This is a genomic window from Anaerobium acetethylicum (assembly GCF_900096945.1).
GTDB classification, from domain to species: domain Bacteria; phylum Bacillota; class Clostridia; order Lachnospirales; family Lachnospiraceae; genus Anaerobium; species Anaerobium acetethylicum.
This window is the reverse complement of sequence record NZ_FMKA01000013.1, coordinates 1-100306: the sequence shown is the minus strand read 5'-3', so window position 1 is coordinate 100306 and position 100306 is coordinate 1. Positions and strand designations below refer to the sequence as shown.

At 40.9% G+C, this 100306-nt stretch carries 89 protein-coding genes and 3 pseudogenes; 4 read left to right on the top strand and 88 right to left on the bottom strand.

Annotated features, from left to right (window positions below; all coding sequences use genetic code 11):
• Positions 1 to 97: 97 nt before the first annotated feature.
• The 54 genes and pseudogenes from BJR36_RS11330 to BJR36_RS11090 all read right to left on the bottom strand — a co-directional run bounded on the left by BJR36_RS11330 (position 98) and on the right by BJR36_RS11090 (position 53599).
• The gene (locus BJR36_RS11330; RefSeq protein ID WP_091234246.1) at positions 98 to 1309 is read right to left on the bottom strand and encodes an amidase domain-containing protein; all 1212 of its coding nucleotides are present in this window, start codon (positions 1307 to 1309) and stop codon (positions 98 to 100) included.
• A gap of 249 nt (positions 1310 to 1558) precedes the next feature.
• Positions 1559 to 1708 carry a hypothetical protein gene (locus BJR36_RS20325; RefSeq protein ID WP_169823671.1) on the bottom strand — a complete coding sequence of 50 codons (150 nt, stop codon included), beginning with the start codon at positions 1706 to 1708 and terminating at the stop codon, positions 1559 to 1561.
• A complete protein-coding gene (locus BJR36_RS11325; protein ID WP_091234243.1) occupies positions 1695 to 2291 on the bottom strand; it encodes an accessory gene regulator B family protein in 597 nt (198 codons plus the stop codon). Before BJR36_RS11325 ends, BJR36_RS20325 begins: the two co-directional genes overlap by 14 nt.
• A 96-nt stretch (positions 2292 to 2387) precedes the next feature.
• Complete coding sequence (locus BJR36_RS11320; RefSeq protein WP_091234240.1) at positions 2388 to 3710, bottom strand: sensor histidine kinase; 1323 nt, start codon at positions 3708 to 3710, stop codon at positions 2388 to 2390.
• Positions 3711 to 4421, bottom strand: a complete 711-nt coding sequence (locus BJR36_RS11315; protein ID WP_091234237.1) for a LytR/AlgR family response regulator transcription factor — start codon at positions 4419 to 4421, stop codon at positions 3711 to 3713.
• A 303-nt stretch (positions 4422 to 4724) separates the two neighbouring features.
• Positions 4725 to 5132: pseudogene (locus tag BJR36_RS11310) on the bottom strand (hypothetical protein); the annotation flags it as partial.
• Between the two features lie 444 nt (positions 5133 to 5576).
• Positions 5577 to 6446 (bottom strand): DUF7686 domain-containing protein, encoded by an 870-nt coding sequence (locus BJR36_RS11305; protein ID WP_091234234.1) that lies wholly within the window; start codon positions 6444 to 6446, stop codon positions 5577 to 5579.
• Positions 6447 to 6671: 225 nt separating this feature from the next.
• Positions 6672 to 7256: a hypothetical protein gene (locus BJR36_RS11300; protein ID WP_091234231.1), complete on the bottom strand. Its 585-nt coding sequence runs from the start codon at positions 7254 to 7256 to the stop codon at positions 6672 to 6674.
• On the bottom strand, positions 7249 to 7971 hold the full coding sequence (locus tag BJR36_RS11295; RefSeq protein WP_091234228.1) for a DUF4230 domain-containing protein: 723 nt from the start codon (positions 7969 to 7971) through the stop codon (positions 7249 to 7251). The genes BJR36_RS11300 and BJR36_RS11295 overlap by 8 nt, the downstream gene beginning before the upstream one ends.
• A gap of 269 nt (positions 7972 to 8240) precedes the next feature.
• On the bottom strand, positions 8241 to 8660 hold the full coding sequence (locus BJR36_RS11290) for a DUF6508 domain-containing protein (RefSeq protein ID WP_091234226.1): 420 nt from the start codon (positions 8658 to 8660) through the stop codon (positions 8241 to 8243).
• A gap of 55 nt (positions 8661 to 8715) precedes the next feature.
• A complete protein-coding gene (locus BJR36_RS11285; RefSeq protein ID WP_139133544.1) occupies positions 8716 to 9870 on the bottom strand; it encodes a plasmid pRiA4b ORF-3 family protein in 1155 nt (384 codons plus the stop codon).
• Entirely contained in the window at positions 9842 to 10045 is a 204-nt protein-coding gene (locus tag BJR36_RS21150; RefSeq protein ID WP_139133547.1) for a DUF1643 domain-containing protein, read from the bottom strand. Before BJR36_RS21150 ends, BJR36_RS11285 begins: the two co-directional genes overlap by 29 nt.
• A 440-nt stretch (positions 10046 to 10485) precedes the next feature.
• Positions 10486 to 10944 (bottom strand): hypothetical protein, encoded by a 459-nt coding sequence (locus BJR36_RS11280; protein ID WP_091234220.1) that lies wholly within the window; start codon positions 10942 to 10944, stop codon positions 10486 to 10488.
• Positions 10945 to 11117: 173 nt separating this feature from the next.
• On the bottom strand, positions 11118 to 11540 hold the full coding sequence (locus BJR36_RS11275; protein ID WP_139133543.1) for a hypothetical protein: 423 nt from the start codon (positions 11538 to 11540) through the stop codon (positions 11118 to 11120).
• Positions 11541 to 12021: 481 nt separating this feature from the next.
• Complete coding sequence (locus BJR36_RS11270) at positions 12022 to 12381, bottom strand: hypothetical protein (protein ID WP_091234214.1); 360 nt, start codon at positions 12379 to 12381, stop codon at positions 12022 to 12024.
• 13 nt (positions 12382 to 12394) lie between these two features.
• The gene (locus BJR36_RS11265) at positions 12395 to 13297 is read right to left on the bottom strand and encodes a hypothetical protein (protein WP_091234211.1); all 903 of its coding nucleotides are present in this window, start codon (positions 13295 to 13297) and stop codon (positions 12395 to 12397) included.
• Between the two features lie 2 nt (positions 13298 to 13299).
• The gene (locus BJR36_RS11260; RefSeq protein ID WP_139133542.1) at positions 13300 to 14292 is read right to left on the bottom strand and encodes a hypothetical protein; all 993 of its coding nucleotides are present in this window, start codon (positions 14290 to 14292) and stop codon (positions 13300 to 13302) included.
• A gap of 8 nt (positions 14293 to 14300) precedes the next feature.
• Entirely contained in the window at positions 14301 to 14855 is a 555-nt protein-coding gene (locus tag BJR36_RS11255; protein WP_091234204.1) for a hypothetical protein, read from the bottom strand.
• Positions 14856 to 14871: 16 nt separating this feature from the next.
• On the bottom strand, positions 14872 to 16875 hold the full coding sequence (locus BJR36_RS11250) for an AAA family ATPase (RefSeq protein WP_091234202.1): 2004 nt from the start codon (positions 16873 to 16875) through the stop codon (positions 14872 to 14874).
• Positions 16872 to 17021, bottom strand: coding sequence for a hypothetical protein (locus tag BJR36_RS20320; protein WP_169823670.1), 150 nt, complete (start codon positions 17019 to 17021; stop codon positions 16872 to 16874). The genes BJR36_RS11250 and BJR36_RS20320 overlap by 4 nt, the downstream gene beginning before the upstream one ends.
• Positions 17002 to 19170, bottom strand: coding sequence for a DEAD/DEAH box helicase family protein (locus BJR36_RS11245; RefSeq protein WP_091234200.1), 2169 nt, complete (start codon positions 19168 to 19170; stop codon positions 17002 to 17004). The genes BJR36_RS20320 and BJR36_RS11245 overlap by 20 nt, the downstream gene beginning before the upstream one ends.
• A gap of 21 nt (positions 19171 to 19191) precedes the next feature.
• Positions 19192 to 19398 carry a putative Se/S carrier protein gene (locus BJR36_RS11240; RefSeq protein ID WP_091234197.1) on the bottom strand — a complete coding sequence of 69 codons (207 nt, stop codon included), beginning with the start codon at positions 19396 to 19398 and terminating at the stop codon, positions 19192 to 19194.
• Complete coding sequence (locus BJR36_RS11235; RefSeq protein WP_091234196.1) at positions 19385 to 20506, bottom strand: aminotransferase class V-fold PLP-dependent enzyme; 1122 nt, start codon at positions 20504 to 20506, stop codon at positions 19385 to 19387. The genes BJR36_RS11240 and BJR36_RS11235 overlap by 14 nt, the downstream gene beginning before the upstream one ends.
• On the bottom strand, positions 20506 to 22125 hold the full coding sequence (locus tag BJR36_RS11230) for a phosphoadenosine phosphosulfate reductase domain-containing protein (RefSeq protein WP_091234193.1): 1620 nt from the start codon (positions 22123 to 22125) through the stop codon (positions 20506 to 20508). Before BJR36_RS11230 ends, BJR36_RS11235 begins: the two co-directional genes overlap by 1 nt.
• 10 nt (positions 22126 to 22135) lie before the next feature.
• Positions 22136 to 25600 (bottom strand): hypothetical protein, encoded by a 3465-nt coding sequence (locus tag BJR36_RS11225; RefSeq protein ID WP_169823668.1) that lies wholly within the window; start codon positions 25598 to 25600, stop codon positions 22136 to 22138.
• A 68-nt stretch (positions 25601 to 25668) separates the two neighbouring features.
• Positions 25669 to 26553 carry a DUF4007 family protein gene (locus BJR36_RS11220; protein ID WP_091234188.1) on the bottom strand — a complete coding sequence of 295 codons (885 nt, stop codon included), beginning with the start codon at positions 26551 to 26553 and terminating at the stop codon, positions 25669 to 25671.
• Positions 26540 to 26764 (bottom strand): helix-turn-helix domain-containing protein, encoded by a 225-nt coding sequence (locus tag BJR36_RS11215; RefSeq protein WP_091234186.1) that lies wholly within the window; start codon positions 26762 to 26764, stop codon positions 26540 to 26542. The genes BJR36_RS11220 and BJR36_RS11215 overlap by 14 nt, the downstream gene beginning before the upstream one ends.
• Before the next feature lie 796 nt (positions 26765 to 27560).
• Positions 27561 to 28436: a DUF6017 domain-containing protein gene (locus BJR36_RS11210; protein WP_091234184.1), complete on the bottom strand. Its 876-nt coding sequence runs from the start codon at positions 28434 to 28436 to the stop codon at positions 27561 to 27563.
• Between the two features lie 55 nt (positions 28437 to 28491).
• A complete protein-coding gene (locus tag BJR36_RS11205) occupies positions 28492 to 30126 on the bottom strand; it encodes an NlpC/P60 family protein (RefSeq protein WP_091234181.1) in 1635 nt (544 codons plus the stop codon).
• Between the two features lie 91 nt (positions 30127 to 30217).
• The gene (locus BJR36_RS11200; RefSeq protein ID WP_091234178.1) at positions 30218 to 32566 is read right to left on the bottom strand and encodes a VirB4-like conjugal transfer ATPase, CD1110 family; all 2349 of its coding nucleotides are present in this window, start codon (positions 32564 to 32566) and stop codon (positions 30218 to 30220) included.
• Positions 32567 to 32639: 73 nt separating this feature from the next.
• Positions 32640 to 32990: a PrgI family protein gene (locus BJR36_RS11195; RefSeq protein WP_091234176.1), complete on the bottom strand. Its 351-nt coding sequence runs from the start codon at positions 32988 to 32990 to the stop codon at positions 32640 to 32642.
• Positions 32991 to 33114: 124 nt separating this feature from the next.
• Complete coding sequence (locus tag BJR36_RS11190; protein WP_091234174.1) at positions 33115 to 33957, bottom strand: VirB6/TrbL-like conjugal transfer protein, CD1112 family; 843 nt, start codon at positions 33955 to 33957, stop codon at positions 33115 to 33117.
• Between the two features lie 98 nt (positions 33958 to 34055).
• Positions 34056 to 34418, bottom strand: a complete 363-nt coding sequence (locus BJR36_RS11185) for a hypothetical protein (RefSeq protein ID WP_091234171.1) — start codon at positions 34416 to 34418, stop codon at positions 34056 to 34058.
• A gap of 16 nt (positions 34419 to 34434) precedes the next feature.
• Positions 34435 to 36003 (bottom strand): annotated as a pseudogene (locus BJR36_RS11180) (VirD4-like conjugal transfer protein, CD1115 family); the annotation flags it as partial.
• 115 nt (positions 36004 to 36118) lie between these two features.
• A complete protein-coding gene (gene ltrA / locus BJR36_RS11175) occupies positions 36119 to 37942 on the bottom strand; it encodes a group II intron reverse transcriptase/maturase (protein ID WP_091234166.1) in 1824 nt (607 codons plus the stop codon).
• Between the two features lie 690 nt (positions 37943 to 38632).
• Positions 38633 to 39190, bottom strand: a pseudogene (locus BJR36_RS11170) (VirD4-like conjugal transfer protein, CD1115 family); the annotation flags it as partial.
• Positions 39191 to 39194: 4 nt separating this feature from the next.
• On the bottom strand, positions 39195 to 39827 hold the full coding sequence (locus BJR36_RS11165; protein WP_091234161.1) for a PcfB family protein: 633 nt from the start codon (positions 39825 to 39827) through the stop codon (positions 39195 to 39197).
• A 16-nt stretch (positions 39828 to 39843) separates the two neighbouring features.
• On the bottom strand, positions 39844 to 40251 hold the full coding sequence (locus BJR36_RS11160) for a hypothetical protein (RefSeq protein ID WP_091234158.1): 408 nt from the start codon (positions 40249 to 40251) through the stop codon (positions 39844 to 39846).
• Between the two features lie 11 nt (positions 40252 to 40262).
• The gene (locus tag BJR36_RS11155) at positions 40263 to 40835 is read right to left on the bottom strand and encodes a hypothetical protein (protein ID WP_091234155.1); all 573 of its coding nucleotides are present in this window, start codon (positions 40833 to 40835) and stop codon (positions 40263 to 40265) included.
• A 30-nt stretch (positions 40836 to 40865) separates the two neighbouring features.
• On the bottom strand, positions 40866 to 42344 hold the full coding sequence (locus tag BJR36_RS11150; RefSeq protein ID WP_091234152.1) for a relaxase/mobilization nuclease domain-containing protein: 1479 nt from the start codon (positions 42342 to 42344) through the stop codon (positions 40866 to 40868).
• Positions 42331 to 42663 (bottom strand): plasmid mobilization protein, encoded by a 333-nt coding sequence (gene mobC, locus BJR36_RS11145; protein WP_091234150.1) that lies wholly within the window; start codon positions 42661 to 42663, stop codon positions 42331 to 42333. The genes BJR36_RS11150 and mobC overlap by 14 nt, the downstream gene beginning before the upstream one ends.
• A 503-nt stretch (positions 42664 to 43166) precedes the next feature.
• Positions 43167 to 44135: a DUF3991 and TOPRIM domain-containing protein gene (locus BJR36_RS11140; protein WP_091234147.1), complete on the bottom strand. Its 969-nt coding sequence runs from the start codon at positions 44133 to 44135 to the stop codon at positions 43167 to 43169.
• A 4-nt stretch (positions 44136 to 44139) separates the two neighbouring features.
• Positions 44140 to 44688: a JAB domain-containing protein gene (locus BJR36_RS11135; RefSeq protein WP_091234145.1), complete on the bottom strand. Its 549-nt coding sequence runs from the start codon at positions 44686 to 44688 to the stop codon at positions 44140 to 44142.
• Positions 44669 to 44794 (bottom strand): hypothetical protein, encoded by a 126-nt coding sequence (locus tag BJR36_RS20895; protein WP_278276586.1) that lies wholly within the window; start codon positions 44792 to 44794, stop codon positions 44669 to 44671. Before BJR36_RS20895 ends, BJR36_RS11135 begins: the two co-directional genes overlap by 20 nt.
• Before the next feature lie 11 nt (positions 44795 to 44805).
• Positions 44806 to 45810: a DUF5688 family protein gene (locus tag BJR36_RS11130; protein WP_091234143.1), complete on the bottom strand. Its 1005-nt coding sequence runs from the start codon at positions 45808 to 45810 to the stop codon at positions 44806 to 44808.
• Between the two features lie 221 nt (positions 45811 to 46031).
• A complete protein-coding gene (locus tag BJR36_RS11125; protein WP_091234140.1) occupies positions 46032 to 46676 on the bottom strand; it encodes an HNH endonuclease family protein in 645 nt (214 codons plus the stop codon).
• Positions 46677 to 46686: 10 nt separating this feature from the next.
• The gene (locus tag BJR36_RS11120; RefSeq protein ID WP_091234137.1) at positions 46687 to 47982 is read right to left on the bottom strand and encodes an AAA family ATPase; all 1296 of its coding nucleotides are present in this window, start codon (positions 47980 to 47982) and stop codon (positions 46687 to 46689) included.
• Between the two features lie 403 nt (positions 47983 to 48385).
• Positions 48386 to 48562 (bottom strand): hypothetical protein, encoded by a 177-nt coding sequence (locus BJR36_RS20315; protein WP_169823667.1) that lies wholly within the window; start codon positions 48560 to 48562, stop codon positions 48386 to 48388.
• 12 nt (positions 48563 to 48574) lie between these two features.
• Complete coding sequence (locus tag BJR36_RS11115) at positions 48575 to 48976, bottom strand: hypothetical protein (protein ID WP_091234134.1); 402 nt, start codon at positions 48974 to 48976, stop codon at positions 48575 to 48577.
• 10 nt (positions 48977 to 48986) lie between these two features.
• Positions 48987 to 49910, bottom strand: coding sequence for a ParM/StbA family protein (locus BJR36_RS11110; protein ID WP_091234131.1), 924 nt, complete (start codon positions 49908 to 49910; stop codon positions 48987 to 48989).
• A gap of 725 nt (positions 49911 to 50635) precedes the next feature.
• Positions 50636 to 50902, bottom strand: coding sequence for a hypothetical protein (locus tag BJR36_RS11105; protein ID WP_091234129.1), 267 nt, complete (start codon positions 50900 to 50902; stop codon positions 50636 to 50638).
• A 205-nt stretch (positions 50903 to 51107) separates the two neighbouring features.
• Entirely contained in the window at positions 51108 to 51899 is a 792-nt protein-coding gene (locus BJR36_RS11100; RefSeq protein ID WP_091234126.1) for a Cof-type HAD-IIB family hydrolase, read from the bottom strand.
• A gap of 200 nt (positions 51900 to 52099) precedes the next feature.
• Positions 52100 to 52819, bottom strand: a complete 720-nt coding sequence (locus BJR36_RS11095; RefSeq protein WP_091234123.1) for a helix-turn-helix domain-containing protein — start codon at positions 52817 to 52819, stop codon at positions 52100 to 52102.
• A 549-nt stretch (positions 52820 to 53368) separates the two neighbouring features.
• Positions 53369 to 53599, bottom strand: a complete 231-nt coding sequence (locus tag BJR36_RS11090; protein ID WP_091234122.1) for a hypothetical protein — start codon at positions 53597 to 53599, stop codon at positions 53369 to 53371.
• 242 nt (positions 53600 to 53841) lie between these two features.
• Here BJR36_RS11090 and BJR36_RS11085 point away from each other — a divergent pair, with 242 nt between their 5' ends.
• A complete protein-coding gene (locus BJR36_RS11085) occupies positions 53842 to 55017 on the top strand; it encodes an iron-containing alcohol dehydrogenase (RefSeq protein ID WP_091234119.1) in 1176 nt (391 codons plus the stop codon).
• Between the two features lie 118 nt (positions 55018 to 55135).
• Here the strand turns inward: BJR36_RS11085 and BJR36_RS11080 are convergent, their stop codons facing one another.
• The gene (locus BJR36_RS11080; protein WP_091234116.1) at positions 55136 to 56122 is read right to left on the bottom strand and encodes an alpha/beta hydrolase; all 987 of its coding nucleotides are present in this window, start codon (positions 56120 to 56122) and stop codon (positions 55136 to 55138) included.
• A 159-nt stretch (positions 56123 to 56281) separates the two neighbouring features.
• On the opposite strand from BJR36_RS11080, the gene BJR36_RS11075 reads away from it, so the two are divergent.
• Positions 56282 to 56719 carry a MerR family transcriptional regulator gene (locus BJR36_RS11075; RefSeq protein ID WP_091234113.1) on the top strand — a complete coding sequence of 146 codons (438 nt, stop codon included), beginning with the start codon at positions 56282 to 56284 and terminating at the stop codon, positions 56717 to 56719.
• Between the two features lie 64 nt (positions 56720 to 56783).
• On the opposite strand, the gene BJR36_RS11070 is transcribed toward BJR36_RS11075, so the two are convergent.
• Both BJR36_RS11070 and BJR36_RS11065 read right to left on the bottom strand, forming a co-directional pair.
• Positions 56784 to 58298, bottom strand: coding sequence for an NAD-dependent epimerase/dehydratase family protein (locus BJR36_RS11070; RefSeq protein WP_091234111.1), 1515 nt, complete (start codon positions 58296 to 58298; stop codon positions 56784 to 56786).
• Positions 58299 to 58352: 54 nt separating this feature from the next.
• Positions 58353 to 59366, bottom strand: coding sequence for an AraC family transcriptional regulator (locus BJR36_RS11065; protein WP_091234108.1), 1014 nt, complete (start codon positions 59364 to 59366; stop codon positions 58353 to 58355).
• 356 nt (positions 59367 to 59722) lie between these two features.
• On the opposite strand from BJR36_RS11065, the gene BJR36_RS11060 reads away from it, so the two are divergent.
• The gene (locus BJR36_RS11060) at positions 59723 to 61213 is read left to right on the top strand and encodes a glycoside hydrolase family 30 protein (RefSeq protein WP_091234105.1); all 1491 of its coding nucleotides are present in this window, start codon (positions 59723 to 59725) and stop codon (positions 61211 to 61213) included.
• 179 nt (positions 61214 to 61392) lie between these two features.
• On the opposite strand, the gene BJR36_RS11055 is transcribed toward BJR36_RS11060, so the two are convergent.
• The 25 genes from BJR36_RS11055 to BJR36_RS10935 all read right to left on the bottom strand — a co-directional run bounded on the left by BJR36_RS11055 (position 61393) and on the right by BJR36_RS10935 (position 91204).
• The gene (locus BJR36_RS11055) at positions 61393 to 61632 is read right to left on the bottom strand and encodes a ribonuclease HII (RefSeq protein WP_091234102.1); all 240 of its coding nucleotides are present in this window, start codon (positions 61630 to 61632) and stop codon (positions 61393 to 61395) included.
• A 110-nt stretch (positions 61633 to 61742) separates the two neighbouring features.
• Positions 61743 to 62654: an AraC family transcriptional regulator gene (locus tag BJR36_RS11050; RefSeq protein WP_091234099.1), complete on the bottom strand. Its 912-nt coding sequence runs from the start codon at positions 62652 to 62654 to the stop codon at positions 61743 to 61745.
• Positions 62655 to 62686: 32 nt separating this feature from the next.
• Positions 62687 to 63307 (bottom strand): DUF3267 domain-containing protein, encoded by a 621-nt coding sequence (locus tag BJR36_RS11045; protein ID WP_091234097.1) that lies wholly within the window; start codon positions 63305 to 63307, stop codon positions 62687 to 62689.
• Positions 63308 to 63343: 36 nt separating this feature from the next.
• Positions 63344 to 64513: an MFS transporter gene (locus BJR36_RS11040; RefSeq protein ID WP_091234094.1), complete on the bottom strand. Its 1170-nt coding sequence runs from the start codon at positions 64511 to 64513 to the stop codon at positions 63344 to 63346.
• Between the two features lie 190 nt (positions 64514 to 64703).
• Positions 64704 to 64970: a hypothetical protein gene (locus tag BJR36_RS11035; protein ID WP_091234092.1), complete on the bottom strand. Its 267-nt coding sequence runs from the start codon at positions 64968 to 64970 to the stop codon at positions 64704 to 64706.
• A gap of 200 nt (positions 64971 to 65170) precedes the next feature.
• Positions 65171 to 66292, bottom strand: a complete 1122-nt coding sequence (locus BJR36_RS11030) for an ROK family transcriptional regulator (protein ID WP_091234090.1) — start codon at positions 66290 to 66292, stop codon at positions 65171 to 65173.
• 249 nt (positions 66293 to 66541) lie between these two features.
• The gene (araB, locus tag BJR36_RS11025) at positions 66542 to 68215 is read right to left on the bottom strand and encodes a ribulokinase (RefSeq protein WP_091234087.1); all 1674 of its coding nucleotides are present in this window, start codon (positions 68213 to 68215) and stop codon (positions 66542 to 66544) included.
• 15 nt (positions 68216 to 68230) lie between these two features.
• Positions 68231 to 69004 (bottom strand): glucose 1-dehydrogenase, encoded by a 774-nt coding sequence (locus tag BJR36_RS11020; protein WP_091234084.1) that lies wholly within the window; start codon positions 69002 to 69004, stop codon positions 68231 to 68233.
• Positions 69005 to 69267: 263 nt separating this feature from the next.
• Positions 69268 to 70194, bottom strand: coding sequence for a 1-phosphofructokinase (gene pfkB, locus BJR36_RS11015; protein ID WP_091234082.1), 927 nt, complete (start codon positions 70192 to 70194; stop codon positions 69268 to 69270).
• 85 nt (positions 70195 to 70279) lie between these two features.
• A complete protein-coding gene (locus tag BJR36_RS11010; RefSeq protein WP_091234079.1) occupies positions 70280 to 71329 on the bottom strand; it encodes a galactitol-1-phosphate 5-dehydrogenase in 1050 nt (349 codons plus the stop codon).
• Between the two features lie 23 nt (positions 71330 to 71352).
• The gene (gene xylB / locus BJR36_RS11005; RefSeq protein WP_091234076.1) at positions 71353 to 72837 is read right to left on the bottom strand and encodes a xylulokinase; all 1485 of its coding nucleotides are present in this window, start codon (positions 72835 to 72837) and stop codon (positions 71353 to 71355) included.
• Between the two features lie 85 nt (positions 72838 to 72922).
• The gene (gene gatY, locus BJR36_RS11000) at positions 72923 to 73771 is read right to left on the bottom strand and encodes a tagatose-bisphosphate aldolase subunit GatY (protein WP_091234073.1); all 849 of its coding nucleotides are present in this window, start codon (positions 73769 to 73771) and stop codon (positions 72923 to 72925) included.
• Positions 73772 to 73828: 57 nt separating this feature from the next.
• Positions 73829 to 74578, bottom strand: a complete 750-nt coding sequence (locus BJR36_RS10995; protein ID WP_091234070.1) for a GntR family transcriptional regulator — start codon at positions 74576 to 74578, stop codon at positions 73829 to 73831.
• A gap of 194 nt (positions 74579 to 74772) precedes the next feature.
• The gene (locus BJR36_RS10990; protein ID WP_091234067.1) at positions 74773 to 75891 is read right to left on the bottom strand and encodes an ROK family protein; all 1119 of its coding nucleotides are present in this window, start codon (positions 75889 to 75891) and stop codon (positions 74773 to 74775) included.
• 146 nt (positions 75892 to 76037) lie between these two features.
• Positions 76038 to 77072 (bottom strand): zinc-dependent alcohol dehydrogenase, encoded by a 1035-nt coding sequence (locus BJR36_RS10985; protein ID WP_207648856.1) that lies wholly within the window; start codon positions 77070 to 77072, stop codon positions 76038 to 76040.
• A 280-nt stretch (positions 77073 to 77352) separates the two neighbouring features.
• A complete protein-coding gene (locus BJR36_RS10980) occupies positions 77353 to 78303 on the bottom strand; it encodes an ABC transporter permease (protein ID WP_091234064.1) in 951 nt (316 codons plus the stop codon).
• A complete protein-coding gene (locus BJR36_RS10975; protein WP_091234061.1) occupies positions 78293 to 79804 on the bottom strand; it encodes a sugar ABC transporter ATP-binding protein in 1512 nt (503 codons plus the stop codon). The genes BJR36_RS10980 and BJR36_RS10975 overlap by 11 nt, the downstream gene beginning before the upstream one ends.
• 103 nt (positions 79805 to 79907) lie before the next feature.
• Positions 79908 to 80921: a sugar ABC transporter substrate-binding protein gene (locus BJR36_RS10970; protein ID WP_091234057.1), complete on the bottom strand. Its 1014-nt coding sequence runs from the start codon at positions 80919 to 80921 to the stop codon at positions 79908 to 79910.
• Between the two features lie 248 nt (positions 80922 to 81169).
• Positions 81170 to 81934: an SDR family oxidoreductase gene (locus BJR36_RS10965; protein WP_091234055.1), complete on the bottom strand. Its 765-nt coding sequence runs from the start codon at positions 81932 to 81934 to the stop codon at positions 81170 to 81172.
• A 346-nt stretch (positions 81935 to 82280) separates the two neighbouring features.
• Positions 82281 to 83189 (bottom strand): D-psicose 3-epimerase, encoded by a 909-nt coding sequence (locus tag BJR36_RS10960; protein ID WP_242875537.1) that lies wholly within the window; start codon positions 83187 to 83189, stop codon positions 82281 to 82283.
• A 21-nt stretch (positions 83190 to 83210) separates the two neighbouring features.
• Entirely contained in the window at positions 83211 to 84239 is a 1029-nt protein-coding gene (locus BJR36_RS10955) for a zinc-dependent alcohol dehydrogenase family protein (RefSeq protein WP_242875536.1), read from the bottom strand.
• A 477-nt stretch (positions 84240 to 84716) separates the two neighbouring features.
• On the bottom strand, positions 84717 to 85835 hold the full coding sequence (locus BJR36_RS10950) for an ROK family protein (protein ID WP_091234053.1): 1119 nt from the start codon (positions 85833 to 85835) through the stop codon (positions 84717 to 84719).
• A gap of 143 nt (positions 85836 to 85978) precedes the next feature.
• Entirely contained in the window at positions 85979 to 87316 is a 1338-nt protein-coding gene (locus tag BJR36_RS10945) for an MATE family efflux transporter (protein WP_091234251.1), read from the bottom strand.
• A 121-nt stretch (positions 87317 to 87437) separates the two neighbouring features.
• On the bottom strand, positions 87438 to 88043 hold the full coding sequence (locus BJR36_RS10940; protein WP_091234050.1) for a metal-dependent hydrolase: 606 nt from the start codon (positions 88041 to 88043) through the stop codon (positions 87438 to 87440).
• Positions 88044 to 88297: 254 nt separating this feature from the next.
• On the bottom strand, positions 88298 to 91204 hold the full coding sequence (locus BJR36_RS10935) for an alpha-L-rhamnosidase (RefSeq protein WP_091234047.1): 2907 nt from the start codon (positions 91202 to 91204) through the stop codon (positions 88298 to 88300).
• 213 nt (positions 91205 to 91417) lie between these two features.
• Between BJR36_RS10935 and BJR36_RS10930 the strand changes: the two genes are divergently transcribed.
• Positions 91418 to 92413: an AraC family transcriptional regulator gene (locus tag BJR36_RS10930; protein WP_091234046.1), complete on the top strand. Its 996-nt coding sequence runs from the start codon at positions 91418 to 91420 to the stop codon at positions 92411 to 92413.
• Positions 92414 to 92692: 279 nt separating this feature from the next.
• On the opposite strand, the gene BJR36_RS10925 is transcribed toward BJR36_RS10930, so the two are convergent.
• The 6 genes from BJR36_RS10925 to BJR36_RS10900 all read right to left on the bottom strand — a co-directional run bounded on the left by BJR36_RS10925 (position 92693) and on the right by BJR36_RS10900 (position 100124).
• Positions 92693 to 95776, bottom strand: a complete 3084-nt coding sequence (locus BJR36_RS10925; protein ID WP_091234043.1) for a glycoside hydrolase family 3 N-terminal domain-containing protein — start codon at positions 95774 to 95776, stop codon at positions 92693 to 92695.
• A 176-nt stretch (positions 95777 to 95952) separates the two neighbouring features.
• Positions 95953 to 97278: an ATP-binding protein gene (locus BJR36_RS10920; protein WP_091234040.1), complete on the bottom strand. Its 1326-nt coding sequence runs from the start codon at positions 97276 to 97278 to the stop codon at positions 95953 to 95955.
• Positions 97278 to 98027 carry a LytR/AlgR family response regulator transcription factor gene (locus BJR36_RS10915; RefSeq protein ID WP_242875534.1) on the bottom strand — a complete coding sequence of 250 codons (750 nt, stop codon included), beginning with the start codon at positions 98025 to 98027 and terminating at the stop codon, positions 97278 to 97280. The genes BJR36_RS10920 and BJR36_RS10915 overlap by 1 nt, the downstream gene beginning before the upstream one ends.
• Before the next feature lie 90 nt (positions 98028 to 98117).
• Positions 98118 to 98228: a TfoX/Sxy family DNA transformation protein gene (locus BJR36_RS21035; RefSeq protein WP_091234038.1), complete on the bottom strand. Its 111-nt coding sequence runs from the start codon at positions 98226 to 98228 to the stop codon at positions 98118 to 98120.
• A gap of 12 nt (positions 98229 to 98240) precedes the next feature.
• Entirely contained in the window at positions 98241 to 99116 is an 876-nt protein-coding gene (locus tag BJR36_RS10905) for an SPL family radical SAM protein (RefSeq protein ID WP_091234035.1), read from the bottom strand.
• Between the two features lie 123 nt (positions 99117 to 99239).
• The gene (locus tag BJR36_RS10900; protein WP_091234033.1) at positions 99240 to 100124 is read right to left on the bottom strand and encodes a LysR family transcriptional regulator; all 885 of its coding nucleotides are present in this window, start codon (positions 100122 to 100124) and stop codon (positions 99240 to 99242) included.
• Positions 100125 to 100306: the final 182 nt, after the last annotated feature.

The following is a 100306-nucleotide window of genomic DNA, read 5'->3' as shown; positions in this document are numbered from 1 at the left end:
ATTATACCAAACCAGATGGTTTCATGCTATTTTTATGCCAGTTATTATTGAATTTTCAAGGTGCATAAGCACTTATTCATGTGCGAAGTTTGAGTCATTAATAATAACTTCCTTCGATATGAACATATTCACGATTAGTTGGTTTGGTACTTAGTGGAATGTTTTTCTGCCTACCTGCTACGGAAGTAGAGTTTTGGCAAATACCCACATCATATTTATACTTCCAGGGATCATCACTACCCCAGTTGTCATAGATTGGAGAAGAAATAAACATACTATGTGAAGCCGTACCACTACTTACTAGTTGAACCAAATCTCCTAAGCGCATACTTGCAAAATCGCTAGTAACTGCTTTAATACCTTTTATAGAGGATGAACCAACATTATTCTTATAATATGTCCTAAAATAATTTGCACTTGTCCATGCCGGTGCTCTATTAGTAGAATTATAATAGTACCACTGATGTCCTCCAATTTCATCAAATGGTATTCCACCAGCTCTTAAACACTGAGATGTAAAATTAGTACAATTACCACCCATAGATTCAAAATTTACGTAACTAGAATTTGGTGAAAGCACATACGTGTAGGCATAAGATTGTGCTGCGTTTCTATTATACGCATGAAATCCAAATCCACTTAATATATTTTTTTCTTCAGCAGGTAATTTTCCCTTATTATCTATAGCTTCATTTTTTAGTAACTCCAGTTCAGATTTTTGTAAAGCGACATTATTTTTACTTTCTTGTAATAATATGTTTTTTGCCTTTTCTATGTTGTTAGTCATGGTAGTATTCGAAAAATTTCTATATAACTTTAATAAATCTTTTATTTCATCACTATAGTTGTCAGAAACAATTCTAAAAGTATCATTCTCCGATTTTACAATATCAATGATATGTCTTTCATATATACTTGATGGTTCACCCTTGAAACAGTTAAAATACATATCTGTATTTTTGTCTACAATCACATTAAATGATTCTCCATCATACGAAATATCTTCGAAAGAAAGAGTTGTTTTGTAGTCAGAATAGTGTAAATCAGAAATTTGGAGTAGTCGATGTTGAATTGTAGTGTCTATTGAAATATACTCTAAACAATTTTCAGATTTGTAATAGTTCTTCAATTCAGGACTAATAGACAGTTCGGATAATGATTTGTCAATAACATCAAAATATGATGAAACAAAACTTTTTACTTCTTCATAGTCTGAGTTTAGCATCTGGCTATTGGTTTGTGCAAGTGCAACTGTTTGTAGACTAATTGTCATTACAATTGCAAGTAGAAAACTTATAGTCTTTTTCATTTGATTTTCCTCCGTTCAAATTAATTACATAGAATATAGAATAGTAAAGTTATAATTACGTTAATAAAATTCAATCAATAGAATCACCTCTTTCGTTTGTTGATAATCAATATTTATCATTTAAAAAGCTATTTGCATCTGATGTAACACCCATAGCCGTGCCACTTGAATATCCATACATTATCGATGAGTTTTGATCACTAGAATAAGTATCTTTTCCTCCATATGCATGTAGCATCTCGTGTCCAATTAGCGTTTTCTTAGCTCTTTGACTTTTTCAGGAACTTCATCCTGAAAAAAAATCAAACTAAACTGAGTTGATGCAACCTGTGCGACTATCAAAGCCAAAAAGGCAAATGATATTCCAGCATATTTTCGTAGAAAATCAAGTTTCTTCATTTCTTTCCCTCCTTCTTTTTATACTTCCTATGAATAATGAAACAGATGCTGTAAAGGCACCCATCATAGTTCCTAGTGGAATGATATCGATTTCATTTGAAACTGCAACCATAATAATCGAAAACGTTGCCAGTACAGTTGCAATTACCTTACTATATCTTTTTACATGTTCCTTTTTCTCTTTTCTAATCTCCCTATTCCTATGATCAACTGGCGCAAATAAGAATATCAGAATTACCGTGATTAAGCACAACATCCCAAATTGCGGATATGTTATCTCATCTCTCAATTTTTGAATTGCGAACATATTGGATATATAAACCGAAAATGTTAGTATATTACATTTTCTAATCGTATTAGCGTGATACCCGCCAGCTATCATTCTAATTGGCATAAATCCAACAAACATAGATATTGTAGCAATCCAAAGGTTATATATTGCTGCAACAATGCTTATGCTCCCAAAAACCATAAAATTAATTAATATCTGTTCCGTACCATACCGATAAATCTCCAATTCATCGATTTCTATTATTTTTTCATCCAACAAAAAAGATGTTATAGCATTTGCAAACTGTTTCATAGATAATCTCCTTAACAATTTGATACTACTATAACATCCTGATTTTCATTTTCAATAGAAAGGGAACCAAACACCCCTGAAGAGCAACGAAAAACTTTACACATTGATATCTGGTAATACTATTTTTATAACGAACATCTCCCCCTCCAGTTCTGCTTGAAAGATTCCATTATATTTTTGAACAATTACTTTAACATTACCTAAACCTATTCCAAACTCATCATTTTCACGATAAGTCTTAGAAGAAATAAAGTCTCCGTCTCTTTGCCTTATTGTATTTAGTTCACATGAGTTTTTCATTTCAATTAGTAGGCTTTCGCGTTTATATTTCATCTTGAAATCAATTATTTTCTTTTTTTCAGCTTCTTTTATCCTTGAGCAACCCTCAATTGCATTATTCAATATATTCCCTAATACAATTGACAAGTCCATATCATCAATTTTAAGCTCTCGTGGAATGAACATCTCATCCTTAAATTCTATACCTTCTTCATATATACGGGATTTTCTATTGTTGATAAGAGCATCGACAATAACATTATTCGAAATAACTCCTCTCTTTCCGAGATCAAGTTCATCACTAAGCTTATGGATATAATCCACAGCTTTATTATAATCATTCTGCATTAAATAGCCATCCAGTGTTATTAAATGTCCCACCATATCATGTCGTACTTTCCTGACTTGATTATATCCTTCAATAATATTTTTATACTGTTCCTGCTGTGTACGCATTACATTTTCCCTGAACCTGTATTGGTTATTTTCGTTCACTTGAATAATGATACTATCAAACAAATAGAAGGTGATAATATTAATATACAGAATCGACAAACATGATATTACCGAAACGTAACTATAGCTATTCGTGATTATGGGCTCATATACACTGATAACAGCGAGTCCAACACTAACTATCGGGATTGATACAATCAGTAACCATGAGCCAATTGTTACTTTTGAGGCATTTCTACTTCTGTACCGGATAATCACTTCAGTCAGTGCCATAAGGATGATTTTTGAAACAACCCCTCCCAAAAAAAGATACATTGTATTCTGTCTGATATTCTGAATAACATTTCCAAAAACCGCTGTTAAAAGCAATGCTGCCAGTAACTCAGTCACAAATGAAAATATTATAAAAAAGACTGATGCTATCAGCTTAATCTGAATCCTGGCTTGATAAAAACAATATGCAATAATAGAATAAATAATGAAAGCAAACACCAATGCAATCCCTAATTCACTTGTAAGAATATTACCCGTGATAGCGACAATTAGTACTGTTATAAGGCGAATATTTCTTACTTTTGTTGTCAAGATTTTTTTTGTAAAAATATAGTCAAAAAATCGCATCACGATAAACAATCCAAAAAGATTATTTATCGCAATAATAATCTCCATTAGAACTTTTTCCATTTACATATCTCCCATCATGAAATTCATGTATCTTTCCTTAATCTGATTGCTTAATTTTTCACTATAATTTAAATTAATACCCGTAGTTAGTTTGATACCATCAACCCTGATTTCTTTGATATACTGCATGTTAACGAGATAGAATCTACTGATTCTGACAAAACCTTCATCTGACAACTTTTTTTCTACTTCAGTAATATTCTCATTATTAACATATACTTCTTCTACCCCGTGAATTGTAACCTTTTTCTTATTACTTTCGACATATACAATATCTGATAACCTAAGCACTAATGTTTTTTCTCTTGTCTGTATTATATAGTTCTTATTTTCATCCTCATTTAGCTTTATTATTGCCTTGTCTATTATCTTACTAAACTTTAGTTCTTCTATAGGCTTTAAAATGAATTCAAATGCGTTAATACTATATCCTTCTACAGCATATTCAAGTATGGATGTTATAATAATGATTATAACGTTTTTGTCATATTTTCGGATCATCTCAGCCGTTTGTATACCATTCAATTCTTTCATTTGCATATCAAGCAGTATTATTGAGAATCTTTGCTCTTGATTATAAGCCTTGACCAAATCTTCACCTGAATCAAATTTGACTATTTCAGCAGACTGAGCTTTTTCACTTTGAATTGTTAATCTTTCTATAATTTGTTGCTGTTGTTTATCATCTTCACAGATTGCTATCTTTAACATATTTTTCTCCCCTCTGAAAATGTATTAATGATAGTTTCAAGTCGGATTCCTTACTTTTTGTACGATATACTCTTCAAGATTTTCCCTTACTTTTAAAATCAACCCTTTCATATCTTATTATTTTTACATAACTTTACTATAATTGCCAATCATTTTTAATTATATGTTTATTGGAAGAATATTTCAATGCACTTCCTTTCTATATCTTTTATCTGTCCTCATTCACTGTCTAGTTTACAAAAAATCACCCAACTCACATTGACTGTGAATTAAGTGATTTTCGAATGTTTAATTTAGTACAATTTAGAAAGCTGTCTCTATTGTTACAAACATCCCAAAATGCTTCAGTGCATCAACAATCGCCTTTTCCTTATCTTCTGGACAATTTGGTTGCTTCGCAGTCTTCGCTACCGCTTCGGTCCGCGCAGAACAGAGGTCCACTGGACCTCTTGCTCCCTCCGACTTCGCCAGATTGTAATTCTCCCCAACTTCCAATCCACACTTCCTTTTTACCTGTGAAATATACAGATTGGAAACCTTTAATCCATGCTCTTTCAACACATAGTCCTTAATCTCTGCATAAGTCGCCTTGGTCTCAGCACTAGTCGCATCCAGCTCATCCAAGTCCAAGTCGACCTCAATTCGATCATTCGGTTTTTGTTGGGACAAAAGAACGACCGTTTCCACATGCGTTGGGTTTTGGAACATATCGTTCCAAGTATATTCAACAAATAATTGCTAAAACATTTCCTAATAAAATTCACTTCCACTAAATTGTACTTTGCAAACTTCGTATTGTGCTCATTTTATTAGTTACTAAATGCCAACACAAACATGTTTAAATTATCACTCACCAGATGAGGTTATTGCTTGACAATGTGACTGTGACAAAGATACTAGTGGATGTAATCCCCTGAAACCCCTTTTGTTTTATGATTCCCACTATAATTCCCCATCAACACAATCATTGATTTCTAATAATCTCCCACCCCACAATTGATTTTGATCCAAAACAAAAAGCCACATGCTCATCATGACCTCCCCTTCTCATGCATTGCCATTTCCAAGCATACTGCTTTATTATACATTTCATATACCGATTCCCATAATGCAGATTATCTTATAAAACAATCCATCATTTTTATTAACCTTCGTTTATATCCTATCAATAATATTCCTGATAATATCCACCATATTATCCGGAAACCAGTCATCATCCGTCTCTATATCCTGCAAAATGCGTATCAGTTCCTTGCCAATTTCCTTAGCCTCATCTCTTCGAAATGAATTATATAACAGTTCCAGCCTATCAATAATACTTCCTACTGCTTCATCAAAATTAGAAACATCCTTATAGGAAATGAAATTTTCACCGTCACTATATCTATTAATATTCTCAAGCAGATCTTCTGTCAGCTGCTTCTTGCCGACTTTCACCGACATCAATAATTCATCCTCTGCTAATACTGGCTCTGTAGCATCATGAATCTGATATTGCATAGAAAAACCTGCATAGGAACCGAGCATTTTCGCCATTTCATCGGGTGTGAACACTTCTCCATCAATTCGAAATACAATATCCCCGTGTCTATTATCTTCAATGCTAATAGTCCCCTTATTAGCCAATGAATAATACTGTTCATTTCGAAGAAGCAAATTATCAATTCTATGCTCCGTTCCCCGCTTTTCAATGGTCTTGCTTCTAACTGCTGTTATAATTTTCTGATAGAATCTGTTTATTACAACCCCAGTATCGTCATCAATGTGCGATATTTCTTTGACATGGTATCCTCCACCGACCTCTGTTGCCTCCCAGCTTACAATGGCGCCCAGAATCAGGTGCTTCAATTCGAACTGATGGACAGTTCCGTTTTTCTCGTATATATAAATAGTTTCCTGGTAATTAAAATCATCCTGTTTTTCGAAATGTTTCAGCATCCGGTCATTATGACATTTCATGCAAAAATGGCCGACTCCACTGATTTGAATGACGGATTCTTCTTTTTTACAGCAATCGCATAGCATGTACGTCTCTCCTTTTCCATTGGGATTACCCTTATCGCCAGACGGATAATATTCCTTACCGGCAGATGTCGCTTTAAGATGTTTTTTTGCAAGACCTTTTTGTAGGTATGCTTATTTTCTCCGACACCATCACAAGAAGACCTATCATTTCATTGTGAATTCTCCCCAATATCAAAAAAATAAATCTTGCCAAAAGCCTCCAAGTCCCAGAAGTCCTAAAATTTCTTATTCGAAAGAAATTTTAATTTTTTTCTGTCTTATTTCAAGGTTTTCCAATGCCATACTTATCGTTTCTTTTGATCTATCCTCAACTTTTGCTAAAAGTTCCTGGCTGACCCTGCTTTCAATCTTCTGTTTTTCCTGCTCTACAAGGTGGTTATCCAGCGTGTTATCATTTGTGTCCGACCACTCCAGGAAGCCTAGAGACTTTTTATAACTAGTCTTTTCTATATCCTTAACAGTATTACTCTTTATAAATGCTTTACTTAGAACAACCTCAACCTTATCTTTTTTTATCTTCACATCTTTCAGTTTACAGGCTGCTACTATCGATCCTGAAAACTTCACCAGCATTTTTTCAGACTTTATACCGCCTAACCATTCTGCATTATAATTTGTAACAATATCAGTATAATCATACCTCTCGTTAGAAATCTCGATACTTTTATCAACCGCCTGAACCATGGTGATTTTGCTCTTTTCCTTATTTAAAACAATTTCATTGTGTATACTTATCAGACACAGACCCCACAAAACAAGTGCAGCCACAATTGCAAATATCATATATTTAGGTTTACGTGATTTATTCATAGGCCACCTCTACTCTAGTGGAATCATTGTACAAAAGCTGTAGATCCTTAAGCTTTTCTTTGAAATTCTCTTCTGCATCTTCCTTTATTTTTTCTTTATTACTTTCTTTATACTCATTTATTTTGCCTTCAGCAAATTTGCGGTCATCTCCCTGCTGAAACTTACTTCCAAACAATGATGTAGATTCACTGAAAATTTCAATCCCGTACTCATCGTTACTCTCTTCATCTTTATTTTCAGACTCTTCTATTTTCTTTTCCTCTGTATATATAGTATCATCATTTATCAGTGCTCCCTCAAACATTGGCTCCGGTATAGTTATAAGATATGAACCATCTTCTCTTTTTTCACTTCTAATATCACTGAGATCGTAATAAACATTCACTGAAAACCTTAATATATAGGTCCTTTTCTTGTCACTATCCGTGTATTCATAAACATCTGCAACATTATTTTCCAATACATACAGCCTTTCTATGTCTTCAAAACTGCCAAGCACATAAGAAAATGTATTGTTTTTAGTTGTAAAAAAAGAAAATATGTCTACAATCTTATCCTTGAATATAAAAGTGCACAGGACAATAACCAGAATAGCTGCAACTACTATAAAACTGATTTGGTTAAATTTAAATTTGTAAAAGCCCGATGGTAAATCACTTCCATTTTCCACTGTGGTTTTTCTGTCACCGCCAACATTTCGGTTGCTGAATTTCATATCTTTTATGTCCCCCTATTTTCGTCTCGTATATAGTTCATCGCCATTTTGATTGTGTTCTATAAATCCTTATATGAAGCGGAAATCTCAGAACATGACTGTTGCCAAAACCCAGAAAACTAATCCCCAATATATCGTTTTCGGTAATATTCCCGAAAAATACGCGCAGTATTGATTGTTGGTTTTCAAATGTTGTGGCTATGTGAGAAGCTCTAATATAAGGCATGTAGCTCATCATATGATTGGTTTCTGATTTTGTTTATATCCAACTATAACTCCTGGTCAATACTGTTTAATTTTTCAAGCAATTTCAATATAGATCCACTCTTAAAGAAATCTAATAATGCCCCATCGCAAAAGCGCTCTGCTCTGACAGCACCCATAATAAGCGCGAGCACACACTGTTCATTTAATATTGAAACGTCAGCATTCTTCATAGATTCCGTGCCCCATTCAATCCCGTTATCTTTTAGAATGTCACCATAGCAAGTAAGCTCCATACCTTTGTTTCTTTCTTCAAAAATATAAACGTCCTTGATGAAGTTGCAGACAATTTCCGAGTAATCCACAAAAGGCATCTGTACCGGATGCTCTGGCGTCCCATCGTTTTCTATATCGATAATCCATTCACCAATGCTACCCGACTGGATCATAGATATGTATTTTGTCAAAATATCAAAGTTACTCATCCTCGTCCTCCTCAGCGGTATCGTTAATACCAGATAACATCATAAAAATCCAAACTCATAAGTGAATGACCTTGGGATTTCTTTCCCATTCTCTGAGTTCCGGCGTCCAATACCTCGACCACGCTTTCATTTCTGCGTATTCAGGATGTTCAGGATTTAGCATGATCTCTCTGAAGTTTACAAAACCACCTACACCACCAACATCTTCCGGTGGTGTTTGTCCACTTGCTTCCAGTAGATACGGGAGCTCACCGTCATATTCTTCAATTACTCGAATCAGCTGAATGATATGTTCCCAGTTATCCCCCATGTCATAGGTATATAGCATTTGCTTATGCTCTGGTAAAAATTCTGCCAAGGTATGTCCTTCCATCAATACAGCACTTTGATCGTACTCCAGACCTTCCTCAGTAGGAACCAACCTAACTACCGTTTTTTTAGTCTTTTCATCAATAATAGCGAAATCATACAGGTGGTAGTTCTTCCAGTGAAAAACATACTGTAATACCTTGTGAAATCGGGCAAATTCCAAGTCAGCAGGAACGATGACCTTCCGCTCTGCCTTATATACTTCCAGATCAAGGCTTACCCTCAGTTCAAATGCACGACATTTGTATGCCTGCATGCCCGTTAGTTCTGTCAATGCATCAACCATCGCTTTATATGGATAGAAACTGTCATTTGTGTTGCCGGAATAGTTGACGATTCTATAATTTGATGAAGCTCCCACTGTATCACAGTACATTTTCTGAATGCCATTATATTCTCGTCCAACATGAAAGGCGCATTCCAGTCCTGCTCGTGTCACCCAGGCTGCTGTTTGTCTGTTGTTGTTTCGCACAAACTCCAATTCACCCGCCAGTCGCATATATTCATTTACAAGCTCAGGATTTAGATTCATTGAAAGAAGCGTGTTTACAATAGCAGCCTTCATCATTTTCTCAACATTTTTCAGTTCTTTCCGCTTAACCTGATAAATCGCTACTGTGAAGCGTGTAGCGTTATTTACCAGGACTAGCATATCCTCTGTTCTACGATTATCCCATACCTTGGTCCAATTTGCTGTCCATGTAAACAGAGGATTAATGGATCCGTCGATGGCTGGAATCTTTTCTTCCAGGGCATCCGCTAGTTTTTTAGTCAATGCAATTTGCATATTTTTCACTCCCTTATCAAATACTTCATTTCTGTTTCCGGGTTTTATGCTCATATCTGTAATCCGAATTCGCACCCTTTGCCTTGCTTATTCTGACAACTGATTTCAACGTATTATCTAGCATTCCCAGCTCTGCAATACTGGGATTAACCCCGACGCAAATCAGTGGGGTTAATCCAACGGTACCGAGTACATACCGGCTGGTGTTATCTTTGTTCTTTTCATAGATCCAGTTTGTTTATTGTAAAATGAAAATGTAGGAAGTTGCAATTACCTACAAAATGTAGGTGCAACAACCTACAAAAATGTTTTGCAATTACCTACAAAAATGTCTTGCAAAAAACAATCCAGTTCATATGTGTTCAACAAATCACACGAAAAATAGATAAATAAATGGACACTGCTAAAACAAAACAGTGTCCATTTATCACCTATGCCAAGAGTTTTCTACCCCTTCGTGTCCTAAACTTCCGTTTATTTTGTCTATAAAATACCTGCTTATATTATAACCCATGATTCGGATAATTAGTATGATTATGACAAAAATAACATATAATTTGTAATAACTGGTTTTGAAAGGTAGATTTTAACGGTTTAAACGTTTTTAAGCGTATAAAGATAGCTGCCTCCAGGCCGTTGTTGACAAGTCCCATTGTATATCACCTGAATTTATTCGAACTTTTTTCCAGTAATTTTCTTTATTGCATTGCAAAAGACCTCCCATTTCTTTGGAAACTTATTGTCTCCATGTTTCTCTATGGTGCCCGAGTCGCAGATTATCTCTATGCTCCATTGGGTCCCGTCGCAAATTCCAGGTTCTATGTATTTATCCTCCCAGGCCAACAGATCGGCTTCTTGCATCTGTTCAATAAACTTTACTGCAGTGGCTTTCCTTATCGTTTTGTAAATTGATACTTCTTCCATATCGTTACCACCATGGGTCCAGACTACTTTGAGGTTGATCAAATCAATTTCTGCATTGTAATAACCGCCAAAATATCCGCCGACTGATGCTTTTACGGCTTTTATCACATTGTATGATATCTTTTCATAACCTGATCCAACAGAACCTGGTTTTTCGGAACTCTCCAGACCAGACTCGGCATGCATTTCTTGATTTTTCTTCAAAATAATTCCTCCCATCACTCTCTGTTACTTTTGCTATATTTCTGCAATTTCCCAGATTTCCATTTTCAATGATTGCAATCTTTAATGTTGAGTTTTGAATTAATCTATATGCAATCACTTGCCTTTTCTTTTATATCGTCAAACTATAAAGTTATAAGATTCATCCACAACTTCTATATCTTTAATACATTTCCCGCTTCATTGACCAATAGAAATCTAATCCCACTGTTCTTAATTTGAGGCAAACGACTCCATCTCGTTGCCAATTCCTTACTCTTATCAGAATGCGGGACTGCGACAGCTAACTCAGTAAAATTGCTATATCTTTCACAGGTCATCAATTGACCGATTGCTTCTCTCATCAATCCATACTCTGTTGATACTTTCCCTTTCGACAGGTTACCTTTTTTGCTTTCTACATATAGCACCTGATTGTCAGGTCTTCTAATGACCACATCACCCACACCAGGGTATGAATGAATGACAATTCTCGGAGCATAACCAGCTATACTATATGTGCCACGCCAAGAGTCTTCAGTGCTTATTCTTGTTAATCCGGCATCAACAAAGAATTTCTCTATATCAAAATGCATCATATTTCCCGTTTTAATTTGGGCACCATCAATTGCAACTTCTACATCTTCATTAGTTTTGCCCTGTTGCCCGACTGGATATAATGTAGAGCAATTCGTAGACTTACTTCTGCTTCTTGCATTTTTTTATTCAAAACAGCTTGTTAGTTCTTTTTCTAAGTTCTATAACGTCTGTTCCTTCTGGCATTTCAAATAACATTGTCATTTACTACCTCACGTATTAATTATACAATATTTCTCATCCATATCCTAAGAATGCTTTTCCCAATTCAATGACCATATTGCCACCATAATTCTTACTTTTTAGGATTGGTTTTTCCGTTTGTTACTATTGTGAGTGCAGTACTGGGTCAGTTTTACTTATAAATCAACAGGAGTTTCGTTACAAAGAACTATGTTATCCACTAGTGCAGGATTAAATTTAACCTTCAATGGTGGTGAAATTTAATCCTGCACTAGAATTTACTTTTTGAATTCAGCGACACTAAATGTGTTCATATTTAGCAATTATTGCTTTGGCTTCTTTATATATTTTCTCCGGGTTCTGCATGAATTCATCTACAATCTCTTTCTGAATCTTTGTCACGATCATGCCATTATACTTTGATTCTGGGTCTAGACAACGAATTCTTCCTGACTGCATTCGAATTCCACTGTAGTTTCTAAAAACATCTGAAAAAGTATTCCCACTTATCTCAGATTCTCTTTTTCTCAGAATGCTACTAATTCTTCGATAATTATCATCGATTTCCTTCGGAATCATATTCTTTGTTCTGAAATATTCTGCTACAAGTACAACAACTTCATCTCTATCCCATTTTTTCTGATTTTTGCTTTCGCTCATAATTACCACCGCTCTATCCCAGATTTTGAATCTTTTTCTTCTTCATATTATTTATCAGAAGAATCGGATCTTTTAAGTATTCTCTCATTTTATCAAACGAATCATACATCTCATCTTCATATTCTGCTTCTGTGGTATCAGCTAATTCATTATCTAAAGCACACTTATTTTGATTTTCAAAAGTCAATAACACTTCAATAGTATTCGATAAATCTAATGTTTTCATATTGTCAACAAGTCTTTCAAATTCATAAGCAAGCATTGCTCTATATATTGATTCATTTCTTCTTGCAAAACCGTTTTCCAAAAGAAATGATAAATTTCTCTCAACATCAGCAACATTTACTTTACTATAAAATTTTGCCCATTTATAGTAATTTAGATTTTCAACAATACTCTTGTGTTCATTTATAAATTCTACCATAATCGGATTAGGTTCTATCCATTCTTCTTTTTTATTAAAGGAATAGAATAAGCCATTCATATCATCAAATAATGCTCCAACAACATATCTTTTACATTTTGATTTTACAGTATTGCATATTTTATCACGATCACACTGAGCAATTTCATCCCATGATATATAGTTTCCATTAAGACTAATCATAGAATATTCATGTAAGATTTGTTCAAGCACACACTCTTTCTTATCAATCGTAATAGCCTTTTGTCTAATTCCATATTTTAAAATTATATTCCATGATAGTTCTATAATCCTCAAAAATAATACTCCCAAAGATATTCTTCCATATTCATCTATTTTATTAAAACTATCGATTATTGCTTTAAAGAACAGAAATTTATAACTTGTTTCATTAACCGAATGTGTGGAAAATAACCAATTAACTGTTTTCCACATTTCATCGTTTGATAATGTTCTTTTATCGTAAAAGCCTTCTTTCAAATCATATCCCATGTCTATAATCCTCTCTGTGCTTTCAAAATCTTAATCATAAGTTCTGGATTATCTAAATGTTCCTTGAGCATATTTTCTTTTGAAGTGTCACTATCATTGGATTCATTAGTCAACTGTAGGATTTGTTTATTTTGTTGTTCTGTTTCATTCGCAAGTAATGCCATTTCTTCTGCCTCAAACAACATTTCCAGAGTATTCATTTTCTGCGACTTGATAAATCTTAGTGAATCCATAACAGAGGAATAATCATATACTATATCATTACATTGATTTAATTCGAATGATTTATAATACATTTCTTTGGCATAATCCAGGTTTATATCATAATTCTTTTCAATCTCTGATAGCATGTCTAAATACGAAAAATTAACACCCCGTTTCAGCATTATCTCTAGATCATAATCCCGTATAATGCTTTCTTTGTATTCAATAGCTTCTACTACTGCACTATAATATGAAATAAATTCATCTGTATCCGGAAGATACATTAATCTTTGTGACAAATTTTCCAATTCCAGATTTGTCGTAATTGGAACTGACAAAGTACAATTTTTGAACTCATCCTTGTCATATAATCTACATCCCACGAACAACCCTTCCGAAGTTTTGCAAAAAAAGATATTAAAACCATCAGTTGCTTTATTTACAACTTTCATAAAAAAGAAGCAGCTCTTAACAGCGTCCACAAAACGAGATAAATCTACTGCGATGATTTTTGTTGATACTATTCCTTTATTAGTTCTTCTATTAACATCATTATATAAATATACCGAACCAACACCTTCTATAAATAATCGTTCATCAGAAGAATATATCTCTTGATCATTACCATGCAAGAATATGTATTTCTCAAGATCTTCTATTTGACCTTTGTCTCGAATTCCAATCAGACCCATACTGCTTAGGAGACATGTAATTTCTTCTGAAGTATAATCTATGATATTTGATAACAATTCATCCGTTGTGGTTGTCCAGTTTTCCAATACATTTTTCATAGGCACCATCACTTATTAATATATTTGTCGATTCCTTCTTTTAACGCATCTCCATCTTGTTCTTCATCAAAATGTCTTACATAATCAAATATCTGTTTTAAATAGCTTTCTTGATCAATACACTGATCCACAAACTCTTCATGCAGCACTTCTAATCCACCCAAAAAATACGAATTATAAATTTTCATATTATCACTAATAAATTGTTTCTCTTCCTTTGTACTTTCTGCAAATGTAAAGGCTCTATAAACTCTTTTTTCTAAATCAGGTTCCGAATCAACATCTAACAACATCAATGTTTGATATATAAATTTTAACTGTGCGCGCCTTTCTTTAAATACATCTGCTATCATGCCCGCTTCGCCACTAACCGAATTATCTATTACACCTTTTCTATTATACTGATATCCAATCATAGGACATAGTATATAAGCATCTATGTATGCATTAAATATTTTAAAATTATTATGTTGATCTCTATCTGGTACATTTCCCGCCAATTCACATAAATCTTTCCAGTAATTCGCATGTTTCCCTGTGATTCTAAAGCTACTGTCAAACATATTTCTTCCTCCCGGTCTATCTGAAATGTGTAGATGTATCAATTTCTTTACCATCTGCATCTTTGTCTTTTTCGATTTTATAGCTTTTACCAACATGCTGGTTTAAGTTATTCGAAGCGTATTCCCAATCTTTCTGCATGATAGCCATAATTACCTGATTGGCTGTTTGTGGTAATATTTTACAGATATTATCAATATGTATTTCATCTACGTTTGAAAAAGGAGCATCCATTACAAGTGGATAAACTTGTCCTAACTTCATATCTGCATCATCCAAGATTTTATCTTTCGCCATTGAAACAAGGCTTGCAATAAATGCAAAACTCTTAACTGCTTTTAACCCATCAGATTCCTCTGTAGTAATATCACTGTATTTAACACGATATTTATCATCAATCACTATTGACCTCTCACCATGATACATTTTCTTAAAGTTATCATTTACGCGAATCTGCAATTGTTCTCTGACAATTTCTTCTTTTCCTTTATATGTTTCAAGGAGCCAATCGTATACTTTTTGTGAGTACGAAATGAATCTTGCCACTCTTGTATTTTTTGTACTACTTTTTGCATATTTATCTATTGCCATCTCACAGTTCTTTATGTTTGTATCACATCCACCAATACTTGCAACAAGTGAATCATAATCCTGCTTTGCCTCTATATATTTTGTATGTGCATCTTTTCTATCCGCTTCTATTTTCTTTGCATCTGTATCATCCAATATCAATTCTGATTGTTTTTCTAAATCATCTGTTAATCCACCAATTCTCCTTACAATATGTCGAATATCTTTATATTTTTCTTCCATGTTGCTCTTATAATCTTCTGTTCCTGCAAGATATCCTTCAGCCTTTGATTTGTATGTTTGAACCGCTGAACTTAATACTTCTGGTGGTAATATCCGTCTTTCTTCCATAACTTTTTCATAAGGAATAGTCCCCTTATCCAATTTTGTTCCACAGATACAATGGCCTCTTTTAACAAGAAAATCTATAGCCCCTTGTTCCATATCAGGTACACATTCTACATTTTGTTTTGTTCCCTTGAGCAAATCCAATGACCTTAACACTTCATTTATTGCAGGCATACCAAAATAAGCAAACGCTCTAAATTTTGGATCACTGAAATAATTCACCATATCCTTCTTAGCACGTTCAAGTTTGGATTTTTCAGAACATAAAGTTGATTCTATCCTATCACGCTCTTTTTTCGCTTGTTTTACCTGATCAATATTACTTTTTGCAAGCTGTGCATTAAACTCAGCTTCTTTGGATTTCCAGTACTCCATTTGCTTTTCTGCATTATTTTTCTCATCTACTACCTGTTCTCTCTTTTTCATATATGTTCCCAGACTGTCTTTTGCTTTCTGGGCGTTAGCATCTCCAGATGTATCTATGCTATTCTCAAAGCTCTTTACTACTTTAGATAAATGTGTACTTGCGTTTTCAAGAACATCCAGTCTCATTAATCCTCGTACTGCTTTTGATAAATCTGTTCTGTTAGCAATTCCAGAAATACGCTCACCACCAAAGAAGAAGTAATCTGCTAAATCTTTAGGTAACACTCGATCCATTGATTCACTAATATTGGATTGATCAATAGGAGTTTTGGTTTGTCCATCACTTTGCAGATACTCTAAAGAAAGAATCTCTTCCGGCTTTTTATTTAGTGTCACATTCCACTTACCTCCATCTGAAATTCTTTCATTACAAAGATATTTAAATATTTTTTTGATTGTATAAACCTTTTCATCATGTGTAAATGTTACCGCCACCCAGACATCCTGAATATCACCAACCTGCATATTGTCGCGAATGTCGCTATTCAAAAGAATAGGATCTTCAAAACCATTTTTTCCATAAAGACACCATTCAAACGCTCTAACAATAGTGGTTTTACCAGATGTATTTACACCAATTAAAACTGTAACATTTTTATCAGGATCAGTAGAAAATTCAATTTTCTGGTAACCGATATACTGTCTAAAATTATACATTTCCAACTTATTAATGATCATTTCTTTTCTACCTCCTTCATTATCATATTCTTAATCTTTTCTTCCATTGCAGGATTCGATTCTTTCCTTACAATATTGTCTGTTTCCATTTCTAGAATACGCAATTTGATCGTATCTAATTTTTTTTCATCCAAATTCTGTTCCATCAATATCCTCCTCCAAATCATCTGTGGTGATTCTATATGCAATTTCAATGTCATTTATTAATTCATCTGAATCTCTAGAATTAAGAGATATTTCTCCAAATTCTTTAATTCTGGCTAGTTCACGTTTTGCAAGTGCTCTTTCACAATTATAATCAACACTAAATTCATTTGCTTCATCCAACGGCTTTACTAAAGTTATAAAATCATATATCACTGCATATGGTTTGTCCTTTGCTAGTCTTAAAACTCTTCCTCTACGCTGAATATATTCTTTTGGATTTGTTGTACTCGCTAAAATAAATGCAGTTTTTATACTTGGTATATTTACGCCTTCATCCAGACATTTAATTGCTACTATAGCTTGATAGGGATCTGCCATAGCAAACTTTCTCTTAATCAGTTCTCTCTCTGCAGCAGATTCGTTGGATGTAAAGTGTGTTACTTTCATTCCCAACTCATTGCCTAATATCTTTGATACGGCAACAATTTGTCTTTCACCATCATCATCTCTGATATTTTCTTCCTCATCAGATTCGAAATCTCTTACACGTGTTGCACCACAATATACAAGAATGTGCGTAGCATCTCTATAGTCTTCCATGATATTCCGTAATTCTGTTAGTTTATTCTTTGCTCCTGCAACTATTCTGGCTCTTTGTAGCAAAAGCATTTTCCCTCTTTCTGTAATCTTGATTTTTCCTTTCTTGTCCGCGTGACACTCTTTTGATATTTTATATGAAATATCTTTATAATCTTCAATCTCGTCTTCATCAAGATAAACAACTAGCGGGTGATAATAGTAAGGTGTTAGTTTTCCTTCGTCTATCGCACGTTTCAAGTTGTATTCAATACATTTGTTTCCAAAATACATTTTTAGGCAGTCAGTACCTTCTTCATCTCCATGTCTATCTAGTGTTGCTGATAATGCCAATCTATAATCTATTGAAGGGTATAACTTATTCCGTAATGTATTAGAACCAAAGTTATGCGCCTCATCAACAAGCAATAAAGTATCTTTTCCAAGATTACTCATTTGCTCCGTAACAAATTTTGACGAATATGTAGCATTTGTTGTTACAAAGCAAAGTGTATCAATTACCCCAATGGAATAATCAAAGATATCATCTTCTAAGCGTTTTTTCCAATTTTTTTGCTTAGATGCTGAATATCCGATTATTGGGTTCAAATTGAAAAGCTCAATATCTTCAACCCATTGTTCAACTAAATGCTGGTAAGGACACACAATAATAATTGCTAATCTGCCTTTATCCTCGTACAACCTTGCTGCTGCACCAAGCCCTGTATATGTCTTACCTGTACCTGTTGCCATATCAAATATTCCTTGATAATCTTGTGCAGCCCACTTGTCGATTGCTTCCTTTTGATAGTTTCTTAGTTCAAATCCATCAGGAATATGTGGTATTCCTTTTTTTAACTTAACTTCTTCAATTTTTTCTTCTTCATCTATATTATAATTAACCGATTCTTTACGGTTTACTTTTATTCGTTCTTTAATCACATCTGGAAATTCTATTATTTCAAGATTTTCATCATTGTTGTTCCATAAAAGATCAAAATCTTCTTTCATCTCTTCTGCATACTGCTTGGATTCTTCCCAAGAAGTAAACACAACAATTGATTCATAATTATTATAAAATGCATTTATTGTCTCGTTCAGTGATCCAGTAAATACTATTTTATTACCGTCTTTATCTTCAACGATTCCGACTTTTTCATGGTACATCCCTGTAGACTTATTTGGTGGCGTAAATGCAACCTTTATTTCAAGATGACCTTTTTCAATAAGATGAGCCAACAAATTCAACCTCTCTTCTTGAAAGTAATTTTCCGGTTCCTTATACTCTCTTAATAAAGCATCTTCTATAATTTTTTTTTCCTCATATCCTTTATTGATTGCCTCTACATCTTCTTTGCTTAAATATGGAGATACAATAAACTGTATCTTTCCTCCATTTTTTACAATCCCCGATAATCCCTTTGACAATTCAATCAAGGCTGTTGATGAAAAAAATCCAACAGACCTTTGGTATAAAACAGCCTCTTGCAATACCGGGGTGTAGAATTCTCTCACTATATTGTTTTTATAAGTCTTATAATGTTTTAATAAAGACAATTCTGTGAATGACATCCCATCACCTCCGCTTCCATGTTAGTCTACAATTTGGAACTCCATACCATTCAATACCTTCGTTACATCATACTCATTGATCTGTATACATACTCCGCAATACGCTTTATCTGTAACAGGTGTTGGAACAATTTTGCATTCTATTCCAGCTTCTTTAATCTTTTCTTCTGCTTCAAAAACATCGCTAGTACTGTAAAACACTATATGCATATTCTCACCTACAATCATTCAACACATTAATTAATGTGTCAATTTCCTCCATCGAATTCAGGTAATTTAAACTGAATCTAACAACTCCCGTTTCGACTGTTCCTAATGCTTCATGTGCTAAAATAGCGCAGTGGATTCCACCACGACTACATACACCGTTTTTATCCAAAACCTTAACTACTTCACTTGATTGAACTCCAGCTACATTTATACCTACTGTACTTACACGTTCAAAGTTCTTATCATAAATAATAACATTACTCAGTTTTTCCAACTCCGATAACAGGTACCGCATCAGTGCATGTTCCTTATCTTGAATTACCGTAAAATTATCAATACAATAACCAATTGCACTGTTTAACGACCATATTGCTGGCATATTAAGTGTCCCCGCTTCATATCCTTCTGGAAAAACATCAGGATTTATATAGGAATCTCCCAAAATCCCTGTACCTCCTTGAATCAATGGTTTCCAATCCGGTTTATTTTTACAACAGAGTCCACCTACTCCCGGCAATGCCATAAGATCTTTATGACCTGTAAATGAAAGATAATCGATACTATCAGAAGTTATTGAAATTTTAATTTTTCCAGCTCCTTGAGATGAATCAACAAAGGTGGTAATACCTTTATCCTTCATATGCTTCAGTAAATCTTTGGAATAAACAATTCTCCCAGTTAAGTTGCTTGCTAAAGTTGTGCAAAACAGCTTTGTATTACCTTTTGCGTATTTCTTAACTATTTCATCTGGAGAAAGATTTAGATCTTCCCTGGTAATAACAGAATATGTGATTCTGCCTTCTTCATGTAATTTATGTAATGGACGTAAAACTGAATTGTGTTCATAACAGGTAATAATTACATGATCATTTTGTTTTAAATAACCCTCAAAAAATAAATTAATTGCTTCAGTAGAATTCTTTGTAAAAAGCACATTGGCATTATCCATTCCGAAATAATTGGCTATTTTTTTCCTGGTCTTATAAAGCATTCTAGACGCTTCAATTCCCAGTTGATAACTTCCTCTTCCAGGACTTACTCCCACTTCTCTCACATAATATTCAAATGCCTTATATACTTCTTCAGGTTTATATTTAGTTGTCGCGGCATTATCAAAGTAAATCATTAACTTTCCTTCTTTCCTGCAACTTTGTCACATATAATACATCCATTATAGAACTTGGCAATGCATTTTTTACAATGCTGACATTTTGCTTCATCTATTTTATATTTTCCATGAATGGTATCTATAGCTCCATGTGGACAAACCGAATCGCATGCTGAGCACCGGATACAAAACTGATATTTTCGCATTTGACATTTAATTCTGTTTACCAAATTTGTTACATCAATTCTTTCTTCTGGAAGAACTTTTATAACATTTGTACCATAGGTAATAATAAGTTCAAAGCACTTTCGATATTCTCCAGTTTTGTCATTATCATACACCTGAATATATGTTGCATCTTTTTTCTCAACTATTTTTAGATCGCCAAACGGTTTAAGCAATTCCAAAACATCGATATTTAATTTCTTGTCAATAATGATATTTCTCGCCGTATCAGAAAGATTGCAAGCTGTATCCATAATCGTAACATTCTTTACTTTTAAGCCACTTGCACCCCTTCTTGTTTTCCATCTTCCTTCTTTATAATAATCATCCGGATCTGTCTTTCCAGTTTTTATTGCGAAAGCATAAACCATTTCTTTCCATTTCTGCATATCATCCGGATAGTATATTTCTGTCAACATCATTGACCAATCCGAGTTATTAGGACAACACCAACATCCTACTCTTTTATAACCATACTGATAACAGTCATTTATTATCAAATTCTTATATAAAATATAAAGCCACACATCATAATCAGTCCATTCAATTATTGGCATTGCATTTATCTGTGATGAAATCTTCGAATGCTCTTGTGTTCTTTCATATCCTTTACGTGCTAACGACTCGCTATGACGAATTCCAAGAAATGAAAGACTATTTCCTGGCAAGTTCTCTAATTCCTTATTTAAATTACTTGTTTTAAAAATTGTACAACACCATCGCTCATGTTGACTTGGTGGTCCGAATACTTTAGCTAATTTAAAGAAATCATTTTCTGTTTCACTTGGTATCATTGGAACCATCCGATTTTCTTGTTTAAACTTTTGAGTTACATACTCATATGTTTCTCTAAATTCAAGAGTTGTATCACCAAAGAAATGAATAACCGTATTATCTTGAAGCGCATCTCTTACAATTCTGCTTACTACAGTTGAATCTTTACCTCCAGAAAATGAAACTGTCGGTATATACTTATTATCTTCATATTTGCCTGTTGAAAATTCTGTATAAGTATCAAGCACATATTTCTCTGCCTCAAAAACCAGACCTTTAATATATGCTTCATTTGCTTTTACAACACCCATATATGCGGAATAATCACGTTCAACTTCTATATCATTTCGTAATTCCTCCGCATACTTTAGATGTTCATTATTTTTATACCATTCCACATATGATATTCTTTGTACCTCTCCATCGAACAGATATCTACTGGAGCCAAAATACCATATTTGTTTGTCAGTTAAATCTCTACCCACAATTTTGCTTAGTAATTTACGTTCTTGTAAAAATACAGGATTGCAGATTGATCCTTCTGACAACTTTTTCAACCTTCCACTACAAGAAAGTTCGTGTGACTTTTTGTCAAACACTGGTTCCTTGCATTTATCGCACCAGTAGATCATTTTCATATCTCCATCCTTACATAATTTCAGAAAACAGTCTTGTTAATACCTGCATCTTTTCCTCATAACTTATCGATTCCCCAAAATTTTCAATCGTTGCTTTCATTTTATTAAACATCATTTGACTATTTGCTGATAATTCGGTTTTATTAAATTGCGTGATTTTTTCTTCTTCATCACCGGTACTAATAGTAATCTTGATTTCATCACTACCAACCGTATCCTGCACCACATAATTATTAAGCTGCGCCACCATTTTTGAAAAAGCCTCATAAAAATCTTCAACTTTTGAATCATTCCAATATTCTATTTCAAATCCAGTTACTATCTTTCCAAGCTCTTGTATAGCATCGTCATCACGCATATTTGGATTCATGTTTCCTAAAAAGTCTAGCACTACGCTTGTCTGAAAATCAAATGATTTAAACCGTTTTTCCTTCCAATCAGCTTCATATACTCTAGTTAATTCTCCAGCGATAGATGTTTCACTATCTATGTCCAACACTGTGCGTATAGCTTTTTCTAGCGTATCTATCTGCAAATTGATCACATTTTCTAATTCAAATATAACATTTTTAATTAAGAAAACTAACTCCTGCATGTCTCCATTCAAATTTGGCAGTGTTTCAAAGAAAAATCTATTATAATCTTTATAGGTAACACTCATAATTTCTCTATAATGCTTTGCCCCGTCCGAAACATATCTTTCAGTAGTTCTTGCAGCTTTGGATATGGCTACAAAATGCTTATTCATAGCTGCAAATAGTTCTTTTAATCTATTTTTTGCAGATTTATCTATATATTTGCTAAATATTTCTTCAAGACCACAAATATATTTTAATTGTTCTTGTGTCCAATCACAGATGTAAAGATTATAATCTTCAGGATTCTCAAGTGCCTTAAGCAATTCATCTTCGCAGTAATCATGCTCAGAACCATGAAAATATATTGAAATATTTTCATACTGTTTCAATTCATATGCTAAAAGTACAGGTATATAGCCATCTCTCAAACCATATGGTGGCTTTTTCAATTTGTCATACAATTCAAAGAAGGACACTTGTCCCTTAACACAGCGCTCTAAAAATTTATCTAGTTCAAGTTTGACTAGTTCTCCAGCATCCCTTCCTGATGGTAATTTATTAATCACTCCAGCGGTATCATCTGGATAAATTCCATTTTTAGATAAGACAGAACGTAATACTGAATGTTCCGGCGAAAGCAATGAACAGTTATCTAAAATATTCTTATCATTCATAATATATGAAAGAGCTTTTCCTCGCGCTTGCTTAATTGCTCCTGAAATAAAATTCTTATTTATCAAATCATTGTTAACAATTATCGTATCTGGATAACTATTCATCATAATTTCTGATGCAATCTGGCATAAATCACTGCCTCTATTCACATCATATTTTCTACCATGTGCAATAACAGAGATTCCTTTATCATCAATATTTTTCCATCTGGAAATGATCTCTTCTACAATTCCTCTTTGTTCATCCAAATAAAGTGTTAGTTCCTTTTCAACTGTAGGATCATCTCGCATCAGTTCTTCTCTTATAGAAAAAAAATATTTTGTTGCTACATATCGCTTAATCTCATTCAGTATCTCTGTTGCATTTTGATTTACAATCAAAAGTGTACGCTCAGGAATATTCTCAGAGTTTTCGTAATCTTTTAGTTCAAATTGTGAATCTAGAACAAATGCTGCTATCCCATCATAATATTTTGGTGCCATTCGTATAAAAGTTTTTTTACTGAAGTCACTCTTTTGCGCAAATACTGGCAGAAAAATTCGGTTCATGTGAAACACATAATTATAATCATATGGGTACATTACAAAATTTGAGAACTCTTCATTTAATATTGAAACTGCAGCCTCATCAGTTATTGAAGGAATTCTCTCTTCTATCATTGTATCAAAGTCATATATACTGCTATCAAGGAAATCATAATACCCGTACTGACGCATGTACTTTATAATCTTGCGCTTCTCTAAATTATTAATTGCAGCTTGAATGTATTTTTTATTATCATCAATCACATCAACAATTGTATTTTCTTCAGCCGCCAGTGTACCTGCATCCCCGATAATATAGATTACCGCTATCACTTTTAATATTTTAATTTCTAATGAATTTTCTTCAGTATTGCCCAATTTATTTATAGCAAACTGATACTTCTTATAAATATCCCTTGCTTCACCCGTTCTATATGAGCAGATATTCTCTTCAAAATAGTCATATATTGCATCCAATCCCACAAAATGGAATTCATTCTCATCCATCTTTTCTAACTGCGTGAATAAAGAATTATCCTCATCGCTCGCAAGATATGTAAAGAATGTTCTTTCATTCTGAGCTACCTTTTTTGATAATCTATCCAATGCATACAACGTGATTGGATGTAATGGAAATCCACCTTCAAACGGATTGACGTTTTCCACTTCGGGCGGTATTAAAAATCCCTTAAAATCATATGCCTGATTGTATATTTCATTTAACTCAGCTTGAAACTTTTTCTTAAATCCATTCCAAATTTTAGTTTTTGGAATAATATGAGGAATTAATGATAAGCACTGATCATATTTAATATTTATTGATGTTGACTTGAATCTACCCTCAATCTTCTTCCACTCATCGCTTAATGACTTTTTCATTTTATCTGTGTAGAGCGAAAGCTGCTTATGTGAAACCAATATCAAATAATCATCATAATCAGAATGATCACAAAACTCTGCTATGTCCTGAACATCCTTAACACGAATATTTTCTCCTGCATCCTCTATGTATCTTCCAAACTCATCAAAGACAAAAACAATACCTCTGTAATCATCTTTTATCAGGTCATTTGCCAGAGTAATATTATCTAATAAATTTCCTGCTTCACTGACAAATTCTGCACCAAAGGTCATTGCTTTAAAAATCATTGCAAAGCTTTTTTCACTAGTTGAATCATAGCTTTCTAACCCTCTGCATAATTCATCTAAATTCACATCGTTTGAAGCACAAATCTCTTCTAATCTTTTAACTGAATCTTCCCCATTTTTCCACTTGTTAATTAGAATCAAAGCATCATCAAAGTAGCTTTTGAAACATATGTTGATTTTATTTCGTTCCAATTCTTTTTTCAAAGAGAAAGTGATACACTTATCGAACGCATCAAAATTAGCGTAGATAGGTACAACTAAATATGGTTTTTCTTCTTCAACAAATCTCTGAATATCTTTTGCTAAGGATTTATCATATTTTGAAATTGCGTTTAAAAACTCTTTTAGTCCTTTTCCATCTGTATTAATGTGTCCTAATAAGTCGCTTAACACAGTTAAAAGATGTGACTTGCCTGTTCCATATGAACCATAAAGAATTCGTGAATGCATTTTAGCATTTTGATTGATTATCCCCATTAAATACTCACGAAGAATCTCCGTTGTTGTGATATTAGGAATAAAATCAGCCAGCTTTTCTTCATCTTTCATATCAAAGCAAATATTCGCCGAGTATTTATATTGTCTCTTTTTTGTTACCAAACTTCTATAACTCATATTTATCGTTCCTTATCAGTGTAATATTTTTTTATCAAGCTTTTGTAGTCATATCCATTAAACTCGATAAATCTATTTCCAAAATTATTATTTAAGTTGATGTACTTCTTATTTTCTGCTTCCATTAACATATCTAAAAGTCTAGAATACTTTAAATTAAAATACTTACCGACCTGATTCTTACCTTCCATTAACCTGTCAATATTAACCTGATTTCCATTTTTACTGGCTATAAAGTTGTCCATTGCAATTGCATAAATTAATATTTCCAATGGTATTTCTTTCTCTGTCAGCAATCTTTTCTCAATAATTGTCTTACCTTTAGTTTGAAGTATTTTTAACGGAGCAAGAAATGGATATGTATCCTCATCCATAATGCTTTTTTTATCGAAATTGCTATCGCCAATATATGTGTTTTTCAAACAATTGAATTCTTTTTCAACAGCATCTTTTTTTATCTTCATTCCATTTACTGCCAAATATGCATGGAAACCCTCAACAAATTGAGTTTTTGTAAAGCTGTTTGCAGAATATTCATTAAACATCCAATACCATGCAGTTGCATTCTCTTTATTTAGTGCCAGGTTTCTGTGCATTAAAAGCAGAGAACCTTGCCTCTGAAAATACAAATCATATTGCTTAATTTCGTCATAAATTGGTTCTGGAATTAATTTGATTCCACCTTGAGTTTTTTCTTCTTCAGTTAGTTGCATTGCCTCTGACCAATATCTCAATGCTTTTATCATAATTCTACCCAGACCAACATTGTCTATCGCATCCTGTTCCTTACTTGGTGTAAAAATCATATCATCCGCTTCAACCGCTCGAATAATTTTTGTTCCCCAGCCACTTCTCATATAGAAGCTACCATGTTTATTTACTACCATTGCTCTTCTCCTCTTTCTCAAATCTCATAATGTCACCAATATTGCAATCCAGATATGTACATATACGTTCTAATACATTCATTGAGACTTGTTCTTCTTTTCCCATTTTAGCAATGGTTGTAGAACTAATGTTCAATTGCTCTGTTAAATCTTTTTTCTGTAGGTTTTTGTCAATTAGGATTTTCCATAATCCGTTATATGAAACAGCCATACTATATACACCTTTCTACGTCTATAACACATTAATAACATTTAGTAAATAGTATAGCATAAATCCTCCTTTTATCCCATTAAAATCTTTACTTTTCTAAAGATTCCCTTTATCATAATAAACAACATTTCCCTGTTAATAATAATCCAGTTTTGTAAGCATTTTTGTAAAGCGAAAAACTAATTCAGTTTCTACGTTACACTTTAAGTTCTTTAGCTCCGCCTGATTAAACAATTCCCGATAATGAATTATTCTATGCTCTAATAACCTATTGGGTTTCAAAATCAAAGAAATCATATACAGTATTGCTAAAGATTTCATCAGCAAACATTGCTTTTAAAAATCATTGTACTACCTCAAAGAAGATTACCCGGATAATTGAGATCAGAAAATTGTTGATACTTGTTAAGCAAAACTTCTGCAAATTCTTGACTGTTGATTTTTTTGTCTTTGTCTATTTCGATTGCAAATTTTAAAATTTTTTAATATTTTAATCATATAGCAAAAATGAAGCTCAAATCCAACATTGTATTAAATAGCAGACTTTATGTAATAAATAGCAGATTTTATGTAAAAATTAGTGAAATTTAAAGCGACCTTCCCGTTTTGTAAACAAGTTTCCCGTCTCGCAAGCGGCCTTTTAATGCTGTTCAGAACATCATACTAAATTTTATTACACATCTGCTTAAGTAAGTAGCAAAGATTTTCTTGGTTATAGCGCGATTGCCTATCAACGTATTTCTTACAGCTTCAGTAATTTGTACTTCTTTAACAATCCACTAATTATCATCACTCGCTACCCCAACACCCCATACATATCATGCCTCACCTCCGCCCTATAATACCCATCCATTGTCACAGCAGCATTATAAAGTGTTGCCAGCAAATATGCCCTAATATTATGCACCTTACACGTATTCTTATCCAAACATTCAAACGCATATTCGACACGTGAGCTGTCCAGTTTCAATAACCGCCCCTTTACAAAATCTTTCGGATAATCAGCCCCGCTAATACGGATCACCTTCCGTTCACCGCATACCACATCCAGCATCAATTCAACAATCTCATCCACCCGGTTGGCATGATATCTCTGACACAGGATTTCATATTCGATGTTTTCTTTGATGATTTTTTTATACACAGCAGTCTCATCCATCTTATCGATCTCGTTTTCCTTTTTCTCTTGATTGATTGATAGATTTTTATTTAACTCTTTATTTAATTCTTTAGTACTTAATTCTTTAGTACTTAATTGTACCGGATTTACCAGTTCAGGTTTTTCCTGTACTGGCTCGTCCTGCACTGGCTTTCCCTGTTCTGGATTGTCGAGTTTAGGTATTTCCAGTTCTGGCTTTTCCTGTTCTGCATCTGCCGAAACAGGCTCTTCCAGAATCGTATATTCGACTATTGTCAGCTGCCCTTTGCTGTTCCTCTTCCGCTCACGAATCAGATATCCCTGATTCTCCAGCTCATTCAAGGCAGCGCCAATTCCATCAACTCCCTCTTTGCAGATAGCCGCCAGGCCTTTTGTGGTGTAATCCCAACTGTCCGGCAGGCTCAGCATCAGCGTAAGGAGTCCTTTCGCCTTAAGTGACAGGTTCTTATTTCTCAAGTGATGGTTTGACATCACCGTATAGTTCTTTGATTTTCCAACTCTGAAAACAGCCATCTCTTTATTCCTCCCTTTCATCCCCAAATACATTTAACCATTCAGTCATCAAGTTCTAGTCCTGAACAATCCCTCCTGGTCTTCCTACCATTACGATATTTTCTTTGCTGTAAATCGCCCGATACACCACTCTGCCCTGGCTGTAGGATGCATCTACCAGCATTCCGTTCCCGCAGTAGATTGCCACATGCCCTATATCCATGAATCGACCATTGCTCCCGAAGCTGTAGAATATCAGGTCTCCTGGTCTCATTTCGTCATAGGAAACTGTGTATCCTTTGTCGGCGCACCATTTTGCCTCCTGGGCTGCAGTATTTGCACCTTCATAGGTCAGATTCACCCCTTGGGCATACCACGAATAGAATGCAAGGGAGCTGCAGTCGTAGAAGCTTCCACTGTCCCTCATTTCCTGGCTATAAGGCAGTCCAAGCTTATCTATGGCAAACAGGACCGCTTCGCTCCCGGCCGCTTCTGCTTCAAGATTTGCCATGAGCGCCTCTCTTTGCTCATATGTCAGTTCCGTAATGCCTCCCCTGCTGCTTCCACCCTGGACTTCTCCAAGTACAGCAAGATTTTCAGGATCCATTAATTCTTCAATCAGCGCTGCTTCGTCTGTATTGAATCCGTAAAGCGGAATCATTTCCCGATATGTCTTCTTCGTGACAGTCACATACTTGACCAACTGCATGATAGGATTCCTCTCCGCATCCAGCTCCATAACCGTCCCGCTTGAGATGCTGTAAGCATTCATGTCTTCAAATACCTTTTTCAGATTGGCTTTTGTGGCATCATTCATGACTGTAGCGGGCTCTCCGATTCCGTATTTCACGAGATAAACTGCCAGCACGTCATAATAATTGTCAGGCGCTGCGGAATCTCCTTCAAAGTTCAGATACACAATCTCGCTTCGGTCATATCCGCTGTAGCTGTTCCTCTCTGACTCCACCTCCCGATGGAATTCGGAGAAATAGGAAGAGAGCACTGTTATTGCTGTGTCGCCTTCTTCAGGGGGTGGAAAAAATATAGCCATTGGTGAATGGTATACGACTGCGATGACGAGGACTGCTGGAAGGCATGCAGCGGCAATCAAAATAAGAAAAATGAAGACCCCGCTGCCAACTTTGGTAGCAAGATACCCTGCCGCCTTTGAAGCCCCTAGGCTTATCAGCGTACTTCCTTTCGTCCCATTGTTTTCTTGTTTTTCTTTCTGCTTCTGCTTATTGATGTGATAATGTATCATCCTGTTCCTGATGCTTCTCTTATAGTTAGTCTTATTCGCCTTAAGGCTTATTCCTGTGCCTGATTCCGTCTTTGCTGTCTCTTTGCCTGATCTCGTTTTGCTCCCTTTCCTGTCTTGAGAATAGCTCGTTTGCTTTTCTCCTGACGTCCTGCCAGTTCTTCCTGCCGAATCCGCTCTCTCCGACCGTTTCGCCTGTTTCTCCCTTGCAGCCCTTTTGCGGAAATTCTTAATGCCGTAACCTGAAACGTGTCTCAGGGGTCTGGATGTAACACCGATAACCGACAGGGCGTCCCGGAGTGTCTCGCTGCCTTCCACCTGCTCTGAAGCAGCCTTTCCAGCTTTCTTCCCAGCTGCTGCCGCAGCCAATGCCGCCTTTCTTTTTATATGGAATCTGGGCCTCTTTTTTCTGTGGATTTCCATCGCTTTTTCTTTGGCTTTCTTTATTTTCATGCTCTCTATCTCCTCGTAAAACACAGGAATACCTTTGCAAAAATGATTCTCACTCCGGCAAAGGCATTCCTGCTTCCTATTTTTATACCGGCTACTCCGCAGACTTCTCGTGCATATTCGTGCTATATAACTTATACAAACTGCATTCCCTTCCTATAGTGTTGTCAAACGGGATTACGACATTTCCATGTTTGATCAGTCCCATCCCGCTCTGGGCGTTCGATACGAACTGGAGCTGCGCTTTGGAGACTCCCATGATTTCTGCCAGCTCCATACTATCCATATTTGACTGCTTCAGAAGCGCTACGAATTCGCTGTTTGCGAGCATTGTCTTGGCCGTGTCGTTCTGGTACAGGTCATCGATATTCTGGGTTATGCCGGTACAGAGGCCACCCTGCTTGCGGACCTTTTTCCAGAGGCCGTGGAGGTATTTTGCAGAATACTCCCTGGCCAATAAGACGTGGAGCTCATCCACATAGAGCCAGGTAGCGCGGCCTTTCTCTGCATTCTCTGTGATGCGGTTTCCGATGTTCTCCATCATGACCAGCATCGTGATTGCAGACAATTCCTTCCCTAAATCCCGGATACCGTAGACGATGAACCTGTTTTGAACGTCTACCGTCGTATGGTTGTTGAAAATATTAAGGGAGCCGTTGATAAAAAGTTCCAGCGTCAGGGCGATATCCTTTGCCTCTGTTTCCGGCTGCTCCATCAGGAGTCTGTAGAAATCCTCCATGACCGGAATCTGTTTTTCGCTGCTTCTGGCTATCTCCTGATAAAGGGTCCTGACACAGCGGTCGATGATGGACTTTTGCCTGGAATTCAGCTCTTTTCTCTGGCACTGTTCGCAGAGCCCTAACATGAACTCGCCTTTTTCCCGGATCCATCCCCTCGAATCATTCAGATCCAGGTTCCATACGTCCATATCCATAGGATTGATATACTGGGTCGTATAGGTGGACATGTTGACGATGGTTCCCCCGAAGGTTTTTGCGATATCGAAATATTCGTTTTGAGGGTCGATGACGATAATGTCGTCCTCCGAACCAAGGAATACTCCTCCCATCTCCTGCTTGCAGAAGAAGGATTTTCCGGAGCCGGATACACCGAATACGAATCCATTCCCGTTGAGGAGCCTTTTTCGGTTTCCGATGTTGATGTTCTTTGATATCTGGTTGATTCCGTAGTAATTGCCGCCTTCCTCATCCAGTTCCTGTACGTTGAAGGGCATCAGTGCAGCCAGGCTCTGGGTAAGCATGGTCCTCATGGTTTCCACCTGCCTGACGCCGATCGGGAGGGCTGTATTCAATGCCTCTCGCTGCTTCAGATAATGTGTGTCTATGATGCAGGAATTGCTCTTGCCGATGGCTTCCACCGTGCCGCAGATTCGTTCCAGCTCTTCCCTGGAACCTGCCATGATTATGATTGTGACGGCTACGTAGAACAGGCACTGGTCGTTTTCCCTGATGTCATCCATGATCACTTCGATTTCCTTTTTCTCCATCCGCTTTGCATAGGATATCTCCGTTGCGAAGTCATTGTTCCTGTTGCGGATGCGCTGCTGCTTGATAATGTCGCTTTCAATCCCCATGTTTTTCTTCTGCAGCACCTTCGTGGTCAGGTCCTTTGGAACCGGAACCACATCGATGCTTGTGATTGAATGGACTGGAATGCCTGCTATCTCGGTCAGAAACTGATCAGACAGGCTGCTCGGATACTTTTTTATAAATAATGCCCTGCAGAACTTCCCCTCATCTTCAAAGCAGTCCTGGCTGAATTTCACCATTCCGTTGCAGAGATCGTTTTTGAAATCGCCTCCCGTTTTCTCGTACTCCCTCATATCAAAGATGAAGCCTGCCTCATTTCCAAGATGATAGTAGTCATAGAGCACCTTGAGCCTTTGATTGCCGTTAAGGGGAATTATGTCCGCTCCCAGCCCGTTGAATTCCTTTCGGATATTCGCCTCTAGAACTGCAAAGCGGGCCTTCGCTTCCTCAAAGTTTTTCCGTTCGATCGTAAGTGTCAGATAGCGCTCCTGCCAGATACCCTGCCTTCCTTCCCTGATTTTTTCCTCGACTATGTCGTTGTAGGCTTTCCGATAGGAGTCGAACTGGTCTCCCCTCTTGTGATACAGCACCTTCTCCCTGAGCTCATCCATGTCCCTGTTCCTGTTATTGATCGTGATTTTGAAATTCACATCCATGGAATTGAGGAACCTGCAGTATCGTTCAAAGATGTCCTCCTGCTCGCCTTCACTGGTCGTCGTGTAGTTGATGTCCTGAAACAGATAGCACTTGGAATAGCGGCTGCCTGCCACCTCGAAGATGCCGTTTTCCGCCACTTTTTTGATTTCAATTGTCTCCTGGATCGATTTCGGCGTTCTATAAAGCGGTTCGTCCGCCCGTTTCAGTTCCCTGAACCTGTCACCAAATATATTCACTTTACCCCTTCCTTTCCGCAGCCGGACTATCCGGCCGCTTTGCAGTATTTTTTCCTTTTTCTAACTGTGATTTTTACCTTTTTGATTTTTTTGATCCTGACGCCTGCAAATTTCTGATGACCTGTTCCCCTTCCGTTGAAACATAGATCAATGTCCAATTGCCAGTCAGAAACCTCATCTTCCTGCCCATCACCTCATAGAATCCCATTCCGTTGTAGGAATAGAATCCGCCAAGGGCAATCGGGGCCACTGCCGGCATGGCAATGTAGGTGCTTGCCGTAAGGCCGATATGGTGGTAGAGGCAGAGCACGACCGTGCCCCCTGCCAGTACCGCTGCGGCCGAAAACACCAGCTGCTTTGCCGTGAGCCCCATTGCCACCGTCTCCTGGTATTTTTCGATGTCCTTGCTGATTTCTATATTCATGCTGCCTCCTGTAATCGATTTTTTTGAGTTATGATGGCTGTTCAGCCAGTTTCACAAGGTGTCCTTATGCTAATTTTGCATAACAATCCTGCAATTTCATTTTCTTCCGTAAGCTTTCGTATACCTATAGCCCCAATGCCCTGCTCGTCAGGTTCTGTGCTCCCTTCACGCTTCCTACCGTCAGTGCCACCGTGAATGCCATTTCGCACAGGTAGATCAGCGTCTTTGTCCAATCTGCATAGTCGCCTGTAAATGCCGGAAGCCCTGCATTGATAAAGGAATTGCATAGCAGGATTGCAAGGGACATGGTCACTGCCTCCAGTACGACCGACAGGAAATATTTCGAATAGGTCAGCGCCGTATGGCTGATGTTCCTGTTTCCGGCCACCGTGGAATAGGCGATGGGGCCCAGCGGCACGATAATCAGTATCTTCAGGAACCGGAAGTAGACCGTGTAAATCATGAAGAAGCCGCAGATTATGATTATGGCTGACAGCATGGTTGCCAGTATCAGAAGAATCAGGCTCTCGCCAAATCCCAGGTTTCTGATGATGTCGGCCTGTACGCTGTCTATGACAAGGCTCTCGTTTGTACCTCCGCCGATCAGATTCACCAGATTCCCGATTGAAGTAAAGAATGCCTTCATGATCGTCACATTATTCGCCACCAGCCATTCCGATATTCCCAGGCGCATGAGCATGCGCAGTATTGTCTCAAACCGCATTTCTTCCCGTACATCCACGCTTTCCGAGCAGAAGCCGACTACGAAAAAGAGAACCACCAGGCTTGAACCGACCGCTACGAAAACTGGCTCAAGCTTATCAACTACCGCCCAGGGCCCTCCGCCTTTGAAATCAACCGGCGACTGGCCGAGCATGGAAAACACCAGTGCAACCTGGCTGTTCCAGAAACCGAATACCGCTTCTAGCAGGGCCAGTATCTTATCTCCAAGTTTCAATGCATCCAACTCTTTCACCTCCTGGCCAGGCCATTACAGCCTGGCATTCTATTGATTCTGTATCGAAGCGGATATCCGCAATCCGCCTGCACTGCCTGCCTGGTAATTTAAAACCCAAGGAACGTGATGACTGATGATATCGCCGCCATCATGATTCCTGCAACAATACCCTTTAGGGCGCTGTTCATGGATGAGGAGTCCTGCTGCTGGTAGGCCTGGGCAAATTCCATGACGTTCTTGGCAAGTATGATGATGCCCACTGCCCCGATGATTGAAATTACCAGGGTCTTCAGGTTTTCCAGTGGCTGCGTCACCGCTGTAGTGCCGGATGCCAATGCGGTCTGGGTAAAGCAGATGGATGCAAGAGCTGCGCATGTTAATGCCTTTCCTATGTTGTTTCTGATTGTCTCCATATGGCGGTTGTTCCGCCCTTCCGTAGCTGTTTTCTTGTTTACCGAAATTCTTTTCATCTGTATTGTCTCCTCCTTATTCTGATTGCTGCTGGCTCATCTGTTCATAAGCCATTCTGATTTTCTCCATGGTTCCTGCAGGGGTCTCCGGATAGAAGTAGCCCAGAATGTCCCCGATTGGCATACCGGCTTCCAGTGCCATACGGACCTCTCTTTTCTGATCCTCTGCATACGCCCAGCGAATCATCCGGCTGGTGATGGAATCGCCTGCATCTTTTTTATCCTGTTCGTTCCTGCCTGCTGCATGCTTTTCCGTATCCTTTCTGCCAAACATACTGAACTGTTCATACTGCATGCTGTCGATGCTGACGTTCTCTCCATTCCTTTTCAGCTGCTCATAATAGGCAAGTGATTTCCTGTTCAGGATCTCATTAGGCGATTCTGCAGCCTTCCCGTCCCTATTTGGCTGATGGATATAGAGCTCTCCCTTCCCATCCGCCGTCTGATGAAATGCCTGATGGGCAAATGGAATATACTTATCATCCAGAATCGGATTGAATCCCCGGATGAAGATCAGGCATTTCCTGTTGTCCAGCTTCCTGGCCTCGTCAGGCGTCAGCAGCTCCCTTCCTAATACATCGAAGTTCCGGCTGCTGCTTCCGTTCCTTCCTTTTGTCTCGCCGCTGCTCCTCTTGTCGATCGTCCCTTTCCCAAGCAGTTCCGAAATATACTTGTGTGTGCTCACCTCATTTCCCCCCAGATAGACCAGCGTGTCGCAGTTCCCCGGGATCGTTTCCCAGGTGTCCTTGAACAGTGCCTTGATCTGGGCAAGGTTCTGGATGATGATTATGGAGCTGATCTCCCTGCTCCTCATGGTGCTCAGAAGGCTGCAGTAGTCATCCGGCAGGGCGACATTCGAGAATTCGTCAAGCATGAATGTCACATGGATCGGAAGCCTTCCCCCGCAGTTGAAGTCCGCCTGGTAATAGAGCTCCTGGAATATCTGGGTGTACAGGATCCCCACGATAAAGTTATAGGACTTGTCCGAATCCGGTATGACGCAGAAAAGAACGGTTTTCGTCTCCCCATCCCCGTTTACCCCGATACCTAGGTCCGCAAGGTTCATCTCGTCCTTTGACAGGATCCGAAGCACCTGCTTATTTTCCAGGAATGCGAGCCTCGAGTTGGCGCTTATGATGATGCTCCGGACCGTATCCCCTGCCCCCCTCATGCACTTGCTATACTGCTTGACCGCCGGATGGTTTGCACCTAAGGTTGAGCGTTCTTCCAGGCGTTTCATCCTGTCGTCCAGCTTTGAAGGCTTTTTGTCATCCTTGATCTCCGCTTCCCCAAGCAGCTTCAGAACGGTTTCGAAATTCCTTTTTTCCGGCGGCTCCTCCATCCATACGTAATAGAAGACAGACTGCAGGAACAGCCCTTCCGCCTTTTCCCAGAAGGGATCCGAAGGGTTGCTCCCCTTCGGCGTGGTGTTTGTTATCAGATTTGTAATCAGCTTTACGATATCTGTTTCTTCCCTGATGTAGCGGAACGGATTGTAGCAGTCCGACTGCTCCATCTCCAGCAGGTTGATGACCTTCAGGCTGTATCCGTTATTTTTGAGCATCTGTCCGCAGCTTCGAAGGATCTATAGCGATAGGTAAGGCTTTGAAGTTATCTCTACCTTTTCCCCCGCTCTACACCGTACGTGAAACTTTCGCTTCATACGGCGTGCCATCGTGTTTTCGTAAATCATAGATTATCTATATTGATTGGTAACCATAGTTACGTCTGATTTTATTCAGTCTATTACGCTTCACTTCCTCTAGTTTCAGCTTCGCTAATTGAATTTTTGCCTCATTGATGTTGTCATTAAATATCAAATTAAAAACTCTTGGCTCTACAAATGCGATATTTCCATGCTTATTTGTTCCACCTTGAATCAATGGCATTTTCCTAAAACATTTCATATCATTGGCATTTAATTTCTGACCTGTTATATAACAATTCCCTTGTTGAACTACAAAAGCTGATATACGATTATCATTGAATTCAACAGATTCATTAGGGTCTCTGCCTCTTGCAAGTGCTTCAAATTCTAATTCTGTAACTTTTTCCAGATTGCTGTGAATTTTCTCTCTTCCTTCATCTGTGTAATTCGTTGTGTCTTGTGAGAAATTCATAGGACTTCTGTGACGTACCGCCGTAATCGGAAGTAATGTCTGTGAACCTATTTTTACAATCTTTGTGTCATCTCTGATTCCAGTTGCTTTTCGCTGAAATTCGATATCTGTTTCCCTAAATGGGACTGTTTTACTGATATCTCTTAGACGTATTCTAATGGTCGGCAAAAGAGCGTAACTCACATCCGTTAAGTTGTTATAAACATTTGTTGCAATACTGTAATAATTCTGTATACCTCTGACCGCTGAATTATAATTCTCTATGGCTATATATGAGGTATGCTTTTGGATGTTAATAATCTTAGCTTTCAGGTTAGTTTTGGCTTTCCTGATTGCCTTGTCGCTCATATCCGTTTTTGCAATAAATCCGTATCTTGTTTTCCCTTTTGGTACAACCTTTATTTTGAACCCTAAATATGTTGACGAGTTTTTCTTCATATTTACTACTTTGGATTTCTCTGGACTAATGTCTAACTTCAACCTTGTTTTCAAGAAATCAGCCGTAGCATAATACCATCTTTGAGCTTCATCGTATGTCCTACACATGATTTTAAAATCATCTGCATATCTAACTATGAATCCATCTTTCAGATTGGTATAGTTCCTTGCATAGGAATAAAAGCTCTTCTTATTCGAAAATCTTTTTGGTTGGTATGTTTCCCATTGGTCACTTACCCACCAATCCAATTCATTCAACACTATCAAAGACAGTAGCGGACTGATAATGCCACCTTGTGGCGTTCCTTTCGTTGGAATTCCTTCTCCCTCTATCTCTGATTTTAGGATTTTGCTGATAATACAAATCAGCCTTTTATCTCTGATACCTAGTGTCCATATCTGTTTCAATAGCTTGCCATGGTCAACATTGTCGAAAAATCCTTTAATATCAACATCAACACAATAGTAATGACGAAACATATTAACCATACTGACAGTTCTGCTGATTGCATGGTCTGCTCCTCTGTTTGAGCGGAATCCATAGGAATGATTATGAAACTTTGGTTCACATATTGGCTCTAACACTTGCAGAATGCATTGTTGAACGAGCCTATCCCATATACACGGAATTCCTAAAGGTCGCTTTTTATCACTACCTGGCTTTGGAATGAACACTCTTCTCACAGAACTTGGCATAAAATCATCTAACATAATTCTAACTGTATCAATGACTTCTTTATCTGTAAGAGTTTTGATATCTTCAATGGTTTTCCCATCAGTTCCAGCAGTATTACTACCACTGTTTGTTTTCAGATTACGATATGCTAAACGAATATTTTCTTCTGAACCGATAATCTCTAGTAACTTATAAAAATTGTTACCGTTTTTGCTAGCTGCGTATAAGGAATCGAACACCTTTTGCATATCATAGTATTCGTTATAACGTAGCTTGGCTTTCTTTAGCATGGTCTGTATCCTCCAATCTAGGAGTGAGTACATCTCTTAGTCTTACACGAACCCATACCAATTCGATTTTGATTTACTAATTACACGACTAGAGGTCTTCCCTCCACCACTTATTATCATGGCTTCATAGGTACCATACCTCCGCTTTCACTGACATAATCTCCCTTATATCACTTGCGTGATTTTCCCGTTTGATACGCTTCACAGAAAGTAAATTCTCCACGTTGTCAGCTTCGAACGTTCCGAACACATTATCTTTACATTTTACCCTTAGGTTTCTTCTATGAGCCTGCTAGCTTGCCATTGCCTATAACAATGCATGGACTTTCATAAAGGCGAAGTCTTACTCACCCACACTAGCGACACTATTTGTGTCACTATGCATTTCTACATAGTCCCGATATAGACCCGTACATTCGAAGATTCGTCAGAAGAGCTTGTCTATTCTCCTCATTCTAACCATAGGTAACTTATAGACCTCCGGCATATCAGACACACCGCCCACCTCTGGGTAGCTTTCGTCAGCCAAACTGTTACGGTGCCTTTCTGCCGACTTCACCGAGCTTCTTACATTTCAATGTTTACTCATATCCATGCAAGTCGGAGGATTAAGGATGCCTTTCAAGGCGTTACCCTGTCATTCGACAATTCATGTGTTCAGTTCTCCAGTTGAACTGAATTTATTTAATAATTCAGCAGAACTGTGCCACTACTTTTCATAGCGGAACGTTCCGCGCCCCCTTTTGGGTCCGTACAGATAAATGAGCATCCGCGGGGCATCTGCATCAGGTTCGGCTTCACCTCGTAGAATGTCTTTCCTGCACCCGACCCGCCGATGATCAGGACATTGTTGTTCAGCTTCGTATTCCTGGTATCCAGGGACATCCTGACATTCCGGCTTAGAATCCGGTTAAAATTCGCATCCTTATCCGCAAGCCTCTTATTGACCTGCTTCACATCGGCAAATGCGGCTGTCCCGTATTCCCTGCCCGGCATAAGGTTCCTCTGGCTGGTGAGATACATGACAATTGCAACGGCATAGATTCCTAATGCAGCTGCCACCGCCTTTCCTGTCCCCACATCCCGGTAATCTGCAAATGGCCTACCACACACGTCATTACATGCTTTTAGGAATGCATTAATGTCCATGCCTTCCTTCCAGGCTCCGTTTGCCAGATAGCCCAGATAGCCGCTCAGTACCGCTCCCATTAAGACAAAGAAAGGCGATGCCTTTTTCTTCTGTATCATGGCATCACCTCGTCTTCGGTTTCGTATTTAGTTTTTCCGCATCGTCCAGTGCCGCCGTTCCGGACGCCCCCTGCATCTTCTCTGGTATTTCCATACCCATTTCGTTTACATGCGCTGCTCTTTCCTTGCCCTTTTCATTTGCAGGATCGTCATGGGCTTTCTGCACTTCTGTATCCATGACCGCCTCTATTATCCTGCTTTTTTCAGAATGGATCTTCTGATTCTTTTCATTCCCGTTGTTCAGGTAATCATCGATGCTTGCTATCCTTCCACCCTTCAGCTTCTGGATCATCATGTTCACCCTTGGGACGCCTTCCGAATGGAAAATGATTTCGCTCATCCCATCCTGCCTGTTGATATCCGGCAGTGCCGCATATAAAATCCCATAGTTCTTTGCCATCCTTTCCACTTTTTTCCTGTCCTCTGTGTTGTACTGGAACACCTGAAGGTCTCCGCCTTTCATAAGCAGTTTCCTTACGGATGTCCTGCCAAGGGTCTTCTCCTGTTCCAGAAGCGTTAACAGAAAATCGACAACTTTCTTCACACCGCCGATTCCTGCGCTCCCTACCTTTATGGCTATCTCTATCCCGTCATACCCGACGCGGATGATCTGCACTGCATCCTGAATCTCAGACATAGTTCTTTCTCCTCCTTTAAATGACTACTTTCTTTTTTATCATCTGTTTGATTTCGCCTGCTCCCTTTTCCCTGATATCATCCACCGATACATCAACGCCGCAGATTTTCAAAGTGGCTGCTATCTTATTGAGCGCCTTCTCCTCTTCGATGCGGTACATCTCAAGGGCCACCAGGAGATTTTCAATCTGGGAGATCCAGACTTCCCTTTTTCCGAGAAGTGTCTCATAGCGGTTCATGAATTCCACATCGTCTTCTTTTGCAATAGACATATTCGCCACAAGGCCTGACACCAGTTCCATATCTCCCGTCTTAAACGCATACTCCGCAACAAAATGCTTTTCCTTTTCGGTAAATTGTCTGCCATCCTTCTCATAAGCCCCAATGACCTTAACTGCTTCGTTTATCATATCCAAATCTATCATCTCTTCCTCCACTATTCCTGCGCTGCATTTTCAAGGACTGCAATCTCGATGATTTCCTTCATCTGATCCACATCCATCCTGTTATTGACAAGTTCCATCAGCTGGCTCTCCGTGAGGCCTTTCTGCATGGCCACGCGTATCTGCACCAGCTGTTCCGGTGATAACTCCTTATTTGCTATGGCCTTTACCAGATCCGGCTTTGATTTCCTCTTAAGGCCTAACGCTGCCGCAAACCCCATTATCCCTGGATTTGATTTTCTGACACTCCGGTCTACAGGAATGTTGTGGACCTGGCCCCCTGTACGTAACATAGCTTCATAGGATACCGGCATTCCGTAATACAGCGGAACAAAAGCCTTATTTCCAGACTGCTGTTCTAATCCGGAAAGCTGTTCCAGCAGCCTGTCATATCTCTCGATGCGGCTGACGATGTCCTCGATGCATGCCATCAGCTTTTCCACATATTCAGGCTGCCCTTCCCCCATATCCTTCAGTTTCTTCATTTCTTCCGGAATCTGATGATCGGTATCCCTCATGGATACCGCACTTGAGCCTGTCTCCTTTTTTACTAATCCTTCCTGCATAATCTACCTCCATTATGAGAGCCGGCTGTTTCACCGGCTGCCCAATCCTTCTGCTTGCTTCTCTCTGGTTTCCATATTCTTTTCTGGTTCTCCTTGATTCTTCCTTTCTGGTTTGCTCTGAATCTTCTGCTTCTCCGGCACGCAGGAAAGTTCCTTCAGAAGCCTTTTCGCAATGGAAAGCTCCTTCCTGATGGCTTTTTCTTTTTCTCTCATCCGGGCAATTTCACCGGAATAGTGGATCTTCAACCTGGTTACTTCTTCGAAACTGTATCCCTGTCCTGACATCTCCTTTTCAATTGCCTCGAACTTCAGATACTCCTCTTTGAAGAAATCATCCCCCGCCCTGAAGCTGGCCGCGGCTTTCTGAAGGCTCTCCGCCTCTTCCATTTTCTCGAACAGGAGCCTGAACTTTGCCCTCTCCCTGTAGAGGCGGCTCCGGTCCCTTGATGCTTCTTTTTTCATGCCGGAAAGGGTTCCGTTTACTGCTTCCAGCCCCTGGATATTACCCACGCCATGCCGGGTTAAAAACAGATACTGCTCCTGCAGCCTTTCGAACTTTCTGATTTCATTCCTGTACTTCCAGGCCCTGCTGTAAGGCCTCTTCTTCAATTTCCCCAGCCGGTACATCCTCGCAAAATAACGCTTCTGTATACCGCTCATCCTGGACTTTTTCAACCGTTTTACCCTGCACCTAATAATGCCTGGCTGACAGCCCTTTCGCGCCGGACGGTAATCCGACAGTGATTCTGCCAGTATCCTCTCCCTGAGCCTTTCCTCCGTATAATTCTCGCCGAGGGATTTCGTCCTTCGGAACCTTGACAGGCCAGCCGGCTGTACTGCCAGATGTTTTCCCTGCTTGATTTCATAGCCTTTCTCCTTCAGCAGATCCAAAAAAGATTCAAAGGACGGAGCCTGCAGGACGCATGCATCCAGGTCGCGCCTGATCATATCTCCCCATACGAACCTGCCATCCTTATAATCGTTCCACTCCCGATAGGTCTCTGTGGGTTGCGCCCTGTCTTCTGATATCTCAACTGTCGAAAGCCCGTATTCTTCACAGAGCCTGTTTGTAACCGGCTGGATGTATTTTGCCCAGTCGCCTTTCTCGTACCGGTATTTCCTGCCGTCCATGAAGCTGACGCTGTTGAAAATGACATGGCCGTGGATGTGGTCCGTATTGTCATGGACGGTGTAAACGGCTTCATACCCATTTCCCAAATACTCCTTCACGAACCGCCCGATAATCTCAAATGCCTGTTCCGGCGTTGTCTCACCTTCTGCAAAGGATATGATCAGATGATAACCCTGCCTCTTATCCGTCTTCCCGAACTCTTTCTTGGTCTCCCTCATCTGCTCGTATGCAAATTCCGGCTGGCAGTTCAACCCTCCCACATAAAGGCCGTTCCCCGTCTTCTCCTTCCTGGTGATATAATCGATTCCCTGCTTCAGATGCTTCCCCGGATTCCCGGTTCCGCAGTCCTTCATATAGAGGATTTTACTGATTGCCATGGATCCTCACCGCCTCCTGAACGGTTACATTGAGTTTCCTCATATAGGCGAACAGCCTGTCCTTGTCCATCTCGCTGTAGAGACTCGAATTGTTGTTGTGGACGATCTGGTTGATGTTGTTCCCGATCCTGTTCACCTCGTTGATAAGCTCCTTATAAGCTTCCCTGATTTCCGGATAATCTTCCGGCTGCTGGCTCAGGATAAACCGGATATATTCCGACTCATTCATCCCCAGGGCAGCCGACTTCTCAGCAAGCAGCTTTGCATCCGATTCCTTGAACCTGAAGTCCTTTACCACGCTTTTTCCTTTGCGCCCCATCTATCTCACCCCTGTCTTCCGTTTCCAATCTGACTGCCGGCTCCGCTCCGATGGTCTTTCAAAAGGTCTGAATTCCTTTGGCTCCCTCCTTATCTGCTTCTTTTATCCGTGCTTGCTGGTATTTTTTCCCTTAACGTAGTGGACATTTTGAATTTAAGATATCCTTTGCCAGATACGCAGAATGTATATACATCTGCCACCGGTTAGGGGAGGCCCCTAATACCCCTTCTTCCGCACCAGCCTGCTGCTTTTCATGCCGGATTTGCTCCGTGGTATCAATTTTTCATACCAAATTGGTATTCTGACATTAACATTTCATACCACAGAGCCTTCCGGCCGCATTATCTCTTTCTCCTGTTTCCAAAACCCCATTTTTCTGTCCTTCGCGGTATCACTTTTTCATACCATCCGTATCCCATGGTATGACATTCTGATACCATGACTTAAACCGACAATTAAAATGTACCCATAGATGTGGACACGGTTTTCATACCTGGCAATGCTTATCTGGAACTGTCTCTGGCTTTTGTTCTGGAAGCAGACTTCAATGCCGCCAGCCATTCGTTATAATCCTTGTACCCCGGCGGCGCCGGGCAGTCCAGAACCTCATATCCGCGATCCTGGTACTTTCTCATGATCTCAGCAGAGGCCTTTCTTCCGGGCTCGTCATTATCAAGGCAGAGCCTGATTTTCCGTATCTGCCCGTGCTCCCTTAAAAAAGTCTCCATCGGGGCATCGGCAAGCATTCCCAGTGCAACCTTGTTCGTTTCAATGTCACTGTTCATATCTGCATAACTCATCAGATCGATGGCTGCCTCAAAAACAATCAGCTCATCACTCTCCCCGTTTGCCGTGTTGAATCCGTAATGCTTGTCATTGCCCGCCACATCGCACTTGAAGCCTTTCCCATCTCTGTCAAATACCCCGCGCATGCTTGCGAACCTCGTAACGCCTTCCTTATCCTTTCCCTTGAAGACAACATTGTGATAATCCCTTGATTCGTAAATCAGGTCCGCCTTCAAAAAGAACTCGATTACGCTTAGGTCGATGCTGCGTTTCTCATTCAGGTACCGGGAAAGACAGGCATTGTCAGCCGCTGGTTCCGGTAGGACGAACGGTTTCCTCTCCTCCTTTTTCTTTTCTGATGCCTGATTTTTCAGCATCTTTTGCCCCAGATTGCCACGGCCGGCCCTCAGACAACCCGAGAAATTCAGAAGCCAGTATACCGCCTCCTTTACATCCATGCCGGCAAACACCCTCAGAAAATCAATCTGTGATCCGCCGTTCTCCCCTTTCGCATACTGCCTGCTCCAGCGGAACCAGTTCGTACAGTCATAGATCCTGATGGAATCCATTTCCTGCAGGGTATGATACCTTCCGATCCGCTTCACCGTGTAGCCGAGGCTTCTTGCAACCTCGCATAAGTCCACGGATTTTGCAGCTGCCAGTTCTTCCTCCGTAAACCTCTCCACCCAGTCACCTTGCCTTTCCTTTCACTTCCCGGACTTCCGCCGCCATCATTGACTCAAACTGCAGTGCCTCGTAGTTGCTGCTATAAAGGATTCCCGGATTCGCCATCATCTGCTTTTCCTTGAAGCTGAAATATCTGCTGTTATCGCCTCCGACGATAATATGGTCAAGAAGCGGAATCCCCAGCATTGACGTCAGCCTGATCATACGGTCCGTCAGCCGGGTATCCGCCTTTGAAGGCTCCAGATTTCCGGACGGATGATTATGGACCAGGATGATACTAGCTGCATTCGAAAGTATCGAGGCCTTGAATAATTCCCTGGGTTCTGCCATCGCCTGGTTGAGGGACCCTATGCTGGCGAGGTGGCAGTTGATCGGCGTATTGTCCGATTTCAGATTGACGACGGCGAGTACCTCCCTGTCCATTTCACAGAGAAGATCCCCGATCACTATGGCAGCTGACTGGGGATCCATTATTTTAATATCCGAGTATACGGGGGCATCCTTCACAAGCCTGACCGATACCACGTTCAGTTTAAAGAGCTTCCTCGGCATCCTCCTCATCCTCCTCTGCAAATTCCACATGAATAATGTATTCGTCGTCCTCCTGCTTTGAAAGGAGCTCAATCAGCTCCTTTACCGTCATTACCGTCTTCTCCATCCAAACGCCTCCTATCTCGACTGCTCCCTGTTATCATAAATCAGTTTCGCTTCGGCACAGATCCCGTCCAGCCTCTTGTTCGGCGTGTCGGTGGCCATGGTAAGCTTCCTCAGATCCTTGTCGTAATGATAGACCTGATTCGAGAGCCTTTCCTCCAGCGATACCTGGTCCATATTGATTTCATTTACCATCCTGGCAAGGTCATTCGGGTCGCCCGTACCTGCAGATACCGCGATGCATTCGTGGAGGCTGGAGGGCAGGATATACAGGTCAGTATCCAGCTTCTTAGCAAGCTTATGGAGTTCATCCTCATAAAGTATGCTTGCCGCCCCGTTGATTCCCCTGTCATTCGAAATGACATACATCATCTCGTCCTCCGGCATGTCACCGAACATCAGCTCAACCAATTCTTCCGGCTGGCCTTCGGACTTCATCATATCCATCAGCACATCCGTCATGGATCTTACGGTTGGCGGGAACAGCTCCTTCGTATTGACGAACGCCACCTGATAAAGCATCTCCTCCGTCATGCTAAGCTTTTCTGCCAGGCCGTTATTGACGACGCTGCTCGAAATGCCGTCGTCCTGTCTGTCCATCACCCAGCGGTAGATAATGGAAAGGTCCTGAAAATCCCTGTGTGGCAGATGCTCAAGCATTTCCCTGTTCTGCTCGGTATTAATCAGCACCATGATGATGTTGTCCCTTGCGGAATCAAAGTCCACCTTCGGCCTCAGCTCGGGCGCTTCATGGAACGCCTCCACCATGGCATCCGCGGCTTCCTGCAGCACCTTCGGCAGATCTTCACATTCCTGATAGCGCTCATACATGTTGTTGATGTAGAAAGTAGGTGCCATGCTCCATTCTTCATCACCGTCAGGGACAAGACTCAGACTGTCAAGCGTCTGGTTCACCTTCACAACCGGGCGTGTGTTCAGGGTATAATCCTGAAACTCTGCCGGCATGAAACCCTTGAATCTCTCAGTTACTGCTTCTTTGAATAATTCATAGTTCATCATAATTTTTCCTCCGTTTGGTATGTTTTTTGATAAGCGGCAAACAAAAAAAGACTCCTCACTAAGGCGGAATCTTTCGTCGGTATGGTATCTTTACCATAATGCTCCTTTCCACCTGTCGTGATGAAGTCTCTTCATCTTCAGGATATATAAAAGCCGCAAGAAAAAAATCTGCGGCTTCATGTTTTTCTTTATTCAATTATCTTACACATAACATCGAATGATCAGTTTTGATACTTTTTCAATCTTTTATTGATACACCAAAGGATGGCGCCAACATAAGGTTTATATTCCCCTTGTGCATCCTTTGCTTCATACATAACTCTTAATCGACGTAGTAAGTTTTCTGCACTCTCACCCGGTTTCAAGCGGCTTAACCTCTTTACGATTGCATCAATTGCGGCTTTTCTATTTGATTTCAGATATGTATTTTCACAATTCAAATTTAAAATATGGTTCAAATCATTATTAAAATCATTATTTGAAGACAATATCGTTCCATCAGTCTTGTTAAAAAATGTTCTAATATCACTTTGATGCAAAGGATTAATCCTCAGAATCTCTTGTCCTTTTCTTGTATCACAAATCTGATATTCTCTTTTCTGACCCTCGTTACCATTGCAGACTGCGAATAGATTTCTGTAGACCAGTTCATTTGATGCATTTCTCGCTTCATAATGTTCTATTTTAACAGCATCATCTTCTTTTATTCTGCTCATGCAATATGCGCAAATATAACCCTGTTCATTCAACAATGACTTACGCAATTCACTTTTTACATCTCCTGGCATATCGTCAAATCTTGCGAAATTACTATTATGGTATCTGCGGAATGCATCAGGCTCGCTATTTTTACTAATATGAATCATAATATTTTCACTATACCTCCTGCACATCCAGGTAAACCTGCGCTTGTACTACTTCCGAATCCAAATCTCCCAGAATAGTTTTCATGTTATCCAACAGTTTTTTTGCCTGTTCTATATCATCCTCATCAATTGCATCATAAAATTTCTTAATCATTTCTGAGACCTCTTTAGGTCTGACATCTGCATACATAATTTCTCGCAATATTGCCGAAACATCTCTTCCATAGGTTGTATTTTGAGGCAAATGAACCTCATAATTATCCAAAATCAAAATATGTTCTTTGGGTACATTTGCAATAACAGATGGCGAATGTGTTGTAACTACAAACTGAACATTCGGGAATGTGCTTACTAAATCAGAAACTATCTTTTTCTGCCATGCTGGATGAAGATGTATATCAACTTCATCAATTAAAACAACCCCTGGCGTCTGTAGTACATTATCAAACAAGTGTGGATTCAGCATTGCCATTCGGTAAGCTATATCAGCAATCATACTTACAGCACCTTTTATTCCATCACTTAATGATTTCATTGGTAATTTTTCCTTAATTCCATTCTTTTTGAATATCAATATTTCTATTTCATTACTTTTTACATCAAACGAAAATTTAGCATCCAGAATATTTTCATCAGAACTCATAAAGCACTGTTTCATGGCCTTCTTTACAGCTTCTAATTCAGGTACCATTTCTCCATCTTGCAGTTGAATATATGTCATTTTTTCAAACCATTTCATCATCAACTTTTCATTTGAAGCAACATCTAAACAATCTATATAACCAGATATTCTACTTGTTTCTGTTTTCTTATTTTTCCCTATTATAATTCTTTTTTCCTTTTTCTGCATCCATAATATTCCGGTTCCGTAATATGCAATAATAGGAAGTATACAATTTTTATCCCCAGCTCTCACCTTACTCTGCAGCTGTTGCGCATATGCTATTATATTTTTTGCATCCCCGTAAGTAGTTCTTCTACCCTCACCATTAAGAGTACGTTTCCATGACATTTCCTGGTTATCAACATTCGCATCAACGTACACTTCTACCGGATACTGCCCCTGCCGCTCTATATTGCTTCCCATTTCATACATTTTATAATGCGCATCATCTGCATGAATTCCATTTGCTTTGATTTTATCATATCCAGTTAAATAACTACCCAATGCAATAGAAATCGAATCTAGTATTGAAGACTTTCCGGAACCATTTATACCAATCAATACAGTATAATCTGATTGTAATGAAATATTCAAATTTTCAAAACACCGAAAATTTTTGATCTTCAAATTATTAATTTTCATTTTATTACCTCTTTCTCATAATTATCCCATTCAGCTAAAATCATGTGAACAGCTTCCTATTTCAGCCAATCATTTCTACGTCCTTCAGAATGACAATTGATGCACACAAATTTCAAAACCAGCATAAAAACACCTCTAGAGACTAAATGACCGAATAATCACCATTAATTTACATAAATGTTAGTTCTTATATTCTAACACTTCATTTCTATAATACCAAACTCATTTTTATACTTTTTCATTTTTTAGTCGTAAAATCATTGTGAATACGAGCGAAGTATCCAAACCATATAATTAGCATTTTAATTCTCGAGTTTATCTTTTAAATAATGTAATACTTTTAAATCAAAAGCTGCCATTTCGGCAGCTTTTGATTCATTACACTTGCTTATACATGCATCTTTTATTCAGGCACTCCTGCTCTCACAAAGATAAGAAAAACTCTGGCAACCAGGCTGAATACGAGAAGCGCCAGCTTCAATACTTCCAGAATCAGCTTAAGCAGAAATAGAACAGTAAATGCAGTTCCTTTGCAAATCATCCCAATGAGCCATAGAAATTTTTTTATTATTTCTCTCATAATGCTCTCCTCCTATTCGTTGTACCAGCTATTCATCATATCCAGAATTCCTGGATTCGTTATGCCGTTTTCCTTTTCTGCCTCTTCCTGTTTCGTCTCTTTCATTTCTTCTCCGGTTCCAGCAATGGCCTCCTGCCATCCCATAACAGGTGCATCACGAAAGAAATTGCCGAGAACTCTCATCACTGCATTTTCTGTTGTCTCACGAATCTCAACAAGAAATTCTTTTTCATTACGGGCATCAGGTTTTACTGTCTTCCCATTCACATAGGCGTCTATGGCATCTATTATGAACTGGTTTTTCGACCTAAAGATATCGGGATCCAGATTTGAAAGAGCCTCCTTTACTCTGCAGTGCTGCTCATTGTCGAGGTTGAACCTCACTGATATCGCCGTAACTCTGCCACGTGCCATATTGAACCTCCTAAACCGACCTCCTGCCTTTGCCGAAAAGCTTCAGTTCCGCAAGGTACTCGTATCCAATTGCATTCGCCCTCACGTCTTCGATAAAATGAATATTGCTATCTTGCAGCTTTCCGAAGTTCTTCATGACCATTGCTCCTCCGCCTACAAACACGACCGGCATCAGATCAAGATTATACGCAAGCTCCTTCAGCGTATTGTAGATCTTCTCTGCAAAAGTTCTGAGCCCGGACTGTATTACTTCAAGGTACTCCCGATTGATATTGCTTGTGCCATTTATCATGACCTCCTGAATATATATTTCCGGCGCCTCTCTGTTCATTTTCCGCATCAGCTCCTCGTTAATCTCCCTCATACATGTGATAAGGCCACCCTGCAGGGTTCTGCACTTTGCCTCATCCGGAAGCTGGTTGATGACTGGCATAATGTCGACCGTCCAGCTGCCTATGTCCACAACTACCAGATTATCTTCAAACGTGCTGATCCTGTCCGACACGGCTGCATAGCACTGGGGCGATACCAGGACTTTTTCAATCACGATATTATAAGCTATCCCTTCGTACTTGAAACAGACTTCCCTGTTTTTAGAGAGATACGAAATAAAGTCTTTCTTTTCAGCGCCGAATCTTGTCAGCGGGAGCCCTACAGATAATACTATCCTGGCGCTGCTTATACCCCTGCATCTTAACTCCGCGCCTAATGCGGCAAGCGTCAGAAGATAATAGTTCTCGTCTTCTACCTTCGTATCCCTGACCTCAAGCCTCTGTCCCCCAGCCTTGTAGTATTTTCCTTCAAATTCCAGAAGGCTGTCGATCAGCGCCGGCTCCGTCGCCATCTCTTTGATTCCTGACACGATAATCGTATTCCTGCTTTTGCAGGAACTCCAGCCATGATCCAAACCAATGATCACTATATTATTTTCCACTTACACCCCTCCATTCTACTGCGTAACCATTAGAAAAAGAGTTTCGCTTGCGAAACTCTCGCGCTGACGCGCAGTCGCTTCTGCGACATATTCTTCTTGCGCGTCATGTGCCTCCTCGCGGAGCGTTTTCCATTTATAGCAATTTCTTATAAATGGAAAAAAAGCAATATGAATCATTTCCATGACAGTACCGCTCTAATTAAAATACAAAAATATGCATATTTATTCATCCAGAATTCTTCGACTATTGGAACCAATTCCGAACGCACCTGCATACTTTTTCTAGTTTTTATTTTCAAAATCATCATAGTTTGGCATCTCAAAAACATGTTACTTTTAAAATATTTTTTTCGGCGGAAAATGATAGTGTCGTAATGGTGTCGTAACTTTTTTAGAGGGGCCTCCCAGCCCAGTGTTTACAAGGGTTCCGCAACTTTGTTAATACTATGCCGTGGCAGACGAACATTATTTTTTTCATCTCTTTTTTCCTTTCTGAAATGCTATGAATTACCGTGTTTTTCCCATTTTAATGGCTTTCAACCCATCATAAACTTCGTTAAAAATCTAATAATTTGCAGATCACAGCAAAACATATCAAATCACAGCAGTAAAACGTAGTCAATTAGTAGTCAATTTAGGGGGTGCAGACTACTGAACGCATAGAGGTATTTTACCATAGAAAAGATGGTTTCTCAATTTGATTATCATAAACGAAAGGCCAAGGTCTATTCTCCCTGGCCCGGATTTTTCTTCTTAAAAATAATTACCATCCCAATGATACATAATGTTATGCCAATGATACATAATATTATGCCAATGGCAATCCCAGCAATCCCTAGTCCTACATTAACTTTATCGGAAATAAAAATAGATGTGGGACCATCAGCACCACCAATTATTGATACCGATGCATTTTCTTTAGTTTTTAAAATGATTCCAATTATTACAATCATCACACCAACAATTGCAGCTCCAATTCCCATTTTTTTCATATAATGTTCCTCCCCCAAATTAATAGTTATTCTCTTAACACTAAAATCATTATACCACATCGTTTTTAAAGCAACTCCAATATCGCTATACCTGTGCTGCAAGTGCAATATTTTGGGAATGATCTATCTTGGTCCTGTATCAATTTTTCCTGCTAATTCCAATTCCTATATAGCCTTTTTCTCTCTGGTATCATATCAGACTCCTCTATTCCTTATTTATCAAATGATACTTCATACAAAAGCCATAGATTCCATCGTTTTCCACACTATCACATACTACATCGGCCATGTTTTTCACTTCTGCCGTAGCATTGCCCATAGCAATACCAAGTCCAACCGACTGTAGCATGGCGATATCATTATTTCCATCACCAAAAGCAAGTGCCTGTTCTTTTTTCAGATTGAAATATTTCAGTATTTTCTGAATTCCACGTGCTTTGCTGCCATTTACCGGAATAATATCCACTGCTCGTGACCACCATGCCGTTATTTCCGCACCAGTAACTCCTTGCAACAGACTGCTATATTCTTCTTTCCTTCCACCTGACATAATCTGGTAAATCTCACTATTGGACAAATCCTCGAACCTTGATTCTAAAGGAACAGGTTCGTGAGCAATTTTAAAATAGTCTTCTAAATCCTGATCACAACCATTCGCTCCTATTTTATCAATAGATGCAAGTGCAATAGGCCGTCCAATGCCAGTGGCATTGCTAATAATTTTATGTACAGTTTCTGTAGAAATAGGATTTTTGTATATCTCCACATCACCTGCAAGACAGTAGGATCCATTAAAATTAATGATTGCATCAAAATCAATTCCTTCGAACTTTGGCGTTGTCAAAGGCGCTCTGCCCGTAGCAATACAAATACGAATGTTGTTTTTTTGTAATTTCAGTAATGTTTCCTTCGTTTTGGATGACAGCTCCGTACTACCCAATTTGAGCAGAGTTCCATCTATATCAAAAAAAACAATCTTGGTTTTCGCAATATTCATCATTTCCCTCCAATTACCTTATTGAAACGATCTCGATTTCATTTCCATGTTCTGTAATAATATTCACTAAGCCTTTTGTCTTCAGCCATACTGTAGCTATATTGTCATTCGGATGAATTCCAATTAATTCAGATGATTCTAAAAAGTATTGATCCAAAAACACCTTTACTTTTCCATCTGGCTATCTCTTACAAATTATTTCAATATCCCCAAGTATGTAAAGTCCATTTCCCGGATCCTGATCTTGTCAATATCCACTGCCAATTATCATATGTTTCGTTAGGACTAAAACTACCGTCTCCACCTTTGCTGTCAGTTGTAAATGATGAAGTCAGAACAACAGCTTCTTCTGCATCATACTGTTTCACCCAGTCCTCTGAACATTCCGACGAATATGCTTCATCATAGTTAATTTCCTTTAAATCACAGCCCTTAAAATTCTTATTGAAGTGCCTGACTACAACATCGACAGCATCATTTACGTCATCCTCTGTATAGACCGGATTTTCCACATCCATACTGATAGTCACGGCATACTCTTTCTTGTTCGAAGAAGAGTATAAAGAAATTCCGGCAATCAGCAGTCCAATTCTAAACAGAACAAGAACTGCAACTACGATTGCAATCGTTTTAATCGCTGTGTATGTTCTTCTGTTTTTTACAGCTAATTGTTCATTAATTCTAACCAGCTGCTCCGCTATTTCATTGCGGTCCTCTTCCAGCCTGATTTCTGCACCAAGCAGTTCATTTACTGATGCATCCAACTCTTCTGCGATTTTCTGAAGCATTGCTGCATCAGGGACAGAAAGATTCTTTTCCCACTTGGATACTGTCTGTCTTACAACATGAATGCGGGTTGCAAGTTCTTCCTGTGATATTCCTTTCTGTTTTCGTAACGTTTTGATATTGTCGCCAAGCATATGCCGTACCTCCTTGTTTTTATGGCATTATCATATGCCCTTAATGCCAGTTGCCGTAAGCAACGCAAGTTAACATCTGTATTTTTCAAGCAAATTATTATTGGTTCTTTTATACAAAACAATAATGGCTCCCATTTTTTCGAAAATAAATGACATACAGCTTTTTATTATGTAATTATACCATTGAGTAAAGATAATGCGAATTATTTTCGATTCATCGAAATTTTATCGCTTTTATAATTTTCATTTCGATTTGATTTGTTTTTTATATATCGTTTATCTATTGTTCTTATTTTCAAATCACTACTACACCTTTTAAAATCCTTTCATTATACGAATGATTCCAAAACAAAAAAGCTAGTTCACGCCATTCTCATGTATTCACCGGGTACTATAATGAAAGCTATTTCTTGAAATGTCAATTATATGGAACCTATTGTAAATTCTTTTTGCCGTATTTTCAAGCATGCTATGTCTGGATATAAAAACAAACAGGGCCGCTTTTCGGCGGCCCATTGACTTATCCATAATCTGAATTCATATCTGCACTTAAAAAGTCTCCGTTTTCCATACTACCATCCCAATGATACATACAATTATGCCAATGGCAATTCCAACACTCCCCAACCCTTCATTAACTTTACTAGAAATAATAATAGATGCAGGACCCTCAGCACCACCAATTATTGATACTGATGTGTTTTCTTTAGCTTTTAAAATGATGCCAATTATTGCAATCATAACACTAGCAATTGCAGCTCCGATTCCCATTTTTTTCATGCACTGTACCCCATAAATTCAAACTTTTTAACACTAACATTATTATACCACATCGTTTTATAAATTTACTCAAATTTTCTTGTTCCGAAATTGGTCTGTATCCCATGCTGCCATTCTTGATGGCAATGAAATCAATTTAAGAAATCAATTTCACCTTTCAATACTTGATCTTGTAACTGTCACCTTTTACTAATATATGATATACTCCTCTTAAAAACACAAATTGATTTGGAGGAAGACCTATGGATAATTTCACGTTTTATAGTCCTACTTATTTTGTTTTCGGTAAAGATGAGGAACATAATGCCGGAAAATATGTAGCATGTTTCGGAGGTACTAAAGTATTGATTCATTATGGCGGTGGCAGTGTTGTCCGCTCTGGTCTTTTAGACCGTATTACAAATTCTTTGGAAATGGAAGGCATCTCTTATGTTGAGCTTGGCGGTGTAAAACCGAATCCTCGCAGTGGTCTGGTGTACGAAGGAATCGATTTATGCCGCAAAGAGGGCATCGATTTTGTTTTAGCCGTCGGCGGTGGAAGCACAATTGACTCCGCCAAGGCTATCGCTGCAGGCGCTGTTTATGACGGTGATTTCTGGGAATTCTATCAGGGCAAACCTGTAGAAAAGGCGTTGCCGCTCGGTACAGTACTGACCATCGCAGCTGCCGGTTCTGAAGGCTCTCCAGATTCTGTAATCACCAATGAAAATGGAATGTATAAACGCGGTGCCTCCGGAGAAGGCTTCCGTCCTGCATTCTCCATTTTAAATCCAGCGCTCACACAGACCCTGTCGGCTTTCCAGACGGCATGCGGTATCACAGATATTATGGCGCACCTTTTTGAGCGTTATTTTACAAATACCAAGGAAGTGGAAGTCACAGACCGTCTGATCGAGGGCTTGCTGCTCACTATGATTCACGAGGGTCCGCGGGTAATTACTGATCCTGATCACTATGAAGCAAGAGCAAACATTATGTGGGCCGGAATGATGGCGCACAATAATTCCTGCGGTGTCGGACGTTCCCAGGATTGGGCGAGCCACGATATCGAGCATGAAATTTCTGCTCTTTCTGACTGTGCACATGGTGCTGGCCTTGCAGTAGTCTTCCCGGCATGGATGACTTACACATACAAACATGATGTCATGCGTTTTGCACAGGCTGCTTCCCGTGTATGGGGTTGCAATATGGATTTCTCCAATCCGGAACGGACCGCTTTAGAGGGTATTGAACGCTTCAAAAACTTCCTGAAATCAATTGGAATGCCTGCTACTTTAGCGGAACTTGATGCAACTGAAGATGCTATTCCACAGATGGCCCATACTTGCTGTTATGGAGATGGCCGGACGGGACATATCGGTGGATTTGTATCTCTTGGAGAAGAGGATATAAATGCCATTTACAGACTTATGCTGTAGGTTCATAAGAAACAGAGTTTTAATTATTGGAACTTCATGAAATTTCTCAAAAAAATATCCTGGCGGTGTCACATAACACCTGCCAGGATTTAATTTTCCTCTGTTTGTAATAATTCCTTTATTTTAAATACTGCTCAAAGAAGCTCTGAATCTTATCAAACGGAATCACATCCATGTTATCATAAAGATCTGTATGAACAGCATCCGGAATGACCATGAGTTCCTTATTTTCTGCATAAGCACTGTCATTTGTCATAGCCGCAAATGCATCTTTACTGAAGTAGCATGAATGAGCCTTCTCACCATGGATCACGAGACATGCACTTCTGATTTCACCGCTGTAAATGAGGATGGGCTGGTTAATAAAAGACATGCATCCAATGGTATTCCAGCCTTCATTGGAATTAAGGGATCTGCCATGGTATGCGCGGCCTTTATAATACTCGCTGTAGTCCTTAACAAAGAAGGGAAGATCCTCGGAAACCGGCAGTGGAAGGCATCCACCCCCTCTTGTATATTCGCCATTCTTATAGTTTTCAGTTCTGACTGCATTTAGAGCCTTTTTCTTTTCATACCGTGCATCCTCACTGTCCTCAGAGTCAAAATATCCATTCGCACTCACACGGGACATATCGTACATAGTAGAAGTCACAGTTGCCTTGATTCTCGTATCAATCGCAGCTGTATTGAGAGCCATTCCTCCCCAGCCGCAGACACCGATGATACCAATCTTCTCAGGATCCACATTGTCCTGAACGGAAAGGAAATCAACTGCAGCCTGGAAATCCTCTGTATTCATATCCGGTGATGCCATATATCTTGGCTGTCCGCTGCTCTCGCCTGTAAAAGAAGGATCAAAGGCTATTGCAAGAAATCCTCTTTCTGCCATTGTCTGTGCATAAAGGCCGGAACATTGTTCCTTAACAGCACCAAATGGTCCACTTACTGCGATTGCAGCGAGCTTTCCCTCTGTATTCTTTGGTATATACAGATCTGCAGCCAGGGTAATTCCATAGCGATTATGGAATGTAACCTTCTTGTGCTCAACCTTCCCACTCTTAGCAAATGTTTTATCCCACTCAGCGACTAACTTTAATTCTTCCATCTTGAAACCTCCGTATTTTTTTATTGATTTTTTTATTTATTTTTGATAACATAATAACTGTAATACCTGAACCTAACTTTAGGTCAAGTAATTTATTTTTAAGTCTTGTAAAATGCAAAGGTAAATTCGTTATTTTAAGTCTATGATAAGGAGATTTTTATGTACACAATCGGACAAGTATCAGAAATGTTTGGATTACCTATATCTACTTTACGCTATTATGACAAGGAAGGGCTTTTTCCTAATATTGAACGAATATCTGGCATCCGCCGCTTCAGTGATGCCGAAATCGAAGCGATCCATGTTATTGAGTGTCTCAAGAAATCCGGCATGGAAATCAAAGAGATCAAACAGTTCATGCAATGGTGTACGGAAGGCAGTTCTACCTATCCTCTGCGAAAAGAATTATTTGAAAACCGCAGGAAATCTGTTGAGAATGAAATCGAACAGATGCAGAAGACTCTCGATATGCTTCGCTTCAAATGCTGGTATTATGAGAAGGCCATCAAGGATGGCAGCGAAGAAAATATAAATGCCATGCTCCCTGATCAGTTGCCAGCGGACATTCAGGCACTCTACAATCATGCACATGAATAACATAACAGCCGATGGCTCTCCTGCCATCGGCTGTTATGTTATTCATATCATCTCAAAAGAAGTATTACTTACCATCAATTCTGACATCCAGTTCGCTCACTTCCTTGCTATATTCCCTTGAGGGCTCCTTCTTGTCGTGGAGCGGATACCAGACCTGGGCAAAAAACGGATTCCGCTTCGCCACTTCATGATAATTCCAGCTTTTACGTTCACACTCCGGGCACCAGTGCCCGCCTTCCAGGACAAGCCTGGGACTCGCATCGAACTCATGCCCGAATGCGCATTTCCATTTCAGTTTTTTGCCCCATTCTCCTGTCTGCATGCTGTCTGACAGACATTCGCCGCCGCGAAACCGTGCTGCGGCTTTTACATCCTCAAGGCATAATTCCGATTCCGGTTTTGTCTCGTCATATCCATGATCGATCTCAACTACCTTGTTCCAGTCTGTGAAGTGCTTCATCTGGCTCAATTTTGGTATCTTCCGCCATTCTTTCTTTGAAATGAAGAACGGAGCTATGAACTCCTCATTGTTGTTCTTAATCCAGTTCAGGGTTCCTCTCTCGTCCATTAGATGTTTTGTAACTCTTTTCCTGATGACTGCCCCCATAAGCTTTTCTCCACCAGGAAGCCTCGTGACCAGCTTCGCAATGGGCACGAGGCTTCCCATATTCTTCCGATAGATATCAAAGAAATACTGCTTATCCTGGCTTCGGAAATGCAGATACTCCTCCAGCTTATCGCTATCCAGATAATACTGGCCGTGGAAGTTTCTGGTTGCGAACCATCTGGAGTCGATCACGTTCTCCAGATTCCTGATGCCAAGAGGCTCGAACATGTTTTTGAACATTTCGTAGCAGCTCATACGGCATCCTGGTCCTCCGCCTATGTTGTAGACATGACCCCAGAAGTCGCCCGGAAGGTCGTTGCAGCAGTTTCTCATAAGGACGCCGGAATCCTTATCGGTTACATACTCCAGCACGTTGTCCAGGCCGTTGTGGAATATGATGGCATCGCTGATTTTGGACATCTTTTCACAGAGTATGCCAGTCTGCCTTAAGGAAACCCAGTATTTCAGTCCGGACTCAATGACGGCCCTTTCTGCTGCGATTTTGGATACCGCATAATAGTCATGCACGCTTGGTTTGATCGGATCCCCCACCCTCCCCCAGTGTATCGGCGGCATCCGGTCCCCCGTCTCAGCGACAGTGCCTACACTGACAAGTCTGATTTCTTGCCAGTTCGGCTGTGCCTTGATGGCATTTATGATGTTTACAATGGAACCATAATTGATCTCCATGGCAAGCTTCGGATCATAGTCGGCGGCCGGGGATACAAAGGCTGCGCAGTGCAGCACGATATCGACACTTTTCATGCAGCGCAGAACATCCCCGTATACTGTAAGATCTCCGTAGTGGACCTTCAGGTTCTTATTCCTCAAATATGGCCTGATCAGCTTTTTATCCAGCCTGGTATCCCGGATCAGTGCAACGATCTCAAGATCCGTTTTCAACAGCTCTTTTAATGTGGCCTGTCCCATGGAACCTGTCGCGCCGGTTAAAAATACTTTTTTCGTCTTCATCTATTGCCTCCAATAATTCTTCCTGCCAGGCAGGCTCCGGGAATGTTCTGGGTTTCAGGAAATCAAATCATCAATTTCGTACTTCAGTTCATGAAAACTCTGAAACCGATTCAATTTCATAATATCCGGCTCGTTCAGCATGAGCAGGTTCCCCATTGTCCGATGTGAATCACGATAAGCTTTTGGCGACATTCCCACATGAAGTTGAAATGCACGGTAAAAATTACTCAACCCTGTAAATCCGCAGGCATATGCGATATCGATTACTTTTTCCGATGTTTCAACCAGATATCTGCAGGCGGCATTCAGCCGGACCGCTGTTATGTATTGTCCTAGATGCATCCCCATCTGTTCCGAAAACAGACGGTAAATCGTTGGCTCACTCACATGAAGTTTCTCTGCCAGTATTTCTGCATTTAAGCTTTCTCCCAAATGCTCATGTATATACAAGACACATACATTGATTGCATCCCACTTCTTCTTATTCTGCAGAACTGCATCTTTTTTGTATTTCACCAAAACCATTAAGAGCTGATACATGTACATATGATAACGGTACCAGTTTTCTTCCTGGTTTAATGGATGATCCTGAGTCAGAGCTTTTCGGTATTCCTGTTCCGAGTATTTTGGCAATGCAGCCCCTTTCACATAGATGTTCTTCAGATCCAGCATGCTCAAAGCTGCCATCTGTTCCAGCGCTTCACGAATCAGGTTTCTCTCTTCTTCCTGAACATCGCAATCTCCCGCTGTGGCACAGGAAATCTGTTTATCTTCCATGTTCCCTAATGCCTTGCATTCAATGGAACAGATGATTTGAAGATTCCCCTCTTTCCCATCCGTTATTTCATGGCTTTCGCCGCTATTGATGGTGATAAAATCCCCTGGAAATAGCGAATATGATTTCCCGTCAACGCTGAGATGCACTTCTCCTTTTTTACAGAGAAGGATCTCAACATGATCATGCCAGTGCACTCCATTAAAGATTACATTTCCGGCAGTCACAGTTGCCTGTAATCCAAAAAAATCCGCTATTTTATTCGCTTCAAAGTATCCTCTTTTTCCCTGCATAAGCACCGCCGATCATGTTGTTTCTTTTGTTAGCTCTTCCGTGTATCTATCCAGCAGTCCCGTTACGCGAGGCGTTTTTATGCTGATTTTGCATAAAAACCCGAGTTCTGCGTGCGCCAAATTGCTGATTTTGCAATTTGTGTGCATCATCTGTGACTATGAAGGGCGTAGTCCTGCATAGTCACTCTCCTGTTATTATAAACGATACAATATGAAAATGAAACTTTATCCGTTCATTTTCTAGTAATTTGATAGAATATTGGACTGATTTGAAGGAATAAGACAAGTTTTTCTCTTGCGAAAGTTTTATGATAAGGGTATCAGATACACATTCAGTAAAAATCAAGGAGGGTTTTATGAAAGTAAAACAGATTACCACATTTGCAGTCAATGGCAAATCTATGGTAGAAGAAAATACGATACCAGTCACATTAGAAGCTGATGAACCAAAACATCTGGAATCCGGTGTCATCAACCTTTACCCCGATCTCACATATCAGGAAATTGAAGGATTTGGCGGAGCCTTGACAGATACCGTCGGATATCTTTACTCCAAAATGACGGAGCCTGATCAGAAACAGTTTCTGCAGGATCACTTCGGGAAAAACGGACAGCATTACAGATTTATTCGCATGCATATGGATAGCTGCGATTATTCCCTGGAGGAATATCAGGCTGTGGCAGATCCTGTTTCGGATCCCGATTTCACCACTTTTTCCATTGATCGGGACCGTCAATATATGCTTCCGATGCTGAAAGATGCAATGGCTGTGACAGTTGAACCATTTAGCGTGCTGCTTAGCCCATGGTCTCCACCAAAACAATGGAAAACGCCGCCTGCAAAACCGAAAAACGATGCTTCCATATATGGTGCTGGTGCCATGATGGCTGCCTTCATGGAGCCAATTGATTATGAGACGCCATCCCGATGTAACGGCGGAAGCTTAAGGCCCGAATACTATAAGGACTGGGCTGGATATCTGGCAAAATACGTCCAGGCCTATCTTGATGAAGGCGTACCGGTTACAATGATGAGCCTTCAGAACGAAACCATCGCTGCAACCAACTGGGACAGCTGCGTATGGACTGCACAGGAACAGAAAACGTTCCTGAGAGATTATTTATATCCTGTTTTCAAGGAGGCTGGTCTGACAGATAAAATCGGACTCTACATCTGGGATCATAATAAGGAGCGCGTTGTCGAATTCGCCCGTGAAATCATCGATGACGAAACCGCTAAGATGCTTGAAGGAATCGCTTTCCACTGGTATTCCGGAGATCATTTCGAATCTCTTGGCATTGCGCATGATATGTTTCCAAACATGAAACTTATGTCAAGCGAGTGCTGTGCACTTCATCCACCTGGAAAAACAAATATGCTGGCATCTCTTTTTGGAGAAAGCACGGCAAGTGCAGCTGAAGTAGAATATGAGGACGCCGCCGCATATGGACATGATATCATCGGAGGCCTGAATAACGGCATGAACCGCTGGATCGACTGGAACCTTTGTGTTGATAAAGACGGGGGGCCACGCCATGTTTCATTAGGTTTTGGTGCTCCAGTCTGCGCAAATGAAGACGGTTCCTACCGCAAGCTGCTGACCTTTGATTACATCGGACACTTCTCCCGCTATATTCTGCCAGGCGCCAGGCGCATTGCATTCTCCCGCTGCAACGATACTGTAGACATGACTGCAGCTAAGAATCAAGATGGATCTATTGTGATCGTGATGCAGAACCATCGTCAGGCAGATGCGTCCTATGCAATTCGTATGGATGGGCAGTTGATCCGTGTATCTGTGCCAGCTAAGACAATCAGCACGATCTGTATTGATTTTCAGGCGTAGCGCTATTTGTACTCAACTGTGAATACTGGAACAGCCAGCCCGCAAAGTAGACGGGCTGGCTGTTCTTTCAGTTCCTATCGAGAATGTGCTTCCCAAGGTCCAGGATTGGATTTTTCTGCTTTAACTAATTCCAGTTCTGCAGTCTTCTAATCTATATTCATGTTAGACCCTTTTACTATTTAACAATCTCCGGCATAATAAGAAACAATGCTCATATAATCTTTAGGATTTGGAATATCCAAATTAATCCGCAGATAATTCTTATTTTTTCTGTATTCTTCCTGCAAGTCATTCTGGATCAGATATTGTCTGCTTATATTCACTTTTTTCCCGTCAGGACGAAGCATATTTACTTCACCTGTACATTCATTAACTGCTCCAAAAAAATTTTTGATGTTCAGAATATTTAATTTCATCATTGCCAATCCTCCGTTCTTAAAAATGCAGCAGTTTGACTGCTGCAATCTCTATCAACTTTACAATATCATTATATTGCGTATGAATGAAAATAAATATTCTATTTCCGCCTTTATCTATCAAAATTCTGCCATTTTCGGCGATAATCCACTGGCGTATACCCCATATATTCCCGAAAGACTTTCCCAAAATAACTGCTGCTTCCCAAACCACACGCATGGCTGATTGCTGTAACAGGTTCCTGGCTGTTTGCTAACATCTGGCAAGCCATTTGCAGACGGTAGCCTGTTATATACTCTGTTGGTGTCATGTGCAGACAATCATGAAATACCCGGTAGCACTCCCTCTCGCTCAAATAAGCAGCGGCCGCAAGATCAGGGATAGAAATTTTTCCCGCATAATGTTCATGGATATATATCATCATCATTTTTACTTTATCATTTGTCTTATCATGTTTCTTTTTTTCTTCTAATATGGAGGATGATACTTCAAAAAGAGAAAGCCATATCTCTGATAGGATTTCACGAAGTCTGATTTCATATCCGAACTCCTGCTCAGGGAGATGAATCGCATTCTGAATCAGGTCCAATATTCTTTTTTGCGGTTGACTGTCAGGATATAACGCAATTATTTCAAGCTGCGGTGCTGTAGTAATCGGCAAAATATATTTCTGCTCAATACGGCTTCCATGTTCCCCTGCAATAAATGATGTATCGAAAATATGAATCAGCTGAACAGTTTTTATGTTTTCCCCTTGTGGCTTTGTCATATGAAGTACATTGGAATTTACCATACCGCCAGAGCCCGCTGGAAACAGAATCTTCCCTTTTGGAGTACGGTATTCAAGAGTACCCGTTTCTATATAGAACAATTCTACAGCTTTATGCCAATGCCAGGGCACAAAACGTCCCGAATATTTATTTAAGTCTACACAAGAAGCAACATAGGGGAAATCAGTGGAAAAATCAGGTAACTGCTCCTCTCTGGTGCCTGTATAAAATTCTATACTACGAAAAGTTTTCATCGAGTTTTCCTCCCCGTTATCCCTCATTTTTATCATTTTGTCAGTTTGTAAAATGTTTCAAATCCATTGGAGATAATCGTATGCTTTCCTTTAACCTGAAACCCAATGAGCACCATATTCAAAAAATCAACACATGATCCTGCTGCGTTTATAAGACACAGCAGCAGTGTGTACCAATTGAGATATCCAATATAATTCAAAAACAGAACGGCTAATACAGATAATAGGACGAAAGGCATGCATGAGATAACCAGAAACCTGCCTTTTTTGATGGGTTCCGTTGTGAAAACAAAACCAAACACACCATTCATACCCCAAAATGTTCTTTCTGATTTTAAGACGCCGGGAATGAAAATCGCATGAATCATCTCGTGTAAAAACATATATACAAAGATTGCCCCAACGAACAGAAGAAGTTGTAAATCAATTGATAAGGCAATTGATAACGAATTAGATGCCATAAAGTTGAAAAGCCCGGGTTTAAGTAGATAAGCAAGCCATAAAATAATGCCTAACAGCAGATAAGCAAACGGAAGCGAAAATAATATAGCCAAAGGTAGATTTTGCGGCTCCTTTATTTTGATCCAGCCAGCGTCTATCAAATATGAACTCAGTTCCTCATCCGTTTTGGGCAACTTCTTTGTGTATTTCATTCTGTTCCTCCATATATTTTTACTCCAAAAGCTGCACTATTCAGTCTTTCCGTTCTTCATGAAGAAAAACAGAATCAAAGCCGCAGCCAGGGCCATGCAGGATCCGAAAACAAACGGCACCCATGCGCCGAACAGATCCCAAAGGAATCCCGCAATCATGCTTGCAGGCAGCAGTGCGATGCCGACAACGGTTGAATGAAGCCCCAGCATCGTGCCCTTCAGTTCTGCCGGCGCGATTTCCGAAATGTAAGCCCTCTCAACCCCGGCAATCATGGCGGTATACAGACCGTAAAGCACGAACAGCGCAGCCATAAGCGGCCTGCTCCACGCGAAGGCGAAGCCCATGTATACAACCGCAAAAACAGCATAGCCAGCCACCAGAAGCCGCTTTCTTCCGACCTGGTCAGACCTTTTTCCGGCCGGAATCGCAAGAAGGGAAGCTGTCATATTATATGCAAAGTAGAGCAGAATAACAGAAGTATCATCGAAGCCTACGCTTCTGGCGCGGAGCAGGAGAAATGTGTTCGACGAGTTTCCAAGGGTGAACAGAAACGCCACAAGCAGATAAAGCTTCAGCTGTCCATCAAGCTTCCTCATATTTTTCCAGAATGGCTCTCTTTCCTTTACAGCGCATTCCGTCTTCTTCTCCCTGATCAGAAAGAACATTAGGAGGCTGAGCACCGCCGGAATACAGGCAAGCAGAAAGATCCGTTTGTAGTCACTGCTGTTTCCTGCCGCTCCGGCATTTCTGAGCAGAAGGTAGGAAAAAAGGATTCCCAGGGCGGAGCCTGCCATATCCAGTGCCTTATGAATGCCATATGCCTGGCCTGTCCGGCCTTTTTCCGCACTCTCGCAGACCATGACGTCTCTCGGAGCCGTCCTTATGCCCTTGCCAATCCTGTCGATCATCCTGGCTCCTAGAATCCCCATCCATGAGCCAGCCATGATTAAAGCGGCTTTGTACACAAGTCCCGCTGCATAGCCTGTGAAGGCCACCGCTTTCTTATGCCTGTATTTGTCAGTTATATACCCGCTGAATACTTTCAGCAGGCTTGCAAGGCTTTCCGCGATTCCTTCTATGATGCCGACCAGGGCCGGCGTTGCCCCGAATGCCGATGTCAGATACAGCGGAATGATCGGGTAGACCATTTCAGAGCTGATGTCGGCGAAAAAACTGACCATTCCTAAAAAAATAATATTCCACATGATTCTTAATCTCCTATGTTATTGACGACACGTCCTACGCAGAAATAAAGCCATTCGCTTCAAGGAATTCCCTGCAAATCAACAATAAGCTGTAGCCCAGCCAATATATTGGGTGGGCTACAGCCTCAACTAAACTTCTATATGATTCAAATTGCAATTTTCAAAATATCCTGAAGCATCTTCCCGCTTCTCATTCATCCGCTTCTTCTTCCGCAAGTTCGAAATAAACATTGCTGTTATCGGTCAGATCGATATAACCCTGGACTGCGACCTTTTTCACAAGTTCATTTCCCTCTTCAGGGGTAAGACACGGTACACCGAATGCGCCGGATCCATCTGATAAAAAAAACGTGACCGCAGTCTGCTGCGTCTCGTAATCCACAACCCCATAGCTTGCTTCATAGGATTCTTTGATGTACAGATCTCCGGTTTCATAGTCTTTCAATAAAATTCTCATAACATCCCTCTTTCCTGATTTTTGTTATATTGCATTCTATCTACTTTTGTAACTATGCAGTCCTGCGTCCTTCACAGGATGACTGAACTGTCACTAACTTTTTCTTATTATAGCATATTCAGCCAAATGAATCCATATAATCCATCAAATTCCACAAGTAAAAAACCGGCCTGTTCAGGTCGGTCATATCGTTGCATCTGTCAAGGTATATCCTTAAGGAATTCTTCCACGAAATAAAGAGCCGCTCCTGTCGCTACGGATTCTATCTTGTTCTTGCAGGGAATCAGGTAGCTCTCAGAACTCTCGCTAAATGGACTTTTGGAATCGACTTTTTCATACAGGATATCCATATATTCCTTCATGTAAGCACCTACATAACCGCCTACAATCACCGTACATCCGAATAGCATTCTGATATCGTTTATTGCAACGGCAAGGTGATCAAGGTATTCATCCCATACTATTTGCAGTTTTTCGTCTCCCTGCTCCATTTGGCTGAAAAATGCTTTCAGATCGCCGTCGGTATAATCAGCAAGAATCTCTGCGTTGCAATATGCATCCAGACATCCTTTCTGTCCACAGTAGCATTTCCTGCCATTCGGGATCAGATTCAGATGTCCTATTTCGCTGCTGTACAGGCCGTCGCCCATATACACCTTGTCATTCAGCAATACGGAACCGCCTACGCTGTCGCATAAACTGATATAAAAAGCATTATGGATGTCTGGCGTCATCCATATTTCAGAAAAACCGGAAGCATAGGAATCATGGATCAGCGTGGAAGGGTATGGAATATATTTTGAAAATTCTTCACACTTCATTCCTGTGTTGTCAATTACTCTGCCCTGGACCACGTAGCCTTCCTCATGATTTACAATACCCGGCACTGCAATCCCTACTCCCAGGATTTTTTTTCGATCCAATTGTATGCTGTCTATAATCGTCTCTACTTCCTCTCCTAAGAGCTTCAGGTATTCATCAGTCCGTTCATATACTTGTCTCTTGTAATTGTACTTAAGAACATTTCCATCCAAATCCACAATTATGGTTTTAATATGATGTCTCGTGATATGAAGCCCGATTGCAACTTTTGCGTCAGCGATAGGCGAATAGGCGATAGGATTCCTACCGCCTGCTTTGTTCACCACTTTGCTCGCAGAGCTGATCAGCCCCTGCTGCACCAGATATTCCAGATTCTGTGTAACAGTAGGCAGACTCAGCTGCAGATCATAAGCAATATCCTGCCTTGTTGCCAGCCCGCTATTGCGTATATAAAAATATATTTTATTTCGATTGTTTTGCTTAATGTCAAAAATATTCATTGAATTCCCCGCCATTTCTTAATGTATGTGTCCTTATACAGTCTTTCTAATTATATAACGAACTCTCAATATTTGTAAAGGTTGATAAATCCCTGAAACTCCAATATTGTTACTGGTCACTCTGTGAACAGTAACCTAATATCTTTCCATAAAGCCATATAAGGACACTCTGGTTCATATTTTCGACCAATGGGATCGCAGTGCAATTCTGTCGATCCCATCATGCAAATCATTCTCGACATTCAGATGCTATTTGGAGCTTTTAATCTCATTGCGGAGCTTTTTCAAACGTTTCATAACATTGTTTTCTCCAGCTCCAAAATAATCATGAAGTGTCTTGTATTCTTTATAAAGTTCATTATACAATGCTACATTTTCCGGTATCGGCACGTACATTTTATCTTCCAGACGCGACATCTTTTCTGATGCCTCCTGAATCGTGTCATAGCCGCCTTTCTCGCTTCCCGCTGCCACTGCTCCAAACAGTGCAGCCCCAAGTGCCGGTGCTTGTGCAGAAGAAGATATCCTGATTTCGCGGTTTGTAATATCCGCATAAATCTGCATCATCATCGAATTTTTTTTTGAAATTCCGCCTGCTGCGAATAATTCCTCGATCGGTACGCCGCCCTCTTCGAATGCTTCTACGATTACTCTTGTACCAAAAGCAGTCGCTTCAATCAGGGTACGGTATATTTCCTCAGGTTTTGTCAGCAGCGTGCATCCAAGGAGCATGCCTGTGAGATCTGCATCCGTAAGTATGCTTCGGTTTCCATTCCACCAGTCAAGTGCCAGCAGTCCGCTTTCGCCCGGCTTCAGCATGGCAGCCTTCTCTGTCAGCAGCTGATGGATTCCCATATTCTTTTCCTTCGCTTCCTGTTCATAGGATGCCGGAACCGCATTGTGTACCATCCAGTCGAAATGGTCGCCTACACATGCCTGGCCTGCCTCATAAGCAAAATATCCTGGAATTACGCCATCTTCTACGACTCCGCCAACTCCCGGGATGAACTTCTCTTCCCTGCCCATCATAATGTGGCATGTAGAGGTTCCCATGATCATAAGCATCTTGCCCGGTTCCGTAATCTTTACTGCCGGAAGGGCTACATGGGCATCCACGTTCGCAACCGCTACCGCAGTTCCTTCCATCAGGCCGGTCAGCTGTGCTGCCTCTTTGGTAAGATATCCGGCTGTGTCCGTTGTCGCATAGATATCGCGGCTCAGTTTTTCATCCACGAAATGCTCCATCTTAGGGTCGAGGGCTTTAAAGAAATCATCTGACGGATAGCCGTCCTTTTTAGACCAGACAGCCTTGTAGCCTGCCTGGCAGAGGCTTCTTTTCTCTTCTCCTGTCAGCTGCAGCACGATCCAGTCTCCGCCTTCAATGAAGCGGTCCATCGCATCATAGATTTCCTCGTCTTCATGAAGGATCTGCATTGCTTTTGGCACTACCCATTCAGAAGACATCTTGCCGCCATAACGTTTGATGAATTCCTCGCCGCGGCTTGCCACGACTTCATTGAACCTGTCTGCCTCATACTGGGCTGCATGGTGCTTCCACAGTTTCGGGTATGCGTGGGGGCGGCTTGCATATTTTTCATTGAAACACAGCGGATTGCCGTCTTTGTCTATTGGAAGAACCGTACAGGACGTGAAGTCCACGCCGATTCCGATTATCTGCTCTTTCGTAACTCCCGCTTCTTCCAGGGCTTTTGGAACTGCCCTCAGCACATCCAGATAATCCTGTGGATGCTGCAGAGCCGTTTCCGGCGCCAGTTTTGTCACTCCATCAGGCAGAACCCTGTCCATGACTGCATGGGCATAATCTACTGTAATGCATGCAACTTCTTCACCATTCTCTACATCAACAAGAAGCACCCTTCCTGAAAGGCTTCCGTAATCAACACCAATTGTATACTTTTTCATTCCGTCCCTCCTTCTTTAGAAACAAGAAAATGCTCCATCAATTATGAAATCTGAACCTGTGGTAAAATCGCTTGTATCGCCTGCAAGGTATACTGCGATTGCCTGAAGTTCATCTGGTCTTCCCATACGTCCGACCGGCGACATGGCATTCCACTGTTCGATCAGCGGTTTTAAAGTCGGCGATTCCAAAGTGAGCTCTGTTCCGATATATCCAGGGCTGATTGAATTTACACGAACGCCTTTTTTAGCGAACTCGACTGCCATGGATTTTGTAAGCATGATGACTCCGGCCTTGGATGCATTGTAAGAGCACTGTGGCTGCGGTACATTGACAATGTGACCTGACATGGATGCCGTATTGATGATAGAACCTTTACCCTGTTTCAGCATGACTTTCGCCGCTGCCTGGGAGGAAAGGAATACACCGTTCAGGTTGATGTCGATTACTTTCTTCCACTGGTCATAAGTCATTTCCTCAGCTGGGATATTCAGGCAGATGCCTGCGTTGCAGAATGCCACATCCAGCTTTCCGAATGTATCTAAAATAACTTTTATCATATTGTCGACATCTTCTTCTTTTGTAACATCGGCTTTGATGGCGATTGTTTTAACGCCTAACTTTGCAATTTCATCCGCTGTTTTTTTTGCCTCTTCAATATCAAGATCAATAATTGCGACATTGCTTCCTGCCTCTGCGATAGCTGTTGCAATTGATTTACCGATTCCTCTTGCTCCTCCAGTTACAAAAGCTGTTTTTCCATCCAATCTCATTCTTTCAATAATTCCCATATTATTGTCTCCTTTTTTAATATAAATTATTTTTGTAAATTCATTTTGTAAAATGACTTTATTTATCTATAAGCGTATTATATACTTAGTCCTTGGGATTGTCAATTCAATTTTTGTTTTTCTCTCATATAATATCAGAATCCATGTTACTGCTCACTCTGTGGCCAGTAAACATGGATTCCAGCATGCTATTTCAGCGGATCATTTAAAATTCAGGGCACAAAAAAGCAGCAGCTCCCTTTATGAGAACTGCTGCTTTTCATTTACAGACGCGTTACAACAACGTCTTTATATATTCTTTCCATATCTTCCGTACGGAAGCTTCCCGTTGCCATGGTCAGAGTATTTGCCGCTGAAACTGCAACTGCATATCTGAGCATTTCTTCAACCTCATAGCCTCTTTCCAGACCGACAGCAAAAGCCGCAACCATGGAATCCCCGGAACCGACCGTATTGACGGTCTTGATTTTCGGCGGCTGCCCGTGGTAGACTGCATCCTTCGTAACAACTAATGCCCCTTCTGCTCCCAGGGAAACCACGACAAAGTCGATTCCCATTGACTGCAGTTTTTTTGCGCCTTCTATGACTTCCAGGCGGTTCTGGACCTTGATTCCTAACAATGCCTCAATCTCATCACGGTTAGGCTTGATCATTGTGGGGCCTGCCTGAACGCCATTTTTCAGAAGGACGCCGCTTGTATCCATGATCACTTTTTTCCCTTTTGCTTTGGCCATCTCTATCAGCCTCGCATAGATATCTGTGTCCACGCCCGCCGAAACGCTGCCGGACATTGTGACCACATTGCTGCTGGCGATTATCTGCTCATATTTCCGGATGAACCCGTCCACAGCTTCCTGGCTCACCGGCTCCCCCGGTTCCAGCAGTTCTGTTGAAGTCCCGTCGCTCTCCAGGATATTGATGCAGGCTCTTGTCTCACCGGACGTATAGAAAAAATCGTTTGGAACCTGCTGTTCGTCAAGCATATCCTTCACATATGCTCCCGTATGGCCGCCTAAAAATCCTGTGGCAAGCACTTCTTCTCCACAGCTTTTGATTACTCTGGCAACATTCAGGCCTTTTCCGCCAGGCGTGTTCGTGCACCTGATCACCCTCATTACTTCGCCTTTTTTCAACTCTTCGATCACATAGGCTTTGTCTACCGCAGCATTTAAGGTCACTGTTACAATCATATTTTCCTCCCTTTTGCACCCCTGCCCGAATGGCGACAGGTCTTCGCCATTTCAACTCCCGGGACAGCGGCTCTGTAAATCACTTTTACTTTTCACTGTCAATCAGTATTTTCCCTTTTACCTGGCCAGGTACTTTGAATAGTTCGAAAGCATCCTTGATCTGGCTTAAAGGCATTTTCCTGAAAATGAAGGAATCATCAAACTTCATTGCACCTGTTCCGACATAATGCGCCGTCAGTTCCCATTCTTTTCCAGGGAATGGGGCGCTGTATGACATCCAGGAACCAGTCAGTTTGAATTCCTTGCGGTTGAGGTTTTCCCATTCAGAAACGCTGAATGACAATTCCTTCGTAGGCGTTCCGATCAGGCATACTTCGCCTTTATTGGCGACAAGTTCAAATGTCATCTTGATCGTAACCGTGTTTCCGGCAGTCTCATATACATAGTCAAAGCCTTTTCCCCCGGTCAGCTCTTTCGCTTTTTTCATAAAGCCTTCTTCCAGGGTGTTGATCACCGCATCAGCGCCGAGCTTCTTTGCAAGTTCCAGGCGGTCGTTGTCGATATCAAATACAACCACTTTCTTTGCACCGAATATCTTTGCCCATTGCATTGTAAACAGGCCGATGGTTCCGCCGCCGAGTATGGCCACAGTTTTGCCGCCTTTGTAGTCCAGGCACTGTAATCCGTGGAGTGCAACCGTAATCGGTTCAAAGAGGGCTCCCTGTTCAAACGTAATCGAATCTTCGAATCTGACCACATTTTTCTCAGGCACTGTAACATACTCTGCAAAGCTTCCGAACTGTCTGGAACCGATAAAGCTGTAGTGCTTGCAGAGTGAATAGTTGCCCTTCTGGCAGTCTTCGCATTTCAGGCAAGGAACAAGCGGAACGCCTGATACCCTGTCTCCGACGTTTACAGTGGTAACGCCTTCTCCAGTTTCAGCGATGACGCCTGAAAATTCATGGCCCAAAATATTAGGAAAATAATGGGATGCATCCCCGTTTACCCTTGGAATGTCTGAACCGCAGATTCCTGTATATTTCACCTTGACTAAAACTTCACCCACTTTTAGTTTTGGCGTCTCAATCTCTTCATATCTCAAATCTTCCCTTGCATGCAATACTCCTGCCTTCATCTGTATACCTGCCTTTCCTTACATTATCTGCTGAATGTATCTTTTAATTTTTCACTGAGCTCCAGATATAATTCCATGGATTCCATGTATTTTTTATGGTTCTCTGCAACCGGCTCCTGAACTCTTGTTATTTTTACCGTTTCCTCGACTGCTTCCTCAAAACTGCCATACATGCCAATGCCTACACCTGCCAGTATAGCCGCTCCCAGTGTGGTTGCCGTATCAGAAGCAGGTATGCTGATCCTGCATCCCGTTACATCGGCATACATCTGCATCCAAAGCCTGCTGTTGGCGGCGCCGCCCATTGCCCTTATGTCCATCTCTTTTATATTGGCGCCTGCCTCTTCTGCAACCTTCAGGTTGTGGGCAACTGAAAAGACTACGCCCTCAAGGGCCGCACGGAGCATATGGCCTTTTGTCTTGTCAAATCCCAATCCGTAAAATACGGCTTTTGCATCGGGGTTCCAGATCGGGCATCGCTCGCCCGACATGTAGGGAAGAAAGACGACCCCATCGGATCCCGGCTCCACTGCCTCTGCCAGAGCAGTCAGTTCATCGAAGGACTGTCCACCGCCTAATTCCTGTTTGAACCATCTGAGGACTCCGCCTCCGCCGACGGTTCCGCCCTGCAGCAGCCACAGGTCTGGTATGACGTGTGTACTGAGGATCAGTTTCGGATGGGCAATCGGCTTGTCTTCGCAGATGCTCATGCCGCCGGCCTGGCCGCCCTGAATCTGGGTCTGCTGCGCCTTATATACGCCGGCTCCCAGCGTACCGCAGGCTGCATCAAGTCCGCCAGCAACGACAGGCGTCCCTTCCGCTAATCCCGTGATCTCGGCAGCCGCTTTCGTTACAGAACCGATGATGTCGTGACAGTCGTAGATGTCCGGAACTTTATCAATAGAGATTCCAATTTCTTCTGCCAGTTCCATGTCATAGGTACAGGTCTTCATATTGAAGAAATGAATGCCATAATTCTGGCACTTATCGGAAGACATGACGCCTGTTAGCTTCATCCCGATGTAACTGTTGCTGTGCAGGAATTTATAAGTCTTTTCATAAATTTCAGGTCTTTCTTCTTTGAACCACAATATTTTCGGGGCTGTGTAAGAGGGAAGGAATGCATTTCCTGCCACTTCAAAAATCCTGTCCGCTCCGACCTCTTTCGTCACCCGTTCAGCGATATCCTTTGCCCTTGTGTCCATCCAGATCGGGGTATTGTGCAGGCAGTTCCCATCCCTGTCGACAGGAATCGAGGACCAGCTCTGCCCATCTATCCCGATTCCTTTTATCTGTACCGGATCAGCTCCGGACTGTGCCAGACAGTCTTTTATGCCAAGGCATATGCTGTCCCACCATTCATCCGGATCCTGTTCCACCCATCCCGGATTCGGATAGTACAATTGATAACTCTGGTTAGACTGGGCGATCACGTCGCCTTTTTTATTGAAAATCGCGATTTTACAAGCCGATGTTCCAATATCGATACCCAATAATAAATCTTCCATATTCGTCTCCCATCAATGCAGATCCATGTTCTGCAATTTATGTGCATCACGTGTAACTGTGAAGGACGTAGTCCTGAATAGTGATCTATGCTTTCCCGTCGCATCCGCAGACTTTCATTCTGTTAATGACAAGCTGTTTCACGTTCTCGCGTCCGGCTTCACCGTATTTTTTTGGATCGAAGGCGTCCGGTGCTTTCTTGAAGCATTCCTTGACCCCGTCACTGTATGCGATCCTGAGTTCAGTTGCAAAATTGACCTTGCAGATTCCAAGCTTGATGCTTTCTCTGACTGCGTCATCCGACAATCCTGATGCTCCATGGAGAACCAATGGGATATCAACCACTTTCCTGATTTCGCCGAGGCGTTCCAGATCGAGTTTTGGCACACCTGCATATAATCCATGGGCTGTCCCGATTGCCACAGCCAGGGATGAAATCCCCGTCTTTTCAACAAATTCTTTTGCTTCTGAAGGATCCGTGAATCCGCCGCTTCCGCCGTCCAGATCGTCCTCTTTTCCGCCGACTTTTCCAAGTTCCGCTTCGACAGGAACCTTCGAAGGTGCACAGGCATCCACTACTCTCTTTGTAAGTGCGATATTTTCCTCGAAGACACTATGGGAACCGTCAATCATGATGGATGTATAGCCGGTCCTCAATGCCTGCATGGCAAGTTCAAAGCTGCTGCCGTGGTCAAGGTGAATCGCTACGGGCACGCTTGCCGCCTCACCGGCAGCCTTAGCGAGGGAATAGAAATATGCTAAACTTGCATATTTAACTGTTGAAGGTGTTGTCTGCATGATGACCGGCGCTTTCAGTTCTTCTGCAGCCGCAACGACCGCCTGCACCATTTCCATATTCTCCACATTGAATGCACCTACTGCATATCCTCTTTTCTGGGCATCTAAAAGCAGTCTTTCTGTTGTAACGAATGACATATTGGTATCCTTTCTGTAATGCTTAAGCATTATCCAATGAAATGTTAAAAAATTACCTTACTGGTTCTGCATGATAGTCGTTTTAAACGTATTTCTGTCTCCTCTGTATCTGGATATTGAATATTCAATAATATCGCCAAATGTGTTATATCCCGTGGAAATGAACTGCTGAATGGCTTTACCGCTTTCTATCCCGAGATTCCTGATGTCATATTCTGTTGCCTCTACCGCTTCGATCAGACGTTCAATCTTACAGATTCTGGTTTTCTCATCCGTTCCCAAAATGGCATATAAAGATTCCGTTTCCAAATCATGTTCCATGACAAAGCTGCATCTTTCGTATGGCAGATAAGTCTCTACCATCAGGATCGGCTCATTGTCCGCGCATCGCTTACGATGGATATAGATTGCCTTTTCCTTCGGTTTTAACCCAAGCTGAGCCGCTATATCTTCGGCTGGTATCATGACCTTGAAATCGAGCACCACAGTATTCGGAACCCTGCCCGACTGTATGATCTGGTCATTAAAAGATTCCAATGCCTGCGTGAAACTCTGCTGGAATTTCGGCCTTGCTACAAATGTTCCCTTGCTCTTTACCCTGTTGAGCCATCCCTCATGTTCGAGTTCGCCCACTGCCTGCCTTACAGTCGTGCGGCTTATATGGAACATTTCGCTTAATTCATTCTCTGTCGGTATCGTTTCCCCGATCTTATATGTTCCTTTTTTGATTTCTGTAAGCAGAAGTTCTTTCAGTTGAAAATATAATGGTACCGGAATATTCTTGTTGATCTGACTTGCATCCAGCATTTTCGCTCTCCTCCTTAAAGATTGTGGTCTGTATTGTTTTTCAATACATAACTATGTAGTAACATTACAACATATAATCAAATATGTCAATCGAAAATATTCTAAAAAACAGGATATCCCGAAAAAAAATTCAAGATATCCTGTCCCGTCTCTTTACGAAGTGCAAGCTTATGATTCCGATTCGATCATCTTTTTCAAATTGCCTCTATGAACTCTTTCACAAAGTATAATGCTGCGCCTGTAGCTACTGCTTCCGTGTTATTATTGCAGGGCATGATATAACCGGCTGCATCTTCACCAAATGGATTTTTCCTGTTTACCTTCTCGCAGAGAACCTCCATGTAGTCCTTAATGAAAATTCCGACATATCCACCTACGATAATGGTAGAACCAAACATCATCCTGATATCATGAATCAGAACTGCCAGATATTCCAAATATTCATCCCATATCTCTTTCAATACACCATCGCCCTGCTCCAGCCTTAGGAAAAACATTCCCAGATCGCGGTTCGTATAATCAGCAAGCCGTTCTGCATTCAAATATGCGTCCGCACAGCCTTTTTGCCCGCAATAACACTGCATCCCGTCGGTTACCAGATTCAAATGGCCGACTTCACCGCTGTACAGGCCATCCCCCATGTAAACTTCGTTATCGATCAGAACTGTTCCGCCGACACTATTACACAAACTGATATAAAATGCATTCCGCAATTCAGACGACATCCATATTTCACAAAATCCTGAAGCATTAGAATCATGTATCAATTTTGTCGGATATTGTATATATGTTGAAAAATCCTCCCTGCTCATTCCCGTATTATCTATGACCGTACCGCGAACCACACACTGTTTCTCAAAATCAATCAGCCCTGGAACTGCAATCCCTACGCCAATCACTTTATCTCGGCTTAATCCGATGCTGTCGATTATCTTTTCAACCGTCTCCCCTAAAGTCTTCAAATAGCCATCATTACGCTGATATAAGCGTCTTCTGTAAACATATTTTATAATGTTTCCATCAAGATCTATAATAACGCTTTTGATATGACGCTTTGTAATATCCAATCCAACAGCCACTTTTGCATCCTTTACATAGGTGTATGCTACAGGATTCCGGCCGCCGGCCTTATTTGCAACCTTACATTCTGCACCGACCAAGCCACGAACGACCAGATCTTCCAGCTTCTGGGCAACTGTTGGCAGACTCAGCTGCAGATTGTATGCAATATCCTGCTTGGTAGCTAATCCCTTTTCCCGGATATAGTGGTATATCTTTTTTTTATTATTATGCTTACTATCAAATACGTTCATTGGCTTTTAAACTCCTTCATTATTTAGAAGTTTTTGGATTTCTAATAGCTGCAGTTCCTTTTTCCTAAGCATACAGCTGCATTTCTGCAGCTGTATGAATGAACAGTTATTTATGCGTCACGTTGTATATCCTATTGTCCTCATGTTTAGTCGTTGCTCGGATCCACATCCACTAAAACTTTCATCGTTGTTTCACGATTGTTTTCAATATAATCATAAGCTGCCAGATAATCCTTAAATGCGAAATGCTTGCTCATGAGCGGTTTGAGCTGGATTTTGCCTTCCCCGACAAAGCGTATTGCATCCACATAATCTTCGTGTCTGTACATCATTGACGTATTTAAATCCAATTCGGAATCATTCAGCTTTGCGAGATCTACGTTTGCCATGCCTGCATATACTGCAACCAGAATGATAACGCTTCCCTTTCTGGCGTTCTGAATTGCCTGGTTCATGGTGATATCGTTGCCTGCGCAGTCATAGATGATATCTGCTTTATCCGCTCCAAAACATTCAACAACAGCTTTTCCAAAATCTACATTTTTTGTATTGTAGATATAATCAGCGCCGCATTCTTTCGCAAGTTCCAGACGGTAATCTGAAACGTCCGTCACCATAACTTCTGCAGCTCCGAAAGCCTTTAATGTCTGCGCGATCAATATACCAATCGGGCCTGCTCCAAGGACTGCAACTTTCATGCCTTTCACATCGCCGGGGCGTCTGCAGGCATGGACTGCAACAGCTAGGGGTTCAATCATAGCCCCTTCATCATAAGTCATGTTATCAGGTAACGGTGTAACCTTGGAAGCATCTACTGCAACATACTCGCTTGCAGTTCCTGTAGTCTGAAATCCCATGACTTTTAAATTTTCGCACAGATTGTATTTTCCATGCGTACATGGATAACACTCGCCGCAGTAGACCTGAGGTTCAATCGTAACCTTCTGTCCCACTTCAACTCCGGTTACATTTTCGCCTAATGCCGCGACCTTGCCAGATACCTCATGTCCCTGTGTAACCGGATAGCTTGTATATGGATGCTGTCCATGGAATACATGGATGTCGCTTCCGCATACGCCGATTCTCTTGATCTGTACCAAAACCTGACCTGGTTTTACTTCCGGTACCGGAACCTCATTAAACTCAATCTTATGTGGAGCTGTCATTACCTGCTGAATCATCATTTCTTTCATATCATTATCTCCTTTTCAATTCAATCACAAAATACACCCCAAAGCCTATTTTTCATATAACTTTGGGGTGCAGATCATTAAGATTATTCGTAACTGTTCTAAGCTCTTGTACAGCAAGGTGTTTTGTGCTGATTCTGCATAAACCCCAAGTTACGCATGCGCAAAATTACTGGCATTTGAATTTGTGTGCATCCCCTTCGACCAGGAAAAACTTAATCTTGAACAGTTTCCTAAAAACAAACCATACTATGTAACATAAAACTAATATTTAAGTTGTTGCGCGTTTCTGCTGGAAGCAGTCAAAGCCTACAGCAAGTACAAGGACAAGCCCTTTTACAACCATCTGCATATAGGTACTTACATTTAAAAGAACCATACCATTTGTCAGAACGCCGATGATCATAACACCTGCAATTACATTTGAAATCTTACCATATCCACCTGAAACGGAAACGCCGCCTAATACAACACATGTGATAACATCGAATTCATATCCTTTACCTGCTGTAGGCTGTGCGGAATTCGTACGGGAAAGCATTACAATACCTGCAAGCCCTGCGAATAATCCTGATAAAGCATAGATCAGGTATTTGATATAGCCAACTCTGATACCAGAGAGCTTTGATGCTTCTTCGTTACCGCCGACTGCATAAAAGTAACGTCCGAAGTAGGTCTTGTTCAGGATAAAAGCACCAACAGCGAAGCAGCAGATCATGATAATAACAGGTACCGGTATAGGTCCAACATAACCCTGGCCGATAATCTTGAATCTTGTATCGAATCCATAAATCGGTGTTCCGCCAGAAAGCAGATACGCTGCTCCTTCAAAAACGATCTGTGTTGCAAAAGTTGCAATGATTGCAGGAATTCCGATTGTTGAAACCATGAAACCATTCAAAATACCGATTCCAACAGCCATAATCAACGAACAGATAATCGCAGCCGGCATACTAAAGCCGCTGTTGACCATCAGGTACGCACACACAATATTGACGATCGTGATGACGGAACCTGCCGAAAGGTCAATACCTGCTATCAGAATGACAAACGTCATACCGATGGAAGCGATACCATACATAGAAACCTGACGGGCAATTGTAAATAGGTTTGACGATGAAAGGAACCTTGGGTTTGCAATCGCAAATCCTATAAACAGGATTACAAAAACCACCCAGATCGCTTTACTTTTTAATTGATTAAGAACAACGTTATTTTTCATTCTTCTTTACCTCCTCCACGGCGGATGCCATTCTCATAATAGAATCCTGTTTAAACTCTTCTTTTCTTAATTCACCGGTAATACGGCCTTCCGCCAAAACCAGAATTCTGTCTGACATGCCCATTAATTCTTCCATTTCCGATGAAATTAAAAGAATGGTCTTTCCCTGCTCTACCAGGTTATTGATCAACTTATAAATCTCAAATTTAGCACCTACATCAATTCCACGGGTTGGTTCGTCAAAAATAATCAACTCTGAATTTGCAGCAAGCCATTTTCCGAGAATTACCTTCTGTTGATTTCCACCGCTTAGATTCTTAACTAATTGGTTCAATGATGGTGTTTTAATTAACAATTCTTCTTTATATTTTTGTGCGGTTTCCAGTTCCTGTTTTGAATCGATTACGGAAAACCTGGAAATCTTCTTGTATATTGGCATATTAATATTATTTTTAATAGAAACTCCGAGCAGTGCGCCATGGCGTTTACGATCTTCAGGCACAAGAGCAATGCCAAAATCAATAGCTTCCCTTGGGGTCTTCGGATCTATTTCTTTTCCTTTAAAAACAATCTTACCTGATGTTTTCCTTACAGCACCAAATATCATCTGCGCAAGTTCTGTACGTCCCGCTCCAACCAGGCCGCCGAGTCCAAGCACTTCACCTTTTTTTATCTGTAAATTGATCTCTTTATCTCCGTTGCCTGTTACATTCTGCAGATCCAGAACGATTTCTTCTTTAATACAAGGTTTTCTCGGTGGATATGATTCTTTTAAATCACGTCCTACCATCAGATGAATCAGTTCATCTACAACTGAATCTTTTGTAATAAGCGTTTTCACATATTCCCCATCTCGAAGTACAACAATACGGTCAGACAAACGATAAATCTCATCCAGCCTGTGGGAAATGTATATAATGGATACTCCCTTTGACTTCAGTAATTCACATACCTTAAACATACTTTCTACTTCTGCGTTCGTAAGCGGAGCCGATGGTTCATCCATAATCAGAACCTTGGCATCCTGCATGATCGCCTTGGCAATTTCAACCATCTGCTGATAGCCGACTGTGAGATTTCCAACAAGAGTCTTCGGATTGATCTTGATATTCAACTGGGCGAAAGCCTTTTCTGCTTCCTCTTCCATTGCTTTTTTGTCTACGAGTATGCCCTTCCTGATGGGATTACCCAGAAACAGGTTTTCAGCAGCGGAAAGACCCTTTACGTTATTGAATTCCTGGTAAATAATTGCTATTCCATTCTCAGCTGCAAGCTGAGGCGTCATACTGGTAAATTCCTTGCCATTTATTATAATTTTACCAGACGTTGGAATAACAGCACCAGAACAAGTTTTTATCAAAGTAGATTTTCCAGCACCATTCTCTCCGATCAGTGCAAGAATCTCACCCTTTTTTACCTCTAGTGAAACATCTTTTAATGCAACAACACCAGGATATTCTTTTCTAATATGCTGTAATTGTAAAATATATTCATCATTCATATTCTATACCACGCCATTCTTATTTTATAAAATGTGGAGCTGTATTTCATGACAGCTCCACATTAACAACTTAGAACCTACCTACTGCATACTATACTGCATACTATTTGTAATCTGCTAAATATTCTTCTGCATTTTCAGCATCGATAACGAGAAGCGGTCTTACAAGATTCTGTTCGTCAAAGGTTTCGCCATTGAGTAATTTTTCATATAAATCTACTACTGCTTCTGCTGTTTTCTTATTAGATCCTTCAAATCCAACAGATGCCCTGCTTGCTTCGCCATTTACAATTGCTTCAAGCTGCTGCTGTGTTGCATCAGCTGAGAAGATACCCATATCATCCGGAATCTTTCCGCCAGTAGCTGTCATGAATGCTTCGTTAGCGCCGATATCTCCACCTGCTCCGATGGAACATACAATCTTACAATCAGGATTAGCCTGAAGGATCGTTTCCATATTTGATAATGCTGCCTGTGCATCAATCGCTGGCTGCTGTGCTACGATTTCATATTTGTCTTTTGCAATTTCTTCAAGTGCGGATAAGATACCAGTTTCTCTTTCAAGAAGGATCGGAGTCTGAGGATAGTTCATAATTGCTACCTCAGCCTTTTTATCTGCTGAATAATGGTCATTAATGAAGTTTGCTGCTTCTTTACCAATCGTATAACCTAACTCAGTGTTATCAAGAACCCAGTTAAGATCGGTATTTGTCATCTTGTCATCCCAGCACATTACCTTGATTCCGGCGTCCATAGCTGCTTTCAGATAATCTTCAATAGCATTAGGATCTGAAGGATGAACCATGATTAAATCAACTTCATTCGTAACAAAGTTTTCAATCTGCTGGATCTGGGTAGCCGAGCTATCATTACAAGCAAGGATTGTGTAGTCCCATCCTTTTTCCTTCAGTAAAGTCTCAACTTCTCCGAAAACGCCTGCCCAATAGCTGTTTTCAAGCGACTGGATCGTGATGCCGACCTTGAAGGTATCGCCTGTTTCTTTTTCCGTTTCCTCAGTAGTCTTGTTGTCTGTAGTAGGTTCTTTAGTCGTACATCCTACCAGTCCGGTTACCACCATTGCGGTTGTGAGTAATAAAGCGATTAATCTCTTTTTCATTTTTTAGCCCTCCTATTTGTTAATATCATTAACATATATAAACAGCATTTCGCCGTTTATTTCAGAAACCAATGATTAGATGTAGTGCTATACCATTACTGTTCATACGTCATCCATCGCAAGGTGTTTTTGTGAGTGTAGCGAAGCGAAAGTCACATAAAACCCGAGGATTGCAGCACGAAATGGTGCATTTCAACCATTTCTGTGCATCGCGAAGCATGTTACTGGTCACGGAGTGAACAGTTACGTTATACCAGAGTAAAGCAGCCATCAATAATCATGTCACAGCCCGATGTATATGTAGATGCATCAGACAACAGGTAAATCACAGCTCCTGCGAGCTCTTCAGGTGTTCCCATCCGTTTATAAGGAATGGATTCAATCCACAATTTCTGCCATTCAGGATTTGAATTTCCTGTAATCGCTGTACGAATGTAGCCTGGGCTGATGCAGTTGACTCTGATTCCTTTATCTGCCCATTCTACTGCAAGAGATTTCGTCAGATGTACGACAGCTGCCTTCGAAGCATTGTATGATGCCTGTCCCTGCGGGATGTTTACAATTGTCGCAGACATGGAAGCTGTATTGACGATATTTCCTTTTTTATTGTTTGCGACCAGATATCTTCCGAATGTCTGTGCCACGTAATAAACACCATTTAAATTTACATCAATTACTTTTAACCAATCCTTAGGTTCACATTCCAAAGCAGGTTTATGGATGCAGATACCGGCATTGTTAAAGAGAAGATCTAACGTGCCCATATCTTCTGCTGCCTTGTCTATACATTCCTGTACATTCTCCGGATCTGTTACATTGCAGATATAAGCTTTGGCGCGAACGCCGTATTCTGCAGCTATTTTTTCGGCTACCGAAGATGCATCAGCCATATCGAAAATAGCAATGTCTGCGCCGGCATCGGCAAGATAAGCGGCTACGGTTTCACCAATTCCCTGATATCCGCCTGTAACGATGCATACTTTTCCTTTAAGTGAAAAAAAATCATGCTTCATTTCATATCTCCTTTTTCATTAAATTTTGATCAGCAGGTACTGGAACCACCTATTCTGTTTTTACGTTTATTGAAGCGGCTATATATTTGCAACGATTTTTTAAAATCATTTTATAAAACCGCTTTATTTATCTCTAAAAATACTTTACAACAGATTGTACATATTGTCAATATTTTTTTAAAAATTCATTTTCCAACTATGCAACTTGACAATATATTGTTAATTTTCTCACGATTGCACGTTTGCACCTTACAATATCTGACTATTTTTATAGTATTTTCAAGTAAAAGGTTGCAAATTCTGCTTTTCATCAACAGATTTCAGCACGGTCATATGCTTATCCTTCTTAGTCCATTCCATACTTTCTTAGCATATCCTGCTCGAATTTCAGCAGATATGCCGCTTCTTCATCAAGATGTGCTTCCGTTGGCTCCTCAAGATTCCTCCAAACCTTGATATCCCTTCCGACCTCGCCGCCCATCTGAACGAAGGGTTCAGATACGATCCTGCCTTTATACCCGATGTCAGAAAGCGCCTGAAAGACCTCATCGAAATCAATATGCCCGCGTCCCGGACATCTCCTGTTATTATCACCCGTATGAACGGCAAAGAGCTTATCTCCGGCAAGACGGATGGCGTCCCCTATACTGTCCTCTTCTATATTCATGTGGTACGTATCCAGGAGCACGCCGATATGATCGCTGTCCACCCTGGCAACGTAGTCAAGGGCTTCTGCGGCCGTATTGATCAGCACGCTTTCAAACCTGTTTACTGCTTCTACACAATAGGTAATATTATAATCCTTTGCCGTCTTCATGATTTCGCGCATACTGGCAACGGACCGCTCAAGCATGGCACTCTTATCGTTTACAATATAATCCGGTGAACCCCAGCCTGCATAGCCGACCCCGGAAATAGCTCTGCCGTCCATGTAGCTGATACGCTCAACGATACGCTTCAGATATTCAATTCCGCCCAGACGGACAGCATCATTTTCGCTGGAAACGTCATACTTCATATCAAGGCCCAGACTGTAGGTCAGCTCAATGCCGCAGTCATCTGCACACTTTTTGATTTCGCTCATGTTTTCCTTTGACATGTCGAGAAGCGGCTGCGCCTGGAATTCCAGAATGTCAAACCCGATTTTCTGTACTTTCCTGATATACTTCTGATGATCGAAATCCCAGTTCTTTTCCCAGAAGTTTGTGAAAATACCCAATTTGTTCATTTTCGTCTTCCCTTCTATATAAGTCATCTGTCCGCCTGTTTCGGGCTTCTAGTCATTCATCTGGATAACGACCTTGCCGCTGCGCCTGTATTTCTCATCCTCAAACACTTTAACGGAATCTTCAAGACCAACTATATCAGTGATGAGATCCCTTACGTTCACCTTCCCGGATTCCAGAATGGCGATCGTCCTTTCGAAGGTGTAAGGATTGATAAAGGAAGCTGTCAGCTTCAGTTCTTTCTTAAATACCACGTCCGGCTTTACCGCAATCTCAGCATCAGGTCCTGTCAGGCCGTACATCATGACCGTGGCTCCATTTCCAGCCCACTGGATGGCGTTGTCAATCGTGCGGGGATTTCCTACACATTCGATCACAACATTGATGTTCTTGCAGTTGGCCTTTAAAATTTCAGGAACGTCTTCCTCCAGCGGATTGATAGCCAGATCTGCTCCAAGCTTCATTGCAAGCTCACGTTTTTCCGCAACGGGTTCTGAGAGAATCACCTTGCTGGCGCCTGCCATTTTAGCAAGCTGCAGAATAATGAGACCAATAGGACCTCCACCGATGATCAGCACCTCGTCACCCAGTTTTATATTGCAAAGGTCAATTCCGTGGATACAGCAGGAAACCGGCTCCGCCATAGCTGCTGTCAAAGCATCCATGCCCTCTTTAAACCTGAAAACCTGTTTTTCGCTGACAACGCAATATTGTGCAAAACCGCCATTGACCGTGGTTCCGTATCCAGTCACGTTCTGGCAGAACTGCTCCATGCCGTTCTTGCAGTAATAGCACTCGCCGCACATATCATTTGGATCTATGGTAACCAGATCACCTGGCTTAACCTTTTTTACCTTTGAGCCGGTTTTTTCAACGATACCTGAGAACTCATGCCCCATAATCAAAGGTGGTTCAACTGCGAAAGCACCGCCCTCACCGTTGTAGATATGTATGTCCGTTCCACAGACTCCACAATATTTCACCCTGATCAAAACATCAGTCTCTCCGACTGCCGGCACTGCAACATCCTCAACCCGGATACTTTTGGGGCCGTTATATACCAATGCTCTCATGTTCATTGAAATACCTCCTTTTTTTCATTTTTTCCTGACTTTTTTAAGAGTTCGTTTTATAATTTGATTTTGTAATTACATTTTATAAAACGTCTTTATTTAATATACTAAATACTAACAGACATTATATCTCTTGTCAATATCTTTTAACTTAAGTTCATTTATTTGGTTTTTTTGTACATTATGCACATTGTCAGTTCTGGCACTTCAGAAAGCCATCTACACATATGTGACTTCCACTCACCTTCAATTACCTTCGCATTTGCCGAGAAACTTTTGTATTACTTTTATAAAACGCTTTATGTAAGTAACTACATTATTCCACCTGGCACCCCGAATGTCAACTGTTTTATGCATTTTCATCTACTTCAACAAATATCATTCTCTACTTCTGTGATAATCCACGAAATTGAATTGTTCCAAACAAAAAAGTGCCAGCTGCTTTTTGTGTATTATCACCAAAAGCACTTAGCACTTTATTCACTACTCTATTTTTTCAAAAAATACATCTACGAATTTCATTGCCGCCCCGACTGCCGATGCCTCCAGCTGATACCTGCAGTTTTGTACATAGGATGTCTGATTTTCAAACAGATTGTATTTCTTCAGTTTATCACTTAATTCAATGGCATAGGGCTTCAGATATGCTCCTACATACCCGCCCAGTATGATGTCACAATCGAAAGCCATTCTCAGATTTGTAATTGTGATTGCCAGATAATCCAGATACTCATCCCATGCATCTGTACAGACGGCATCCTTTTCTTTCAGTTTCGCAAAGAACAGCTCTAAATCATCATCAGTCAATGCTGACAGGACCTTGGCAGAGCAATAGGCATCTATACATCCTTTTTTTCCGCAATAGCATTCTTTGCCGTTCGTTTCGATGATCATATGACCGAATTCGGCGCTTTTATAATTATCTCCCTTATAGATCTCCTGATTCATATAGATGGATCCGCCGACTGTATTGCTTAACGACAGGAAGATAACATTCTTTGTCTCCCCGCTGATTTCTGCAAAGGCTGCGCTGTTTGCGTCATTTTCAAAATAGGTTTCGTACGGAATAAATGAACTGACGATATCCAGATCTAAATTGTGGACCTGAAGTATATGGGAATCAATCAGATTCTTATGTTCCAGATCTATGATTCCCGGTATTGATAGCCCGACGCCCAATATTTTACTCTGTTTCACCTTGCACGAATCAATGAATTCCTGCATTTTATCATTCATTTCTTCGTAATAAGCCAGCGTATTTTCAAAGTTTTTTCTGTTTCTTTCTTTTTTTACAATTCTTCCGGTCAGATCGATCAGGACGTAGCTGATATGATTTTTCGTTATGTCCAGACCGACTGCATACTTGAGCTGTCCGTTAATCGCCAGCGCCTTTGGTTTTCTACCGCCTGTGGACTGATATTCCCCTGTTTCAATCACTAATTTTGAGTCCACAAGTTCTTTTACATTCTGAAGGACAGTAGGCATGCTGATTCCAAGCGAACCTGCTATTTCCTGTTTGGTGGTCTCGCCCTGGCGCAGGATAAACCTGGCGACACGCACTTTATTCATACGCTTCTTATCAGTATTCTGTATTTTGTCCATATTAACCCCCATTTTTATAAAATCATTTGTATATCCTTTGTAACTGTACAGAACCCCTGTCACGCGAGGTGTATTTATGCTGAATTTGCATAAATACCCGAGACATGCGTGCGCCAAATTGCTGATTTTGCAATTTGCGTGCATCATCTGTGACTATGAAGAACGTAGTCCTGAATAGTTGCTATCCTTTTATAGTATACGGGAATCAATGCCACTGATACAAGAATCCATGCAAATGGATCTGCCATGCAGATTCCCTGATATCCCAGACGGTCTGCAACAAAATAGATCACGACAACTCTGGCCGCAAGTTCCAATAATCCGCCAATCATAGGCATCAGCCCGTCTCCGAGTCCCTGCAAGGAATTTCTGTAGATAAAAATCATACTGAGAAATGGGTAGAACCACAATACGGTACGGAAATATATCATAGCTGTTTTTGTCACGTTCTGCACATCCTCACTGATAAAGCCTTTTATTAGCACATCCCCAAAGAAAAATATAATAGCTGCTGAAAGGATGCTGAATGAAACTGCCAGTATTGTGCCCTGCTTCACGCCATCTCTTACTCTTGCTATTTTACCTGCACCCCGGTTCTGCCCCACGTAGGTTGCCATCGTAGCTCCAAGAGCCACATAGGGCTGGGATACAAGGCTCTGGATCTTTCCGGCAACGGAATAGGACGCCATGATCAAAGGGCCCATCCCGTTTAAGGCTGCCTGCACGATCATCGTGCCGATCGCTGTTACGGAAAACTGCAGGGCCATAGGCACGCCCATGGTCAGCAGCTTCCAGATTCTACTTACATCAATAGCAAAATCTTCTTTTCCCATCCTGAAAATCTCATATTTTTTTGTCGTATACCAGACGCAAAGGATCAGGGATACAAATTCGGATACTATAGTGGCGTAGGCTGCACCTTCCACTCCCATGGAAAATACATTAATGAAAACGATATCCAGAATGATGTGAAGCACTGAGGCAATCGCCAGAAAATATAAAGGCGTCCGGCTGTCGCCGATGGCACGCAGCATGCCCGCATACATATTGTAGAAAACCGTGATTGCAAGTCCCGCATACATGATTCCGATATAATTATAGGTATCTTTGAATACTTCCTCCGGGGTCTGCATCAGGCGCAGAATAAATCCATTGGCCCATAACAGTCCGATTGTCATCACCACTGCCATAACTGCACAGAGCACAAAGGAAAGCGCTGCAAACTGGCGGAGCCTCTTGAAATCCCCGGCACCGTAACTCTGGGCGATCATAATGGAAAAACCATTGGTCATTCCGATGATCCACCCAAAAACAAGGAAAATCAGGGCTCCTGTCGAACCTACCGCAGCAAGCGCATCGACCCCGATATATCTTCCTACTATGATTGAATCAACAACGTTATACAATTGCTGAAAAAGGTTACCTAGTAAAACGGGTATGGCAAATAAGACGATCTGTCTTATCGGTCTCCCTTCTGTCATGTTATTTGGCATTTTTAAATCCTCTCTGTTTATATTCTTCATACTCTATTATAGAAGAATGTTGTGAAATGTCCACCTGTTAAGGGTGTTTTATCCTGTGTTTATATGAAATCCCTGTTTTTTAAAACATCCGGACCACCTGTATGAAGATAAAGACTGCAGCGGTGATGCTTCCGGCTGTAAACAGGAGATTGTTCACCAGTCCGTCTGCCAGGCAGAAGTCTAGTCCGATTCCCCATTTCAAGGGATACAAAATCCGTACTTTTTTATGATTCAGCATATCGATTATGATGTGGGAAGCCATCGATACGGCAAAATACGGAACCACTGCGGGATACAGATACCATAAGCTTCCACAAAGCAGGGCCATCCCCGGAAGCGAATGCATAAAGGATCTGTGGGGCTGAAACATCCCAAATATACAGATTCCCAGGAATGCGCCGATGCCCGTGGCCAGCCTCACGGCACCGCTGTGCCTCCTGAGTGCGTCAACAATTCCAACGCCCCATCTGTAGTCCGCAAAAGCTATCATGCAGGCTGCGATAGCGATGATGCTGATTACTCTGACCAGATCCCTGTGTGATTCGGATGTATCCACGTCCACGTCACTGATGACGGAGCCAATGAAGGCAATTCCGGTGCATAATACCATTTCTTTTATCGTATCAGGCTGTGTGACCAGCAAGGATGATGCCAGTCCGACCGATATGTGTGTTTTTCCTGTCATTTCATTTTTCCACCTTTTCCTGTTTCAGACAAGTTCGCGCTTTTGTTTTTAAGGCTGCTTATAACTAAGCAAAAACACAGCCGCCCTTCTCTGTACAGGTATTGTACCAAAAATGCGCCATATGGGAAACCCCGCATGGCGCATTTTGGCTAAACTGTTCAGAACCTCTGTCCTGTGAGATATTTTTATGCTGGATTTACATAACACTCGATTTTTGATGACCTCTGAACCTAGTGCACTGACACGTTGCCATCTTACAGTGTTCTGAGCTTCACCGGAACTGCCATCAGTTTCTCATTGAGGAGATTCAGGTCGGCCTCGCCAAACATCATCCCAAACATGAATGAATCTGCATTTTGGGCAGCTTCACCAATACTGTAGGGAAGCTCGAATCCCATATCTCCAGACGCGGCCTGTAGAAGCAGCGGCAATGCATCCTCCAGAATCTTTCTTGTTTCAGGCGTTACGAGCAGTTCCTGTAGGGATGTTTCGATTGTATATTTCATATCATAGTCCCTTGACGGCAGATAAGAAAATGTATAACGCCCAGCCGGCAGCTCTACCTTCACCTTATCTTTATCCTGGCTGGCACTCAGCCCCTCCAGGCCCTTCACAGCCAGCAGGTCCGCATCCGGCAGATATGCAACAGCCTCCGCATGAAAAGGAACCGCTATGTTTATTGTCAGCGTTCCATCCTCCTCCCTGGTCCATCCGCTTTCGATCATGCCCATGGCAGATTTGATTTTTGCCTTTGCATAATTCAACTTCCCGTATACGGAGGGCTTAATTATAAACTTCCTGAAGCCCGGCGCCTCTTCAATTGGATTGATGCCGCACATATTACGGTACATCCACTCAACAATTGACCCGTAAGCGTAATGGTTCAGCGAATTCATGCCGGTGCCCGATATTTTTCCATCAGGCATGATGGAATTCCATCTTTCCCAGATTGTAGTCGCTCCCATCATGACCTCATACAGCCAGCTTGGATAGTCCTCCTGGAAAAAAAGCTTATAAGCGCTCTCGGAGTCTCCATTGTCTGAAAGTGCACGGCATAAGTACGGCGTTCCAATAAAACCGGTCTTGAGATGCATGCCGCTCTTTTTCAGCAGCACCTGCAGATCCTTTAGCACCCTGTCCCTGACTTCCGGCTGCACCAGGTCAAAATGCAATGCCACAACATGTGCAGTCTGCGTCTGGATAGCAGAACGTCCGTTTTTAGTGAAAAATTCATCCTGGATTGCTGATTTGATCTGCTCCGAGAGGGCGCCGTAGAATGCTGCGTCCTCTGTATGACCCAGGATTTTCGCCGTTTTTGAAAGGATGTTCGTGGACAGCCTGTAGTACGCAGATGCCAGCAACCCATTATCAGTTCCGCCCATGACTCCGCCTTCGATCGGTCCATCCAACGCCAGCCAGTCTCCAAAGTGGAAGCCTGCCGTCCAGAGTTTATGATCCCCTGACTGCTGATCCTGTCTTCTAATCCAGTCGACCCAGGCTTTCATGCTTTCATACTGCCTTTCCAGAATCGCCTTGTCTCCGAAATGGAGATATACTTCCCATGGAATCACCGTCGCACAGTCTCCCCATGCGCAGGCGCCGCCGCCTGCAAAGCTGCTTTCTGAGCCCTTCATTTTGCTGAAAGTCGGCACAGTACTTGCAACCATGCCATCGCAGAACTTCTGCTCCTCATAAACATCCTGCATGAACTTCACATAAAAAGCATACGTATCCATATTAAAGGATGCCGTCCCGCTGAATACCTGGGCGTCGCCGGTCCATCCCATTCTTTCGTCACGCTGCGGACAGTCTGTCGGAACATCAAGGAAGTTGCCTTTCTGCCCCCATAATGCATTCAGAAAGAGGCGGTTCACATATGGATCCGATGTTTCAATCTCCCCCGTCTGTTCCAGGTCGGAGTATACGACGCAGCCGGTGAAATCCTCAATCTGAACCGGCTCAGTAAATCCTTCCAGTTTCGCATACCGGAAACCATAGAAGGCAAAATGAGGTTCTATGACACGATCGGTTCCGTCTGATGTATAGATATACTCTGCTTTTGCTTCACGGAGATTATCACGATAGAAATTGTCATCCTGCAGTACTTCACCATGGGAAATCTTAATCTGCGTTCCTTTCGGTTCCCTGATATGGATGCGTAGCCAGCCAACCATATTCTGACCCATATCGATTACAAGCTCACCGGCCGGCGTACGGATCAGCTCCACGGGCTTAAGCGTTTCCTTCACAAGTACTGGGAGCGAAAGCCTGTCAGTTACCTTTCCAAGCCCTGCCGCATCAAATTCCCGTACCTTTTCCCAGTCCGAATCATCAAATCCTGCTTTGGACCATCCTTGTATTTCTCTGGTGGCATCATAAATCTCGCCATTATAAATCGTATCGTCTATGATCGGAGATGGTTTGCATTTCCAGTCTGAATCCGAACAGATAACCTCTACACTTCCGTCTTCCAATGTGATGCGTAATTCACACAGGAGTGCAAACGAATCAGTGTAGGGGGTATTCAGATCGCCGAATGTTCCAAATCGTCCCTTCGCCCATCCATTGCCAAGCAGCACGCCCACGGCATTGTTCCCTTCCTGCAGCGATTCTGTTACATCATACGTCTGATACTGCACCCATGCATCATAAGTATTGCAGTATGGCGTCAAGCGTTCTTGTCCGACACGGGTTCCGTTAATTTCAAGCTCGTATAGCCCCATGCCTGTGATATACGCTCTTGCTGACTTTATCTTCTTATTGATATGAAAGGATTTTCTCATATAGGGATGAATGTTTTTGTCTTCCCATTCAGGAGTAATCCAGTTTGCCTGCCAGCCATCTTCACGTTTCCCGGTCTCAAACCAGTTCACATCAGAAACAGCTTCGTCTCCGTCATCTCCCCACACCCTGACTGTCCAGTAATATCTCGTATACGGAGCCAGTTTTACAGGCAGCTCTGCAGCCAGGCTGGATAATTCCGGAGTTTTTCCGCTGTCATAGATCACCGTTTTCATTTCGGCATCCTGTGACACAATAATTTGGGCCGCCAACTGTTTTTTGGATGATGTATCCTCTGCGATCCATGATATCGTTGCTTGTTCCATGCCATACCCGAGTGGGTTGACAATATGATTTGTTTTGCATGATGTGATTTTCATTTGAGCTTCTCCTTTTATTCTGCTGATTTTTACTATTCTTATGCCGGTTTATGCTTACCATTTCACACAACGATTTTTCCGGCATTTCCCGATTGTATTTTTTTGATCTATCGCATGATTCTTCTGGCTTTTCACATACATGGATTATATAATAATACAGTAGGATTTTAAATATTCCCAGGTAATACATCCTGTGTTGTGAGGTAAGATATTATGGAACAGAATTTAATCAATAAGCTTTGGGAGCACTCAGACAAAATCGAGGAAGAAAACGCCAAACGCGCTTTGCTTTCCGTACCAAAAAAAGAAGCTGAAAAACCATCATCTGATTCCCCGCTTCTTTTTTCTGCTTCTTTTTTCTTTCGGGACGCTTCGCAATCCCTGTTCATGTCATTCCACCGCGAAAGCGGAAACAGCATTAAGCACTATCATGATTTTTTTGAACTGATTTATGTTTGCAAGGGATCTCCGATTGGTGTCATTAATGGACAGGAAATCCATCTGCAGGAAGGAAATCTCTGTATCATGAATCCCAATGCGGTGCATTATTTTAAAAAATATACGAAAGAAACAGATTTGATACTTAACATCGTACTTCCCACAAACCTGTTCCAGAAATCCCTGTTTCAGGTACTGTTTCACGATCCGCTGCTCAATGCCTTTTTTATACGCTATCGTGTTGAAAATGTAAAACAACCATCTTTCCTGTATCTTCAGTCTCTGGATAAGGATACAGATCATCTGATTGAACTTTTGACAAAAGAATATCTTGATAAAAAGCAATACAGCCAGGTTATCATCGAGTCATTGCTTACTTTGATTTTTTCATTCATTATAAGATGCGGCACGGAACATTCCCGCCATGGCAACACAGCGATGGCAGAGATTATCGACTATATTTACATGAATTATCAGACTGTCAGCATGAATGCCGTTGCCTCACAGTTCAATTACCACCCAAAATATCTTTCTGCACTGATCCACAAACAGACAGGGCAGACCTTTCGTGACCTGATCGTTCATATCCGGTTGCAGAATGCCATAAACTATCTGCTCTATACTGATTACAGCATCGAGCATATCGTTGCTATTATCGGCTATAAAGATAAAAGCAGTTTTTATAGTCTGTTCAAAAAAGAATATGGGATGAGTCCCGCTGAATACAGGAAGCAGCATGGTGACTCGGGGTTTTATGCAAATCCATTGTAGATCACTTCACTGGATGATTGTTCTAAATGGTTATGCCGAATGTTCTGTTTTTATACTCTGGATTAGAGTGTCCAAAGCTCTCTTGCAACATTCAGTTTCATCGATTTGCACATTCGCCATCCAACACGCAGTGATGCAAAACAAGATTCAATGAGCAGCTTTATGAAGACGTTGGTACTTAGGTCTCGTATTTTGCGGCCTTACGTACCACTACGTCTTCATTTAAGCGAGAGCGCGCTGCGAATGAACATGTTTTGCATCACGTCCTATTTGATTTTATTATTCGTTCGAGTATGAAATATCACAAACTACTTTGCTTTTTTCTTTCTTTTTTACAAAACGCAATATAGTAAACAGAACCAAAAGCGCAATACCGATACCGCATCCGATATTAATGCCAATTTTTAATTTTTCTGTAAACAGCATTTCATTTTTAAATACACTTCCTGGCATCGCTCCATTCATTGCCTTGGAGTTGGAAACCGTATACAGAAGACGGTGCATTGCTTCCCTTCCATAATGGTAGGTAGCCGCATCGTTTTTATCATAGTCAAAACGGGCAGAATCACTTAAAGAAGTTAATTTTATATCTCCTCCCGCCTCAATCATCTGATAACAGTCCATAAAGAGACTTGTATTGGCATTATCCGTGATGATCAATCCGTTGAATGCCCATTCATTCCGGAGGATTCCTGTGATTAACGGATATGATCCTCCGGTCCAGGTATAACCCATACGATTGAAAGCTGTCATGACTGCCTGACAGGCAGGAATTTCCCGGGCTGCATTCTTATATGTCCCATCTTCATTCTTAACAAGATAGTTCTGCTCAATATTCCCCACTTTCATGCAGATTTCAAATGGCAATAGATAGAGTTCACGTGCTGCCTGCTCATTCAGCCAGGTTGCCAGGCCAAACTGGCCGTCTCTGTCGCCTCTGTGGTTTTCCTGGTCATTGAATGCGAAATGCTTGATGTAGGTATAAAGTCCTTTTGAAGCCGCTCCCTTTACTTCTAAAGAGGCAACTGTTCCGGATAAGAATCCGTCTTCTGAATAGTATTCACCATTTCTTCCTGAGAAAGGTGTGCGGTGAATGTTCATGGATGGAGCATACCATCCGTCAGCTCCGCCTAATACTGCTTCATTGCCGATCATGGTGCCGTATTCCAGTGCCAGATCCTGATTCCAGGTCTGCGCCAGGGTCATCATATTTGGAAACATTTTTCCTGTCCCGCCGTAAATCAGGCCTGCTGCCGTATCTGCATCTTTACAGAAAGGCATATTCACAGAATCGATAAACTCAATGCCATAACCTGATATTCCGATCGTATTATAATAATCCTCCGGTGTCAGCTGATCGAGCAGGTCTTCCCAAAGGGGATCATCAAAGTCGAGGCCGCGCATTTCAATCAAGGTCAAATTATTCTTTTCGCCATATACGATTTCATCCTGAAAGCTTTCAGGATCCACGGGGCTCAGGGAATCGAAAGAATCCAGCTGTGCGAGCCCTTCACTGTCGATTGTCTTGTAATAGGTATAGGAAGCAGGATTGCCCTCCGCATCAGTGCCGTTTATCTCATTTCCCCATGTACTGATTACGGAACTTGCCACTCCGTCGTGTTCAGGCCATGTTCCCTGCCAGTCGCTTCTTGAAAGACAGGCAATATCGCCATCTGCAGCATCCAGCTGATTGGTAATCTGCTCTCCGCTATAGGAATCAACAGAGTAGGTCACTGCGTCCGTATCTGCAATGTCCGGTGTATATGTTGACGCCAGATTCTGATTTCCGTCGCTGGTCATGCCTTCGGCTGTAGTCTTCCCTTTTGCCGCGAGTATGTTGTTGATCGCATCGTGGGCATTTTTTCCTGCGGCAATATAATATTCACCGGCATCCAGGATATAAGTTTTTGCATTCGTGTAGTCATATGCTTTCAACTGCTCTTCATCAAATGTAACTGTCACAGTTTCAGTTTCACCTGGCTGCAGTTCCTTCGTTTTATCATAACCCGCAAGCTGTACAGAGGCTTTTTCCACATGATTTTCCTTGTCATATTCCGTGTACGGACTCTGTACAAAGATTTCCACCACATCTTTTCCTGACACATCACCTGTATTCGTTACATCTACTGTCACTGTACATGTTGAATCGTTCCAGGTTACCTGCTGATTGCCCCATTCAAATGTCGTATAGGATAATCCGTAACCAAACGGATAGCACACTTCAGAAGCATACTCATATTCCCCTGCATTTCCCTGTCCCAATACGACATCTTCATAGCGGGTTTCATAGTATTTGTATCCTACATAGATTCCTTCTTTGTAGCTGACATAATTGTATTTTGTCGGAGTTCCATCTTCCGCATAATAAGCATAATCGCCTATATTCTGCGCTGCAGGTGAAGCCAGTGCATCTGAAGCAAAGGTATCGACAGTCCTTCCCGACGGATTTATGGTTCCTGTGAGTATGCCCGGAAGCGCAGCAAGTCCATCCGGCGCATAGATGACTGCTTTGATATTAGGGAAATCAGCCAGCCAGTCAAGCTCTAAGGCTGCATTTGAGTTGACTACAAGAATCACCTCATTGAAATTATCGTTTAAGTATGAAAGGATTTCCAGTTCTGTCGTATCCGGTTCCAGATAGCTTTTTGCCTGGTCTTCCTTGTTATCTGCATGATTGTACATGGAACGAGGCATATCGCGGCCTTCTCCGGCTACACGTTTCAGGAAATAGACCGGTGTGGTTCCGCTCAGGCTTTCCATAACCTCTTCATTTCCCTCTAATACAGAAAGCGGGCATTCCTTGATGCTGAAATCTTCACTGTCTCCATAGCTGATGGATCCAGATCCCAATCCATACTCAGAGCCATCCCCTTTGGAATAGAACTGCCATAACGCATCATTCATCTTCACAGATTCCTGATCAAAGGCATCTTTCAAGCTGATGCCGCCACCCATCATTCCTCCGCCAATACTTATTTTCGCCGCATTGACGCTGAAAAAACTGAAGGTAGTTTCTTTGGAAAGCGGCAATACCTGATCATCATTCTTCAGCAGAACAATTCCTTCGGCTGATATGGAATCATAAAGGGAATCTTCTGCTGCACCGATTTCTTCAGGCGTATAGTCAGATTTGTTGTATGCAAGGTCCAGGCCGGTGGAATCCACATTTGAACTGCTGATCGTCTTTTGATTGAATCCCATTATATTATTCACGATACGGCTGTTTTCGACCAGAAGACTATTCGCAGCCACAATCGCAGCGATCATGACCACTACTAATATTGCTGAAATGACCGTTTTGATAACCTTTCCATTTTTCCCTGCTTTTCTCTTTTTCTTCACTCTTTTTTGTGTTGTTTCCATGATTAACCTCCCTAAGAATTTCGCATCTCTTTCAAATTGTGCACAATTTATAAGGATTTTATCATGGTACCTGTTCTGTTTGTTCTGCATGTCCTAACTGGTCAATTTTGTGTCACAACTCACAGGCAGAGGCAGATCCCAATACTTTTGGCGGCTGTTCAGGACACGGTAACAGGCTACTGGACAGTCAATGCTTTTTCATATATGGGAATTGTAATTCTGAGTACGAATATCTGGCAATCCGTTTCTATCTTGACGAATCCGCCATATTTCTCTGCCACATGAATAATGCTTTTCAGTCCGAACCCGTGATATTTCTTATCTTCCTTGTCGGTCAAAGGCAGTCCGTTCTTCATTTGGAGCCCTCCCCGGAAGTGATTTTCCACCTGGATAAAGATCAGGTTGACTTTCTCATGGACCAGTATGCTGATGCCGCAGTTCTCTTCGCGATCCAGCTTCAGCACCCCTTCAATCGCATTATCCAGAGCATTTCCAAACAATGTATACAGATCCACCGTATCCATAAAATCCAGCCGTTTTCCATCTATCATGCAGTTCAAATCGATATTGTTTGCAGTGCAGATTAAACTTTTCTCGGTTAATACTGTATCCAGAATTTCATTTCCTGTCTCCAAAATGGAATCATAAATCAGAATGGAATGTTCCATGGAATCAATCGCTTCTTTCTGCTTTTCCAGATCGCTGATCTGCCTTAAAGCAGCCACCTGATGCTTAAGATCGTGGCATTTCCGGTTAATGATATCAATGTTTTCCTTTGACATATCATACTGGGCCTTGTGCTTGATCCAGAGCTGCTGGTTGTAGTTCAGCTCATTCTGCAGATTTAACTGTTTCAACTGATTCACCTGGCTGATGAGTACAAAAAAACAGCAGAAAAATGCATAAATCCCATGGATCCAGGCAAACTCATATGCACTCGCTACCAGGCTCATTACCAGAACCATGAACAGGGTGCTTAAACTCAGCCACAAAGATTGTACGGCTCCCGCCGCATAATGCTTTCCGCTGATCATCCGTTTTACAAATATATGGTATGCGATAAAGTACGCCCCCGCATGCACCAGATAATACCAGATTGTACCGGCATCTGTGAGATTTTTTCCAGATACATGATTGATCAGAATCCGGATACAGTAGACCATATGCTCCGTCAGATATGCACAGGTCGCACAATAGACCGCTTCACGGAATCTGACATCACAGGTGCCCCATACGACAACTATCATGGATAAAAATATGCAGACACATAAGAGGCCATACATCATAAAACTTGTCTTATAACTTGTCAAATCAGCTATACCTGCTATTTCCCAAACTCCTGACAATAGTTGAACTACAGCAAAATAGCTGAGCAAAGCAAAAATGATCATTCTTGCTGCAAAATGAGTTCTTCTTTTTAATAAAAACCCATAAACGATGACCGCACCGAATAATTCCAGCGGAAAATAAATGAGCAGGCTTGATAATGGAAAGCTATTCATCAGCGATATCCCCCGACCAGATAATTTGACAGCGACTCCAGAAACTGCTTTTTCCTCGTTCTGCTGATTGGTATTCTATTCTCATTAATCATCACAATATCCTTCTCCACACCAGTCACATTTTTAAGATTAATCAGGTAGGAATTATTGCATCGTATAAAATGATATCCGGTCAATTCCTTTTCCAGTTTTGAAATGGAATAGCGCATCGTATAAGTACCCTGTTCCGTGACTATATAAAGATTATGGCCCTTGACCTCTATAAACATGATCTGTTCCGTAGAAACACGCTCTTTTCTATCTTCAACAGGTAAAAGCAGATATTTGTGTTCTGAAATTCTGGAAAGCGAACTGAGCGCCTTTTTCATTTTGTCAACGAACTGCGGATACTTCAGTGGCTTCAGGACAAAGTCCAATGCATCCACCTCATAGCCTTTAATCGCAAATTTCGCCATGGTCGTGATAAATATGATGATGACCGCCTTGTCATACTCCCGTATTTTTCTTGCGGCTGTCATGCCATCCATGTGCTTCATTTTGATATCCATGAAGATGATATCCCATCTGGATTCATAATTCTCTGTGATATCCATCCCATCATCAAACAATGCAATATCAAACTTCTTATCATTTTCATTTCCAAATCGACCCAGATACTCAGCCAATGAAAGCTGGCAGTCTCTCTCATCCTCCACAATTGCAATACGAATCATATTCTCTTGTATGATGTATTTTAGAAACAAATACATCTACTTTTCCTCCCCTTGTAATTACTTTGATATTAGCCCTAATAGTATCTTCCTTACTGGAATTTGTCAAACCTGCATTCATACTATTTTCTATCTCTTATGCCATTTATAAAACTCCCTGAGTTCTGCTTTTCTCTCATCCGGCAATAAGGTTTTCCTGATTCCCCGTATTGCACCTTCCAAAGCATAAAGCCTGTTTATTCGTCTCTTTCCTTAATCTTCAAATAAACTCATTTGCCTTCCTGCCTGTTTATCTTCAAACAAGCGCATGTAAGCAAATAACTGACTGGCATCGCATATGATATTATTTCTACTGCATTCCGTCTTGACGATTTTCATAAGGTGCTCACTTTTTGGAGATGGAATCTCATAATCATTACCATATGTCCTGACATATTTTTCTTTCATCCCTGGAAAATTCTGATCCAGCTTACTATAAAAGTATTGCCTGTCCCCATCACGCAGGGTCAGCCCTATCCCAAAGAGAAGAATTCCATATACCTCGGCCTTCTTGCAATAGTCTAAAATACCATTTATATTTTCTTCTGTATCATTAATAAAAGGCAGTATTGGTGTCATCCAGCATATAGTGGGGATTCCTTCCTCTCTCATGATATTTAAGACTTCTGCCCTGCGCTTTGTAGTACAAACATTTGGTTCCAGAATTCTGCATAAATTTTCATCATATGTAGTCATAGTCATCTGAACAACGCACTTGGTCTTTCTGTTAATACTTTTCAGCAGGTCCAGATCCCTTAGTATCAGATCGGATTTAGTCTGTATCGCAACCCCAAAGCCATATTCATCAATCAGTTCCAGACATCTTCTGGTAATCTTCAGCTGCTTTTCAGCATGAAGATACGGGTCGCTCATCCCTCCGGTTCCTATCATACATTTTTTTCTCTTGCTTCGTAATGCCTGTTCCAGTAATTCTGCAGTATTCGATTTCACTTCAATATCTTCAAATTCATGCAGTATCTGATAACAGGTACTCCTCGCATCACAGTAGATACAGCCGTGAGTACACCCTCGGTACATGTTCATGCCGTTCTGAGCGGACAGAATAGATTTCACCTTTGTCTCATGCATGATACTTCCCCATTTCTATCAATTAATCAGCCTGATCAAATGCCTGCTGACATTTGTCTATTGCTCTCATAAATTCTTCTCTCAAAGATTTATTTAATACTTTTTCAAATCCTGCTTAGCATCTTATTCATCCCCGCCAAACAAAGAAGCAAATAATGTTTCATAATACTCGCAGAAAACACTGTTCTTGCGCCATATATAATTAAACTCATGGTGCAGGTCAAATCCTGCTATTGGAACCGCCCTCAGTTTTCCTTCTTCCAGTTCCTTTTTCACGGCGATTTCATAAAGAAAGCTTATGCCGCATCCGCCCTCAAGCAGCTGTTTGATCACCTGTATATTATTGATCACTGATATGCTTGAGAAATCAGAAACTGCATATCCATGCTCAGAAAGATAACGTTCCAGAATTTCTTTCGTGCCGGATCCATCTTCCCGGACTAACAAGTTATGCCCAAATAATTCCTCAAACGCTTCCACCTTTTCCAGGGGATCCTCATTTCCGCAGACCAGGACATATTTTTCATTGGATATTGTCCTGTATTCGTATCCGCTTTTCTTGAAATAGCCCTCGACCATTGCAAAATCAATCTTGCCGTCTTCTAATAAACCCAGCAGCTCTTTCGTGTTTGCTATGGTAAAATCAATCTGCGTATTGGGATTTCTTCTGATATAATCTCTTATTTTAGGCGGCAGCAGAAATTCACCAACCGTAAGGGTGGCGCCGAATTTGATCCGCTTTGTCCCGTCTGCACGTTCCTTGATATTCTTCTTCAGATGCATATAATCGTGTTTCGCCGAAATCATGGCATCTCGCAGTTCCATACCGGCTTGTGTGAGAGCCAGCTTTTTATTGGTATAGCGAAACAGCTTATCTCCGTAATTAGCTTCCAGATATTTAATATGCTGCGATACCCCGGGCTGTGTTATTTTCAATTCTTCTGCTGCCTTTGTGTAGTTCAGATGCTTGCAGACACACAAAAATGTTTCTATTCTAAAATCCAGCATATGCAACTCCATATTATCTATAAATTATTTTTATATATCCATCACAATAAATAATTTTACTTTATGGATGTGTGCTACTATAATAACATAACTTCTCGGAGTTAGAATCAAAAGATGCAAATGTAGATTGAAAATTGAATATTGGTGATTTTGGAAAAAAAGAAGAAATTTTGTGTACGAGA

Excerpts from the sequence above, each read along its gene's own strand:
- BJR36_RS10955 (WP_242875536.1), bottom strand. The coding sequence starts at position 84,239 with ATGAACATGAGAGCATTGGTATATAACGGCCCCAAAAGTATCCGGGTT.
- BJR36_RS11240 (WP_091234197.1), bottom strand. The coding sequence starts at position 19,398 with ATGATTGTAGGTGAGAATATGCATATAGTGTTTTACAGTACTAGCGAT.
- pfkB (WP_091234082.1), bottom strand. The coding sequence starts at position 70,194 with ATGATTGTAACAGTGACCTTAAATGCTGCGGTAGACAAAGCCTATGTG.
- BJR36_RS11065 (WP_091234108.1), bottom strand. The coding sequence starts at position 59,366 with ATGCAGGGAAAAAGAGGATACTTTGAAGCGAATAAAATAGCGGATTTT.
- BJR36_RS11090 (WP_091234122.1), bottom strand. The coding sequence starts at position 53,599 with ATGAAAAAAATGGGAATCGGAGCTGCAATTGCTAGTGTTATGATTGCA.
- BJR36_RS10995 (WP_091234070.1), bottom strand. The coding sequence starts at position 74,578 with ATGCTGGATGCAAGTCAGATCAACAAGAATATTCCGGTACCATTATAT.
- BJR36_RS20320 (WP_169823670.1), bottom strand. The coding sequence starts at position 17,021 with ATGGAACAGAATTTGGATGAAAAAAAATTAGATACGATCAAATTGCGT.
- BJR36_RS10980 (WP_091234064.1), bottom strand. The coding sequence starts at position 78,303 with ATGAAAAATAACGTTGTTCTTAATCAATTAAAAAGTAAAGCGATCTGG.
- BJR36_RS11290 (WP_091234226.1), bottom strand. The coding sequence starts at position 8,660 with ATGAGTAACTTTGATATTTTGACAAAATACATATCTATGATCCAGTCG.
- BJR36_RS11070 (WP_091234111.1), bottom strand. The coding sequence starts at position 58,298 with ATGAAGACGAAAAAAGTATTTTTAACCGGCGCGACAGGTTCCATGGGA.
- BJR36_RS11230 (WP_091234193.1), bottom strand. The coding sequence starts at position 22,125 with ATGAAAATGATCTACTGGTGCGATAAATGCAAGGAACCAGTGTTTGAC.
- BJR36_RS11305 (WP_091234234.1), bottom strand. The coding sequence starts at position 6,446 with ATGCTATGCGATTGCTGTAAAAAAGAAGAATCCGTCATTCAAATCAGT.
- BJR36_RS11285 (WP_139133544.1), bottom strand. The coding sequence starts at position 9,870 with ATGAGCATAAAACCCGGAAACAGAAATGAAGTATTTGATAAGGGAGTG.
- BJR36_RS11245 (WP_091234200.1), bottom strand. The coding sequence starts at position 19,170 with ATGTCATTCACAGAATTGTCTTTATTAAAACATTATAAGACTTATAAA.
- BJR36_RS11095 (WP_091234123.1), bottom strand. The coding sequence starts at position 52,819 with ATGCTTGGCGACAATATCAAAACGTTACGAAAACAGAAAGGAATATCA.
- BJR36_RS11300 (WP_091234231.1), bottom strand. The coding sequence starts at position 7,256 with ATGAATAAATCACGTAAACCTAAATATATGATATTTGCAATTGTGGCT.
- BJR36_RS11320 (WP_091234240.1), bottom strand. The coding sequence starts at position 3,710 with ATGGAAAAAGTTCTAATGGAGATTATTATTGCGATAAATAATCTTTTT.
- BJR36_RS11100 (WP_091234126.1), bottom strand. The coding sequence starts at position 51,899 with ATGAATATTGCGAAAACCAAGATTGTTTTTTTTGATATAGATGGAACT.
- BJR36_RS11250 (WP_091234202.1), bottom strand. The coding sequence starts at position 16,875 with ATGATCATTAATAAGTTGGAAATGTATAATTTTAGACAGTATATCGGT.
- BJR36_RS11135 (WP_091234145.1), bottom strand. The coding sequence starts at position 44,688 with ATGCCGAGGAAGCTCTTTAAACTGAACGTGGTATCGGTCAGGCTTGTG.
- BJR36_RS11040 (WP_091234094.1), bottom strand. The coding sequence starts at position 64,513 with ATGTGGAATATTATTTTTTTAGGAATGGTCAGTTTTTTCGCCGACATC.
- BJR36_RS11260 (WP_139133542.1), bottom strand. The coding sequence starts at position 14,292 with ATGAAAAATGTATTGGAAAACTGGACAACCACAACGGATGAATTGTTA.
- BJR36_RS10975 (WP_091234061.1), bottom strand. The coding sequence starts at position 79,804 with ATGAATGATGAATATATTTTACAATTACAGCATATTAGAAAAGAATAT.
- BJR36_RS11125 (WP_091234140.1), bottom strand. The coding sequence starts at position 46,676 with ATGATTCATATTAGTAAAAATAGCGAGCCTGATGCATTCCGCAGATAC.
- BJR36_RS11235 (WP_091234196.1), bottom strand. The coding sequence starts at position 20,506 with ATGATTTACTTTGATAATGCCGCGACAACTAAATATAAACCTGAAGAA.
- BJR36_RS10945 (WP_091234251.1), bottom strand. The coding sequence starts at position 87,316 with ATGACAGAAGGGAGACCGATAAGACAGATCGTCTTATTTGCCATACCC.
- BJR36_RS11055 (WP_091234102.1), bottom strand. The coding sequence starts at position 61,632 with ATGATGAAATTAAATATTCTGAACATCAAAAATTTTTTTGGAGCAGTT.
- BJR36_RS10960 (WP_242875537.1), bottom strand. The coding sequence starts at position 83,189 with ATGACTTATATAGAAGGGAAGACGAAAATGAACAAATTGGGTATTTTC.
- BJR36_RS11050 (WP_091234099.1), bottom strand. The coding sequence starts at position 62,654 with ATGAAAACTTTTCGTAGTATAGAATTTTATACAGGCACCAGAGAGGAG.
- BJR36_RS11265 (WP_091234211.1), bottom strand. The coding sequence starts at position 13,297 with ATGGGATATGATTTGAAAGAAGGCTTTTACGATAAAAGAACATTATCA.
- BJR36_RS11215 (WP_091234186.1), bottom strand. The coding sequence starts at position 26,764 with ATGGCTGTTTCATATAACGGATTATGGAAAATCCTAATTGACAAAAAC.
- BJR36_RS10940 (WP_091234050.1), bottom strand. The coding sequence starts at position 88,043 with ATGACAGGAAAAACACACATATCGGTCGGACTGGCATCATCCTTGCTG.
- BJR36_RS11085 (WP_091234119.1), top strand. The coding sequence starts at position 53,842 with ATGGATAATTTCACGTTTTATAGTCCTACTTATTTTGTTTTCGGTAAA.
- BJR36_RS20895 (WP_278276586.1), bottom strand. The coding sequence starts at position 44,794 with ATGGAGAAGACGGTAATGACGGTAAAGGAGCTGATTGAGCTCCTTTCA.
- BJR36_RS11210 (WP_091234184.1), bottom strand. The coding sequence starts at position 28,436 with ATGGCTGTTTTCAGAGTTGGAAAATCAAAGAACTATACGGTGATGTCA.
- BJR36_RS11060 (WP_091234105.1), top strand. The coding sequence starts at position 59,723 with ATGAAAGTAAAACAGATTACCACATTTGCAGTCAATGGCAAATCTATG.
- BJR36_RS20315 (WP_169823667.1), bottom strand. The coding sequence starts at position 48,562 with ATGAGAGAAATAATAAAAAAATTTCTATGGCTCATTGGGATGATTTGC.
- BJR36_RS10970 (WP_091234057.1), bottom strand. The coding sequence starts at position 80,921 with ATGAAAAAGAGATTAATCGCTTTATTACTCACAACCGCAATGGTGGTA.
- BJR36_RS11150 (WP_091234152.1), bottom strand. The coding sequence starts at position 42,344 with ATGGCAATCAGTAAAATCCTCTATATGAAGGACTGCGGAACCGGGAAT.
- BJR36_RS10990 (WP_091234067.1), bottom strand. The coding sequence starts at position 75,891 with ATGAACGTATTTGATAGTAAGCATAATAATAAAAAAAAGATATACCAC.
- BJR36_RS11315 (WP_091234237.1), bottom strand. The coding sequence starts at position 4,421 with ATGTTAAAGATAGCAATCTGTGAAGATGATAAACAACAGCAACAAATT.
- mobC (WP_091234150.1), bottom strand. The coding sequence starts at position 42,663 with ATGGGGCGCAAAGGAAAAAGCGTGGTAAAGGACTTCAGGTTCAAGGAA.
- gatY (WP_091234073.1), bottom strand. The coding sequence starts at position 73,771 with ATGTCATTCGTTACAACAGAAAGACTGCTTTTAGATGCCCAGAAAAGA.
- ltrA (WP_091234166.1), bottom strand. The coding sequence starts at position 37,942 with ATGCTAAAGAAAGCCAAGCTACGTTATAACGAATACTATGATATGCAA.
- BJR36_RS10985 (WP_207648856.1), bottom strand. The coding sequence starts at position 77,072 with ATGATTCAGCAGGTAATGACAGCTCCACATAAGATTGAGTTTAATGAG.
- BJR36_RS11205 (WP_091234181.1), bottom strand. The coding sequence starts at position 30,126 with ATGAAAATAAAGAAAGCCAAAGAAAAAGCGATGGAAATCCACAGAAAA.
- BJR36_RS11030 (WP_091234090.1), bottom strand. The coding sequence starts at position 66,292 with ATGAATATTTTTGACATTAAGCAAAACAATCGAAATAAAATATATTTT.
- BJR36_RS11255 (WP_091234204.1), bottom strand. The coding sequence starts at position 14,855 with ATGTTTGACAGTAGCTTTAGAATCACAGGGAAACATGCGAATTACTGG.
- BJR36_RS11325 (WP_091234243.1), bottom strand. The coding sequence starts at position 2,291 with ATGAAACAGTTTGCAAATGCTATAACATCTTTTTTGTTGGATGAAAAA.
- BJR36_RS10950 (WP_091234053.1), bottom strand. The coding sequence starts at position 85,835 with ATGGACAAAATACAGAATACTGATAAGAAGCGTATGAATAAAGTGCGT.
- BJR36_RS11010 (WP_091234079.1), bottom strand. The coding sequence starts at position 71,329 with ATGAAGGCAGGAGTATTGCATGCAAGGGAAGATTTGAGATATGAAGAG.
- BJR36_RS11115 (WP_091234134.1), bottom strand. The coding sequence starts at position 48,976 with ATGGCACGTGGCAGAGTTACGGCGATATCAGTGAGGTTCAACCTCGAC.
- BJR36_RS11045 (WP_091234097.1), bottom strand. The coding sequence starts at position 63,307 with ATGAAATACACAAAGAAGTTGCCCAAAACGGATGAGGAACTGAGTTCA.
- BJR36_RS11270 (WP_091234214.1), bottom strand. The coding sequence starts at position 12,381 with ATGAGCGAAAGCAAAAATCAGAAAAAATGGGATAGAGATGAAGTTGTT.
- BJR36_RS10935 (WP_091234047.1), bottom strand. The coding sequence starts at position 91,204 with ATGAAAATCACATCATGCAAAACAAATCATATTGTCAACCCACTCGGG.
- BJR36_RS10930 (WP_091234046.1), top strand. The coding sequence starts at position 91,418 with ATGGAACAGAATTTAATCAATAAGCTTTGGGAGCACTCAGACAAAATC.
- BJR36_RS11220 (WP_091234188.1), bottom strand. The coding sequence starts at position 26,553 with ATGGTAGTAAATAAACATGGTAGCTTCTATATGAGAAGTGGCTGGGGA.
- BJR36_RS11195 (WP_091234176.1), bottom strand. The coding sequence starts at position 32,990 with ATGAATATAGAAATCAGCAAGGACATCGAAAAATACCAGGAGACGGTG.
- BJR36_RS11105 (WP_091234129.1), bottom strand. The coding sequence starts at position 50,902 with ATGAAAAAAATGGGAATTGGAGCTGCAATTGTTGGTGTGATGATTGTA.
- BJR36_RS11080 (WP_091234116.1), bottom strand. The coding sequence starts at position 56,122 with ATGGAAGAATTAAAGTTAGTCGCTGAGTGGGATAAAACATTTGCTAAG.
- BJR36_RS11130 (WP_091234143.1), bottom strand. The coding sequence starts at position 45,810 with ATGATGAACTATGAATTATTCAAAGAAGCAGTAACTGAGAGATTCAAG.
- BJR36_RS11120 (WP_091234137.1), bottom strand. The coding sequence starts at position 47,982 with ATGAAAATTAATAATTTGAAGATCAAAAATTTTCGGTGTTTTGAAAAT.
- BJR36_RS10915 (WP_242875534.1), bottom strand. The coding sequence starts at position 98,027 with ATGTATTTGTTTCTAAAATACATCATACAAGAGAATATGATTCGTATT.
- BJR36_RS11035 (WP_091234092.1), bottom strand. The coding sequence starts at position 64,970 with ATGAGAATTTTATTGAAAGACTATGAAACCGGAGATCTGTACATCAAA.
- BJR36_RS10900 (WP_091234033.1), bottom strand. The coding sequence starts at position 100,124 with ATGCTGGATTTTAGAATAGAAACATTTTTGTGTGTCTGCAAGCATCTG.
- BJR36_RS10965 (WP_091234055.1), bottom strand. The coding sequence starts at position 81,934 with ATGAAGCATGATTTTTTTTCACTTAAAGGAAAAGTATGCATCGTTACA.
- BJR36_RS11155 (WP_091234155.1), bottom strand. The coding sequence starts at position 40,835 with ATGCAGGAAGGATTAGTAAAAAAGGAGACAGGCTCAAGTGCGGTATCC.
- BJR36_RS11165 (WP_091234161.1), bottom strand. The coding sequence starts at position 39,827 with ATGTCTGAGATTCAGGATGCAGTGCAGATCATCCGCGTCGGGTATGAC.
- BJR36_RS20325 (WP_169823671.1), bottom strand. The coding sequence starts at position 1,708 with ATGAAGAAACTTGATTTTCTACGAAAATATGCTGGAATATCATTTGCC.
- BJR36_RS11225 (WP_169823668.1), bottom strand. The coding sequence starts at position 25,600 with ATGAAAGATGAAGAAAAGCTGGCTGATTTTATTCCTAATATCACAACA.
- BJR36_RS10925 (WP_091234043.1), bottom strand. The coding sequence starts at position 95,776 with ATGGAAACAACACAAAAAAGAGTGAAGAAAAAGAGAAAAGCAGGGAAA.
- xylB (WP_091234076.1), bottom strand. The coding sequence starts at position 72,837 with ATGGAAGATTTATTATTGGGTATCGATATTGGAACATCGGCTTGTAAA.
- BJR36_RS11275 (WP_139133543.1), bottom strand. The coding sequence starts at position 11,540 with ATGATGCATTTTGATATAGAGAAATTCTTTGTTGATGCCGGATTAACA.
- BJR36_RS11160 (WP_091234158.1), bottom strand. The coding sequence starts at position 40,251 with ATGATAGATTTGGATATGATAAACGAAGCAGTTAAGGTCATTGGGGCT.
- BJR36_RS11295 (WP_091234228.1), bottom strand. The coding sequence starts at position 7,971 with ATGAAATTCAGCAACCGAAATGTTGGCGGTGACAGAAAAACCACAGTG.
- BJR36_RS10905 (WP_091234035.1), bottom strand. The coding sequence starts at position 99,116 with ATGCATGAGACAAAGGTGAAATCTATTCTGTCCGCTCAGAACGGCATG.
- araB (WP_091234087.1), bottom strand. The coding sequence starts at position 68,215 with ATGAAAAAGTATACAATTGGTGTTGATTACGGAAGCCTTTCAGGAAGG.
- BJR36_RS10920 (WP_091234040.1), bottom strand. The coding sequence starts at position 97,278 with ATGAATAGCTTTCCATTATCAAGCCTGCTCATTTATTTTCCGCTGGAA.
- BJR36_RS11020 (WP_091234084.1), bottom strand. The coding sequence starts at position 69,004 with ATGGGAATTATTGAAAGAATGAGATTGGATGGAAAAACAGCTTTTGTA.
- BJR36_RS11185 (WP_091234171.1), bottom strand. The coding sequence starts at position 34,418 with ATGAAAAGAATTTCGGTAAACAAGAAAACAGCTACGGAAGGGCGGAAC.
- BJR36_RS11075 (WP_091234113.1), top strand. The coding sequence starts at position 56,282 with ATGTACACAATCGGACAAGTATCAGAAATGTTTGGATTACCTATATCT.
- BJR36_RS11330 (WP_091234246.1), bottom strand. The coding sequence starts at position 1,309 with ATGAAAAAGACTATAAGTTTTCTACTTGCAATTGTAATGACAATTAGT.